Genomic DNA, 112,690 nt, shown 5'->3' on the forward strand with positions numbered 1-112,690 from the left:
GAAGTGAAACGCCGTAGCGCCGATGGTAGTGTGGGGTCTCCCCATGCGAGAGTAGGGAACTGCCAGGCATCAAATAAACAGAGAAACCTCAGTCGAAAGACTGGGGTTTTTTTGTTTAACTCGTTGATGGCCGGTTCCCTGGTCGAGAAGAGAGCAGGACTAAAAGCTTCGCTTTTAGCACGTTGCTTGCAACGGCCCGAAGGGGGTATGACGGAGTCGTACATAAACTGCCAGGCATCAAATAAAGCACAGAACCTCAGCGAAAGCTGGGGTTTTTTGCTAATTGGCGTTTGTAAAAGGGCGAAAAGCCGGGTCAAGTGCTACGAAAATCGGGCCCCTGTCTGACGACAGGGGCCTTTTTGCGTCAGGCTAACTAAGAAAAGTTGTTTAAAAGCAGATTTAGCGAGAAAGGAATGACCGGTGACGCAGCCAGTTGATGATAAAATCGCCCACTTCCGCAATGTTATTAAGATCTAACTGAGTCATTGTTGAATTTAACGGCGTATCCGTAGCGATCGCGACAACATAATCGTCCATAATATCGTCTATACCTCGACCACTCTCCTGACGAAACAGCACGATTTTATCGATTTTTTCATGCTTGAACCCTTCAACCAGAATGATATCGAGACTGGACTCGTCAAATCGGCTTGCCAAATAGGGCAGACTGACCGTCTCGGCGTGCGGCGTTTCCGTCATTAATGCCCAACGGCTGCTGCTGGCAACCATAGTCTGACTGGCCCCGGCTTTTCTAAGCTCAAAACTGTCCTTTCCGGGAGTATCAACGTCAACAGAATGATGGCTGTGTTTAATCAGGCCCACTCTTACCTGATGCTCACGCAGATAAGGGATCACCTGTTTAAGCAGCGTAGTTTTGCCGCTGCCGCTGTGTGCCACTACGCCCAATAAAGGGATCATAAGCCTTTCCTGCTAGACTGTTGCCAAAGTTTAACGTCTGCTGGGGTGTTTAAATTTGAAAAATCACCTGTGTTATCAAAGAGAACTTCTTTTGCGCCACACTGCGAGAAAAACAGCATTACCTTTCTCTCTCCTTGTTCAAGATATGATTTAAGGCTGGGGAGCAGGCTTTTATTGAGTAAGCACAACGCGGGATGAGCACGGTTACCGTCGCTCACGTAGGCTGCTGGGCTTTGCCCTTTGCCTTTCCATAATTGCTGAACCAGGTCGTCAGGAAAGTCCGGCACATCACAGGGAACGCAGACCACCCACTCGGTTTCGCTGGCCAAGAGCGCCGCAAGCATGCCCGATAGCGGACCGGCAAAGTCGGGAATAAGGTCACCGATCACCGGATATCGCACCGCATACTTTTCCTGATTTTGGTTGCTGCTAACCATGAGATGAGTGACCTGAGGTTCCAGCCTGTTGGCGATGTGCGCATACAGCGGCAGCCCATCGACCATGACCAACCCTTTATCTTCCCCCATTCTGGAGGAGCGCCCACCGGCCAGAATGACGCCTGTAATCATGTTGCTCGTCATGTTGGTACTCCACGTTTTTACTGTTGCCTATTCTAAAACCTCGAGGCTAACTTTAAACCGTAAATGCAAAATATTGTTCTGGATCAGCTTAATCTTTTTCCCTCTAAGACATGCTGTTAAACATTAAAGAACCTAGACGTAACGCGAAATATTACGCTTTAAAGAGGCAACTAATGAATGATCATCGCATTAACGAACTGATTGAACTGCTGCATCCGGCCTGGAAAAAAGATCCGCACTTAACTCTGCTGCAATTTCTTGCGAAGCTGGCAGCAGAAACTGGCTTTAAGGAGAAACTCGATGAGTTAAGCGATGATGCTTTGATTTATCACCTTAAAATGAGGGAAAGTGCCAGCACAGATGAGATCCCCGGCTTAAAAAAAGATTATGAAGATGACTTTAAAACGGCAATTTTACGTGCGCGAGGCGTCATTAAGGATTGATGTAAACTTATGTGAACTTCATGCGTCAGGCTAAAAATTGATGGTACTATTTCAGACTATCGTCTTGCTCTCTGGCCAATCTGAATGAAGTTATGAATAATTCTGCTTTTAATTTTCAGGCACTGTCTCCAGACCTTATCCTCGATGCGCTGGAAAGTGTTGGCTTGATTGCTGAGTCAGGGTTAACCGCACTCAATAGCTACGAGAATCGGGTATATCAATTTCTCGACGAAAACCGCAAACGCTACGTGGTGAAGTTCTACCGTCCAGAACGCTGGAGCGCCGTGCAGATAGAAGAGGAACATCGCTTCTCGCACGATCTGGACGCCGTAGAAATCCCTGCTGTTGCCCCCGTTTCGATTGACGGAAAGACGCTGCATCTCCATCAGGGATATATGTTTACCCTGTTTCCAAGCATTGGTGGAAGGCAGTATGAAATAGATAATCTCGACCAGATGGAATGGGTTGGGCGTTTTCTCGGCAGGATCCATCAGGTTGGCAGCGAAAATATTTTCACTCATCGTCCCACCATGGACCTGACCGAGTATCTCACTGAGCCAAGAGAAGTTCTTGCTGGCAGTGTGTTAATTCCCGCCAAACAGCGAATCGCATTCCTTTCGATATTGGATGAGCTAATTACCACTATTAAAGAATATTGGCACCACGATTGGCAACCTCGCCGTTTACACGGAGACTGTCATCCGGGAAATATTCTTTGGCGCGATGGTCCGATATTTGTTGATTTAGATGATGCCCGCAACGGTCCGGCAGTTCAGGATTTGTGGATGTTATTGCACGGTGAACGTTCCGAGCAGCTCATTCAATTAGATATTTTGCTGGAAGCCTACGGTGAATTTGCCGATTTTGACAGCCGTGAATTGGCGCTTATCGAGCCACTGCGCGCCATGCGAATGGTCTATTATCTGGCATGGGTGACTCGCCGTTGGCAGGATCCCGCCTTCCCAAACAGTTTTCCTTGGATGAAAGACGAAGACTTTTGGCGAGGCCAAGCCGCCGCATTTAAAGAGCAAATTAATAAATTACGGGCACCTCCTTTACAGCTGATGCCAATGTATTGAGAAACGAAATAAGCGCTATATATTTATTTAAATGGAGATAGACGAGTTATGAAGAACCTTTTTTCTGCCAGAAAGATCATGTTAGCCCTTGTAGGAATGGTATTGGCATTTAGCGCTTCTGCGGCGCAATTTTCTGACGGTGCTCAATACAATAAGTTGGATAAGCCTTTAGCTAACGAGCCACAGGTTGTAGAGTTTTTCTCATTCTATTGCCCGCACTGTTATGAGTTCGAGCAAGTTTGGCACGTGTCCGACACTGTGCGTAAAAACCTACCGCAGGGTGTGAAATACGTGAAGTATCACGTTGAATTCCTGGGTCCATTGGGCAAGCAGCTGACTCAAGCCTGGGCGGTTGCGATGGCGCTGGGCGTCGAAGATAAAGTAAGCCCGCTAATGTTTGATGCCGTACAGAAATCTCAGACTGTTAAAAATGAAGCCGATATTCGCGACGTCTTTATTAAGGCCGGCGTGAGCGGTAAAGATTACGATGCCGCATTGAACAGCTTCGTGGTTAAATCTTTGGTTGTGCAAGAAGAGAAAGCCGCTGCCGATTTTGGTCTTCAAGGCGTGCCATCCGTTTATGTAAATGGCAAATATCAGATTAAAAATGATGGACTTGATACTAGCTCAATGGATGCTTACGTTAAGCAATTCTCCGACGTGGTCAATTTCCTGACGACGCAGAAATAAGTACCGGACTCTTTTTAGACTAATAAACGCCAGCCTTGAGCTGGCGTTTATATTGTATTTATATACCGATTTGGTAAATATCACGGTAATCCTGCCTGCTTTCAAAACATCCATTTTGGGTGTTTACTTTTATTTTTTTTCCTCACGTCTGCGCCATTATATTTTAGAGTTACATGCCAAAATTCCTAATTAAATATTGAGTCCTGTAGTTATATCCACAATGATGATTAAATTAAAATGACAACCTCATTGCAGGATGCCTGCTTATAACTTGATGATTAACCGCCGTATATCGATTTGTTCTGTGTTATGCAACTCAAATCTATGATCCTGTCGCAAATTTACTCACAAAGTTATCCACAGGTTGATCCTGCGAGAATCCTCGCAAGATCAACATCAAATTTTCTTTGAAGGTTCGCCTTTAACCTCAGCTATGGCATGCTTAGGGGTATGACATGCGACGAATAAAGAAGAGTTATGGCCCAGATTGCTGAAAATCCCCTGATCCTGGTAGACGGTTCGTCCTACCTCTACCGCGCTTATCACGCATTCCCCCCTTTAACCAATGGAGCGGGAGAGCCCACTGGCGCGATGTACGGCGTGCTGAACATGCTGCGCAGCCTTTTGCTACAGTATCAGCCAAGTCACGTTGCCGTGGTGTTTGACGCCAAAGGTAAAACCTTTCGCGACGAACTGTTTGCCGAATATAAATCACATCGCCCGCCAATGCCTGACGATCTGCGCGCACAGATAGAACCTCTTCATCAGATGGTGAAATCGATGGGATTACCGCTGTTGGTGGTGCCCGGCGTTGAGGCTGACGACGTCATCGGTACTCTGGCGCTTGAGGCCGAGAAGGCGGGGCATGCGGTATTAATTAGCACCGGCGATAAAGACATGGCTCAGTTGGTGACCTCGGGGGTCACGCTTATCAACACCATGAACAACTCGATTCTGGGTCCGGAAGAAGTGATCGGCAAATACGGCGTGCCGCCGGAGCTTATCATCGACTATTTAGCCCTGATGGGGGACTCTTCGGACAACATTCCGGGCGTACCTGGCGTGGGTGAGAAAACCGCACAGGCGCTATTGCAGGGTATTGGCGGACTGGATGCTCTCTACGCCGATCTGGACAACATTGCGACCCTGAGCTTCCGTGGTGCAAAAACCATGGCCGCCAAGCTTGCCGACAACAAAGACGTTGCTTATCTATCTTATCAGCTGGCGACCATCAAAACCGACGTTGAGCTGGAAATCACCTGCGGCGACCTTACCGTCAGTGAACCGGACGACGCGGTGCTGAAAGAGATGTTTGAACGCTATGAGTTTAAACGCTGGCTAGCCGACGTCGATCAGGGCGGCTGGTTAAGCGGCAAGAAAGGGGTCGTGACGGCCAGCAAGAAAAGTGCTTCACCGGAAGCCGATAATAGTGCTCAAACGCCTGTAGAGCGCGCTCAGCTCTCACAGGAGGGCTATGTCACCATTCTTGACCAGGCAACGCTTGACGAGTGGCTGGTATTGCTCAAAAAATCGGAGGTTTTCGCCTTCGATACTGAGACCGACGGCCTTGATACGCTGACCGCTAACTTGATTGGTCTCTCGTTCGCTATTGAACCAGGTAAAGCAGCCTATTTGCCGGTAGCGCACGATTATCTCGACTCCCCACCTCAGCTCGACCGCAGCGACGTGCTTAAACAGCTTAAGCCGCTGCTTGAAGATCCCAAGCAGGCGAAAGTGGGCCAGAATCTTAAGTTCGACCGTGGCGTGCTACTGAAATACGACATCGAACTTAAGGGCATCGATTTCGATACCATGATTGAATCCTACGTGCTCGACAGCGTTTCCGGTCGTCACGACATGGACAGCATGGCCGATCGCGTTCTTGGCCATAAGACCGTCACCTTCGAAGAGATCGCCGGTAAAGGTAAAAACCAACTTACTTTTAATCAGATTGCGCTCGAGCAGGCCGCGCCCTATGCCGCAGAAGATGCCGACGTCACCCTGCAGCTGCATCAGGCCATGTGGCCTAAAATTGCTCAGGAGCCAGGCCTGAAAAAAGTGTTTACCGATATCGATATGCCGCTGGTTGCCGTGCTTTCTCACATTGAGCGCACCGGTGTATTGATTGACCAAAATATTTTGGCCGCTCACTCCAAAGAGCTGGCCATTCGCCTCAATGAGCTTGAGGTCAAGGCGCATGAGCTTGCAGAGGAGCCGTTTAATCTCTCCTCCACCAAGCAGCTGCAGGCGATTTTGTATGAAAAACAAAAACTGCCTATTCTGAAGAAAACGCCCGGCGGCGCACCATCAACCAATGAAGAAGTGCTGGCCGAGCTGGCACTGGACTACCCGCTGCCAAAAGTAATCCTGGAATATCGTGGATTGGCGAAGCTTAAATCGACCTACACCGACAAGCTACCTCTAATGATCAGCCCAGAATCGGGAAGAGTGCACACCTCTTACCATCAGGCCGTGACCGCCACGGGACGCTTGTCTTCCAGCGATCCTAACCTGCAAAATATTCCGGTACGTAACGACGAAGGCCGTAGAATTCGTCAGGCGTTTATTGCCCCGCAGGATTACTGCATTGTGGCGGCCGACTATTCTCAAATCGAGCTGCGCATTATGGCGCACCTGTCAAAAGATCAGGGGCTGCTGACGGCCTTCTCCGAGGGTAAAGACATTCACCGAGCGACCGCGGCTGAAGTCTTTGGTACTGAGCTTGATAAAGTGTCCGGCGAACAGCGCCGAAGTGCTAAAGCGATCAACTTTGGTCTGATTTACGGCATGAGTGCTTTTGGGTTATCACGGCAGCTGAATATTCCACGTAAAGAGTCCCAGCGTTATATGGATCTTTATTTCGAGCGCTACCCCGGTGTGCTTGAGTATATGGAGCGCACCCGTCAGCAGGCCTCTGAGCAGGGCTACGTCGAGACGCTGGACGGACGTCGCCTCTATCTGCCGGATATCAAGTCCAGCAATGCCATGCGGCGTAAGGGAGCCGAGCGTGCGGCAATCAATGCGCCAATGCAGGGCACTGCCGCCGACATCATCAAACGGGCGATGATCAACGTTGCCGCCTGGTTAGAGCAGCCGGATGCACCGCGTGCGCGGATCATCATGCAGGTACACGATGAATTAGTCTTTGAGGTGCATAAAGACGATCTCGAAAAAGCCAAAGAGACTATTCGACAACTCATGGAAACCAGTATGGAGCTTGCCGTTCCACTTCAGGTTGACGTCGGCGTTGGCGAGAATTGGGACCAAGCTCACTAAGTGACGATAAAACAAGCTGATTTTGTAATTAAACAACATCATCAAGAGGGATTTGTATGAGGTCGATCGCATATCCCTCAAGTTTTGTGTAAGTAAACTACAAAAAACGCTTTTTCATCTCAAAAAAATGAGGTAAAGTCTGAGTCGTAGGGTACAGAGGTAAGATGTTCTATCTTTCAGACCTTTTACTTCACGTAATCGGATTTGGCTGAATATTTTAGCCGCCCCAGGCATTTATGTCTGGGGCGTTTTTTATTGGGATTTTGGCAGGTTTTGGGTAAATATAGCCGGGTTTCAGCCATAAAAAAGGCAGCTCGAAAGCTGCCCTTAGGCGTACTTTGCCTGTCGCGTGTCGATTACTCGCCTGACAGCTCTTCTTCCAGCACTTCAGGAGGGATCTCGCTAAACCAGGTATTGAGTTTTGCGCTCAGCTTGTCGACGCCGATTTTTTTCAGGGAAGAAAACGCTTCTACCTGAATATCGCCCATAAACGATTCCACTTCATTTCGCACCAGCGTGGTTTGCGCTTTACGTGCACCCGAAGCCAGTTTGTCCGCTTTGGTCAGCAGCACCAGCACCGGCGTGCCAACGTCAACCGCCCACTGAATCATTTGCTGATCGAGGTCTTTCAGCGGGTGGCGGATATCCATCAACACCACCAAACCTTTTAAGCAGTTGCGCATTTGAAGGTATTCACCCAGTGCGCGTTGCCATTTACGCTTCATCTCTTCGGGAACTTGCGCATAGCCATAACCCGGTAAATCGACCAGACGAATGCCGTTTTCAACTTCAAACAGGTTGATCAACTGAGTACGGCCAGGTGTTTTACTGGTTCGAGCCAGGCTTTTTTGCCCGGTCAGCGTATTCAATGCACTGGACTTTCCTGCGTTTGAACGACCAGCAAATGCGACTTCAATGCCCTCATCACTCGGTAGATGCCGGATATCAGGGGCACTGATGACGAAATGGGTCATGTGATAGTTGTAAGTTTGGCTGGTCAAAACGTGTGTCTCCGTGGGGCTTCAGTAACTGGCTGGCGATTATAGCTGTAAGAGAGGCGAGATGTGGTTCTGTTTTACATAACGCATTCATTGCGGGCGTATAGTGAGCCTTTCGCGCGTTAGGGTAAAGATTTATTACTCGATGAACGCAAGTGGTAAAATAAGAGTATTATTGGTGCATAAGCACAGTAGTGTACAAAAAATCTTCCATGAAGATAAAGAAAAAGGTGCCAAGGTCAACTTGCTGCCTTTTTTCTTTGTCCGCTTTCTGCTAGATTCCGCCGCAATTCTATACTAAATGAACACACCTAAGAGTACATGCTATGAACCAGTCAGCGAAAGCACCGCGTGCCAAAGCCGCGACGTCAAAAACGAAGAAAAAAAGTCGCGTTGAGCTTGATATTGAAGCACGCGAACGTAAGCGTGACAACAAGCGTCGTGGCCACAAACCAGGATCACGCGCTAACCCTGATGCAGAGAAGAACGCGTCCGCCTCAGCGAAAAAGTCTGACCCACGTATTGGCAGCAAAAAAGCCGTTCCGCTGATTGTTGAGACAGTTTTCAACAATTCACCGAAACCTAAGAAAGTTGCCAAGCCTAAGCAAGAAGCCAAGCCAGCGCTGCCGCCGGAAGAAGAGTTAACGCTTCTGGAAAACGACGCGCGTCTGGACTCGCTGCTGGATCAGCTCGATGAAGGTAAAACCCTGAGTGCGGAAGACCAGAGCTATGTCGATCAGACTCTGGACCGTATCGACGTTCTGATGGAATTGCTGGGCATTGAGCTGGGCGACGAAGATGACGAAGACGAAGAGCAGGGTGAAAACATGTATCGCCTGCTGAAAGGCGGTAACTGATTATTTAGCCGTTTAAAAAACTGCATTAAGGCCCGGCACGTGTTTATCACGGCCGGGCCTTTTTATTGCTTAGAACATACGTCTGATAATTGATCTGTTGCCTGAAAAATAATGTTTAGCGACGGCAAAAACGTGGCCCAGTAAAATTACCCCTACGGTGATACACGCATAGCGATGCAGCTCGAAGAAGAACTTATTCACCTCAAGACTTGTGACTGGCTGCGGTATTGGGAACAGACCAAACAGGTTGTATCCATTTTGCAGCATCAAAAAACCTGAAATCAGCGTCACAAAAATCGCCAGATAGAAAATTTCATGGGCAAACACTAAAACGTTTTTCTTCATGCGGCTGACATCTGCGGCATAAGGCACGGAAGGCCGGAAAAAGCGCCAGCTAAACCGCACGATCATCACTGGCGTGGCCAGTGTGCCGAGCGTCATATTTAAAACAGAGAAAAATTGGAAATAGGGTGTGCCCTGCAGGGCATGTAATAAATACCCCATAAACATGGCATAAATAATAATAACGGCAACGGCCCAGTGTAAAATACGGCTAAACCTGTCATAGCGGACGCGTGGTGCAATACTGTTTTCCATTGAATGTTAATTCCTTGTTTATACTGATTTATTTTAGAATTTTACCTGTATGGAAGCCCACACATTGCGGCCCGGTTCAGGAAGCTGTTTTTGGGCCGAGAAGCCAAAGTCTTTGTTACCCGCCATATTCAGGTGCTCGGCATACTGTTTATTAAACAGATTATCGACGCCGCCGTTGAGCTTCACTTGCTGTGTCAGCGCATAGTCCACATTCCATGAAACCACGCCAAATCCGGCACTTGGCCCCATGTCTTTGCCAGTCACATTGCCAGAATCTCTAGCGACGCGCGTTTGTGCACTGACCAGACGCAGAAGCAGGCTGGAGTTCCAGTCATTGCCCGCATAGTTCAGCGTCAGTCTTGAGTCGACCGGCGGTATTTGCGGTAAAGGCTGGTGGTCGCTTCGATTGTTTCCCCACGCCCATGCAAGCGTAGCTTCAAGCTTCCATCGCTCACTGAGGGCGTAGGCGCTGCCGAGTTCTGCGCCCATGATCTGGGCATTAACATTGCGAGTGGCCTTTGAAGGTGTGGCGTAATCAAAGACTATAAAATCATTGACTTGACCAAGATATCCGGCGAACCAAGCTTCGGTATTCTCGCCTTTATATTGGGTACCAAAATCGAACTGAGTGGTTTTCTCGGTGCGAACGTGGTTGATATTTCCCGCGCTCGAAAACATCTCCCAGTAGTCAGGCATCCGCTCTGTATAACCCACGCCGATATATGACTTAAGCGGCAGCGTGGCCGAGGTCATTTCATAACGGGTAAAAGCGCCCGGCAGTATTTCTGTGCGTGAGGCTTCTGGCATACGCAGATCTTTCACCTGCCACCGGTCTACTCTTGCTCCACTGATGATTTTTGCTGCGGTGGTCGTTTCGGTCGTCAGTTCTGCAAACAGTCCAGACTGGTTGAGGCTGGCGTTCTTTTTCCACTGCGTCATCCCATTGCTGCGGTGAGAGCTGCTTTGGGTATCGAGACCTGCCACCAGTTGATGCACAGGCCCTTGCCAGGTACTGGATATTCGCGATCCGTAGGTCGTTCTGTCGACGCGTGACGCCATCTTCATGCCCGATGACGCATCTCGCAGGGAGTAGTTATCCATAATATGGTCGGCATGGTTGTAGTAAATGCGCCAGCTGAGTGCGGATAGCGTCTCGCTGATGTTGCGCTTTTCCAGCAACAGACCGGCGCTTTTACGTAGAAACTGTGCCCCGTCCATGCCGCGTCCGCCGTAACGTGCCTCACCATCACCGGTTCCCAGACTCAACTCAGCCAGACTGTCGTTATCCGGCGTGATGCCAAGGCTGAGATCGGCATTCCATTTATCCCAATGGCTCGGTACCTTTAGCCCATTGCCATCGCGATAATCATCTGCCCGAGATTTCCCTGCCGCCAGTTTGAGATAACCAGACTCGCCGCCTAACGTGGTATCGATATTTTGGTCAAAACGCCCCTGACTGCCCACCAGTGAGTTAGCTTCACCGTTAAAAGTAGGTTGGGTAATATTTTCAGGTTTACTCTCGAAGAGAACGGTTCCAGCAGAGGCCATCGGGCCCCAAATAACCGTCTGCGGACCTTTAATCACGGTAAGCAGGTCAAAACTGGCAGGGGAAATATAAGAAGTGGGCGCATCCATACGACCGCCGCAACCGCCATAAATGGCCCCACCGTTAGTAAGAATATTTAAACGCGAGCCAAACATGCCGCGTAATACTGGGTCGCCATTACTGCCACCGTTTCGAACCTGCGAGAATCCGGGGATCGATTTTAAGAGATCAGAGCCGTCGCTGGCTGGAACCGGCTGACGAGGCGCCTTGGTTGAGGTTACGGTGGTGAGCGGAGAATCCAGCGGCGCACTGATAGTAATAATGTCGGAAGAAGGGGTGGCGTGAACACTGAATGTAGAAACAACGGCAAATAAGCAGGCTGTCCTTTTCGCTGATTTACTCGTGATTGACGCAGAGGTTTTTATTACCTCAAAATAATTAAGCATTTTAAAACTCTTTAATTAATTATAATTAAAGGATGGCGTGGACGACATACGTCTTAGACAGCCATTCCTTTAACTGAATGATAGCGATATTTTTTTAGGGACTTAATGATATTTATTGGCTGTAGTTTTACACGTAATGTAGATGATGAAGATAGGCTCTGCGTTGCAGAATCCACTCCCGTTTTTTAAGAAATATCTTTTGCTTCGGCTTTGTTGTTTATTAATTAATGAGGAAAATTAAAATGGTGACGATAATAGGGTAGGGGCCAAAGGGGAAAGCTTGTCCAGATTTAACTTTTAATAAAATTAATCCGCTAAGCAGGGCCAATATGCAGGAAATCATCATAATATTCCAAAGTTGGGTATAGCCTACCCATGCACCAAGCGCTGCGAACAGTTTTATATCCCCGCCTCCGAGCCCTTCCCGTTTCTTCAGTAAATAGAATATTTTTGAAAGCATCCACGGCACGGCATAGCCTAATGCTGCTGCCAAACAGGCATCCTGCCAATCAATTCGTCCTCTGCCTGCAAAGGCAACGGCCAGACCAGACACCAACAGTGGATACATCAGCCGATCGGGCAAAAGCATAGTCTTGGCATCAATACAGGCAAGCGGAACCAACAGGCAAAGCGCGAAAAGGATAATAGCAGCGTCAACGCTGGGGCCGTGCTGCCATACGACCCAGCCAAATAGGGCCGCCATCAGCGCTTCAATTAAGGGATAACTCGGTGATATTGCCGACCGGCAGTCGGCACATTTACCCTTTAGTAACAGCCAGCCGAGGACCGGAACGTTGTGTCGCCAGCGCAGGGGGTGAAGGCATTCGGGGCAAAAAGAGGCGGGAAAACTTAATGATATCTCTTCGCCACAGAGGGCCTTGGGCAATCTGTAGATAACTACATTAAGGAAACTTCCTATCACTGCACCGAGCATTACTGACAACAATATCATTAACATAATGAAGGCCTCATTGCTTAAATTCCCTTATTTTCTCTTATTCATTAGGCTCTTTGTCACACACATAAGCCAGCGTAATCTTTTTATCGTACGATTAATTTTATTATTCTTAATTTCCTGTCGATTAATGACGTTGATTTGTAATTTAAATCGATATTGTGGATTATAAAGCGGCCAGAACATGAGAATATTCTATAGATGGCTGAGTTAATTCTCAGTTGTTCAAAGAGGCTTCCCCTGTTATCCACTCTGGCTTTGCTGAAAAATAGCAGAGCGAAATATAATTATCATATTTATCTCATTATTCACCTCACCTGAGGATTTTATGAAGTTAACGAATTTAAAACATAAAACACAAAGCGGATTTACGTTGCTTGAGCTTCTCGTTGTTTTAATGATTATCGCACTGCTCGCCGGATTTGTCGGCCCGAAACTTTTTTCGCAGGTCGATCAGGCCAAACAAAAGACCGCGCGTAGCCAAATGAAATCCCTGTCCGAGTCGTTGGGTCAATATCGTCTCGATGTGGGGCAATATCCGACAGCAAGTCAAGGGCTGAAAGCATTGACTCATATGCCCAGCGGTGTAAAAGGTTGGCGCGGTCCCTATTTGAGCCAGGAAGTCCCTAACGATCCGTGGGGGAATGCCTACCAGTGGAATAACCCGACCAAAGACAAGAATGCCATTTACGAGGTTGATATATTTTCAATGGGTATCAACGGAAAGTCCCTGAATTACGGTTTCTAACGTTGGTCTACTAATGTGCAAATTAATTCTTCTTTGGTCGTTTTTATTTTTCGCCTCGCCGACCTATGCCCACTGCTGGCAAGAGGCGGGCGAACGCTACGGCATTGAACCCGAACTGCTACAGGCCATTGGGATTGTTGAATCCAATTTAAATCCAGCGGCACGAAGTAAAAATAAAGACGGCAGTTACGATATTGGCTTAATGCAAATTAATAGTCGAAATATACCGACGCTGAATAAATTTAATATTTCCGAGCAGCAGCTCATTGAAAATCCCTGTTTAAGCGTCATGAGTGGCGCATGGATCTTGGCGGGCTTTATTCGGAAAAAAGGCTATGGCTGGGAAGCCGTGGGTGCCTATAACGCAGGACTTGCACCCAAGAATGCCGGACTGCGTAAACGTTATGTTAAACGCGTTTGGCCGCACTATCAGCGCTTGATTGAACAACGTACGGCCAAACTTCGGTGAATGTGAATGAAAACCTTTGATGTCACTTTATTGCTTAACGGTAAGAGTTCTATACAGCGAATTCGGGGCAAATCGGCCGATGAAGCAAGAATAAACGCAGCGGCGGGTGGGGCTTTAGTTATTAAGGTTAAAGCCTGCCAGCAGTGGAAGGGCGGTAAAAAGCCGTTTCCGCTGGTGCTATTTACCCAAGAACTGGTCGCGCTGCTTGAGGCGGGATTGGTGGTGGTCGAGGCTATTGAAGCTCTGCACGAAAGCTGCAGGGAAGAGTTTCAGCGTCAGGTTCTGTTTTCCTTGCTGCAGGAACTGTATCAGGGGTGTCAGCTTTCACAGGCAATGGCCGCCCAGGCGCACATTTTCCCTGCCCTCTTGGTGAGCACTGTTGCCTCTTCGGAGCAAACTGGACAGTTGGCGACCGCGCTGACGCGCTTTCAGTTTTATGAAAAACGAATCGACATTTTACGTAAACGCATCCGCTCTACCTTGCTCTACCCGTGTGTCGTACTCAGCGTGGGTGCACTTATCATGTTCTTTTTACTCGGTTTTATTATCCCACGCTTTTCAGTGGTGTTTGCTGGGATGAAGAATCCCTCTTCTAGCGCACAGTTTATTGTCTGGTGGGGGAAGTTAGTCACCCAGCATGGAATGTTACTGCTGGTCGCAACGCTGATTTCGACGGTTGCGCTGGTGGTATTGCTGCGCAGTAAGGCGATGAAGACAGTGATGATGAACGTGTTAATGCGCATTCCGCAGCTTCGGTCTCAGTTTGAGCTTTCGGTTTTGATCCGCTTTTACCGCACTTTGGGCTTATTACTGCAAGGCGGAATGCCGGCGGTTGACGCGCTTGAGATGACCGGCACGCTGCTGCCTGCCAGCTACTGGCCAAGGCTCAAAGGGGTGTTGAATGAGGTCCGTGAGGGAAAAGCGATATCGCAGACGTTAAATAATTATCAATTGACTACCCCTGTGGCTGCACGGTTGCTGGCCGTTGGCGAGCGCGGCGGTGAGCTGCCCGCGATGTGTGAGCGAATTGCGGCGTTTTATGACGAGAGTCTGGAACGCGCGATCGAAACCTTCAGCAAAGTGTTTGAGCCGGTGCTGATGCTGCTCGTCGGCGGTATGGTCGGCATGGTGGTGTTTCTTCTTTACATGCCAATCTTCGAGATGGCGGGGAGCCTGTCATGACACGGTTCATTGATTCGACAGTAGAAGAGTTTCAGTTTTGGCTAACACAAGAGAGTGCACCGCGCTGTGAGCATCTCGAACAACTGCTAAGCGACTGTCCGGAAAAACTGCATCCGCTAGCCGAGGCCTTTGGGCTTTATCCTCTGAGTGCAGAGCAGCTCGCGGGTGCGGAACTTGATTTCACCCACTTGCCGCTTGCCGAGGCTCTCTCTCACGGGGCTTTACCGCTCAGGTTCAACGACAGCAGCTATTTACTGCTCAGCGATCCATTCTCCCTGCCGCTGCGACAGTGGGCACAGCGCTATACCGATAAGCTGGGGCTCTGTCAGCCCTCGTGGATAACCGGGCAGCTTGAAATACTGTCTCGCCAGCAGCGCACCACCGACCATCTCGGGCAGCAGGAGTCGGAAGACTCAGCGGACGATTTGCTCACCGATATCTCGCTCGTATCACTGTCACGCGAGCAAAGTCCGGTCATTAAATTGGTTAACGCCACGCTGTTCGATGCGTTGCAAAGCCGCGCCAGCGATATTCATCTTGAAAGCGTTAACGATGGCTTGGTGGTGAAATACCGTATCGACGGCGTCCTGCATTTCATTACGCGCTGCAACGGCACTCAGCAGGCGGAACAGGTTATCTCAAGGCTTAAAGTCTTGGGCTGTATGGATATTTCAGAGCGCAGAATTCCGCAGGATGGGCGTTTCAAAGCGCTTATCCAGCAGCGCCCGGTAGATTTTCGCGTGTCGATTATGCCCAGCATTCACGGCGAGGACGCGGTGCTGCGCGTTTTGGACAAATCACATGAGCAAAATCTTCGGCTTGAAACTCTAGGTTTTGACCAACGAACGCTGGATTCAATTCGCCAGTTAACCCACATGCCTTATGGCATGGTGCTGGTGACCGGCCCAACAGGCAGCGGTAAATCCACCACGCTGTATTCGGCGCTCAGTGAATTAAACAGCGGTGAGAGCAAAATCATCACCATTGAAGACCCGGTCGAGTATCAGCTCAGCGGTGTTTTGCAGATCCCGGTTAATGATAAGAAAGGGCTGACCTTTGCCCGCGGGCTTCGCGCCATTTTGCGCCACGATCCAGACATCATATTGGTCGGTGAAATACGCGACAGCGAAACGGCGGGTATTGCGGTTCAGGCCGCGCTTACCGGGCACGTAGTTTTGTCATCCGTGCACGCCAACAGCGTTTTTAGCGTGCTCGAACGTTTTCTTTATATGCAGGTTGAGCCGGTCAGTTTGATAACCGCGTTGAACGGCGTGGTGGCGCAGCGGTTGGTTCGCCAAATTTGTCCGCACTGTCGTGAAGAGAAGCACCCCGATGCACAGCAGGTAAAAGACTGGAATCTGACCGCCGAACAGCTGCAAAAAGGCGTCTGGGCCCAGGGTCGCGGTTGTGAAAAGTGTCGCGACAGCGGCTATCACGGACGTTTAGCGCTGGCAGAGGTGCTGTTTTTCAGTGATGCCATGAAAGAGGCCATGCTGGCGCGTTCATCGATTAGAAACTTAAGAGAGACCGCCTTGAAAGACGGATTCATCCCCCTGCGAGATATCGCTATTGATGCCGCATGCAAAGGGCTCACCACCCTACAGGAAGTGAAACGTGTTATTTCAATACACTAATCTTTGGCGGATTTTTGTCCATCCGCGACGGCTACGACTTTTTCTGGCTCAGCGTCAGGTTTGCGAAATTATCGTGGAAGATGAGTCTGAACAGGCTACAAGCCTTGAAAAACTCCTCAGTCACATTCCCGCTCGACTGCCTTTCGTCGACCGCGTTGAATTTATTCTCGATTTCTCCCAACTGCATTATCTGATTATTCCTTGGCACCAAGGCGTGACAACGCCCCACGAGCGAGATCTGTATGCAATAGCGTTCCATCAGCAGCAGCAGCAGGGGCAGGTATCTCCCCCTATGCGAGTAGCGTTTACCGACTTTGCCTATGGCAAAAACGGTCTTGCCGCGCTGATGAGTCAAGAAAGTTTCGATACCTACCGCGCATTGGCACTGCGCTGCCGCCTGCGTTTTATCGGCTGCCGCAGCCTGTTTGATTTTCTTTGGCGCAGTGACAAAAAAAACGCGCGAACCTGCGGCCTGTTTGCCTGCATCGGCGAAATGCAAAGCAGCTTTGTACTGCGTTTTGAAAACCAGTGGCACAGCGCTTTTACCCTGCATTTGCCTGCCGCCGACACCCAGGCGCAGTTGGCAATAGCCAACCGTCTGGCGGGAATACCCCGACTGGACTGGCACGTGATGAACACTTGTTCTGGCGATTATCGCCCGCAGTATTTTGGTCTCTCGACTCCGGCAGAAGAAAAAGTATGAGTACTTTACATTTTAGCGCTTCGCCGACGTGGGCAATAAAAGCCTCTGTGGCGGCAATCCTGCTGTTTTTGCCGCTGGGATATTTTATGCAACAGGCATTAAGCGAAAAGCAGCAGTATCACCAAATGTTCGATGCGGTACAGACAAAATTGCAGGCACACAGAGCGGCGGCGGAAAAAATACGCCTCAGCCAAAAAGCCTTTCATCGTCAACTGCCCGGTGCAGAAAAATCGACACCGGACCTGCTGCCGCTGCAATTGTTAGGCAAAGCAATGCGTGACGACGTTGCCCTTGTCTCGCTGGATATTGACAACTCACAGCATCAGGCACGGCTGACCGTGGTGGCCGACTCGCTCAACAGCCTGCTGGATTTTACCGCGCGCTTACAGAACGTGACCAACAAGGTAGAACTTGAAAGCCACGCCACCGAAGCGGCCCCCAAAGGCCGTTGGAAAGTCAAAGCCTCGCTGAGCGTGGAGTTTCGCCATGAAGATTAACTGGGGAGAAACACTCAATATGCAGGCTTTGACTGGGCGGCTGCGCTGGTATGCCTGCACGCTTTATCAACGACTGGGTCCGCTGCCGTTGCTGATTTTTGTTGTCTGGCTGGGATCACTGATTTTCCTTGGCACCGTCCTCAGCCCGGAAAATGCACGCCTTGGGCATAGCATCGAGGAAATTCGTCAAGAGCTTGCTGTTCCTTTACCGATGCTTTCAACGGCGCAGTCCGCCCTGCAAAAAAATATGAGCATTACTGAATATCAGCAGGTTAAGGCAATTTTCGACATTTTAAGCAAGCATCAGCTGATGGCCCAGGAGAGTCGCTATCAGTTTATTGAAGCAAGCGATACCCGTCCGGAACAGCTGGGGTTGGATATACCCATGAAAGGCGATTATCGCCACTTTTATGACGCGCTGAGTGAACTTACGGCAACGCTGCCGGTGAAAGTTAACGCTATCACCCTCAGTCGTTCACATCCCGACCTCAGCGAGTTACAGATTATGCTGCGGGTCACCGTAGCCGGAGTACATCAATGAAACTCCCTCGCTATTTGCAAATTGCCCTGTTGGCAACCTGTGCGTTGGCACTTTATAGCCTGCTTGGTGACGAAGCGGATGAGCCGGTACCCCTTTCCGTGGTTCATCGTGCACCAAGTCCTTCTGCGGTGAAAATTACGCCTACCGCCACTTCGCAGCTGGAGCAGAGTTTTGTTGATCTCTTCCCGTCGGGCATTAAGCCGCTTAAGCCAGCGCCTGAGCTGGAAGCGGTACATAAAGCCCCAGTGGTCGCCAAAGTGGAGGAGCCATTGGTGCCCAGTCTGCCCTTCAACTTGGTGGGCAGCTGGTGGAGTGACGGCCAGCGTGCGCTGATGCTTCAGCAGGGAAGTCAACACTGGATTATCTGTAAAAAATGCCGCGCCCCTCAGCGCGTCTGGATAGGTATGCCGCTAAACAAAGACTGGCAGTTAAAAAGCGTCTCGACCGACAGTCTTACGTTTCTTTGGTTACCCCAAATGCGCGAACAGCGTTTGCCCCTTGGCGACATGAAATCTGAGCCAACTTTTAAAGATGCAAAACATAAAAATGCTAAATAAAAAACCTTTGGTGATAGCCATCAGTCTTCTGTTGTTAGCAGGTTGTGCGGCGAAAAAAACCGACGATATTGCCAAGCCGCAAGAGACATCACAAGCCACCCTGATCAACTCGCTCGGCGAACTGTCCAGGCAGCGCGCTGCCGATCCCGACAACGTTGAGCTAAAAAGCCGCGAGCAGATTGATACCAGCATATTGGTCAACATGTATCTGGCGCAGGCCGAGGATGCACTGAAAGCCAACCAGTATGCACAGGCCTCAAAGCTTTGGCGCACGGTGCTGACCTATCAGTCAGGAAACAGCCGTGCTGCGCAGGGACTTCGGCGGATAAGTAGCTATCGCGCACTCGATTCAACCTATTTAATGGCTGAAAAGCTGGCGGTTCAGGACCCAGAACGCGCACTCCAGAAGATTCAGTTGGTATTGGAAGAGGAGCCTAATTGGCCGCAGGGCAAAGCACTGCGTGATCATCTGTTGCGTAAACTTTCTTCCAGCAATGTGCCCTATGAAAAAATGAATGCTGAGATGAAGAAGAATGTCTCACTGAATTTTCAGTCGCATAATCTGATCGACATCTTCAATACTATTTCGAAAATGACCGGCGTGAATATTATTTATGATAATGACGTGTCAGTGAGCACCAAGGCCAGCATCATTGCCAAAAATACGACCGCTGAAGACGCCATTAACCTGCTGCTGTTGACCAACCAGCTCAGGAAGAAAGTGCTCAACGGCAACACCTTGCTGATTTATCCGGCCAGCCAGTCGAAGGATAAAACCTATAAAAATATCGAGGTAAAAACCTTCTTTCTCGGCTATGCCAAAGCCAAGGATGTTAACATCGCCTTGCGTAACATGCTAAAAATTAAAGATATTCATGTTGATGAGCGCACCAATACCATCACCGTGCGTGCGCCCAGCGAGACCGTTGATATGGCGGAAAGGCTGTTGATGACGCTCGACCGTCCCGATGCAGAAGTGACGCTAGAAGTGCAGGTTCTGGAGGTGTCGACCAACGACGCCAAAAGTTTAGGCATCGATTACCCCGACAAAATTGGCTTACGCTTGGGCACTCCTGCTGTTTCTGATAAGGAAACGGGGGGTTCGGCTCCTTCGGATTCCAGCATTAAGCTCAACGCATTGACCGCCAACAATCTCTATGTGAATTTCGGCAGCACCAACGGTATAGCATTGAACATCAAAGACTTGATGAGCAAGTCTACCGTGTTGGCCACTCCGCGTATCCGAGTGAAAAACGGTAAGAAAGCCGAAATCCACATTGGTGAAAAAATCCCAGTAGTCAGCAGCAGCACCAGCCAGTACGGCAATACCAGCAAAGTTGAGTACAACGAAGTCGGCTTGAAGCTGCTGGTAACTCCAGATATCAGCCTGGACGGCACTATTACGATGGACGTTGATTTTGATCTCAGTAATCTTGGTAATGAAATAAAATCAGGCACCGGCGATACCTATTATAAAACCACCAACCGACAGGCAAAAACAGTGTTGAGCAGTGAGAATGGGGAAACGCAAATTCTCGCTGGTTTAATTAAGCAGGATAAAAGTGACGGTGAACAAGGTTTACCGTGGTTAAGTCATATTCCGCTGATTGGTGGGCTGTTTGGTAACAGTAGCCGCAGCAGCAGCCGCACCGAAGTTATTCTGCTTATCACGCCACATCTTGAACATAATATCGATTTACCGGGTGCGCATATCAGCACCATTCAGCTTGGCACGGAGGATATGCCTGGTGTAGAGAATAATATTCTGCACTCGGAGGGTAAAATAAAACTCAACGCCGAGAAGTTTGAACTGCCGGCACGGGGACCTGCTTCACAGATGCCCGCCGCTTTGCCTGATCCGTATGCAGGTGCAATGCAGGCCGACGATTTATGAGTCAGCATCAGAAAGGCTTTACGCTCATAGAGATGATGGTCACGCTGACCATTATGGCCACGCTAGCCGCCGCTGCGCTGCCCGCGGTGGGTAAATATACCACCAGACAAAAAGAGCAAGAGCTGACGCTCGCGCTGCAACAAATCCGTGATGCCCTTGATGCTTATCACAAACTTGCACTGGCCGGGCGGGTAGCTAAAACGGCCGATGAGCTGGGTTATCCCAAGGAGCTAAGCGCGCTGAGCAAGGGGGTGGTAGATATCACTTCAGCCAATAAAAAGATGATTTACCTGCTGCGGCATATTCCACGCGATCCTTTTTGCGACTGTGGGGGACGAAGCAACGAAGAGACGTGGAAACTTCGCAGCTCAACGTCCCAACCGGATAATTTCGACGGTGGGAGAGATGTCTACGATATTCGTTCAAGCAGCACGTTAAGCGGATCGAACGGAATACCCTATGCGCAATGGTGAAAAAGGATTTACCTTAATTGAGCTGTTGGTGGTGATGGCGATTATTGCCGTGCTGATGTCGATTGCCGTGCCGAGATATTTTCAACAGACGGAAAGGGCACGTGAGGTGGTATTGAAACATAATATCAACGTATTGCGCCTCAGCCTGGATGATTATCTCAGAGATAATGGCGACTATCCTGATTCATTGGAATCACTGATTGACAGGCAATATTTACGCCAGCTTCCGCTCGACCCTATTACGGATCAACGCACGAGCTGGGTTCCCAAGGAAAATGAAGAAGGGAAAATTATTGATGTACACAGTGGGTCGCCTTTGAAATCAACCGACGGGACCGAGTATGCGCAGTGGTAATTCACAAGCCGGATTCAGCTATTTATTATTACTGATTTGGCTAAGCATTATGGCCTTTATGCTGCTTGAAAGTCAGGACCTGATTGCCAGTCGATTTCGGCAACGGCAGGAGGCACAGTTATTGTTTAATGGAAATCAAATTCGAGAGGCCATTAATCACTATCGTGGATCGGATAATATCAATGCTGAAGAAGACGGTCCCAAAGACGGGGGCTGTTTCCCGACGGATTTTTCGCAGTTACTGATTGATAATCGCGGCCAAAAGCCTGTGTATCATCTACGAAAAGTATATCTCGATCCTTTCATGCCTAAAAAGGCGTGGATAAAAGTTTTCGACGCTGAAGGTCGCTGGATTGGCGTTCATTCATCAGATCAGAGGCGACCCTTGAAAAAAATGGGATTCTCTGAACAAGACAATGAGTTTAGCAAGGCAAAGACTTATCAGGAATGGATATTCAAAGTCGATGAAGATCCAGCCGCGCCTTTACCTGACCAATGTAAAAAATAAAATCCCTCCACCTATAAACAAGACTTATCTTATAGGGTGGTTCGCGAAACATTCTTGTATAATGAGGTTGGGAATCTGTGAACTTCTATTATATTTTTTATAATTTCCATTTATTTTAATAAGTGATTTTAGTTGAGTTTTATTAAATAATCAAATGACCCGCCGCTCATTATTTCGATGTCGTAGCGCTTTGTGAAAACCAACGTAATATATAAATTTTATTTTATATAACGCAGGGGGATTGTTTTTTTAAATTGGTTTATGCTAAAACACTAATGGGGTGATTATGTGTATTAATATCGTTATAGCAGATGAGTTAAAGTTGGTTCGTAAAGGTGTTGTTTCTCTCATTAATAATATGCATTATGGCGAGCAGCTGAGTAGCGATCCGACCGATGGGTATAATATTATTGCCGATACCTCAACGCCCAATGAGTTGGTCAATATTCTTGCAAGTAATAACATTGACTTGCTTATTTTGGGTTACTCACTGAGTACTAAAGAAAATACTAATCCAATTTCATCGCTGGACGGCTATGCGTTAATCAAGTGGCTGACCAAGAAGTACCCCAACCTCAAGATTATTGTGATTTCACCCTATAAACATCCTAGTCTGATGCGCACCATTCTTGAAATGGGTGCTACGGGTTATATCAGTATGGACATCTGCGAAAAAACGCTGGAGCGGGTCATTATCTCGGTATTGAATAATGAAGTTTACATTGAAAAGGGTATGATGAAATCACTGTTCCAAGGTAAGGATAGCAGCGGTAGAGAGGTCTCGCTCAAAGAAATGGAAGTTCTGCGCTTGCTGTGTAAGGGCCTGAATTTAACCAGCATCGCCAACCGAATGAACCTGAGTATCAAAACGGTCAGCGCCCACAAGCTCAGGGCGATGAGTAAACTAGAGGTTAACTCGGACTGCCAGCTTTATTGCCTTCTGACCGAAACTCGGCAATTTAACGTTTCTTTCTAGGTTTCATTGATGAATATCATTGTATTAGCGATGGCCCTATTCTTGGTCTGTTTTATCGTTTGTTTAGTATGTAGACTAAAACGCCTGTCGAGACAAAAGTCCCGGCTGCATAAAGTCAGTGTTTTAAGGCCGTCCAGGCGTTCTCTTCCAGTACGACGGCCATCAACGCATGGTAAACGCCACTGAATAACTCAACATAACTTCAACAACAGCAGGGAGTCGGCATGCCAGCACAGGTCATTGAGTGGGATATGGCGATGATTAAGAAATATAACTATTCTGGACCTCGTTATACTTCTTATCCCACTGCGTTGGAGTTCAGTCCTGAGTATCGTAACGATACGTTTAAACAGGCCACCTCGCGTTTTCCTGAGCGCTCTCTCTCTCTTTATGTACACATCCCTTTTTGCCACCGGCTTTGTTATTTCTGCGGCTGCAATAAGCTGGTAACCCGTCAGCAGCACAAGGCTGAAGAGTATTTAGACGTGCTGGAGAAAGAGATTGTTCAGCGCGCATCGCTGTTTAAAAACCGTCAAGTGAGTCAGTTGCACTGGGGCGGTGGAACGCCGACCTATCTGAACAAATCGCAAATCAGTCGGCTGGTTGGCCTGCTGCGTCAACATTTTGACTTTATACCTGATGCCGAAATGTCGCTTGAGCTCGATCCCAGAGAAATCGAGCTGGATGTACTGGATCATTTACGTCATGAGGGTTTTACCCGTTTAAGCATGGGCGTTCAGGATTTTAATAAAGAGGTCCAGCGGCTGGTAAATCGGGTGCAGGATGAGGATTTCATCTTTGCGCTGATGGCACGTGCCAAGGCTCTGGGTTTCAGTTCCACCAATATCGATTTAATCTACGGCTTGCCCAAGCAAACGCCGGAAAGTTTTGCGCTTACGCTTCAGCGCGTTGCTTTATTAAATCCCGACAGGCTGAGCGTGTTCAATTACGCACACATGCCGACGCTGTTTGCCGCCCAACGTAAAATTAAAGACCACGACCTGCCGAGTGCGGAAGACAAACTGAAAATCCTACAGCAGAGCATTACTTCGCTGACCGAGGCGGGTTATCAGTTTATTGGCATGGACCACTTTGCCCGTCCGCAAGACGAGCTGGCCATCGCGCAGAGAGAGGGTAAGCTACACCGTAATTTTCAGGGTTACACCACCCAGGGCGACAGTGATTTGCTGGGGCTTGGCGTGTCGGCCATTAGTATGATCGGTGATACCTACGCGCAAAATGAAAAAGACCTGAAAACCTATTATGCGCAGATTGAGCTGCGTGGGCATGCGCTTTGGCGTGGCCTGAAAATGACCGATGATGACTGTCTGCGCCGCGACGTTATCAAAGCCTTGATATGCCATTTTGAGCTGAATTTCACTGCCGTTGAACAGCAATACGGGATCGTTTTCCAGGACTATTTTGCCGAAGATTTGCGACTGCTTAAGCCGTTAGTAGAAGATGGATTAGCCGCAATAGACGCTGACCGGATTGTGGTGACTGCACGTGGCCGACTGCTTATTCGTAATATCTGCATGTGTTTTGATATCTACCTGCGCCAGCAGCTTCGCCAGCGTCAGTTTTCCCGCGTTATCTGATTTTTTCCTGATTAGTTTCTAATTTTTTTAATGTGCCCGCGCATAAAAGCGCAGGCACAAATTTATTCATAGTTTATGAATGGTCTCGCGGTGACGGCTTGATAGGCAGCGGCAGTTTGTAAATTTTGACCGGGTATTCGACCGTTGACGCTTTTCCGCCGGTAGTGGCGGGTGTGCGATTTATCTGACCCGAGGGCATCCACAGTGCACCATCACTGACCCACATGGCGTCAATCCACACCAAACGTGGGTCAGAAACAACCGTCGAGACTTTACCCTCTGGGGTGATACGTTTGATTGAGCGTGTGTTGATATCAGAGGCATAAATGTTGCCTTCGCTGTCGATAGCGGTACCGCCAGTGCTCCAGGTATCGACAAACTTGTGAGCATGTTTGTTTACTTCATCAACAGGCAGTGAGGCATCATCCAGATAGCGCGTTTCGATACGTGCCATTGGTCCAGGAATAGCCTGATAATACAGCCATTTGCCATCTGGAGAGACTTCCAGCTGGTCTAGCCCTACGCGCTTTTCCTGGCCGTTTGGCAGAATAAGCTTCTTACCGTCGGCATAGATTGGTGCGTGGTCAATAGATAGCGGTTGGTCGTCGAGTACGCGGTGTGCCTTGCCGGTCTGTAGATTTAATACCACCAGGCCAACGGCGCCCGGATCGGTCATGTAGGCGAAATGTCCGTTGAAACGCACGTCATCAATATAGCTGGCCGGTTTAAGTATCGGCGGTTTGATAAGGTAGGTTTTAATGACTTTGTTGCTGGCGAGGTCAATTTTTACCAGCTTGGCGCCACCGTCCACTGACTTTGCGCCGGTCCCAATCCCGGTATTACCGGCGTCTACCGCCCAAAGATAGCCATCAGGCCCGATGCGCAGTGCGTTGACGTGCAGGAAATGGTGTTCGGGGTCAGACGATGTCCACTGGTTCCATTCGGCATCCGGATAAGGCGTTATTTTGCCATTCTCGCCCACTTCACCCAGTTCCAGCCCCGGTCCTTCAGATTGCGTAAAAGAGGCGAAAACTCGGCCCTCTTTGGTGACCGTTACGCCATTCCAGACGTGCGGCGAGGTGGCTGCTTGCTGTAAACGTGCATCTTGCTGGGTCGGCAGCGTCGGCGGAATTTTATCTTCTGCCTGCACTCCACCTGCCAGTAACAGACCAATCATCAAACTTAGCGTTTTTATCATGAGTTTCATGCCAACTCCTTTTGGAAATTAAACGGGGCAGCCTTTTGCGCGCAACAGACTGTTGAAACGCTCAGGGTCAGTAGTGCCAGAAGCATTGTTGACGCGAATTTGCTCTTCACGCTGGGCGTGTTTTTGCACCTTCGGCAGCAGGTCCTGCAATTCGGCGTAAGGGATAGCAATGACGCCGTCTACGTCGGCCACGATCAGGTCGCCGGGATTAACCAGCAGGCCGGCGCAGGAAATAGGCACATTGACCTGGCCCGGGCCATCTTTGCTAGGGCCGCGCAGCGTATTACCGCGTGCGTATACCGCGATGCCACCTTCCGTCCATTCGTTCAGGTCGCGAATTGCACCGTCAATCACAAAGCCGGCAATCTTTTTGGTCAAGGCCGAGGTGCGCATCAGTCCACCGATGAGTGCCTGCGTGAGGTCACCGGACCCGTCAACCACAATCACATCACCGGGTTGTGCCATCTCGATAGCTTTATGAATCATCAAGTTGTCACCCGGACGAACCTTTACCGTGAGAGCTGGACCGCACAGCACTACGCCGTTGTCGCCGTGGTACGGCTGTAGCCCAATGGCGCCGATGCTGCGGCCCATACAGTCGCCGATGTTCGGAACAGGCAGGCGGCGAAAGGCCTCAATGGTTGCGGGATCAGGCACCTGGTCGCGTTGTCCGATAAAGTAGCCGGCTGGCCATTCAGTGCGAGAAGTCATTTTTTACTCTCCTTTATTCAGAGTTTCAGGATTTACACAGGCGCGAACATTGATCCGCCGCTGTTGCAAGAAATCCAAACACTGCTGCGCGGCAGAACGCGCCACGGCATCCAGTGCTTCGGGGGTTGTGCCGCCGATGTGCGGCGTCATGACGATATTGCTGAACAGGCGGAAAGGGTGGTCAAGCGGCAGTGGTTCAACGGCCACCGTGTCTAAACCGGCAGCGGCCAGCTTTCCGTCGGTGAGCGCCTTTGCCAGTGCAGGTTCGTCAATCAGTTCACCGCGTGAGGTATTGATGACAATGGCGCGATTGGGCAGTTGTGCCAGCGTGTCTGCATTGAGCATCAGTCGGGTCGCCTTGTTAACCGGGCAGTGTAGGCTCAGAACGTTGCTGTTTTGCAGCAGCTCTTGCAAAGAGGAGTACTGCACCGCGTCGGTGGTGTCGCTACCCGATGGGATTGCGGGATCAAAGAAGGCGGTGCGCATACCGATGGCCTTGGCGACGTGGGCTACGCGGCGGCCAATTTCGCCATAGCCGACTAGGCCCAGAGTTTTGCCATGTAATTCAATTCCTTGGCTGCTACGTGTCCAGCGACCTTCGACAATCTCCTGCTGAAAAAATGGCAGTTGTCGTGCTGCGCTCAGCATCAGTCCGACAGTCAGTTCAGCAACGGACTGCGCATTGGTTGCGGGCGTTGTCAGAACGGGAATGGCGTGCGCGGTGGCGGCAGCAACGTCAATATTCGTTACGCCGACGCCGTGTTTGCAGATAATTTTCAATGAAGGGCAGGCATTAATTGCTGCGGCAGAAAGCGTGACGGTGCGGGAAATAACGGCGTCATAGGCACGGGTTGACATTAAACGCTCAACTTCACCGTCGTCGTCAGCGTTTTGCAGGTAATCTACCTCGCAGCCCGCATCCGCCAAAACCTTGCGGCCAGCGGCGCCGAGGGCCGGTGCGGTCATTAAAAACTTATAGGTCATACGTTGCTCCAGTGCTATTTTTATTAATATTGGCACTGTTAAACGATAAATAATAACGCCTAAATTTTATTTATTGATTCCTATGAGGAATGGAATGGAACTGAAATACCTGCGCTATTTCCTGGCTATTCAGGACACAGGGCATCTTGGACGTGCCGCAATAACCCTTGGTATCACTCAACCCGCACTCACAAAATGCATTCAAAGACTGGAGAAAATCTACGCCACTCGACTGATTTTAAAGGTTGGCCGAGGCATCCGTTTGACTGAGGCTGGTTTGCTACTTTGTGAGCGAGCTCAAAAAATTGTGCAGGACATGGAAGTGACCCAGCGCGACATGAGTGCGTTAGCAGAAGGGACTGCGGGATACATTCGCCTTGGCGCGGCGGCAACAGCGGCTGAGTTTATGCTGCCACAGTTGGCTAAACGCCTGCTGGCAGAGGCGCCTAGCGTACGTTTGGACGTTAAAGTTGGCATGAACGACCTGCTGCAAAACACGCTACGGGAAAAGCAACTGGACATTATTCTGGGCTTTCTACCCGATACCAGCAGCGAGTTTATCTCTCGACCACTGCTCGACGATCCGGTCGTGCTGGTGGCCAGTAAAGATCATCCTCTGGCCGGTATTCATCCAACCTCCGAGCAGTTGGACCAGTACAACTGGCTGCTGCCGTCCAGGAAAGTGGCTACCCGTCAATGGCTTGAACACCGCCTGCGGGCGGGAGGATATCCGCCGCCGCGCATTCAAGTCGAGGCAAATTCGATAGCCACGCTGCACTCGGTGATTGTCGAAACCAACCTGCTGAGCTTTATTTCTCGTCGTGCATTGGAAGAGATCCAGCATGCCATTCCGCTGGTCGAAATCCCGATGCCTCTATTGGTTATGCCGCGCACCTTTGGTTTGCAGTTTCATTCCTGGAGTGAGTTGTCGCCGGTGGCTCGCCAATTTGTGAAGATTGCCGAGAAAATATGGGACTATCAATAATGACAGCCTGCAATAAACCTTACTAAGTCGAGGGTCTTTAAGTTAATAAACAACCGTGATTTATTCACGGTTTTTTATTAACTTAATAAAATCTAAATATTCCTGACTTGAATTAATCCCGTTAAGTGATAAATAACCAAAGGTGTAAGTAACCATAACTTGCTGAGACTTTTTTTAACATTCAGTGCATGTTAGAAATAGCAGTGATGATTAAGCCACGGTGACCGGCATTGTTTTTTGCAAGCTTGCCTTATCGTATTTATTACTGTCATGAATCAATTTGATTAAATAATAGATTCGGAAATTCTCATTAAACATCAATCTAAGTGAAATAGAATATGAATAAACTAACGGCTTTTTCCTGTGTGGTTGCGCGTATTTTATCTGTGGGGTTGTTTTTTACTTCAGGCGTGGAAAAGATCGTCCAATACTCGGAAAACGTATCGACTATGGCGCAGAACGGCGTACCTGCTTTCTTTCTGCCGCTGGTTATTCTGCTTGAAGTGGGTGGCAGTATTGCCATTGCCTGCGGGTTTTTGACCCGTTTTACCTCCGTTTTTATGGCCGCCTTTTCCATTATTGCCGGCTTTCTTTTTTATCAGGGCTTTACCCTGCCGCATCTGATTGTGTGGTTAAAAAATGCCTCCTGCGCCGCAGGGTTTATCCTGCTGGTGATCAACGGTCCGGGCCGCTGGAGCCTTGACCACTGGATAAGCACCCGATTTGGGGGCAATAAAATCAAACGTATGCAGAACAGTGCGGCGTAGAAATCTACAGAGGATCTTTAAGGGCCGGCTGCGTTTCTCGGGTCTGCATCATGTATTAAATAAAAAGAGAGTAATGATGAAGAAATTCAGCTGTGCGTTATTGATGTTAGTCGGTTTTGCCACACAGGCTGCGGATGATGGCGTTACCCGCGTTCCTGTATTAACTCGGGATATGGCAAACGTTATATTGAAAAAAGCGGAGGACACCATTAAATCGCACCACATTGGCGGTGCGGTGGCTATTGTAGACGCCGCTGGTCAGCTTATTACCTTTGACCGTCTGGATGGGTCTACACCCGCTAATATTGCCTTGGCACCAGAAAAAGCCAAAACATCCGCTTATTTCGGCCAGCCAACGGAAACTTATCAACAAAAAGTTTCTCAGGGCAATTTAACTATATTGGGGAATTCACGTATTTTACCTTTCGCCGGTGGAATTCCTATCAAATTAGAGGGTCAAACGGTCGGTGCGATTGGTGTCAGTACGCCAGACGGCAATGTTGATAATGAAGCAGCCAAAGCCGCATTAGCGACACTTCAATAAAAATAATAAAAAGTTTTATGTCTGTGTCGTTCACATTTTGTGAACGACAATAATTCAAGAGCAGTGTTACTTAACCATAACCTTATTCTCTATGACTCATTACCACTTTTAAAAGGGACCCTACATGAAGAAATTACTCCTGCTGGCGGCACTGTGTTCTCTAGCTAGCCTGAATGCTTTCTCGGCACACGCTACCACGACGCAGGCCATTTTAACCAGCAGCGATGCTGATAAACTCATCGCCGTAGCGATTGATAAAGCAGGCAGGTTAAACGCCAACGTCTGTATCGCGGTGCTGGACCAGTCAGGGCAACTGCTGGCGTTTAAACGTATGGATACCGCGCCGGTAGGCTGCATTGATTCCTCAATCCTCAAGGCGCGCGCCGCCGCGCTCTACCGTACGCCGACCGATAAATATATGGGCCGTGCCAATGGAACAGAGCCTGCGATTGCCACTTTGCCGGGCATGGTGCCTTTGGGCGGCGGGAATCCCGTTGTTTATAACGACAATGTGATTGGCTCAGTGGGTGTGAGCGGTTCTGCCAATCCGAATGAAATCGCGATCGCTCAGGCCGCAGCCGATAGCCTAAAGTGATTAACAATCATCAATAAGTCGTGTTTATCGCCAATAAAAAACCCCAGCGGATTAAGTTCCTGGGGTTTTTAAACTAAACAATGGCTATCGATAAAAGCTTTAGTGGCCGTTTTTCACGGCCAGTTTGCTTTTGCCCACCCCAATCGCCAGAACAACCAGTGCGCCAACAACACCGGCGATAGTGGATAGATGAGTAATGGCGGCAAAATCGAAATGCGCAATCGCCGGGTCGGTGACAAACATGCTGCCGGCAATCCAGCCAATCAGGGCGCCGCCCAGCATGATGATAAACGGAAAACGGTTGATCATTGCCAGCACCAGCTTACTCCCGGCAATGATGATCGGGATGCTTATCACCACGCCAAGCGCCACCAGAACGTAGTTGCCCTTACCCGCTGCCGCCACGGCCAGCACGTTGTCCAGTGACATCACCACGTCGGCCACCACGATGGTCATCGCCGTTTTCCACAGGCTGGTGCCGCTTTTTATATCACTCTCTTCGTCTTCATTAGCGACCAGCTTGATGCCAATCCACAGCAGTAAAACGCCGCCCACCAGTTTCAGATAAGGCAAGTCCAGCAGTTTGACCGCCACTATCAATAAGACCACGCGCGCAATAATTGCACCGGCGGTACCGATAATAATCGCCTTGTTGCGTTGGTGCGGCGGCAATTTTCGGCATGCCATAGCAATAACCACCGCATTATCACCGCCCAACAGCAGGTCGATTACGATAATTTGTAGCAGGATAGCGATGAAGTCCCATTGATCAAATAACCAAGTCATAAAACACTCTATGCAGCGTAAAAAGGAAAAATCCCAGTAAGCAACGAAACGACAATCAAAATCAGGCTGCTTAGCAGAGACCATTTAAAGGTGAAGTACTGATTTTCTGAATAATCCAGCTTCAGCATACTGACCACCAAATAGGTTGAAGCAACCAGCGGGCTCAGAATATGCACCGGTTGCCCCATTAACGCGGCGCGCGCCATCTCGATACCGCTGATGCCGTGATGCTTCGCGGTATCTGCCAGCACAGGCAAAACGCCAAAATAGAACACATCGTTTGAGACCAGCCAAGTCATCGGAATGCTCAGCAGCGCCGTCACTACCGCCATGTAGGGGCCTAACGTGTCCGGAATAACGTTTAACAGGGCACTGCCTACCGCGTTCACCATGCCCGTTCCGGTAAAAACACCGGTAAATACGCCGGCCGCGAAGATTAGGCTGGAAACGGCAAGGATCGGAGGAGCGTGTTGCTCCAACTGATCTTTTTGCGCCGACAGGTCCGGAAAATTAACGATAAGCGCCAGACAGGCGGCAATCATGAACAGATAGCTTAGCGGCAACACCTCCATACATAAACCAATTATCAACAAAATGGTTAAAGTCCAATTAAAGTAGAAAGTTTTTGCTCCACGGCAGCGGTGCTGATCCTCAATCGCATTTTCAAAATTTATGTTTAAGTCGGGTCCTAAACGCGCGCGCTCACGGCGACCAAAGAGGTAGGCCAGCACAAAAGTCCAGGCCGCGCTGGCTAACAGCGCCGGGATCATTGGTACAAACATTGCGCCAATATCGACGTGCATCGAGGTGGCTGCCCGCGCCGTTGGACCGCCCCAAGGCACCATATTGCCCAGCCCTGAGACTTGCAGCAGAAGGCAGCACACCATCGGCAGCGAGAGACCGAGGCGTTTGTAAATGGGTAAAAAAGCGGAGAGCACGATGATGTAGATGGTGGCCCCGTCGCCGTCCAGTGCCACCAAAAAAGCCAGTAGCACGGTGCCGAGGAAAATTTTAACCGGGTCGCCTTTCACGGCTTTGATAACTCGCTTAACCAGCGGGTCGAACATCCCCGCTTCAGTCATCACCATGAAATAGAGCATGGCAAAGATAATCATTACCCCGTTAGGTGCAACGGTCCTGATGCCATCCATCATGTATTTGCCGATGCTGGCATAAAACCCGCCAATAAGAGCAAACACGGTCGGAATTAGAATAAGCGCCGTTAACGCCGACAGGCGTTTGGTCATTAGACAAAAGATAAAGAAAATGAGCATCAATACACTCAGGGTCACCAGCATCGCTTCATTCCTCTGTAGGGGGAAGATAAAAAGAGTTTTGTTCGAACAGTGGTTAGCTGTTTGTTTCTTTTGGGTTATTTTTATGAATTATGTCAGTAACAAGAGGTGAAAAATGGCATCTGGTTTTATGAATAGATTCCTCGCGGGAATGATAAGGATTCAAAAAATGTTGATAAATTAAATTATAAATGTACCAAAAGGTTCGAAATTATCTATCGGCCTTGATAATAGGCACTTTTAATAAATTTCGCATTCGCAGTTTCGGTCGTTTTGGCGGCAAATAGAGGGCGTGAGACCAAGCTTAGAGGGGGAAAAAGCGTTGTGACTTTGTGAGCAAGGACAAACAATTTAAATTTCGACACGGCGGTGTTAGCGCGTTAAAGGCAAAAAAAAGCCTTGGCGTTAATGAATGGCCAAGGCTTGATATTACGGCTGCGCATCGCGATGTCGGCGTGCTCGGCTTACTCCATACCTAACTCTTTTAGCTTGCGCGTGAGGGTGTTACGACCCCAGCCCAGCAGACGAGCGGCTTCCTGTTTATGGCCCTGAGTGTGGCGCAGTGCAGTCGTCAGCAGTGTGCGCTCCATTTCAGGCTGTGCTTCAGAAAGCAGGTTTTGATGACCGGAACGCAGCGCGCGGTCGGCCCACTGTGCCAGCAAGGTTGCCCAGCTGTCAGGCAGGCTTTGCCCACCGGTCTCCGGCGCGCTGCTTTCAAACAGCTCGGGAGGCAGGTCCTGAATCAGCACTTCTTGTCCGGCCGCCATCACTGTCAGCCAGCGACAGGTGTTTTCGAGCTGGCGCACGTTGCCCTGCCAAGGCAGGCGTGTCAGCGCAGTTTCCGTTTCCGGATGCAGATTTTTGGCCTCAACGCCCAACTCTTTAGCTGCAACCTGCAAGAAGTAGCGCGCCAGACGTGGAATGTCTTCACGACGCTCACGCAGTGGCGGCAGATGCACGCGGATCACGTTCAGGCGGTGGAACAAGTCCTCGCGGAATTTGCCTTCCTGAACGCGCAGCTCAAGGTTCTGGTGCGTAGCGGCAATAATACGGACGTCTACTTTTACCGGCGCATATCCCCCCACGCGATAGAACTGGCCGTCGGCCAATACGCGCAGCAAACGGGTCTGTACGTCCATCGGCATATCACCGATTTCGTCCAGGAAAAGGGTACCATTATCGGCCTGCTCAAAACGTCCTTGGCGAATCTGATTGGCGCCGGTAAAAGCCCCTTTCTCATGACCAAAGAGTTCGGACTCAATCAAGTCCTTGGGGATCGCCGCCATATTAAGCGCGATAAAAGGCGCTTTGGCTCGCGGGCTGTGGCGATGCAGCGCGTGCGCCACCAACTCTTTACCGGTTCCCGATTCGCCATTAATCAGTACGCTTATCGAGGAGCGAGAGAGACGGCCGATGATGCGAAATACGTCCTGCATGGCCGGTGCTTCACCGATGATATCCGCCGTCGGCCCGCTGGCCGGTTGACTGCGTGCCGGCTGCTGTTGCTCCTGATAGTGGCTGATCGCGCGTTCAACCAGGGCAACTGCTTCGTCGATATCAAAAGGCTTCGGCAGGTAGTCAAATGCACCCTGTTGATAGGCACTGACCGCGGCGTCCAGGTCCGAATGCGCAGTCATTATGATGACCGGAAGCATCGGGTGACGTTGTTTGATTTGTTTTAACAGCGCCAGCCCATCCATACCGGGCATGCGAATATCTGATAACAAAACGTCAGGGGTTTGAGTCGCAATGGCTTCCAATACTTCATTGCCGCTGTCGAACGTGGTGCAGTTTAAACCCGCCCCAGTGAGCGCGCGTTCAAGTACCCAGCGGATGGAGCTATCGTCATCGACGATCCAGACTATCCCTCGTTGCATAAGAACCTCACTGGCGAATGGGCAGGAACACCGAGAATTCGGTATGTCCTGGCCAACTGTTAAATTCAACTTTACCCGAATGCTGGTCAATCAAACTGCGCGCGATGGACAGGCCCAGACCTGTTCCTCCCTCGCGGCCACTGACCATAGGGTAAAAAAGTGTATCCTGCAGATGCGCAGGAACGCCGGGACCGTCATCTTCAATATCAATGCGGGCCACCAGGCGATAGCGCACACCGTGCAGAGTAATTTGGAAAGCGGTACGCGTTCTTAACGTAATAGTGCCGCCTTCTTCTCCCAATGCCTGCAGGGCATTCCGGGTAATATTAAGCAGAATCTGCTCTATTTGATCCGGGTCGTGGGCCAGTTCCGGCAGGCTAGGATCGTAATCACGAACCAGTTGGACGTTATCAGGCTTCTCCATCGAGACCAGTTGGCAAACGCGCTCCGCAACCTGGTGGATGCTTTGCGTAATATGCTGGCTCGGACGCTGAGGGCCCAACAAACGGTCAACCAGATTTCGCAATCGGTCGGCCTGCTCGATAATGACTTTGGTATATTCCAGCAGGGAAGGATCGGGCAGCGCTTTCGACAAAAGCTGCGCCGCACCCCGTAATCCACCCAGCGGGTTTTTTATTTCATGTGCCAGCCCGCGAATAAGGTCCCTTGCGGCAACCTGCTGCGCGTGCTGAAGCTGTTCCTGACTCAGGCGACGCTGGTTATCCATCGGCGCCAGCTCAATCAGAATAAAACCTTCCGGCAAAGCCTGTGCGGTCAGCGACATAATGTGCGCCCGACCATCTACCACCAGGGTGACTTCGCTGTCGGTAAACCCTTGCCCAGCCTCAATACTTTCACGCATGAGCTCAATGTTGAGCGAAAAGTAGCCCACCAGATCGGGTAACGGTGTCCCGAAAAGCTTACGTGAACTCTGCGCTAATAATTGCTGAGCCGCCGGATTGGCGTAATGCACGGCCAAGTCGTCGTCCAACAGCAGAACGCTGTTGATAAGAGAATTAAGGATCTGCCCAGCATCGGGCAGCTTGCCGGTTGCCATACAGCAGTCTCCCGCACCTGATTGGTGCATTTAAACCGCTACCCGCCAAACAGTCGGGTCAGTGGTGTCACACAGGGAAGTCGCGTGGAGAAAAAAGCCCATCCGGAGATGGGCTAACGTTTCCACGGCAACAAAAATATCGAGATATTTTTTGCTCTGCACCCCCGCGAATGCACGGCGGTGCAGGATGTAAAGCTCAGAGAGCGAACCCATCCGCTCCCCAGCGCTACGGCGTTTATTAGACGCTGTAGTACAGTTCGAACTCTACTGGGTGTGGCGTCATGCGAATGCGGTCATTTTCTTCAGTACGCAGTGCGATGTAAGCATCGATCGCGTCATCAGAGAACACACCACCGCGGGTCAGGAACTCACGGTCTGCATCGAGGCAGTTCAACGCTTCTTCCAGAGAGCCAGCAACCTGTGGGATCTCTGCCGCTTCTTCTGGTGGCAGGTGGTACAGGTCTTTGTCCATTGCATCGCCAGGATGGATTTTGTTGATGATGCCATCAAGGCCAGCCATCAGCAGTGCAGCAAACGCCAGGTATGGGTTGGCCGCTGGATCAGGGAAGCGCGCTTCGATACGCATTGCTTTAGGGCTAGAAACGTGTGGAATACGGATTGAAGCAGAACGGTTACGCGCTGAGTAAGCCAGCATAACAGGGGCTTCGTAGCCTGGGACCAGACGCTTGTAAGAGTTAGTCGTCGGGTTAGCGTACGCATTGATGGCTTTTGCGTGCTTGATGATACCCCCGATGTAGTACAGCGCAGTTTCAGACAGGCCGCCGTATTTGTCGCCAGAGAACAGGTTGTTACCGTCTTTAGACAGAGACATGTGGCAGTGCATGCCTGAACCGTTATCGCCAAACATTGGTTTTGGCATAAAGGTCGCAGTTTTGCCAAATGCGTGAGCCACGTTGTGCACCACGTATTTGTAGATTTGGATTTCGTCAGCTTTTTTGGTCAGAGTGTTGAAGCGGGTTGCCACTTCGTTCTGGCCAGCGGTCGCCACTTCGTGGTGGTGAGCTTCAACAACCAGGCCCATTTCTTCCATGGTCAAACACATGGTAGAACGCAGGTCCTGAGCGGAGTCGACCGGAGGAACTGGGAAGTAACCGCCTTTAACTGCTGGACGGTGGCCTTTGTTGCCGCCTTCGTATTTGGTGCTTGAGTTCCATGCGCCTTCGATATCATCGATAGCAACGTGTGAACCCGAGATGCTGCTGCCGAAGCGAACGTCATCAAACAGGAAGAATTCTGGCTCTGGTCCGAACAGAACGGTGTCCGCGATGCCTGAAGATTTCAAGAAGTCTTCAGCACGTTTTGCCGTTGAACGTGGGTCACGGTCATAACCTTGCAGCGTGTTTGGTTCCACGATATCACAACGGATAATCAAGGTTGACTCTTCAAAGAATGGGTCAAGAACCGCAGTGCTTGGGTCTGGCATCAGAACCATGTCTGAGTCGTTGATTGTTTTCCAGCCGCCGATGGATGAACCATCGAACATTTTACCATCTTCAAAGAAGTCAGGGCTTACCTGGTGAGATGGGATGGTAACGTGCTGTTCTTTACCCTTGGTGTCGGTGAAGCGAAGGTCGATGAATTTAACTTCATTTTCCTTGATAATCGCAAAAACGTGTTCAGCGGACATACTAGTTCTCCCGAATTTCTCATTATGTCATCGTCGTGGAACGAAACGAATAATCAAACATTGTTGAAAATGGCGTGTGGCCTAAACAGCTTTTTTACTTCCTCTGATAAGACTCTTTTCACCCTGAATAGATGATTGCGAAATCTGTGCCAACTTTGTGAAAAAGGAGCAAAGGCCATTTGACGCGGCCTTTACCGTTATTGAGTATGCACCATAACGGAAATTATGCACCATTTTGGATCAATGCTGTCGGGGTGGTGAACCAAAATGGTGCACCAAATTGGGTCAAGGTGAGATTTGCACCGTGAAAGGGATCGTAAAATGACCAGACAGAACTTGTTTCGAAGAGAATCTTGTGAACTTGTTTAGAACCTAGCCTAATACGTGTACAATAGCGCGCTATTTCTATATTTCTAAATGCCTGAGGCAAAGCTGTGATCGAAAATTTGCGTAACATCGCCATTATTGCCCACGTTGACCATGGTAAAACTACCTTGGTTGATAAGCTGCTACAACAATCCGGTACCTTCGGAGAACGTGTAGAAGCCACCGAACGCGTAATGGACTCCAACGATTTGGAGAAAGAGCGTGGGATTACCATCCTCGCAAAAAACACCGCCATTAATTGGAAAGACTACCGCATCAACATCGTGGATACCCCAGGACACGCCGACTTCGGCGGTGAGGTAGAGCGTGTGATGTCAATGGTTGACTCGGTGCTGCTGGTTGTGGATGCAATGGATGGCCCTATGCCGCAAACCCGTTTCGTGACCAAAAAAGCATTTGCTAATGGTCTGAAGCCGATCGTGGTAATCAACAAGGTTGACCGTCCTGGCGCACGTCCTGACTGGGTTGTAGACCAGGTATTCGACCTGTTCGTAAACCTTGATGCGACCGACGAGCAACTTGATTTCCCAATCATTTATGCATCAGCACTGCTGGGTATCGCGGGCACCGACCATAACGATATGGCCGAAGACATGACCCCGCTGTACCAGGCAATTGTTGACCACGTATCTGCTCCACAGGTTGACAGCAATGGCCCACTGCAGATGCAAATCTCCCAGTTGGACTACAACAACTACGTTGGCGTTATCGGCATTGGCCGTATCAAGCGCGGCGTAGCAAAAGTTAACCAACAGGTTACGATTATCGATAGCGAAGGCAAAACTCGCAACGGTAAAGTCGGTAAAGTTCTGACCCACATGGGTCTGGAGCGTATCGAAGCTGCTACCGCTGAAGCGGGCGATATCATTGCTATCACCGGTCTGGGCGAGTTGAACATCTCCGACACCATCTGTGATCCACAGAATGTTGAAGCGCTGCCAGCACTGAGCGTTGATGAACCAACCGTTACCATGTACTTCAACGTAAACACCTCTCCGTTCTGTGGTAAAGAAGGTAAGTATGTGACTTCACGTCAGATTCTTGACCGTCTGAACAAAGAGCTGGTGCACAACGTGGCACTGCGTGTTGAAGAAACCGAAGACTCCGACGCATTCCGCGTTTCAGGCCGTGGTGAACTTCACCTGTCGGTTCTGATCGAAAACATGCGTCGTGAAGGTTTCGAACTGGCCGTTTCTCGTCCTAAAGTTATCAACCGTAAAATCGATGGCCGCATGCAAGAGCCGTTCGAAAACGTGACTTTGGATATCGAAGAACAAAACCAGGGTTCAGTCATGCAAGCCATGGGTGAGCGTAAAGGCGACGTTAAGGACATGATCCCTGACGGCAAAGGTCGTATTCGTCTCGATTACCTGATCCCGGCTCGTGGCCTGATCGGTTTCCGTACCGAATTCATGACCATGACCTCTGGTACTGGTCTGCTTTACTCCACTTTCAGCCACTACGACGACGTTCGTCCAGGCGAAATTGGCCAGCGTCAGAACGGCGTGCTTATCTCTAACGGCCAGGGTAAAGCGGTTGCGTTTGCTCTGTTCGGTCTGCAAGATCGCGGTAAGCTGTTCCTGGGTCACGGTGCAGAAGTGTATGAAGGCCAGGTTATCGGTATTCACTCACGTTCTAACGACCTGACGGTTAACTGCTTGACCGGTAAGAAACTGACCAACATGCGTGCTTCAGGTACTGATGAAGCAACGACGCTGGTTCCTGCTATCAAAATGTCTCTGGAACAAGCGATCGAGTTCCTGGATGATGACGAATTGGTAGAAGTAACACCTCTGTCTGTGCGTATCCGTAAACGTCACCTGACCGAGAACGACCGTAAACGTGCTAGCCGTGGTCCTAAAGAAGGTTAATCTTCTTCCCGGTTAAACGTTTTTCGTTAAGAGGGCACCTTCGGGTGTCCTTTTTTTTATCTACTTTTTCATTAAACAAGCATCAAGCTTGTATCCGTGTCACTGTTCAGACCTATGATTTACCGCTAACCTACTCTTTACCCATAACCTACTCTTTACCAATGAAGTAAGTTATTAATAAAGTAAGCTTCATCTTTGAAATCAGGAGCGTGCAATGCTGTATATATTTGATATGGGCAACGTGTTAATTGATATCGATTTCAAACGTGTGCTGGGCGTATGGAGCAATCTCAGCGGAGCCCCGCTGGCGCATCTCATTGAAAGATTCAAAATGGGCGAAGTGTTCGAGCAGCACGAGCGCGGCGAAATCAGTGATGAACAGTTTGCCGAGCAGCTTTGCCATGAGATGGGCATTGCGCTGAGTTTCGAGCAGTTTAGTGCCGGTTGGCAGTCTATTTTCATTGGCCTGCGTCCCGACGCTATTGCCGTGATGAAATCGCTGCGTGAGCAGGGTCATCGCGTGGTGGTGCTGTCCAATACCAACCGTCTTCACCTTGAGCACTGGCCAACACACTACCCTGAAATAGAGCAAAATGCCGATGCGATATACTTGTCTCAAGAGTTGGGGATGAGAAAGCCTGAACCGGCTATTTTCCAGCACGTGTTGGATAAAGAAGGCTTTAAGGCGCAGGAAACGGTGTTCTTTGACGACGTGGCCGAAAACGTCAATGCCGCCAGTGCGCTGGGTATCCAAGCCATTCTTGTCGTCGACAGCCAGACACTGCCGCGTCATTTCTCTGGAAACCAAATTACCTAAGTACACAAGGACGAAACAATGCCAAGGCTCCATCCCAGACTCAAGTCTGCAGCTCGTTTTAGCCACATGCTGTTTAAGCGCGCCGACAACGATGGATTAACCTTGTTGGCGGGGCATCTTGCCTATGTTTCACTGCTTTCACTGGTGCCGCTGATTGCCGTAGTGTTTTCACTGTTTGCGCTGTTTCCCGTGTTTTCAGATATTAGCACCCAGTTGAAGGATTTTATCTTTGCCAATTTTTTGCCCGCCACTGGCAATATCATTCAGCGCTATCTCGAACAGTTTGTCTCTAACTCGAGCAAAATGACGGCGGTGGGGACCTGCGGTTTAATTGTGACCTCGCTGCTGCTGATTGCTTCGGTCGACAGCGTGCTGAACAAAATTTGGAATACCCATTCCAGGCGGCCCATTGTTTACTCTTTTGCCATGTACTGGATGGTGCTGACGCTGGGACCCATTCTGCTGGTCGCCAGCGTGGCCATCAGTTCTTATCTTCTGTCGTTGAACTGGCTAAGCCTTAGCGGTGTCCACTCTATAGTGGACAGATTGTTACGGGCCTTGCCGCTCCTCATTTCATGGATTTCATTCTGGCTGCTGTACTCGATTGTGCCTAAAGCCAGCGTCCCGACTCGTGATGCGCTGATTGGCGCGCTGGTTGCCGGTGCACTGTTTGAGCTGGGCAAGAAAGTCTTTGCGCTTTATGTGCAGCTGTTTCCTTCTTATCAGCTGATTTACGGCGTACTGGCGGTGATCCCGATTCTATTTTTATGGGTCTATATCAGCTGGTGTATCGTGTTGTTGGGGGCTGAAATCACCGTGACACTCGGTGAGTTTCGTGCACAAGAGCCTGACGAAGAAACCGCGTTGCAGGAGAAATAGAGTCGTTATGATTGCGTTAATTCAGAGAGTTTTACAGGCCAGCGTCACCGTAGACGGCGAAGTGTGCGGTGAGATTGGCTCAGGTTTGCTGGTATTACTGGGTGTTGAGCAGGGCGATGACGAGCAAAAAGCCAAGAAGCTGTGCGAGAAAGTGGCCGGTTACCGCGTGTTTGGCGACAGCGAAGGAAAAATGAATTTGAACGTGACTCAAGCGGGCGGCGGTCTGCTGGTGGTATCGCAGTTTACGCTGGTTGCCGACACTCAGAAGGGCACGCGCCCCGGTTTTTCGCGCGGAGCAGCACCGGCAGACGCCGACCGGCTGTACCAATATTTCAATGGTCAGTGTCGCGAGAAAGGTATTCATACCGAAACAGGTCGTTTCGCCGCGGATATGAAAGTGGCTTTGGTCAACGATGGTCCCGTGACCTTCTGGTTACAGGTCTGAAGCAACGGCGCATCGCCTGAGAGAGAAAGTATCTATGTATCATCTTAGAGTTCCCGTTACCGAATCAGAACTGGCTGCCTATTACAAATTTCGTTGGGAAATGCTGCGTAAACCTCTTCATCAGCCTGAAGGGTCCGAGCGTGATGCTTATGATGCCATGGCGCACCATCAAATGGTGGTGGACGAGCAGGGTGAAGCTGTTGCCGTAGGGCGCTTATATATTAATGCCGACAACGAAGCCTCTATTCGTTTTCTTGCGGTTAATCCTAACGTGCAGGCTAAAGGGCTGGGGACGCTGGTTGCGATGACGTTGGAGTCCGTTGCGCGCCAGGAAGGGGTAAAACGCGTAGTGTGTAGCGCCCGTGAAGACGCCGTTGAATTTTTCGCAAAGTTGGGGTTCATCAACCAAGGTGAAATCACCACCCCGCAGACGACGCCGGTGCGCCACTTTTTAATGATCAAACCGATCGCCACGCTGGACGATATTTTGCATCGCCCAGACTGGTGCGGTCAGTTGCAGCAGGCTTGGTACGACCATATTCCACTGAGTGAAAAAATGGGCGTAAGGATTAGCCAGTATACCGGCCAGCGTTTTGTCACCACCATGCCTGAAAACGGCAATCAAAATCCACACCACACTCTTTTTGCCGGCAGTCTGTTTTCACTGGCGACGCTGACGGGCTGGGGACTTATCTGGCTGCTGCTGCGTGAAAGACATCTTGGCGGCACCATCGTGCTGGCCGATGCACACATCCGCTACAGTTCACCGGTAACCGGAAGGCCTCGGGCGATAGCCGATCTCAGTTCGATAAGCGGTGATCTCGACAGACTGGCAAAAGGGCGTAAGGCTCGAGTACAGCTAGACGTACAGTTGATGGGTGAAGAGGGAGAGGGCGCGGTGTTTGAGGGAACTTACCTGGTGTTGCCGGCCTCAGCCGATGCGCCTTTAGAGCCGTCGATCAATTAATAACAAGCCCGGCTTGTACCGGGCTTGTCAGCTAATTCAAATAATAAATTTATTTATTGAGCAGGCCCCGTGACACCTTTGGTCATTTGCTGCTGGACCTGCTTACCGTCATTACCCGTCGCGTGAAGCGCCCCGTTTAGCGTTGGTTTGAAATCAACGTTGGCGGGCATCTGCCCCTGCAAATCTAGCTGTAGGTTCACATTGCCCTGTAACGGAATTTCCGGCCATCCCCAGTTTTGCAATTCGTTGGCAGGCACCGCGCGGCCGTTCAGTTTCACCGTGAAGTCACGCTGTGGCTGCTGGCTCACGGTGGCGGTGGCCTCTAGCAGCCCCTCTTTGGTAAAGGCGCTCAGCTCGGTAATGTTAACCTTGTCAGTGCTGGCTTCCAGCGCCAGGGAAGGACGGCGAACGTCATTCTTATTAAAGGTGGCGTCGCTGGCATTAAGATTCAGCTTGCCCGACCAAATTCCCCACTGATGATTATGTGCCAACTGTAGGTTGGTACCAAAACCGTCGAGCGAGGTAAGCTGGAACGGGAAATCAGGTGATATATCGATGATCAGGTTGCGGTTAGCCGTAAACTTGTCGACCGAGACTTCTGACAGCCAGTCCGGCAGCGTATCAACCCACAATTGTCGCCAGTTCGGCGGCAGCGTGTATTCCAGGGCGGCAACGCTGACATCATCAAGCTTCAAACTTTTGGTTGCGCGTTCCCAACTGCCGGTAGTGCGCAGCAGACCGCCTTCCCAGCGGGTGCCGAATTGTCGAATGGCAACGCCCTGAGAGGAGAGGTCGAGGTTGACGATAGGATCGAGGAAGTGCAGATTGCCGTTAATCAGGTCGGTGGCATTCAGCGACAGTTGTCCGTCAGTACTCTGCCAGTCACCCTGCTGCAAAGTGACGTCGGTGATGGTCATGTCCAGATCGGTGAACGCCCAGTTTTGGCCCTGAAGGCGAGCATCAATCAGATCCAGGCGTTTTATGTCCACTTTCGGCAGCTTCACAAACTCCTGCCAGAAGGTAGAAATAGGCTGTGCGCTTTGCAGCCTGATGTTGCTCAGACGCAAATTATCCAACGTCCAGCTGCCGTCGATGCTGCGACTGGCTTTACCTGTGAGCTGCCCACGCGCCATATCGGCACCAAAATTACTCAGTGTCAGCTGCTGATTGTTTATACGTCCTTGAATCAACACATTATTAGCCGGAATGTCGTCCAGCGCCAGCGTGTCTGCACTCAATTGGAATTGGGCATTATTGCCTAATACCGCGTTCTTGGCCGGCTGCCACGGCGTAATTCCCGCATTCACGTTTTTGCCTGCCACTTTCCACTGCTCAAGGCTGCCGTTCAGCGCAATATTATTTAACTGCAACGTATTGGCCTGCATCGGCAGATTCAGAGGGGATGGAGAGAGGTTCAGCGTGCCGTCTACCAGCACCAGTCGGTCGAAAAAGCGCGGATCGGTAATTTGACGCCAGCTCAGGTCGAAATCAACTTCGTTGGCATCAAGCACGTCAGGCTGATTCTTTTCACCAAACTTCACGCCTGAAAGCGTGATGCGCGAAGGGGTAGACCAGGAGTGATCGACTTTATCAAACGACAAACGATATTCACTGTTATCGCTTACCCAACGGCTAAGCGAGCCAGCGGCCCAACGTGTTTGCAGTAAAACGTACAGTATGACGATTGCCAGAACCAACAGCAGAGCTATTGTCAGCAGCAATTTACCGATAAATTTCATCGTCTGAATCCATATCCGTTGAGAAAGTCGGAAAAACGTACACCTGTTTATGCCGTAATCAGCAATCTTTCTCAATAGGTTAACATGTTACAGGCAATAAAAAACGGCGGGGGGATAACCCTACCGCCGTTGTTGAACCTAGGTTGTCCCTGTTTTCACAAGATTAAGGTTCGCGTGGGAAGACTAGGTTCAGCACGATGGCCGTAATACCGCCTGCTGCAATGCCGGAAGAGAGCAACGTTTTGAGCCAGTCTGGTGCAAATTGCAGGATCAGCGGTTGTTGCGAAACGCCCATGCCCACGGCCAGTGACAACGCCATGATCATAATCGCACGGCGATTAAGGCGCTCTCTCGACACGATGCGCACGCCAGATGCAGCAATAGTGCCAAACATCACGATAGTCGCCCCGCCAAGCACCGGTTCGGGAATATGTTGCACAAAACCCGCCACCGCCGGAAACAGACCCAGCACAATCAACATCAGTGCTACCACGAATCCGACATAGCGGCTGGCAACGCCGGTCAGCTGGATCACGCCATTATTCTGGCCGAAACAGGAGTTGGGGAAGGTGTTGAACACCGCAGACAGCATCGAGTTCAGGCCGTTAGCCAGCACGCCGCCCTTGATGCGCTTCATATACAGCGGGCCGCTGACCGGCTGCTCCGAAACGTCGGAGGTGGCGGTGATATCACCGATGGTTTCCAGCGACGTCACCATAAAGATAAGCATCAGCGGAATAAGCAGATTCCAGTCGAAGCCAAGGCCATAATAGAGCGGGGTAGGCAGGGTTATCCAGTGCGTTGTTGCAGCCGGTGTCGCAGCGGGCAGCATGTCCATGCCCCAGGCAACCGCATAGCCCACGGCCATGGCTATCACCAGCGAGGCGACACGCAAGTAGGGGTTACGCTGGCGGTTGAGAAGAACAATCACCACCAGAACCACGGCAGCAAGAATCAGGTTTTTAGGCGCACCAAAGGTGTGGTCGCTCATCGCCGCGTAGCCACCGCCAATAGACGTTAAGCCAACTTGAATCAGCGACAGGCCGATGATCATCACCACAATACCGGAAACCAGCGGGGTAATAATGCGGCGCGCAAGATGCAGTACGCGGGAGAGTAAAATCTCGGTGCACGACGCGACCATAAGCGTGCCAAACAGTGCGGCCATCATGGTCGGCACATCCGCCCCGCCATTTTTAATCGCCATGCCACCCATAATTAACGGTGCCACAAAGTTGAAACTGGTTCCCTGAATGGACAGCAGGCCTGAACCGACCGGACCCCAGGTTTTAATTTGCAGAATTGACGCCAAACCGGAGGCAAACAGCGACATACTGATAATGTGCTGAGTATCCTGAGCGGGCAGACCCAAAGCCTGACAAATCAGCAGCGCGGGAGTGATAACAGCAACAAACATCGCCAGCAGGTGCTGACAGGCCGCAAACAGCGTTTGTGGCAACGGCGGGCGGTCTTCCAACCGATAGATTAATTCACTGTTGCGTGTGGTTTCTGGCGATTGGCGCTGAGCCTCTGGCTCGGCAGATTGTGTTGTCACGTTGGGCACCCTGTTAAGCCGAAAGCGGGCATTTTTCATGATCTTGGGCACAAAAGCAATCGTTTGCCAGCGGCATTTTTATCGGCCAAGACGCAAATAATTAGCCGATGCAGCTGTCTGATATGACTTAATCAAGTGGGGGGTATTTTTGATAGGGTTATCAAGCGTTAGTGTAACGAACCCGCTCGGGCAGCCAGCGTTCGATAAGCGCACGTGCATGTTCGGGATACTGCTGCTGAATATGGCGGGCGATGCGCTGAACTTCTGGGATCATCGCCTGGTCGCGCAGTAAATCGGCGACTTTAAATTCGGCGCTGCCGGTTTGTCGCGTTCCCAATAGTTCGCCTGGACCGCGTATCTCCAAGTCCTGCTGTGCGATGACAAAACCGTCGTTGCTGTCGCGTAATACTTGTAAACGCTTCTGCGCGGTTTTGCTCAGCGGCGTTTTATACAACAGCACGCAGTGGGAGGCGATAGCACCGCGTCCAACTCGGCCGCGCAGCTGGTGCAGTTGCGCTAGACCCAAACGCTCGGGGTTTTCAATAATCATCAGGCTGGCATTGGGCACGTCGACGCCAACCTCGATAACCGTGGTGGCAACCAGTAGCTGTATTTCACCCTGCTTGAAATCCTGCATAATCGACTGTTTTTCCTGCGCTTTCATGCGACCGTGAACCAAGCCAATCTTCAGCTCCGGCAGGGCGATTTTCAGCCCTTCCCACGTAGCTTCCGCCGCCTGAGCCTCGAGCATTTCCGACTCTTCAATCAGCGTACAGACCCAGTAAGCCTGGCGATTTTCTTCCATACAGGCACTTTTCACCCGCTGGATAATGTCGCTGCGGCGGGTATCAGGAATAGCAACGGTAGTGACCGGCGTACGGCCAGGCGGCAGCTCGTCGATAACCGAAGTATCAAGATCTGCATAAGCGGTCATCGCCAGCGTGCGGGGAATTGGCGTGGCGGTCATGATCAACTGATGCGGATGAAACCCCTGCTGCTTGCCCTTTTCCCACAGCGCCAAACGCTGGTGGACGCCGAAGCGGTGCTGCTCGTCGATAATGACCAGTGCCAGTGCTGAAAACTGAATTTGTTCCTGGAAGATGGCGTGAGTGCCTACCACCATCGATACCTGTCCGCTGGCAATCGCCTCCTGCTGGGCGAGACGCGCTTTGCCTTTTTGCTTTCCGGCCAGCCAGCCGACCTGAATTCCCAGCGGCTCAAACCACTGGCGGAAGTTATTGGCATGCTGCTCGGCAAGAAGCTCGGTCGGTGCCATCAGGCCCACCTGCTTGCCTTGAGCAATGGCGCAAAGTGCCGCGAGTGCGGCGACCAGCGTTTTGCCCGAGCCCACGTCACCCTGCACCAGACGCATCATCGGGTAGCTCTGAGCCAAGTCTTTTTCAATTTCGGCAACCACGCGACTCTGCGCGCCGGTCGGGCTAAACGGCAGCGACGCTAAAAATGCGTCCATCAGCTGATGATCTTTTACCAGCGGCAGCGCTTTGTAGCTCTGCGTTCCGGCACGCACCGCCAGCATGCTGAGGTTATGCGCCAGCAGCTCTTCCATAATCAGTCGGCGCTGTGCTGGATGCTGACCCTTTTCAAGGTCGGCAAGCTGCATATCAGGCGGGGGACGATGTAACAAATGCAACGCCTGAGACAGCGGCATCAGCGTGCGGCTGAGCTCCTGCGGCAGAAGTTCGACGATGGGTTGGGTATCAAGCAGCGATAATGCCTGGTCTGTCAGCTTGCGCAGCGTGGCCTGACGAATACCTTCGGTGGTGGGATAAACCGGCGTCAATGATTCCTGCAAAACGACTTCGCTGTTTTCGCCCTGCACGCGGTATTCGGGGTGAATAATCTCGGCGCCAATCGTCCCGCGCTTTATCTCACCATAGGCGGTAACTCGACGACCGGCGGCGAGGCTATTTTTCATCGCCGCATTAAAGTTAAAAAAGCGCAGGGTTAGCAGACCGGTGCCGTCGCTTATTTGGCAGGTGAGCATGCGACGACGGCCAAAACTGATGTCTGTACGCAGCACTTCGCCTTCGACGGTAGCGAAAATCGCAGGCAGTAAATCGTTTATGGCGTAGAGGCGTGTGCGGTCTTCATAGCGTAAGGGAAGATGAAGCAGTAAATCCTGAATGGTTTCGAGGCCGATTTTTGCGAGCTTTTCTGCCTGACTTGCACCCACGCCGGTCAGGGACGTAAGCGGGACGGCATCCAGCAGGCGGCCCTTCATCTGGCAACCGTCATTTGCATCGCGGCCCACCAGGCGTCATCGGCAACAATGCTGCCGGTATCGTCGATGAAAGGGCGAGGCAGTTTTTTTCGCAACGCTACATTCGCCAGCACGGGATATCCGCCCTCAAACAGCAGGCGCTGCTGCTCTTTTTCTTTTAAAACGCTGGCTGTGCGCTGATACATGCCGGCATTCTGACGTTGGCGCTGTGCTTCATAAAGAATCAGCGCCGACGCCACCGAGACGTTGAGAGACTGCACCATGCCTACCATCGGGATCACGATATCGCTGTCGGCCAGTGCCAACGCTTCAGGAGTGATACCGGTTTTTTCCTGACCCAACAGAATACAGGTTGGGCGGGTATAATCGATAGTACGGAAATCTACCGCTTTCTCAGACAGGTTGGTCGCCAGAATTTGCATGCCCATTGCCTTCATTTTGGCAACGGCGTCTTGAATTGTCTTGTGCGTTTTGACCTGCACCCAACTATTGGCACCCGCGGCAAAAGAACCCTGCGTTTTCATTCGACTGGTCGGCCAAACGGCGTGAACCTCATGAACGCCAACGGCATCGGCGGTACGGATAACCGCAGACACGTTATGTGGCTTATGCACCTGCTCCATACAAACAGTCAGGTCAGGTTGGCGTGCTGCCAGCATTTCACGGATGCGCGCATAACGTTCAGGAGTCATTAGCTAGTTTCTATTTCGCGTAACTTTAATTACATCCGGCATGATACGAATTTTACGCATAATGTTAGCCAGATGAACGCGGTCACGGGTGCTCAGGCGGATAAACGCGCTGTAAACACGTCCGTCTTTTTCTTCGCTGCTTAGGCTTTGGATATTTGACTGCGCCGCATTAATTGCGGCGGTCAGATTGGCCAGTCCGCCTTGATGATTGAACATGTCGACTTTAATCTCGGCGACAAATTCCTGCTCGGTTTCCTGATCATCCCACTCAACGGCCATGAACTTCTCAGGCTCTTTTTGATAACCACGAATGTTTCGGCAAGACTCGTGGTGAACCACAAGGCCTTTACCCGGACTAACGTGAGCAATAATCGGGTCACCCGGAATAGGACGACAGCATTTCGCAAAGGTGATCAGCACGCCATCTGCACCTTTAATCGGCAGATTACGTGAACCCGACGAGGCCATCGAAGACTGGTCACCCATCAGATTTTTAGCCACCACCAAGCTCATGGCATTCCCTAAGCCGATTTCAGCCAGCAGGTCGTCCATGGCGGCAAGCTTCATGCGGTCGAGCTCTTTCTTGATATTTTCCGGCGGCAGGTCGGTAAGTTTACGCCCGCTTCCCAGTGCATGATTTAACAGACGGCGACCAAGTGAGACAGAGTCGTCACGTTTGAGATTTTTCAGCATCTGACGAATTTTTGCCCGTGCTCTCGAGCTGACCACAAAGTTTAACCATGCCGCATTCGGACGTGCGCCCGGCGCGGTGATTATCTCGATGGTCTGGCCGCTGGTCAGCGGCTGCGAAAGCGGGTAAGGCTGGCGGTCAACGCGTGCACCGACGCAGGCATGGCCGATATCGGTATGCACGGCGTAGGCGAAGTCGACCGGCGTCGCGCCGGCAGGCAGCTCAACGATGCGGCCTTCCGGTGTAAAGACGTAGATTTCATCAGGGAAGAGGTCAGATTTAACGCTCTCGATGAATTCAAAGGAGTTACCGGCACTCTGCTGAAGCTCGAGCAGGCTTTGCAGCCAGCGCTGAGCGCGAATTTGCGCCGTCGTGCCGTTGCTTTCGCCGTTCTCTTTATAAGCCCAGTGCGCCGCCACGCCCATCTCTGCCATCTGGTCCATATCTTCGGTACGGATCTGAACTTCAACCGGCACACCGTGTGGCCCGATTAATGACGTATGCAGAGACTGATAGCCGTTGGCTTTTGGTATGGCGATATAATCTTTGACCCTGCCCGGGCGAGGCTTGTAAAGGCTGTGCGCCTGACCGAGTACGCGGTAGCAGGTGTCCAACTCTTTAACGATGACCCGAAAGGCGTAAATATCCATAATCGAATGGAAACGCTGCTCTTTCAGATGCATTTTGAGGTAAATCGAGTACAGGTGTTTTTCACGCCCGCTCACTCGGCACTGAATGCCGGCTTCGGTGAGGCGTCCCTCAATCTCGGAGAGGATTTTTTGGATCATCTCTTTACGATTACCGCGCGCGGCTTTCACCACTTCTTTGATAACGCGATAACGATTGGGGTACAACGCCTCAAAACCCAGCTCTTCGAGCTCGGTTTTGAGGTGATGAATACCCAGCCTGTGCGCCAGAGGGCTATAAATCTCTAGCGTTTCACGGGCAATGCGGCGACGTTTGTCTGGGCGAAGAGAGCCCAGCGTGCGCATATTATGAGTACGGTCAGCCAGTTTGATCAAAATGACGCGGATGTCTTGCACCATCGCCATGATCATCTTGCGGAAGTTCTCCGCTTGAGCTTCTTTTTTGTCCTGGAATTTCAGCTTGTCGAGCTTTGAAACGCCCTCAACCAGTTCAGCAACGCTTTTACCAAACAACTGCTCCATGTCCTGGTAAGTTGCTGGCGTATCTTCGATGACGTCATGCAACAGCGCCGCCATCAACGTTTCATGGTCGAGTCTCATCTCAGCTAATATACAGGCCACAGCTACTGGGTGAGTGATATATGGCTCACCGCTCGAGCGTGTCTGACCCTCGTGCGCGTCCCGCGCGACGAGGTATGCCTGCACGAGGCGCTTGATCTGGTCCTCTGGCAGGTATTTTTGAATCAGCTGATTCAGGCTTTCAAAGATGTACAAGATAGACCCGCTAATTAACTAGGACGACGGCCTTCGGCGATAGCAGTAACTGCTTGAATCTCGGTGGCTTCTTGCTCTTTTTGCTCCTGACGATCGCGCGCGTCGAGGATCTGATTGGTGATCAGGCCTTCTTCGATTTCACGCAGGGCAATAACGGTAAATTTGTCGTTCTCTTCAGCAACCAGTGGATCTTTACCACCAGATTGCAGCTGGCGTGCGCGGCGAGCAGCCACCAACACCAGGTCAAAACGGTTACCAATTTTTTCTACAGCGTCTTGAACAGTTACGCGTGCCATATATGTGCTACTCCACTGGGGGACGAAAGACTGGGCATAATACTGAAAGTGTCTTCAGTCTGCCAATAGTTTGGTGATTAATCCGTCATGACGAAGCTTTTGACGGCTCAGACGAAGACGTTCAGCGCGAATAATGGTTTTGAGATCCGATAAAGCCAAATCGAAATCATCATTCACAATTAAATAGTCGTACTCAGCGAAGTGAGTCATCTCGGCAACGGCCTGCGCCATGCGTTTGGCGATAACGTCTTCGCTGTCTTGACCACGGCCACGCAGGCGGCGATCGAGTTCATCTTTCGACGGAGGCAGCACAAATATACTGCGTGCTTGGGGCATGCGCTGGCGAATTTGCTGCGCGCCCTGCCAGTCGATATCTAAAAACACATCAACGCCAGAAGCTAAAACTTGTTCAATGGCCTTGCGTGAGGTGCCGTAATAATTACCGAACACTTCGGCATGTTCTAAAAACGCATCCTTACCGATCATCTCGCAAAATTCGTCTTTAGAGACGAAAAAATAATGCTCTCCGTCTTTCTCACCAGGCCTTACCTGACGCGTGGTATGAGAAATCGAAACCTGCGTGTCGTATAACGGTTGAGTTTTCAGATAAGCCTGAATCAGACTTGATTTACCTGCTCCACTGGGTGCGGAGACAATATATAGCGTGCCTTGAACCATGTTGACGTTTCAGCTGATTGAGTTGATATGAAAATACAGAAGAGTGATCTTCGGCACAGTATACACGTTCGCCGCTTTTGGTGCAGCGTTCCGACACATTTGAACGCAAGTAATCCGGATAAAACAGTTGAAACTCGCTCTTTTGCGAGGCTTATTCCATTAAATCGCTGTAATTTTGTAAGATCCGTAAAAGTTTCCGCGACGTCTTGGAATAAAGAGTTTTGCCGCTGGCGAGATGCTTTGCATGCGCATTGAATAAGCGCAACAAGGAGAGTCGGCATGCAATATTCACGGTTTATTACATTGATTTTAATTCCATTTATCTCTTTTTCCGCTTATTGCTCAGCTTCATCGCGTTGTCCACCGTGGTCGCCAACGCGTTTTGAGCAAGAGATAGATAAACTGTCGTCACAGCTTGACGGTTGGGATATTGAATATCACCAGCGTGGCAATAGCCAAATTGACGATGGACTTTACGACAGCCTGCGTGAAAAACATAAATTTTGGCAGGTATGTGTCAAAAAAGTCGCTACAGAACCCGTTCTCCCAAAAAGCAAAGCCCTTTTACTGCATCCCATCGCCCACACCGGCTTAAAAAAACTGCCGACTCAGGCTGATGTTGAAAGATGGATGAAGGGGAGGCACAAGCTGTGGATCCAGCCGAAAATCGATGGCATCGCAGTAACTCTTGTTTATCAGCAGGGCCACCTAATTTCGCTATTAAGCCGCGGCGATGGTCAATATGGACAAGACTGGACGAATAAAGCTCGCACTATTTCTGCCATACCTCTACAAATTCCTGATGTTTCGGCGCGCGTTATTTTACAGGGTGAACTTTTCCTGCTGATGAACGGACATCAGCAAAACGCGTCGGGCGGTGTAAATGCGCGTTCGAAAGTCGCGGGTGCCATGATGCGAAATTCTCCGTCAGCGCCATTACCAAAAATGGGTATTTTTATCTGGGAATGGCCTGATGGGCCAGAGCACATGCAAGCTCGCCTGCAACGGTTGAAAGAGATCGGGTTCCCTCTAACCGCTGAATACACTCAGGCCGTTAATAACTTTCAGCAGGTAAGCGACTGGCGAAATTATTGGTATCAGCACCCTCTGCCCTTTGCGACCGACGGCGTAGTGATTCGCCAGCAGGACGAGCCCGAAGGACGCTTTTGGCGTAACCGTCCCGCCAACTGGGCTGTCGCGTGGAAATATCCTCTGGTGCGTAAAGACACTGAAGTTGTTGGCATTGAAATCTCGGTTGGGCGCAGTGGAAAGCGCTCAGTGGTTTTACTTCTTGAACCGATCACGCTCGATGATAAACAGGTTTCGCGCGTCAGCGTTGGGTCACCCAAAAAACTCAAGCAGTGGGGGATTGTTATTGGTGATCGGGTGGTTGTTAGTTTGGCAGGCCAGGGAATACCACGTCTTGATGAAGTCGTTTGGCGTGTGGCGCTTCGCGATGAAAATCCAACCTTGATGGAGAAAACCATCGAGAATAAACAATCGGATATTTTTTCCTGTTTTGAACTCGATACACCCTGCCGAGAGCAGTTTCTGGCACGGTTAGTGTGGCTCAGCGGGCCTCAAGGATTGAACATGAGTGGATTTGGCCCCGGCACCTGGAAAAAATTGCTCGATGCCCAACTCTTCACGTCACTGACGGGGTGGCTTTCTCTGAGTCAAGATCAGCTAAAAACGGTACCCGCCGTCGGAGAAATACAAGCCGGTAAGCTTTTTGCACAAATTGAACTCTCACGGCAGAAGAGCCTGCTGCGTTGGATCTCTGCACTGGGTTTCCCTGCCGCTGGGTTAAAAATGATAGAGAGGTTGGATTGGCCCAAAATGCAGGTAATGAGCGCCGAACAGTGGCAAGTGGGGCGTGGGGTCGGTAGCAAAAGCGCGGAACGGATAATGCGTTTTATTCAACATCCGAGCGTAATTGCTTTGATTGAGACGCTACAGCAGGAGCAGTTGCCAGCGTTCAACTCGACTGGCAGTTTAGGGGACAAAATTGATTAGTGATCAGAGTCTGGATAATTAAACACCGGCAGGCCAAGCTTTAGGCGTAGGGCAATCAGTCGGGCAATGAAACCGGCTAACAGCGTCACGATTACCACCAAATTTTGTGGAATGGAGAAATGTTGCAGACCGATGTAGAGCCAGGCAGAAGCAAAAGAGATACCGCCGTATATTTCTTTCTGAAATACTAGGGGGATCTGATTACACAGCATGTCGCGCAGCACGCCGCCAAATACGCCGGTAATCACAGCGGCAATGGAAGCAATCAGTGGCCCATGGCCGGTATCCAGCGCTATTTGCGTCCCTATAATTGAAAACACCACCAAGCCCAGCGCATCGAGCACTAAAAACATTTTACGCAAATGTTTCATCAGTGGAGCAAGCCAGGTGGTGAAAATGGCCGCAGCCGCGACAATCAAAATGTACTGTGGATGCTTAACCCAACCTAGCGGGTAATGGCCTAAAACCATGTCACGCACGGTTCCGCCGCCAATGGCCGTTGCGGCGGCAATAATAATGACGCCAAACAGATCCATTTTTCGACGCCCAGCAGCCAGCGCGCCAGTCATGGCTTCAGCAGTGATACCAATAATGTAGAGAACAGTGAGCAACATAAAATTTCGCCAATCGAAGAACCATAGAGATTTACTCACTATAGGGTAATAAGCTTTAGTTTGAGTATCGACTGAGTTTTCTTTTAATTTTATCTTCGGATTACTTTATCTCATCCTATTGGCTTTAAAAGTCATTGAATGTCTATCTTGTAAATAATGACGCTAATATTTGCATTATTTTAAATAGGGCAAATCCCACGTTCATTGTCGCTTCCAACCCCTTCGTTTTACTTTATTCTACAAATTAGCTATACCTTAAGAGTGACGAATGTGTATATTTATCACCTGTTAACTTAGGTTATCCCTACAGGTATTTTTTGCCCTGGCTCTGGAGAGCTTTATGAAGCCCGAAACCCCGATTGCACTGCCACAGCGTGGTCCCGCGTTGCATGAGCGCCGCGAGCAGATAATCCGGGCCGCATTGGACCATTTCCGGCACTATGGATATTCAAAAACGTCTGTGGCCGATTTGGCAAAGGCCATCGGTGTTTCAAGCGCCTACGTTTACAAGTTTTTCGAATCTAAACAGGCAATTGGTGAAGCGGTTTGCACTCATTCGCTGGGTCAGATTGACGACGCACTGCGAGAAATAGCACAGAGCGAGAACAGCGCTTCCGATCGTTTGAAAGAGCTCTTTGCATCACTGTTAAGTAAAAGTCTGGCGCTATTTTTTGAGGAAAGAAAGCTGCACGACATTGCTGCCGTAGCCGCTGCAAATCATTGGAATTCGGCGAAAAACCACCGGGCTGCGCTGTACAGTATTCTTAAGCACGTCATTAATGAGGGGCGCGAGTCAGGCGAATTTGAGTCCGAAACGCCACTCGATGAAGTTTGTATGGCCATCGCCAGTGTGATGACCCCTTTTTCGCACCCGCTGATGCTTGAGGAGAAAACACCCGAGCAGCTTGAAGAGCGCGTGTTGGTTATCACGAATTTAGTTTTACGCAGTCTGGTGAAATAACCGGGCTGCCAAAAAGATGAATTTTTCACATCTCAATTTTACGGATTGATCCGCAGAGGAATATTTATGACTCATCGTCGTGTAGTAATTACTGGCATGGGGGCGGTGAGCCCGCTCGGTTGTGATATCGAAACCATTTGGAAACGCCTCTTGGCCGGTCAGTCCGGTATTCGCGTTCTTCCTGACGAAATCGTTGAGACCCTGACCGTTAAAATCGGTGGCCAGGTACTCAGCGTTGAGCAGGATGCCGAATCAGGTTTTGATGCAGACCAGCACGTTTTGCCGAAAGATCAGAAGAAGATGGACCGTTTCATCCTCTTCGCAATGGCAGCGGCCGATAAGGCGATTGCACAGTCTGGATGGCACGCCGAAACTGCCGAGCAGCAGGAACGTTCTGCAACCGTGATTGGCTCAGGTATCGGCGGTTTTCCAGCGATCGCCAACGCCGTACGCATCAACGACACTCGCGGTCCTAAGCGTTTGTCTCCGTTCACTATTCCTTCATTCCTGGTCAATCTGGCTGCCGGGCAAGTTTCAATTAAGCATGAGTTTAAAGGCCCAATTGGCGCTCCGGTTACCGCCTGTGCCGCTGGCGTTCAGGCAATTGGTGATGCAGTTCGTTTGATTCGTAACGACGAAGCAGACGTTGCGCTGTGCGGCGGTGCTGAAGCCACCATTGATACCGTAACTCTCGGCAGCTTTGCCGCAGCCAAGGCAATGTCTACCGGTCATGAAGATCATCCTGAGCAGGCTTCACGTCCTTTCGACAGCGCACGCGATGGTTTTGTGATGGGTGAAGGCGCCGGTATGCTGGTGATTGAAGAGTTGGAACACGCCTTGGCGCGCGGCGCAACCCCGCTGGCCGAGATTGTGGGCTACGGCACCAGTGGTGATGCTTACCATATGACATCCGGTGCAGAAGATGGTAACGGCGCAGGACGTGCAATGAAAATCGCTTTGCGTCAGGGTGGCATTAAACCAGAGCAGGTTGAACATTTGAACGCACACGCCACCTCAACACCGGTGGGTGATTTGGGCGAAATTAACGCCATCAAAACCCTGTTTGGCACTGACGGCAAACTGGCTATTACTTCCACCAAGTCAGCAACCGGACACCTCTTGGGTGCAGCCGGTGGTTTGGAAACTATCTTTACCGTTCTGGCCGTGCGTGACCAAATCGTGCCGCCTACGCTGAACCTTGACAACAAAGACCCTGCCGCCGAAGGATTAAACATCGTCGGTAACAAAGCGCAGCCGCATGCGATCAATTATGCCTTGTCTAACGGCTTTGGTTTCGGCGGCGTTAACGCCTGCGTATTGCTGAAACGCTGGGAAGCTTAAGTTTTAGCTTGCTTGATGATAAAGCCCGTTAATTCGGGCTTTTTTTATTGCGGGCTTAGAGTCCGTCTGGGCGAGGGATTTCGTAATACTGGCCAGAAGGATCGCGCTTGTAGTAATGACCGTTGCTGACGTAGAAACGCTCACCGTGAAAATCTAGCGGCGCCAGGTCAGGTGGTGCGGATTCATAGTCTTCTTCAGATTCTGGCGGCGGAGGCGGCGCATCATCCTGCGGTGGCGCGTCGACTTCTACATAATCATCGCCCTGTTTTTGGTAGTAATTGCCGTTTAACGCCCAGTAGGTCAAACCACCAATCACCACGGCAACAGCGGCATCAGGCAAAATATTGAATCCCGGCCCCCCGTGGCCACCGTGCGCCATCGCTAACGTCGGTGAGAGCAGGCTCAAGGTTAATAGTGATGCAGCAAGCTTCTTCATTTCATTCCCCTTGGGGGTCAAACTTCAGACAGATCCAAACTTCTTCCGAGTGATATAAGGTGTAAAACCTGTTGCGTCAATCGCGTTAAGGCAATTTACACAGACGGTTACAACTGTCTACGCGATCCTCACAGGGTGAAGAGAGAATGAGAGAAGTTAACGGAAAATAAAGTAATCATGACCAAGCTCATGCTGTAAAAAAGCCCGCAAAAGCGGGCTTCAACGTTCAAGCGGTAATTAAGATTTATTCGATATTCTGAATTTGCTCGCGCATCTGCTCGATAAGCACTTTCAGCTCGATGGCGGAGGTTGTCACATCGGAGTTGATGGATTTCGACGCCAGCGTGTTGGACTCACGGTTAAACTCTTGCATCATGAAGTCCAGACGGCGGCCGACGGCTTCCTCTTTCTTGAGGATTTTATGCGTTTCTTTAACGTGTGCGTCAAGGCGGTCCAATTCTTCGGCGACGTCTACGCGCTGCGCCATCAGCACCAGCTCTTGTTCCAAACGGGTATTTTCAAGCTGAACCTGTGCATCTTCGAGCTTGCTGACCAGTCGTTCGCGCTGCCACAGCAAAACGTTGGGCATCTGGGCACGAACCTTAATCACTTCAGCGCTGACGCCGTCGAGTCGTTGTTCAATAAGCGTTTTCAGTGAAGCGCCTTCGCTTTCGCGGGCCAGAATGAAATCATCCAGCGCGCCGTCGAGTGCAACCAGCAATTCGTTGCTGATGGCGTCCAGGTCTTGCTCCTCGGCAACCATCACGCCCGGCCAGCGCAGCACGTCGAGCGGGTTGATTTCCCCTTCGTCACTTTGCATTTTGACCCACTGTGCCGCTTCGACCAGCTGTTTAGCCAGCTTTTCGTTGAGCTGCAGAGTGCCTTGCGCGCTAGGGTCGAGATCGAAGCGCAGGTTGCATTCAACCTTGCCGCGGGTCAGTCGAGCGCGTACGCGTTCACGGATAACCGGCTCCAGACTGCGAAACTGCTCGGGCAGACGGATGTAGGTTTCAAGATAACGTTGGTTAACGGAGCGAAGTTCCCACGCTGCGCTGCCCCAGCTTCCCTTGATTTCACGTCGGGCATAAGCGGTCATACTACGAATCATGTCTGTCTACCTGTTAATGTAAAGATGTAAGGATTATAGCCTCGCTGAACCCGTCATGATAGGCATTACCTCACGAAGCCCGTATAATGCGCAGCCAACTATGATTTGCGAGCCGGAGAACAACCCCATGCGTCCAGCAGGCCGAAATGCACAACAAGTGCGCCCACTTACCCTGACCAGAAACTACACAAAACACGCTGAAGGTTCTGTTTTGGTTGAATTTGGTGACACGAAAGTCCTTTGCACCGCCACTGTTGAAGAAGGGGTTCCTCGCTTTCTGAAAGGTCAGGGACAAGGATGGATCACGGCTGAATACGGTATGTTGCCACGTTCTACCCACAGCCGTAACCCGCGTGAAGCGGCAAAAGGCAAGCAGGGTGGCCGTACTTTAGAAATCCAGCGTCTGATTGCTCGTTCACTGCGCGCCGCCGTTGATCTCAAAAAGCTGGGTGAATTTACCATCACTCTTGACTGCGACGTGCTGCAAGCAGACGGCGGTACGCGTACAGCATCAATCTCTGGTGCCTGCGTTGCGCTGGCCGATGCCTTAAACGCGCTGGTTGCAGCGGGTAAACTGAAAGCCAACCCAATGAAAGGCCTGGTCGCTGCCGTGTCCGTCGGCATCGTCAAGGGCGAAGCGTTGTGTGACCTCGAATACGTTGAGGACTCCGCTGCTGAAACCGATATGAACGTCGTGATGATGGAAGACGGCAGAATGATCGAAGTTCAGGGCACCGCGGAAGGAGAGCCTTTCAGCCACGAAGAGTTGCTGAGTTTGTTGGCCCTCGCTCGAGGGGGAATCGAGACTATCTTCGAGGCGCAAAAAGCGGTTCTGGCAGAATAATTATTTAAGGCGGCTAATTTAGTCGCCTTTTTCATATATGGCTCTCGGGCCAGCGAGTAGAAAATAAAAGACGAGGAAAAAGCATCCATGAAAGCCTATCAGCGCCAGTTTATTGAGTTTGCATTGAACAAGCAGGTTTTGAAATTCGGCGAATTTACCCTGAAATCCGGCCGCATCAGCCCCTACTTTTTTAATGCAGGCCTGTTTAACACCGGTCGTGATTTAGCCTTGCTGGGACGCTTTTACGCAGAAGCCCTGATAGATTCAGGCATCGATTTTGACTTGGTGTTTGGCCCAGCCTATAAAGGTATCCCGATTGCTACCACCACCGTGGTGGCGCTGGCCGAACAGCACGAGCGCGACGTGCCTTACTGCTTCAACCGTAAAGAAGCCAAGGATCACGGCGAGGGTGGCACATTAGTTGGCAGCCCATTGCAGGGCAAAGTGATGCTGGTGGATGACGTAATCACCGCCGGGACAGCCATTCGTGAATCTATGGAAATCATCAACGCGAATAATGCGTCATTGGCCGGCGTGCTGATTTCTCTTGACCGCCAGGAGCGTGGCCGTGCCGATATCTCTGCCATTCAAGAAGTTGAGCGCGACTATCACTGTAAGGTGATTTCTATTATTACGCTTGCCGACCTGATTGATTATCTGGAAGAGAAAACCGAGATGGCCGATCATCTGGCCGCCGTTCGCGGATATCGTCAGCAGTACGGTATTTAAGATGTTCTGACCGGAAAAGGAAAAGGGCCCATGGCCCTTTTTTGCTTTTTTGATATGCTAGATTAGCGGTTACTGAAGCTGAGCTGCAATCAGCGGCCAGCGCGTATCGAAATCTTGCGTCGGGCGATATTTAAATTCTGAACGAACAAAACGGGACAGCAGTCCTTCACAAATTGCCAATAGCTGGCTGGCCAGCAGCGTTTCATCAGTATTGAAACCGCTTCCTTCACGCATCTTCTTTTCGCGCAGCACCTGCCGAAGCTGAACCTCAATACGCTCAAACAGTTGGTTAATACGACCCTGTAAACGGTCTTGTTCAAACATTAACGCGTGTCCGGTCATAATGCGGGTCAGTCCCGGATTACGTTCTGCAAAACCAAGAATCAGCAGCAGAATGAGACGAAGCCTATTCAGCGTATCTTTCTCATCCTGCAGGATGAGATTAATTCGAGTAATCAGGCTGTCCTCAATAAACTCGATAAGACTGTCGAACATTCGCGTTTTGCTAGGAAAATGACGGTAAAGCGCAGCCTCGGATACTCCGACATTGGCGGCAAGTTTTGCCGTAGTAATACGCTGGCTGCCATCGCTAGACTGAAGCATTTGCGCCAATGCCTGCAAAATCTCCTCGCGCCGGTTCCTTTTAGTATTTTCTTTTTCTGCCATGTCTGAATAGACCCTTGCTAAAAAACGGCTTAAAAATATAAAAAAACCGCACAATTGCCGCTTCAACCATCAGATTTTGCGGCTTATCGACCTTTGGCTTTCAATCAGACACGGGCAGTGAGCCCGGCGGGTTAAAAGCGGTAGGGTATCAGTAAAGTTTTATTGTATCGGTTTGATATAAATAAGGATCTGTTCAATATCCTGCGGCCCTGCACCGCGATGTTGAACAGATTCTTACTGGCGTCCGGAGTGACCAAAGCCACCTTCGCCGCGTTCGCTGTTGGTAAAATCTTCAACCAGATTAAATTCAGCCTGCACAACCGGCACGAATACCATCTGCGCAATGCGCTCGCCCGGTTCAATCGTGAAGGTAGTTTGCCCGCGATTCCAGACTGAAACCATCAACTGACCCTGATAGTCTGAATCAATGAGGCCAACAAGATTACCCAGCACAACGCCGTGTTTGTGACCCAGACCTGAACGAGGCAGGATAACCGCCGCCAGATTGGTATCATCGATATGGATAGCTAGACCCGTAGGCAGCAGAGTCGTTTCACCCGGATGCAGTTCAACGGCGGAATCCAGAACAGCGCGCAAGTCCAGGCCTGCAGAACCTGGCGTGGCATAAGTCGGCAAAGGAAAATCTTTGCCAATGCGCGAATCAAGGATCTTAATGTCTATTTTTTTCATCATAACGGCTGACAATCTCGTTTAGTAAAGCTTGGCCAAGCTGCTGTTTATCACTAAGGGGTAAACGCAGATCTCCATTTTGCCAAAAAAGATGCAAGGCATTGGTATCACTATTAAAACCATGCCCGGCAAGTGAAACATCATTTGCGCATATCAGGTCAATATTCTTCCTGATACGTTTTTGTTGGGCGTATTCTTCCACATTCTGGGTTTCAGCGGCAAACCCTACGACATACGGACGATGCTCTTTCAGGGCGCCAACGCCGGCAACGATATCCGGATTTCTGACCATTTTCAGCGTTATTTCATCACCTTGCTTTTTAATCTTCTCATCGGCAATCGCCATAGCACGATAGTCTGCCACCGCGGCGCAGGAAATGAAAATGTGCTGAGAAGTCACGCTGTGATTAACGGCCGCCTGCATTTCAAGGGCGGTAGTGACGTCAATTCGTGCCACATTGTGCGGCGTGGGGAGCGAAACGGGACCGCTCACCAAAGTTACCTGCGCACCGCGTTTTGCGGCCGCTTCGGCAATGGCAAAACCCATTTTTCCCGAGCTGTGATTGCTGATGTAGCGAACGGGATCCAGCGCTTCTCGTGTGGGTCCGGCGGTAACCATAATTTTAAGATGCTGCAGGTCGAGGCGCGGCGAAAAGTGTTCAACGGCCATACCGACAATCACCAACGGGTCAAGCATGCGGCCGGGACCCACGTCGCCACAGGCTTGGCTGCCTTCGTCCGGTCCCCACAGCAGAGTGCCTCTGGCGGCCAGCTGGTGCAGATTTTCTTGGGTGACCGTTGCGCGGTACATCTGTTGGTTCATTGCTGGAACAACTGCAATCGGCGCAGCGGTTGCCAGACAAACCGTGGTCAGCAGATCGTTGGCCATGCCTGCGTTCATTCGCGCCAGTAAATCAGCAGTCGCCGGTGCAATAATGACGAGGTCTGCCCATTTACCCAACTCTATGTGGCCCATTGCGGCCTCCGCGGCCGGGTCGAGCAGGGAATCTGATACGGGATAGCCAGAAACCGCCTGCAGGCTGAGCGGGGTAATGAAGGCTTTTGCGGCTTCTGTCATTACGACTCGCACTTGTGCGCCGCGATCGCGTAAACGCCTTACCAGCTCGGGTGCTTTGTAGGCCGCTATGCCGCCGCTGACGCCAAGCACAATGTGTTTGCCGGAAATTCCCGTCATCATGATTGTCCGATTGAAAGTCCAATGAGGCAATATTTTAGCATAATGCTGATTCATGACAGCTATACGGTTTCGTTATTAGGGATCCCGTTCTCTCGTTTTGCGAGACCTCTCGCAGGGAAATATTACGACTTAACCCTCGCTTATCAGGCTATGCCACAATCCTGACTCATAAGGAGTGAGGGATGAAAAATAATAAAAAAATCTGGCAGGAAGGGAGGGGTCCCAGAGAAAAGTTGATTGAAATGGGGGCATCGAGCTTATCGGACTGCGAGCTGCTGGCCATTTTTCTCCATACCGGCGTTCGTGGAATGAACGTGATGGCTTTAGCTGAAAGCCTGGTGGCGCACTTTGGGTCGATTTATAAAATTTTGGCCGCCGATTACAACACGATTATTGGATTTCACGGGATGGGGGCGGCTAAATTTGCCCAGCTCTCAGCGGTTACCGAACTCAGTCAACGGCGTTATGCGGAGCAGCTCGCGTGCGAGAATGTGCTGCTCAATCCGTTTATCACCCGCCAGTTTTTACAGAATTTACTGTCTCATCGCGAGCGAGAGGTGTTTTTAGTACTTTTTCTAGACAATCAACACCGTGTTATTCGCCATGAGGAGATGTTTGCTGGTACCATTAGCAGCGTTGAGATTCATCCGCGTGAAATTGTGCGCGAAGCGATGAAGGTTAATGCGACGGCGCTGATTCTGGCGCATAATCACCCGTCCGGCAAAGCAGAACCAAGTTTTGCGGACAGAAGGGTAACCGAACAGATAATAAAAGCGTGCCAATTGCTAGATATCCGCGTACTCGATCATTTCGTCGTAGGTGGCGGAGAAACGGTCTCTTTTGCCGAGCGTGGTTGGATTTAGACTTATTTTTTAAAGATCCTGAGGGATCTTTAGCTGTTCGGGACTTGAGCACTTACGCTCTAGAGCGTATACTACGCCACCTTTGAGAATCTTGGGTTTGGCGTTAAGAGCCTATCTCAGCAGGTTTCAATACCTAACATCTTCACGATGATAGGGTTAACCTGATGATTTATGGTTTTTACCCGACGACAGTGAGTCGGTTCTCAGTGGAGTTTGCTGAGATGGGCTCTCAAAGCCTGACGAGGCGGCCATACCCTATACGAAGCTCGAGCTGATTTGATTTTTGGAGAATAGACACATGTCCCGAGTCTGCCAAGTTACTGGCAAGCGCCCGGTGAGCGGTAACAACCGTTCCCACGCAATGAACGCGACCAAACGCCGTTTTCTGCCAAACCTGCATTCCCATCGTTTTTGGGTTGAAGGTGAGAAGCGCTTTGTAACTCTGCGTGTATCTGCTAAAGGTATGCGCGTGATTGATAAGAAGGGTATCGAAACGGTCTTGGCCGAAATTCGTGCCCGTGGTGAGAAGTATTAAGGAAAGGAACTGAAACATGGCTAAAGGTGTTCGCGAGAAGATCAAGCTGGTTTCTTCTGCTGGTACTGGTCACTTCTATACCACCACGAAGAACAAGCGTACTAAGCCGGAAAAATTGGAACTGAAGAAATTCGATCCAGTTGTCCGCCAGCACGTGATCTATAAAGAAGCTAAAATTAAATAATTTTAGCGGATTAATAAAAACCCGGCTCCGGCTGGGTTTTTTTATGCCCAAAATTCCCCTTCGTACTTGAAGCTATCGCTGCGCTATTCAGCCCATACTTGGGCTTCCCCCCTTCCGGGGCCGCTGCAAGCCGCGTTCAAATCTGCTCCCGGCATACACTCTCTCAACTTAGTCACTTACCTGTGTAAGCTCCCAGAGACGCGTTCATTACAACGCCAATTACTTTGGGGATGATTTCGTACTTGAAGCTGTAGCATCGTTGGCTACACTACATCGCACATTCATGGCTTTAGGAATATTTCATGCCAGAACTACCAGAGGTTGAAACTAGCCGTCGCGGTATTGAGCCTTATTTGGTGGGTCATACCATCATGCACGCTGTGGTGCGCAATGCCCGTCTTCGCTGGCCGGTATCGCAAGAGATTATGGCGCTGAGCGATCAGGTGGTAATTAGCGTGCAGCGCCGCGCCAAGTACTTGCTGGTCGAGCTGAAGAGTGGCTGGATAATTATTCATCTCGGTATGTCAGGCAGTTTGCGGGTACTGGCGGAAGAGACTGAGCCTGCCAAGCACGACCACGTTGATTTGGTGATGGATACTGGCTACGTCCTGCGTTATACCGACCCGCGACGCTTTGGTGCCTGGCTATGGTGTCAGGATCTGGCGGGCAGCAGCGTTTTGTCTCATTTGGGACCTGAGCCGCTCAGCGAGGAATTCACCGCCGGCTATTTGCGCGACAAATCGCAAAAGAAAAAATCGCCCATCAAACCGTGGTTGATGGATAACAAGCTGGTGGTCGGGGTGGGTAACATTTACGCCAGCGAATCGCTGTTTGTAGCGGGAATATCTCCCGACCGGCCGGCAAACTCGCTGTCGATGGAAGAGTACGGACTGTTAGTATCGACGATTAAGGCGGTATTGCTGCGCTCTATTGAGCAAGGTGGTACGACGCTGCGTGATTTTTTACAGTCTGACGGCAAGCCGGGTTATTTTGCTCAGGAATTGCAGGTATATGGCCGTGCGGGAGAGGCCTGCCGCGTTTGCGGAACGCTCATTGAAAGCAGCAAGCATGCCCAGCGCAGCACCTTCTTTTGCCGCACCTGTCAGCGTTAATCGGCTGCTATTTTCTCAAGTAAGGCCTGAGTCACGTGAGCAGGCAGGAAAGGCGTGATATCTCCCCCGTGTCGCGCCACCTCTTTCACTAAAGAGGAAGAAATAAATGACCACTCTTTCGAAGGCATTAAGAATACGCTTTCCAGCGTGGGCATCAGGTGGCGGTTCATACTGGCGAGCTGCATTTCATATTCAAAATCAGATACCGCACGTAAACCACGTACCAGAACGTTGGCCTGATTTTCTTTGGCGAAGTTAGCCATCAGCGAACTGAAGCCCATCACCTCGACGTTAGCGAGATGAGACGTCGCCTTGGCCGCCAGTGCGACGCGTTCATCAAGAGAAAAGAGCGTTTTTTTATGCGGACTGGCCGCAATAGCTAAAATAACTTTCTCAAACATCAATGATGCACGGGTTACCAAGTCCAGATGACCATTGGTCAACGGGTCGAAGGTGCCGGGATAGATTGCCTTGGTGCTCATAGTGGCTCACTTTTTTGCAGTTGATGGCTGAACGCCCACAGGGCCGCATACTTATTAAAAGTATACTGCGCATTCACGCTGGCAAGAATCAGTCCCTGCTTGCCGTCAAGAAAACCCGCGCGCAGGATCCACGTTTTGAAAAAAGCGCCAAGGGTGTGGCTGATGATTGAAAAGAAACTGCATCGTTTACCCTGCTGATGGCGCTGTTCTGCCCAGGCCTGCGCGTAGTTCATCTGTTTGCGTTGAAAAGCGAAATAGTCGCGGCAGGTGAGGTGCAGTAAATCACCTTTGAGATCGACGATATCCGCGCCCTGAACGTTGAGCGATTCGTGGACGAGATCATCGTTATAGCGATATTTATCAGCCTTATACAGGCGGTTTACTCTGTCGGGATACCAACCGCTGTGGCGCATAAAACGGCCCAAAAACAGGTTGCGCCGACCAAGTCGATAGACTTTATTTTCATCGGGTTGCCGTAAACAGTCTTCAATTGATTTACGCAGCTCGGGCGAAACGCGCTCGTCGGCATCGATCATCAAAATATATTCACCGCTGGCGTGCTCTTGAGCGAGCTGGCGCTGTTTGCCAAATCCCTGCCATTGACTGTTTTCAAACACTGTTGCGCCAAGACTGCGCGCCAGCGCCTGCGTGCCGTCACTGCTGCCAGAGTCGAGCAGCACCACTTCATCTGCCCAACTGACCGAGTTAAGGCAGTCTTCCAGCAGTGAGGCTTCGTTTTTGGCAATCAGCACCACCGACAGACGTTTTTGGGCAGACATACGTTAGTGACTCCGCGGTGGAAGATGAGGCTCCATCAGTTGCAGCAGGCGCTGCAGTGCGCCCTGATTCTGACGCAATACGTCAACCGCATGGCGGCCATAGTACAAACGATAGTCCTCATCGGTCAGCAGGGTTGAAATTTCTTTGACCAGAGAGGTGCTGTCGTTCACCGTTATCAGGCCGTCTGCCTGAGCCAGTTTGGCGCAGATGTCTTTAAAGTTGAACGTGTGCGGACCCATCAATACCGGAATAGCGTGTGCCGCCGCTTCAAGAGGATTATGTCCGCCGCGCTCTACCAGGCTTCCGCCAACAAAGGCGATATCGGCAATGCCGTAAAGCAGCATCAGTTCACCCATCGTATCGCCGATCACCACCTGCGTTTGTGCCGAAGGCACTTCGCCGGTGCTGCGCTGGATAAATGTCATGCCCGCCTTTTTAGTCAGGTCACAGGCAACGGGGAAGCGTTCAGGATGGCGCGGGACCAAAATCAGCAGCAGAGTAGGGAAGGTCTTTAACAATTCACGATGCGCGGCGAGAAGAATCGCTTCTTCGCCGTCGTGTGTGCTGGTAGCTATCCACACCTGGCGACGCGAAGCCCACTGGCTGCGCAGGGTCAGCGCACGTGCGGCAAGCTCTGGGGTGACGGAAATATCGAATTTCAGGCTGCCGGTTACCGCAAGATGGGAGCGTTTCAGCCCCAGTGAAACAAAGCGTTCACCGTCTTCAGCGTTTTGCGCGGCGATGAGGGTGATTTTTTTCATCACGCCCTGAATAAATTTGCCTAATTTGCCATAGCCTTTGGCAGAGCGGGCTGACAGGCGCGCATTGGCGATGACCAGTGGAATTTCACGCTGATGTAGCGCGGTAATCAGATTCGGCCACAGCTCGGTTTCCATGATGATCACCAGCTTAGGGCGAACTTGGTCAAGGAAACGGTTAATCGAACTTGGAAGGTCGTAAGGCAGATAAACGTGACTGACGTCTTTACCAAAAGCCGATACCGCGCGTTCTGAGCCGGTAGGCGTCATGGTGGTGACCGTAATGGGCAAATAAGGATACCGATGGCGCAGTGCCCGTACCAAAGGAACCGCTGCCAGCGTTTCACCGACGGAAACTGAATGCAACATAATGCCGTCCGCCACGACTTTACCCTGGCAGAATCCATAGCGCTCTGCCCATCTTTTACGATAGAGCGGCGCTTTCCGACCACGCATCCAGAGACGAACCCAGATAAGCGGCTGGATGAGGTAAAGAAGAACGGTATACAGCGTTTGTAACATAATATCCGTAAAATCTAAGGGTAAAGGCCGAATTCTAAATAGTTACCCCATCCAAAGCTATCATTTTTATCCTCCTTCGCCCTTGGCTCCCTTGCTGGTTGCCAGTGCTGCGTATTGTTCGCAGATGGGCACTATCCCGAAATGAGACAACTGCTGTTGGTCTATTTGCGGAGGATTATTGTAAATATCCTTAATGGTGTCGGCCAATGCGGCTGCGTTCAGGTCGGCCAGTCCACGCGCCAGTTCGCCAGTGAGGATTTCAGCCGGACCGCCGGGGCAGCGGGTGCTGACGGCCGGTGTATAAAGCAATAAAGCCTCGACAAGCACGTTGCCAAATCCTTCGCTGTCCGAACTTAGAATCAGCTGCGATGCGTGGCGCACATAGGGGTAAGGGTTGGACTGAAAACCTTTGAATATAACCCGCTCAGCTACGCCAAATTTCTCGGCCAGCGCTTTTAGCTTTTCAGTTTGCTCCGGCTTACCCTGACCCAGCAGCAGCAAAGGCGCCGTTACGCCGCTTTTTGCATAGGCTTCGATCAGTCGGTCATGCCGTTTGTTTTCATGAAAACGGCCGACGTGGATGAGGTAAGGCTGACCGGCCATTTCACAAGGCTGCTCGCCAGCGGCACGAATGGCATCAGTATCGAAAGGGTTATAAATCACCTCAAGCTGCGAAAGGCGCAGGCCAAACTGCTGCTCAATGTCATTGGCGACGGCGCGGGAAACAGCCACCACGTTGCGATTGTGGTACACAGATTTGATTTTTCGCTGTTTCAACCAGCGATCAAAGCCGGTGCGATGGCCAAGATACGAAGTTGAGAACATGCCGTGCAGGCAAAACCAGACTTTTTTAAAGTCCAACACTCGGCTTTTGGCGACGATACGGTCGGTTTTATGCAGGTTCGATAAGACCAAATCAAACGCATCGGTCTTGCGCAGAACCTTATCTAACTGTGCGGCACGGCGTGACAGCTCTGTGAGCTTGCGCCACGGCGAACGGCTCTGGTCTTTAATGACCCTGTAATCCAGGCCGGCAGGCAGAGAATATTGGCAAACGTCGCGCAGCGAAAACAGCGAGACGTGGTGCCCCTGCTGCAATAATCCCTCGGCCAGCGTCAGCACCACTTTTTCTGCGCCACCGCCGGGCAGGCCATCAATAACAAAGAGAATACGCATATCAGCCCACCAACTCCTGATACAGTGAAATAAGCTGTGACGAAAGCCGCTGCGGCGAGCAGTCGATAATTCTTTCGCGCGCCTTTTCGCCCTCTGCCGATCCTAAGGCCTGTTTTGGTAAGGACATAACAGCCATCTGTAACGCGGCCACGTCGAGTGCATCGCATACATAACCGTTAACGCCTTGAACGATAAACTCCGAACCGCCGCAGGTTGGCGTCGTAATCACCGGCAGTCCGCAGGCCATCGCTTCCAGAATGACATTCGGGAACGGATCGTAAAGCGTAGGCAACAGCAGCCCGTCGGCCATTTGATAAAAGTCCAGCGTTGAGGTCTGCATTCCAAAAAAATGTACACGATTCGTGCAACCTAACGTGGCACCAAGCGATCGATAGCGTTTTTCATCTTTATCTTTACCTACGACCAGCAGGTGGCGATCGGTATTGGCAATGGCTTTTATCGCCGCATCCAGCCCTTTACGCTCAAAGCCCGACCCTACATAAATCAGGCAGGTCGCTTCGGCGGGAACCTGATAACGGGCACGTAAAACGCTGCGTTGTGCTTCAGTCGGCGGCAGGAATTTTTGGCTGTCGATGGCGTTATAGATAACCCGAATTTTTTCTGCGGGTACACCAAACTCGCTGATGATTTCCTGTTTAACCATCTCGGCGTTGCAAATGACCGCCTTGAGCTCAGGTGCGGCATACATTTGCTGCTCGGCTTGCATCACGTATCGGTGGTAGCGGTCACTAAAAAGCTGTTTTGCCTTCCAACCGGGGAGCACACGTGCGCGCTGCTCCAGCCAGCGCCGATGCACGCCGTCACCCGCACGATATAGGTCACAGCCCGGGATGCGTTCGTGGCTCTGTACCAAGTCAAAGGACTCTTTGTGCCACAGGCTGCGGGCGGCGTTGGCAAAACCGCGCTCGCGACTAATGCGGCCTAGCTTCCACGGATCACAGATATGTACCTTCCAACCCGGCTTAATCTCGCCCTGCCACTGGCGGGTGATGACGTTTAGCTCGAGGTCGTGGTTTTCCAACGCTTCAAGCGCGCGTGAAACAAAGCGTTCCGCGCCGCCGTCCGGACGATATTTTTGGCGCACCAGCGCCAGTCTGAAATGCTTCATGGGAGTAACCTGTCTGCCGCATCAATGACTGCCTGTGCGGGAATGGCATCAAGGTAGCGTTCGGATGTGTGAGTATCAATGTCGTCAGGATCGGGCAGCGGACCGAAATCCCCGGCCCAGATAACCTCCCCCAGCGCTTGCCAAGGCTTCCAGAAGGTCAGTTTTGACGGCCCAAATAGCGCAATCAGCGGCGTTTGCAGCGCGGCTGCCATGTGCATTGGAACTGAGTCGACGCCAATAAACAGTGCGGCTTGGTCAATTAGCGCCGCCAGTTGGCGCAGCGAAAGCTTTCCGGCCAGCGAGACAATGTTGATGCCTGGGCAAAGCGCCAGGATTTTGTCCACCATCTCAAGTTCGCGCTTGTCGGGTCCCGCCGTGACCACAATTGGATAGCCTTTGGCGGCTAATGCACGGAAGGTCTCTGCCATTTTCTCTTCAGTCCAGCATTTGAAAAACCAGCGAGAGGTCGGTTGCACCACAATAAAAGGGAGCTTTATTCCATTTTCGTGTAATAACTGACCAACAGCCTGTTCATCCTCGGGAGAATAGCTCATGGTGGCATGTGTCACCGCCGGCGTCAGTTCAAGAGGGGATAAAATAGAGAGGTTCTGCTCAACGGTGTGCAGCGCACCGTGGCCTGAAGTGCTCACTAGCCGAGTGTGGCAAAAAGGCCAGATTTTGCCCTGACGTTTGGGGAAGGCAAATCCAAGTCGGGTCTGAGCGCCGGTCAGACGAGTGACAATGGCGCTACGCCACTGGTCGGCAAGGTTGATAACCAAATCGTATTTGCGATGCATGAGCTGACGAGCCAGCTTGATTTCATGCGCCATATGCGCCCGCACACCCTGCTTTTTCCACTGCCGGTCGATGGTAAAAAGATGACTCAGCGCCGGATGGCTGGCCAGCATCTCGCGGGTTTCCAGGTACATCAACATATCAATTTCGGCGTTGGGATAATGCTGATGCAGCGTATTGATAACCGGTGTGGTCAGCAACATATCGCCGTGATGACGCAGTTTGATAATAAGGATACGCCGCGGCGGTGGGGTGATAGTTGTTGCTGAAACCTGTGTCATCTTTAATCGCTATTTAAGGATTTAGGGATAGATTCTAAAGGACCCAGAAGAATGTGGCTACTGTTCGAGACCGTTCTTGCCATGAGTTGAAAAATACCAAAGAATAGACAACAGAATGAGTTAATTGTTGTCGTAATACGAGTTAGTTTTAGTTTTCCCCAGAGGATGGCGGCGATTAATCAGAGTTGTGCCAAGAAAACTTCATTGCGTTTTGACCGAGCATTTTATGACTAAACCAGCATTTATCATCACGATCGACACCGAAGGCGACAATCTTTGGCAGAATCACGACAGCATCTCAACCGAGAATACTCGCTACTTGCCACGGTTTCAGGCGCTTTGCGAGAAATACGGTTTCAAACCTGTTTATCTCACCAACTATGAGATGGCAATGGATGCGCAGTACGTTGAATTTGCAAAAGATGTGATCCATCGCGGTACAGGCGAAGTCGGCATGCATCTGCACGCGTGGTACAGCCCGCCGCACCAGCCGTTGACTACTGATGATTGGCGACATAAGCCCTATCTAATTGAATATCCGAAAGATGTTATTAGAGCTAAGGTCGACCATATGACCAAGCTGCTGGAAGACTCTTTTCAGACTAAAATGCTCAGTCATCGTGCTGGGCGTTGGGCGTTTAATGAATATTATGCCTCGTTGCTGGTGGAGTACGGTTATCAGGTCGATTGTTCAGTAACTCCGCACGTCAATTGGGCATTCTCACCCGGTAATCCTGACGGTCAGGGGGGAACGGACTATCGACATTTCCCGCGTGAGGCCTATTTCATGGATGCCGAGGACATCAGCCGCCCCGGCAAGTCCTCACTGCTTGAAGTGCCGATGAGCATCCACCTCAAGCACTCGCCGTTAATGAACGGTTTGAAACAAGGTTATGATGCGCTACGCGGCAAAAAGCGCTCTCCTTCTGCGCTATGGTTGCGCCCTTCGGGCGGAAATCTTGAGAGAATGAAGCAGGTAGCGGCGAAGAGCCTGTCGCAGGGGCATGATTACGTTGAGTTTATGCTGCATTCGTCTGAATTTATGCCAGGCGGAAGTCCAACATTTAAAAACGAACAAGATATTGAAGGACTTTATCGTGACGTAGAGCAGCTGTTCAGTTGGCTGAGCGAGCGCACGGTGGGATTAACATTGGCTGAATATTATCAGCGGAAAGTAAATTAAGATGGCGAAGAAGTGGAAAACAGCGGTAGCAAATAAGTTTTTGCAGGCCTACACCCTTTTTGGTGGTCAACTAAAGCCTCGCGATTCGTTTGACTCAAAACGTATTTTTACCAGTATCGTTATCTATTCGACCACCGCGCTGGGCGACTTGATGTTCAATACGCCGGCGATCCGCGCCGTTAAAAATCGTTATCCGCACGCTTTTATTACGCTGGTTTCCAGTCATAAAAATAAAGGTTTGGTCGCTAAAAGCGCCTATTTCGATGACGTGGTTTATTGGGACGAAAAGGTTCGTGATATTACCGGTGTAGTAAAAGCGTTACGTGTAAATAAACCTGAGCTGGCAATTATTCTGCACTCGAAGCCGCCTTATGATGTGATAAGCGCGGTGCTGGCGGGCTGCGAGTACATTATTAAAGATGTTTACGGCGGTAAGCCGAGCGGCATTGAACGCTGGCTTGCCCACCCGCTCGCGAGTTTTGAAGGCCATTTAATTCAGAGAAAGCTCAACTTGGTTAAGCTGTTGGGCTGCGAAATCAGCAACACAGACATGTTTATTCCGGTTGATTTTCCGCCGATAGCCAAGGACAACGACAAGATAACTGTCGGCTTCCAGATGGGAGCTTCGGAAAAGCTGCGCTGCTGGCCGGTGGCGAAATTTGTCGAACTTGCAAAATCTTTGACAGCTCTCGGGCCACAGTATGAAGTCGTATTGATTGGCACCGAGAAAGAAAGAGGGCTCGAAGAGGAATTTCTCAGCGCCATGTCCGAGGCTGAAAAACAGCAAGTCATCAGCTATATCGCTAAAACCAGCCTGCCTGAGCTGTTGGGCATTATGAGGAATATGGACGTACTGGTGACCGGCGATACTGGCCCGCTGCATTTAGCCGTGGCGTTAAAGACGAAAACCGTCAGCCTGTTTGTGACCGCCGTGCCAAAGTACACGGGTCCTTATCAAGACCCCGATTTGCATCAGATTATGTGGGTACCCGCCGACGTAGAAAACTTGGATAAGACGATAAGCGAACAGCCGCTTTCCATTATTAGCAGCGAAGAAGTGCAGCAACGTATTGAGTCGTTAATAAAGCCTATTCTCTAGAACGATGCGCGGGGAGTAAGCACCCCCGCTGTTTTATCGGCGATGTAATCTAGAAAAAAACCTGGTGATAATCAGCTTTCTCGAAGATGTGGTTGGAAATAGCACTCTTCATCGAGAGATTGACCACCCTGATATTCTTCTTCTTCAATACGTGACTGGCGTGGGTAAATGCTGGAACAATCAGCTCATCCAGACTTTCTGCCAGAAAACTTGGCAGCTTGTTATTTTCTGACTCGTAGAATCTCGGCTGATTAAAGTTGTTCATATCCAGGCCGATAATATACATCTCGTTAAAACCTAAATATGCCGCAATCTGCAACGCCCAGTAGGCAACGGTTCCGGCGTCAAACACCCCGTGACGGATATCGGTGGTAAAGCCAATGTCCGGGCGATTTTCGGCGAAAGAGGTGCTGCGCACATTGGCGTAGCAACGACCCAGCTCAGTGGCCGGTATTTTGGGCTGGAATATTTTAAACGCTGCATCTTCAATCAGCGCCAAGGAACACTTGATTCTTGCCAGAGAAACGCGGTCTACAATACGGGCAATACCGTGCGCCGTCGTAAAGAGTGTTAACTTCGGGTCGGATACAATCTCGGCCACCATTTCTGGTCGCTTGTCTAAAAACCCCATGTCCACAATGACATAGAATTTAAAATCGACGGTGTTGTGCAATGACCATGCGCCGTTTAACCCCATGGTAGGAACCGGGGTCGGGCTTTTAAAGTGAATGTCTTTTACCGATGGCCCCGTGGCCGCCAGCATAACCGGGCCAGAGCAGGCACCTGCCAATGAGGCAAGGCTGACTATCGGGATCACCTGCCCACGAAAGTTGAGGCTAATAATTTCTCCGCTCGCCGCTCTGGAGATCCTCATATAGGGCCAAAGATTCTCGTTATGTCGAAACGGACGCTTGTGGGTGTAGCGATAGAGTTGTTTAAAAAAGGAACTCACGACTCAAACGCTCCCTATCCAGAAGTTTTTTTACCTGAGCAGCGCTGATATCTGCCATTGCGTTCCCCCGCTCAGGACGACATGTTGTCTGGTTTTGGCCGTAGCCTCCGATAAGACCGGGGTCTGTCGGTCCGTAAAGCGTGATATTCGGGCGGTCCAACGCGGCGGTCAAATGGCTTAACCCGGTATCGACCGAAACAACGGCCTGTGCTCCAGCAAGAATAGCCGCTACTTTTTCCAGACTCAACTTGGGCATAACCTCGACGTGCTCAAAGCCCTCAGCGAGGCGAAGTGCGCGATGGTACTCGTGGTCAGCCCCCCAAGGAAGTTTAATCTTTAGCGAGGTGTCAGCCAGAAGGCCAATCAACTCGCGCCAGTTCTCTTCCGGCCAATGTTTGTCTGCACGAGTCGTTGCATGCAGGAACACCAAATACTTTTCGGCCTCCTCTGGCAGATTGCTCAGAAAACGCGAAGCAATGGCGTAATCACCTTGCGTAGCAGGTTTTTCATAGCCAAGGCTTTTGGCAAACAGCTCGCGAGTGCGTTCAACCGCATGCTGCTTCTTATCAATATAGTGCTTTTTGTCATAAAACCAGCAGGCAAAGGGTTCACGGGCGCTTTTGCTGTCCATGCCGTGTTTTTCGCCTTTGGCCATTCTGGTCACTAACGCTGAACTTTTCACCAAGCCCTGAGCATCAATGATGATGTCATAGGTGCGAGATTGCAGAACACGCTTAAAGTCGCAGCGCTGTTGGCGGGTTTCTGAACCAAACCAATTTTTACGCCAGCGGCGGATAGCCACCGGGATCACGCGATCAACGGCAGGATGCCAGCTTGGAATTTGTGAAAACCCTTCCTCAACGACCCAGTCAAACTTGATGTCAGGGAAGGCCTGCATTGCATCGGTCAGCGCAGGAAGTGTATGTAAAACGTCACCCATTGAGGACGTTTTTACGATTAAAACCCGCATTCCAGCTCCTTTTTTGCTGCCAGGAGTTGTTGTAGCTCGCTGAAAACTTGAGTGGGTTGAATATCGATCAGACTCTGATGATAACCTTCAGCGGCGTCGCCTTTGCGCACTTTATGGTAGCCGGTAATCAGGCGAATCACCCGTGCCTGCGCACTGAGCGGCGGCGTAAAGTCTGGGCTGCTTGGGCCGTAAAGCGCGACCAGCGGCTTGTTTAATGCAGCAGCAACGTGCATCAGGCCTGAGTCGTTGGTAACGATGGCCTGACAGGCGGCAATCAGCACCACAGCCTGATCCAGCGACGTTTTTCCTGCAATATTTAAACAGAAATTCATCGCGGTAGGGGACAGCGCCTGGCGGATATCTTCGCCCGCGGCGTGGTCCTTGGCTGAGCCAAATAACACAATCTGGTAGCCCGCTTCAATAAGCATTGAGGCGAGCGTAGCATAATGATAATGCGGCCAGCGCTTGGCTGGGCCAAACTCTGCACCTGGGCAAAAGCCGACAATGGGGCGTTCGCCGGTTAAAGCAAATGACGCGCTGACGGTGGAAATTTCGGTTTGGTTCACTGCCAGCCGAGGCCAGAGTATCGGCTGCGGCAGGTCGGCAGCCGATTTAATTCGCGAAGCGTCATAGCCCAGCGCCGCGTAGCGCTGGACCATTAATGGAAACGCGTCTTTGTCGAGCTTACGAACATCGTTAAGCAGGCCATAACGCATTTCTCCCCGCCAGCCGGTACGCTTGGGAATCGAGGCGAAAAAAGGCACCAACGCCGACTTGAATGAGTTGGGTAACACAAAGGCCTGTTGATAGGCCTCTTTGCGCAGCGCAATACCTAAACGGCGGCGCTCTCCCAACTCGAGTGCACCGTGGCCCAGCGGCATTGCCAGAGCCTGATTGACCTCAGGCATCCTGTCGAGCAGGGGACGGCACCACGCGGGCGCCATCACGTCAATCTCGGCATGCGGATTGTTTGCCTTGATAGTACGGTACAAACTCTGCGACATCATCATGTCGCCCACCCAAGAGGGCCCAATGACCAGCGTTTTCATCTCGTTAACTTATTCCCTTAAATCTAACTTAACGATTAAGCCAGTTCATGTATTCGCTCACGCCTTCCGCCACCGTTTTAAACGGCTTGTCGTAGCCCGCAGCGCGCAGCTGGGTCATATCTGCCTGAGTGAAAGACTGGTAGCGACCTTTCAGTTTTTCAGGGAACGGAATAGTTTCGATTGAACCGGTTTTGTGGAAATCCACAACCGCATCAGCGACCGCCTTGAAAGATTCTGAACGACCGGTCCCGCAGTTGAAAATGCCAGATTTACCGTTCTGCCAGAACCACAGGTTTACCGCCGCTACGTCACCGACATAGATGAAGTCGCGTTTAAACTCTTCGCTGCCGGCAAACAGTTTTGGATTTTCGCCCGCTTTGATTTGGTTATTCAGATGGAAAGCAACGCTGGCCATGCTGCCTTTATGGCCTTCACGTGGGCCATAAACGTTGAAATAACGGAAACCGGTAATTTGCGATTCAGCGTGCGGCAGGATTTCACGCACGTACTGGTCGAACAGGAATTTGGAGTAGCCGTAAACGTTCAATGGCTGCTCGAACTTACGGTCTTCAACAAAACTGGTGTTTTGGCTGCCGTAGGTGGCGGCTGAAGAGGCGTAAAGGAAAGGAATGCTGCGATCCAGGCAGTAGTGAAGAATGTCTTTCGAATACTGATAGTTATTATCCATCATGTATTTGCCATCCCACTCGGTGGTGGAAGAGCACGCGCCCTGATGGAATACGGCGTCGATATCGCCCAGATCATCACCGGCAACGATGCTGGCGATAAACTCTTCTTTGTCTATATAGTCCGCGATATCCAGGTCGACGAGATTGACAAATTTAGTGCCATCTTTAAGGTTATCAACCACTAAAATATCACGATATCCCATATCATTGAGCGATTTGATAATATTGCTACCGATAAAGCCGGCACCGCCAGTGACGATAATCATGGGAATCACCTTAATATTAGTTTTTGACCGGACACCATGCCCCGTCAGTCAGTTGCGCATATCATAACACTTCATCAGCCTGCTAACATTGGTAAGCTATCTGATTAGTATCCGTTTACAAAAGCTTATTTCCTCCCGTGACATATGCTACAAAATTAACATTTACCTGCTCGAATCCTCGTTATTCCCCCGGCTAATTAGTAGTCTCTCTGTTGAATGCGTTATTTCAGGAGATAATCTCATGTCAGCTTCATTTTATCGTCGGTTGGAAGACGAAATCGATCAGGCACGTTCCGAAGGACTTTTTAAACAGGAGCGTATTCTCACCTCGGCGCAACAGGCTCAGGTCACATTAGCTGACGGCAGTCAGGCGCTGAATTTTTGCGCCAACAACTATTTGGGACTCGCTAATCATCCGCAGGTGATTGCCGCCGCCAAGTTGGGCATGGACCATCACGGCTTCGGCATGGCCTCGGTGCGATTTATTTGCGGCACTCAGGATATTCATAAAACACTCGAAAACAGGCTGGCCGAATTTTTAGGCATGGAGGACGCGATTCTTTACTCTTCCTGTTTCGATGCCAACGGCGGCCTGTTTGAAACGCTGCTCGGCGAAGAAGATGCCATCATTTCTGATGCGTTGAATCACGCCTCAATTATCGACGGAATACGGCTGTGCAAGGCCAAACGTTTCCGCTATGCCAATAATGACATGACCGAGCTGAAAGCCTGTCTGCAGAAGGCCAAAGACGCCGGTGCCCGCCATATTTTGGTGGCGACCGACGGCGTGTTTTCGATGGACGGCGTAATAGCCAACCTGCGCGGCATCTGTGACTTAGCCGAGGAGTTTGGTGCGCTAGTGATGGTCGATGACTCTCACGCAGTGGGATTTGTGGGTGAGCAGGGTCGTGGCAGCCACGAATACTGCGAGGTGATGGGGCGAGTCGACATCATCACCGGTACGCTCGGTAAAGCTATGGGCGGCGCATCGGGCGGCTACACGGCGGCACGCACGGAGGTAGTCGAATGGCTGCGTCAGCGTTCGCGTCCGTATCTGTTCTCAAACTCGCTGGCCCCTTCAATCGTGTGCGCCTCACTGGCGGTATTGGACCTGCTGGAGCACGGCGGTGCGCTGCGTCAGCAGCTTTGGGACAACGCCCGTCTGTTTCGTCAGAAAATGTCGGAAGCTGGGTTTGAGCTGGCCGGTGCCGATCACGCCATTATTCCCGTGATGCTGGGTGATGCACAGCTAGCGCAGCAGTTTGCCAGCCGATTGCAGCAGAAGGGCATATTCGCTACCGGATTCTTCTACCCGGTGGTGCCTCGCGGACAGGCGCGCATCCGTACGCAAATGTCGGCAGCGCACACTACAGAAAACATAGAACAGGCAATCGACGCCTTTATCACTATCGGCAAAGAGCTGGGCGTTTTGGCGTAAGTCTGTCTTTTTCGCAGTAACCGAGGAATTTTTATGAAAGCATTGGCCAAGCTTTTTCCAAAACAGGGTATCTGGATGACCGAATCTCCGGTTCCTGAGTTGGGTCATAACGACATCATGATAAAAATCCGTAAAACGGCGATTTGTGGTACGGACGTGCATATCTATAACTGGGATGAATGGTCGCAAAAAACCATTCCAGTGCCGATGGTCGTGGGGCATGAGTACGTTGGCGAAGTCGTGGCCATCGGGCAGGAGGTAAAAGGCTTCAATATTGGCGACCGCGTATCAGGAGAAGGTCACATTACCTGCGGGCATTGCCGTAACTGCCGCGGTGGACGCACGCATCTTTGCCGCAACACGCAGGGCGTCGGCGTCAATCGACCGGGGGCTTTTGCCGAATATCTGGTGATCCCGGCGTTTAATGGTTTTAAAATACCTGACAACATTTCTGATGATCTGGCGGCCATTTTTGACCCGTTCGGCAATGCGGTTCACACCGCGCTGTCTTTTGATTTGGTGGGGGAAGACGTGCTGGTGTGCGGCGCGGGTCCTATCGGTATTATGGCGGCGGCTATCTGTCGTCACGTCGGTGCAAGACACGTTGTTATCACTGACATGAATGAGTATCGCCTCGACCTTGCGCGCAAAATGGGCGTGACGCGCGCGGTAAACGTCAGCAAAGAGAACCTCAGCAGCGTAATGAGCGAGCTGGGCATGACGGAAGGGTTTGACGTCGGCCTAGAGATGTCCGGGGCGCCACCGGCCTTTCGCACCATGCTCAATGCCATGAACCACGGCGGGCGTATTGCGCTGCTGGGTATTCCGCCTTCTGATATGTCGATCGACTGGAATCAGGTGATTTTCAAAGGATTGTTTATCAAAGGGATTTATGGCCGCGAGATGTTTGAAACCTGGTACAAAATGGCGGCGCTGGTGCAGTCTGGGCTGGATTTAACACCGCTGATTACCCATCACTTTGACATTGATGATTTTCAGCAGGGATTTGACGCCATGCGCTCCGGGCAATCGGGAAAGGTGATTTTAAACTGGTAACAGGTTTAGCAAAAAAAGGGGCCAGCTTATTTGCTGGCCCGAGATTGACTGACTCAAATATTTATCGAGCCGTCTAGCGTTTAGGCGGCTCGGCGATGGGAGGCGGCGTTTGCAACAACTGCGGTGCCACCTGTTCAGGAGCCTTTCCCCATCCGCTAAACTGGCGTTCTACAAAGTTAACCAGTGACGAATTCTTGATACTGTCACCCAGCACCTCAAACATTGCTCCGGCATAAACCGGCGGCACTTTCTGTTTGAGTGGGCAACTCGCGATCCCTTTCGCTTTAGATTTCGGTTTTACCGGTTTAACGGGCTGCGGCGTTGGCACAGGCCGCGGATTATGACTCACGGTCGCATTAAGCAAATCACTCGGACGCACCAGCTGAATGTCTGACGGCAGATTGGCCAGCTCTTGCTGCACGGCCGCTACGGTGCTTGGATGCGGATGGCCAATAGCGATAGCAAAGCCATTGCGACGCGCAAGGGCAATCGCCCGCTGGAACTGATGGCGAATCTCAGCGTTGTTTTGCACGTCGTCCAGGAACACGTTGCGTTTAATCACTTTAACCGACGTGCCCTGTGCCGCCTGAACCGACTTAGTGCCTGCAATGGTCATGCTGTCGAGGAAAAACAGATGGTGCGGCGCCATGGCCTGCATGACATTTTGCATGCCGCTCAGGCTCGAGGTCATTTTACTGCCCTGATGATTATTGATGCCCACGGCGTAAGGGATACTGGCAATCGCTTGGTCAACGATACGCTTGACCTCCTGGCTGCTCATATCCGGCGTCAGAGTGTTTTTCTCGAGGGGCTGCTTACTGATTGGCTGCATCGGTAGATGGATAAGAATTTCGCGGCCCTGTTGGTGGGCCTTCTGCATCATCTGCTGCGAGTCCGGCGCATTGGGGAAAATGGCAATCGACACATTGATTGGCATTTTTAACACCTGATTTTCGTTCTTCGCCTGATAGCCAAAATCATCAAATAAAATGGCTAATTTGGCTGCCTGAACATTCATCGTGAAGACCAGCGCACCGCATAACGTCGCTAAACGTCTCTTTTTATATCGCAATGTTATTTTCCCAACCACGGCTGTGGGTTAACGGCCTGACCTTGACGACGAATTTCGAAGTAAAGAGCAGGCTGACCTTGACCACCACTGGTGCCCACTTGTGCAATGGGTTGGCCGGCTTTCACCTGCTGACCCACATTCACCAGTGCGCTCTGGTTATATCCATACAGGCTCATGTCACCTTTGCCGTGATCGATAACCACAACCAGGCCATAACCCTGCAACCAGTCTGCCAGCAGCACGCGTCCATCGGCGATGGCTCTTACATCACTGCCCTCACGGGCCGCAATAACAATACCTTTATAACGAAGCTCACCCTGCAGCTCTTCACCAAAGCGATGCTGTACGGCACCGCGAACCGGCCAGATGTCCTGTCCAGCAGGACGTCCAAGCCCACCTGTACGCGATACCAGCGCCTGCTCGCTCTGCGTCGGCTTGTAGGTTGAACCTTTTGATTTTGCTTGCTGTTCTTTCGCTTTAACGGCGGCGGCTTCGCGCGCTTCCTGTTCTGCTCGGGCGCGGGCGGCGCGTTCTGCAGCGGCAATTTTATCCTGTAGGCGCGTCTGGTTAGCGCGCAGCTCAACCAGGCTCTGCTCATCTTTTTGCAGCGAGGATTCAAGCGAGGTCAGCGTTTTTTGTCGTGCTACGCGCGCCTGTTCGAGTTTTTGCTGCTGAGTTTGCTGCTCTGAAAGCGCAGATTTTTGCTGTACTTGCTTCGACTGTAGTGTCACGCGCTGTGAAGCCAAATCACTGCGGGTTTTTTTCAATGCGTCGATATTCTGCTGACGAGCCTGATTGAAATAGCTGAAGTAGGCCAGAATACGCTCACTGCGCTGGCTCTCTTCGCCGCTCAAAATTAGCTGTAGCCCGCTTTGTTTGCCAAGCCTGAAGGCAGCGTCGAGCTGTTTGGCCAGAATGCTTTCCTGCGTTTTCTGTTGTTTTTGCAGTTTTTCGATCGAGGCATTCAGGCTGGTGATGTCTTTATTTAAGCTGGAGAGGGTCGATTGTGTATCACGCAGCTTGCGGCTTGCGGCGGCGATGATTTTTTCCTGGGACTGGAGTTGGTCGAGCAGAGACCCGCGCTGCAGCTTTTGGGCCTTAACGCTCTTCTCCTTTTCAGCGATGCTTTGCTGAATGTTCTTGAGTTGGTCCTTGTTTTCATCGGCAAAACTGTACCGGGGATGAACCAGCAGTGCACCGCAGACTAGCAGGGCAGAGCCGGAAAGGACGTTTCTCATCAAACTGTAATAGATAGATTTGCTCAAACTTTTTCCCGCTTGTCGACCCAGGATGATAGACAATTTGATCCCTATTGCCTTTATCGTAACACTAATCAACAACATGATGCGCTGATGCCAAGACAAAAAAAGTGTATCGCGAGATGCAAATAGGTCTTTCTAGAGTGTAGAACACCGCGACTGTAAAGTGGCTATGATCAAACAAAGCGCGGCTGGGCGCGTATCTAAGCTGACATCGGCAACGACAGAGCGGGTTGTGTAAAGATGAATACCCAGAAATATTTAGCGCCATCCCCTTGAATTTTTCGGGATGTGCCTCAGTTTAAGGTAATTGGCGGCGCATTCGGGCTGTAATTGCGCAAGACGCAGGGTATACTCGTGAGCCTTGAATTTTCCCCCTAACTGACGGGAGTTGTTACACCCCATGCAAGAAATTATGCCATTCGTTAGCGCGCACCCGGTTCTGAGCCTGGCGTGGGTTGCACTGCTGATAGCGGTGATTTTCACGACTGTGAGAGCGCGTTTCTCCAAAGTGAAAGAAATCACCCGCGGTGAAGCAACACGTCTTATCAACAAAGAAGAAGCCGTGGTCGTTGACGTTCGTGCTCGCGAAGAGTTTCGTAAAGGTCACATCTCTACTTCAGTGAATCTGCTCAGCGCAGATATCAAAAGCAACAATCTGGGCGATCTTTCCAAGCATAAAGCGCAGCCCGTGATTGTTGTGTGTGCAAACGGACAGTCTGCCCGTTTAGCTGCAGAAGGTTTAGTCAACGCCGGTTTTGAACGCGTTTACAGCCTGAAAGAAGGTATTGCAGGCTGGAGCGGCGAGAATCTGCCTTTGGCCCGCGGTAAGTAAGAATAATCTCTATCCTAATACCATGATTCCGAGGTGCGAAATGGCTAAGATTGTAATCTTCACAAAAGCGACGTGTCCTTATTGCCACCGTGCTAAAGCCTTGCTCAACAGCAAGGGCGCAGCCTTTGACGAAATTGCTATCGATGGTGATGCGCAGAAGCGTGAAGTGATGATTGAGCGCAGTGGTCGTACGACCGTGCCTCAGATTTTCATCAACGGTCAGCACATCGGTGGATGCGACGATTTACACGCACTTGATGCCCGCGGCGGTCTTGATTCTCTGCTTTGACAGAGGTGCGCGTGATGCGCAACGCGGGTATTTTAAGGATTATTATTAACTTAAGGGTATTATTTTAATGTCAGAACAGAACAACACCGAGATGACTTTCCAGATCCAGCGCATTTACACCAAAGACATCTCTTTTGAAGCGCCAAATGCTCCACAAGTTTTCCAGAAAGAGTGGGAGCCAGAGATTAAACTGGATCTGGATACCGCTTCAAACCAGCTGGCTGAAGGCGTGTATGAAGTTGTCCTGCGTGTGACCGTTACCGCGTCTGTGGCAGAAGAAACTGCATTCCTGTGCGAAGTTCAGCAAGGCGGCATCTTCTCTATCGAAGGCATTGACGGTACTCAGATGGCGCATTGCCTGGGTGCATATTGCCCGAACATTCTGTTCCCTTATGCGCGTGAGTGCATCACCAGCCTGGTTTCACGCGGCACATTCCCGCAGCTTAATCTGGCACCGGTAAACTTTGACGCTCTGTTCATGAATTATCTGCAACAGCAGGCGGAAAGCGAAGGTGCACAGCCACATCAGGATGCCTGATGAAAACTGTCAATGCTTCAATGACCGTTATCGGTGCCGGCTCGTACGGCACCGCTTTAGCTATTACCCTTGCCAGAAATGGCCATCCTGTGGTGCTGTGGGGGCATAACGCCTCGCATATTCAGGCACTTCAGGCCGCTCGCTGTAATCAGGCATTTCTGCCGGATGTGACCTTCCCCGATACCTTGATTCTTGAAACCGATCTTTCGCGCGCAGTGGCGGCAAGCCGCGACGTGCTGGTGGTGGTGCCGAGTCACGTTTTCGGCGATGTTCTTCGTCAAATTAAGCCATTTTTACGCGCTGATGCCCGCATTGTCTGGGCGACTAAGGGTCTGGAAGCAGAAACCGGTCGTTTACTGCAAGACGTCGCGCGGGAAGAGTTGGGTGAAGCTATCCCTCTTGCCGTGGTATCTGGGCCAACCTTTGCCAAAGAACTGGCCGCGGGTATGCCGACCGCCATTGCGCTGGCCTCAACCGACGCGCAGTTTGGTGAAGACCTGCAGCAACTGCTGCACTGTGGAAAAAGCTTCCGCGTTTACAGCAATCCTGATTTTATCGGCGTTCAGCTTGGCGGTGCGGTGAAAAACGTCATTGCCATCGGTGCAGGTATGTCCGACGGTATTGGTTTCGGCGCCAACGCCAGAACAGCGTTAATTACTCGTGGGTTGGCTGAAATGACCCGCCTGGGCACTGCGCTGGGGGCCTCTCCTTCAACGTTCATGGGCATGGCAGGATTGGGCGATTTGGTGCTAACCTGCACGGATAATCAATCACGCAACCGCCGCTTTGGTATCATGCTGGGCGAAGGACATGACGTGCAGAGCGCTCAGGACAAGATAGGCCAGGTGGTTGAAGGTTACCGTAACACCAAAGAGGTTCGCGCATTGGCGCAGCGTGTTAACGTTGAGATGCCCATTACCGAACAAATCTTTCAGGTGTTGTATAACGGTAAAGACGCGCGAGAAGCAGCAATTAGCCTGTTAGCCCGAGCCAGTAAAGACGAGTCAGACAGTCGCTAACGTCGTTTCGCACATCCTGCCAGTGAAGTCAGGCGGGTAGGGCTGCTATTCTCTGTTGAAGAGCTTTATTTAATTCGCTGTAAGGAATGATGATGTCGTCAGAAGAGTTAGAACTGGTCTGGAATAGCATAAAATCAGAAGCGAGAGCGCTGGCTGAGTGTGAACCTATGCTGGCAAGTTTTTTCCATGCGACATTACTCAAACACGAAAATCTCGGCAGCGCTTTGAGCTATATTCTGGCCAACAAGCTCGGCAGCCCAATTATGCCGGCTATTGCCATCCGTGAGGTGGTTGAAGAAGCCTACCGCAACGATGAGCAAATGACTCTGTCAGCCGCGCGCGATATTCTTGCCGTACACTCGCGTGATGCGGCGGTAGATAAGTACTCGACGCCGCTACTCTACCTCAAGGGGTTCCACGCGTTGCAGGCTTATCGCATCGGTAACTGGCTGTGGAAGCAGGACCGTCAGGCGCTGGCAATCTATTTCCAGAATCAGATTTCCGTCACCTTCGGTGTTGATATTCATCCTGCTGCGCGTATTGGCTGTGGGATCATGCTCGACCATGCTACCGGCATCGTTATTGGTGAAACCGCTGTGGTTGAAAACGACGTATCGATTCTACAGTCCGTGACGTTGGGCGGAACAGGTAAAACCGTGGGCGACCGTCATCCTAAAATTCGTGAAGGGGTGATGATAGGTGCGGGTGCCAAGATACTTGGCAATATTGAAGTTGGCGCTGGCGCGAAGATTGGCGCCAATTCTGTCGTGTTGCAGTCCATTCCGCCACACGTTACCGCCGCAGGCGTGCCGGCTCGCATCGTGGGTCGCCCTGAGAGTGAAAAGCCTTCAATGGACATGAATCAGTACTTCAACGGTACGCAGGGCTTCGAGTTCGGCGACGGCATTTAGCTTCTCGGCGGCATGCGTTCGCATGCCGTTTCAATGTTTAGAAATTCAGGCGTTACCCGGCAATTCTTTAATCACCGCGCCCGGGTAACCTAACTGCCTCCAAGCCTCGTACACCACCACTGAAACTGCATTAGACAGGTTCATGCTGCGGCTGTCTGGCTGCATCGGAATGCGGATTTTTTGCTGTGGCGGCAGATTATCGAGAATTGTAGCTGGCAGACCGCGGCTTTCAGGTCCGAATAGCAGGAAATCATGGTCCTGATACGAGACAGCGCTGTGCGCCGGCGTGCCTTTGGTGGTGAGTGCAAACAGACGCTGAGGGGACTCACTGGCGAGAAACGCGTCATAGTTTTCATGATGCTTGATGTTGGTGAACTCGTGGTAGTCCAACCCTGCACGGCGCAGGCGCTTGTCGTCCCAGGCAAAGCCCATCGGTTTAATCAAATGCAACTGACAGCCGGTATTGGCACAGAGCCGAATAATATTGCCGGTGTTAGGTGGAATTTCTGGTTCAAATAAAACGATATTAAGCATACTACCTGCGCCCCCTTTCTCTTGAGGGACGCAGAATAGCAGAATCTTATCGTTGCTGCAGCGGCAGCCAAATAATCAGACGCAGACCGCCCAACGGACTGTCCTCGGCTCTTACCCAGCCACGGTGTTGCTGTACCGCCGTTTCTACGATTGCCAGCCCAAGTCCGGTACCGCCTGACTCGCGGTCACGTGCTTCATCTGTGCGATAGAACGGACGGAAAATCTGCTCACGATCTTCTTCACTGACGCCCGGGCCGTCATCATCCACCATGATGGTGATGCCATCACTGTCGGCGGTGAAGTTAACCGCAATGTGATGATGAGAATAGCGCAGGGCGTTGCGAACAATATTTTCAAGCGCGCTGTCGAGGGCGTTAGGATTACCAATCAGCTTCCACGGCCCCGGAGGCGCGGTGACTTCAAGGGTTTTCCCCACTTGCTCGGCTTCAAACTGCGCGTTGTCGATTACGTCCGCCCACAGCTCATTGGCCTTGAGCTGCTCACGAGTGAGCTCATTCTTGTGCTGGCTGCGCGATAGCACCAGCAGGTCGTTGATCATACCGTCGAGTCGCTGTGCTTCCATTTCAATGCGCTGCAGCTCTTTGCCTTCGCCGTGACGACGACGTAGCAGCGCGGTCGCCAACTGCAGGCGAGTCAGTGGCGTACGCAGCTCGTGCGAGATGTCTGAAATCAAACGCTGCTGGGCCGTAACCATGCGCTCAAGCGCGCTGACCATCTGGTTAAAGCTGGCTCCGGTGGCTAAGAACTCCTGCGGGCCAGATTCAAGTTCAGGGCGCTGCCTTAGATTGCCGCGCGCCACGTCGTCAGCCGCATTTTTCAACTGACGCGCAGGTTTGGCAAGGCTCCACGCCAGCCAAAGCAGCAGCGGTGCACTGATTAACATGGTGACAATCAGCAGCAGCAGTGGGCGGTCAAACATCAGATTGATAAAGTCAGACTGCGCGCTTCCGGCCGGTCTAATCAGATACAGCTGGTAGTTGTCTTCACCGTCACGAACGGCGAAGGGGCCCACCATTTCAACCCGACCGTATTTCTTTTTCTTAGGACGATCGGAGTTATCGGACTGGCCGATAAAGTTGCGCACGATTTGCATTTCGTTGCGCTGAGCGCCAATCACCCGACCTTCGCTGGTCACCAGCAGTAAGCGCTGGCCCGGCGGAGCCCATTTGTCGATAGCACGAAACAGCCTGCGCCACCACATCAGGTCATTTGCCGGATCGCCCGCGAGTTCTGCCTCAACGTGTTGCTCAATCATCAACCCCTGACGCTGCTCGCTGTCGAGCAACGGGGTTATCTGACGTGAGTCGAGCTTCGGAACCATCAAAACCAACATGAGAACCAGCGCGAGCGTGAACCAGAAAATGGCAAAAATACGCGCGGTAAGGCTGTTGATCATGTAGCGGATACCATCAAGTAACCGCGGCCACGCAGCGTTTTAAACCACGGATGCCCGTCTTGGCGGTCCGGCAGCTTTCGACGCAGGTTGGAAATGTGCATGTCGATAGCGCGGTCGAAAGGGGTAAGGCGCTTACCCAGCACTTCCTGGCTAAGGTGCTCACGTGACACCACCTGACCCAAATGCTTGGCCAGCAGGTAGAGCAGGGTAAATTCGGTGCCGGTCAAATCGAGAGGCTGCCCGCTAAAGCTGGCTTCCTGACGGCCCGGATTCAGCTGCAAGCCATCGACCTCCAGCGTCGGTGAACTGTTAGTTTCTCCCGCCTGCTGCTGCTCGCTCCAGTTAGAACGGCGCAGCATGGCGCGTATACGCGCGACCAGCTCACGATCGTTAAACGGTTTAGGCAAGTAGTCGTCTGCGCCGAGCTCGAGCCCCAGCACCTTGTCTAGCTCGCTTCCGCGCGCCGTTAACATAATCACCGGCGTTTGATGGCGCTGGCGTAATTCTTTAAGGGTTTCAATGCCATTTTTCTTTGGCATCATGACGTCGAGCAGCAACAGGCCGATGCTGCTGTCCAGTTTTTCTAACGCCTGTTCACCGTCGTAGGCAACTACAACGCTAAAGCCTTCTATTTCAAGCAGTTCTTTCAAAAGTGAAGTCAGTTCACGATCGTCATCAACTAACAAAATTTTATTCATTATGATTACCTCTAGACGCAAAATACGTCATCAATTGCCGCTATTCCATGACTTTACGTAGTTTTACATGCACTGACGCTAGTTTGCAGCTCCAGGGTTAGACTGCTTTTCAATGATTCGCTTAGTGCGAAAGAATATAGGAGTTCGTGATGTGTAAGGTAGCTGCAATGATTATGGCCTCAATGCTTGCACTTAGTTCAAGTGTTGCGTTAGCAGAAAGCGCTAAATCGATGCCTGCAGATACTTTAGCTCATGATGGCAACATGTTGGACAGACGCAACACAATGTTCGATGGAATTAATTTAACCGAACAACAGCGCCAGCAAATGCGCGATCTGATGCATCAGGCACGAAAAGATTCGCCGCAGATCAATTTAAAGCAAATGGAAACCATGCATGAGCTGGTGACCGCAGAGAATTTTGATCAGGCAGCCGTTAGGGCACAGGCTGAAAAAATAGCGCAGGAGCAGGTCGATCGCCAGGTAGAAATGGCGCGCATTCGTAACCTGATGTTTAATCTTCTCACGCCGCAACAGAAAGAAATACTTAACCAGAAGCACGAGCAGCGTATGCAGGTCCTCGCCACCCAAATTTCTGGTCTACAACCGACTTCTACCCAGAAGCCCGTAATCAGTACCCAGTAGTTACGCTGTAAGAGTAAATCACATCTTTTCCTTGCCATAGACACAAACCCTGTCTTCCCCCACCCTATTGGTGGGGTTTTTTTTGCCCAAAAAAAACACTAAGGACGTTTTGTAATAGATATGTTGCAATATCAGTCAGATGTCTGGATGAACAATGCTATTCTTAGGAAAGCTGGCTCAATAGATGACAAAATTTGCGTGTTTTTCAAAGAACTTAAATTTCATCCTAAAGTTTGTCACGCGAGCCTTGTATAATCAGAGCCTATGAGTAAATTGCATTGAACAAAACTGAATTAGCGCCAACAGGTGACCTGCATCAATTCAGTTTAAGCATTTTGTTATATGATTTGTGCATCCAAGCAAAGAGCCAGGTGTGTTGACCAGAAGGGTCCGGTTTGGCGGGTATGCTCAAGAATTCTTAAGAAATTGCATCTAAAAGTTCAGAGGTAGTCATGATCAAAAAAATCGGTGTACTGACAAGTGGTGGCGACGCCCCCGGCATGAATGCGGCGATACGTGGCGTTGTTCGCGCAGCACTTACTGAAAATCTTGAAGTTTTCGGTATTTACGACGGCTACCTCGGACTTTATGAAGACAGGATGGATCAGCTGGACCGCTACAGCGTTTCAGACGTGATTAACCGCGGCGGCACTTTCCTCGGCTCGGCGCGTTTCCCAGAATTCCGTGACGAAGCTGTGCGCGGCAAAGCCATTGAAAACATGAAAAATCGCGGCATTGATGCGCTGGTGGTTATCGGCGGCGACGGTTCTTATATGGGGGCTAAGCGCCTGACTGAGATGGGCTTTCCCTGCATCGGCCTGCCTGGCACCATCGATAACGACGTCGCGGGCACCGATTACACCATCGGCTATTTCACGGCGCTTGAAACCGTAGTTGAAGCCATTGACCGCCTGCGTGACACCTCATCTTCTCACCAGCGTATCTCTATTGTTGAAGTCATGGGGCGCTACTGCGGCGACTTAACCCTGTCTGCGGCCATTGCCGGCGGCTGTGAGTTTATCGTTATTCCTGAAGTGGAATTCAACCGTGACGATCTGGTCGAAGAGATTAAAGCCGGCATCGCCAAGGGTAAAAAACACGCTATCGTTGCTATTACCGAGCACATCTGTGACATCGGCGACTTGGCGCGTCATATCGAAACAGAAACCCGCCGCGAAACGCGCGCCACGGTGCTGGGCCATATTCAACGCGGTGGTGCACCTTGTGCCTACGACCGCATTCTGGCTTCACGCATGGGTGCCTACTCCATTGAGCTGCTGCTGCAAGGCTACGGCGGCCGCTGTGTCGGCGTACAGAACGAGAAACTGGTTCACCACGACATTATCGATGCCATCGAAAACATGAAGCGTCCGTTTAAAACAGAAATGTGGGAAACGGCTAAAAAGCTCTACTAATCAGAAAAAGCTTCTCTCGATACGTATTAAGACTAAGCCCTCAGCCATGAGGGTTTTTTTTAGCTTGTGCTCTATATTTCAAAAAGGAATAGAAAGAAAGTTTTTATTCTTTAATACATTCCTCTTTCTCTGGCAGGCTTTAAACAGCTGATTAAATAAATCAATCCAACTAAAACGATTTGCTGGGAGAAGCGCGATGAACAAGTGGGGAGTGGGGCTGGCATTACTGTTGGTAACGACCGGAGCGATTGCGAAAGACATTCAGATTCTCAATGTTTCCTATGACCCAACGCGTGAGCTTTATGAGCAATACAATAAAGCCTTCAGCAAATACTGGTTGGCGAAGACCGGCGATAACGTCACTATTCGCCAATCTCACGGTGGCTCAGGCAAGCAGGCTACGTCGGTGATCAACGGGATTGAAGCCGACGTAGTGACGCTGGCGCTTCAGTCAGACGTAGATGCCATCGCCGAACGTGGCCGCATCAATAAAGACTGGCAGACACGTTTACCTGACAACGCTGCACCCTACACCTCGACCATCGTATTCCTGGTGCGCAAAGGCAACCCTAAAGGGATCCACGATTGGAATGATTTGATCAAACCGGGCGTGTCGGTGATTACACCGAACCCTAAAACGTCAGGTGGCGCTCGCTGGAACTACCTTGCAGCATGGGGTTATGCGCTGCACCACAACAATAACGATAAAGCGAAAGCCACCGATTTCCTGCGTGCGTTATTTAAAAACGTTGAAGTTCAGGACTCAGGCGCGCGCGGCGCAACCAACACCTTCGTTGAGCGCGGCATTGGCGATGTGTTGATCTCCTGGGAAAATGACGCGATTCTGGCGGACAAAAAACTGGGCGAAGGCAAGTTTGAAGTTGTGTATCCGAGTGAGTCAATTCTAGCTGAGCCAACCGTTTCTGTGGTCGATAAGGTGGTCGACAAGCGCGGTACCCGTGAAGTGGCCGATGCTTACCTAAAATACGAATATACTCCCGAGGGGCAGACTATTGCGGCGGAAAACTACTACCGCCCACGCGACCCGGCGGTTGCCAAGAAGTTTGCTGCGCAGTTCCCAAATATCAAACTCTACACGGTTGACCAGGTTGCCGGCGGCTGGCCTGCGGCGCAGAAAGAGCACTTCGCCAACGGCGGTATCTACGACCAGATTAACAAGCGCTAAGCTTACCTTGATGTATAAAAAAACCCCGCACTGCGGGGTTTTTTATTGCCTGATAGTCATGTTCGCCACAATAAATCAGGCAATAAGTCTTAGGCCTTGGCCTGCGCTGCTGCTTTCACGATAACGGCAAATGCGTCGGCTTTCAGTGACGCGCCACCGACCAGTGCACCATCGATGTCTGGTTGGGTGAACAGTTCAGCGGCGTTGGCTGCGTTAACGGAGCCGCCGTACTGAATAATAACCTGTTCTGCAACCGCGGCATCATGCTTGGCAATGTGGTCACGAATAAATTTGTGAACCGCCTGAGCCTGAGCTGGGGTCGCTGATTTACCGGTACCGATAGCCCATACGGGTTCGTAAGCGATCACTGCGCCTTCAAAGGCTTTAGCACCCAGAGTCGAGAGCACGGCATCGAGCTGCTTGGCGCATACGGCTTGAGTTTGGCCAGCTTCATTTTCTGCGTCAGTTTCACCGATGCACAGTACTGGAGTCAGGCCTGCTTCTTTCACCACACCAAATTTCTTGGCAATGAACTCGTCGCTTTCTTTATGGTAAGTACGACGCTCAGAGTGACCGATAATGATGTACTGAGCACCAATATCTTTCAGCATGTCGGCAGAAATTTCACCGGTGAAAGCGCCTGACAGGTTAGCGTCAACGTTCTGTGCGCCCAGAGCAATCCGGCTACCGGAAAGTGCGTGTTTAGCCTGTGACAGATAAACTTCTGGTGGAGCGATGGCAATGCCACAGCCTTCAACGGTGCTCAACTCGGTACGCAGAGCGGCAATCAGTTCGTTAACCATGTGGGTGCTGCCGTTCAGTTTCCAGTTACCCATCACTAATGGATGTCGCATTTTATTTCCTCCATAAGGGGACGCGAGTGTCGATTAAAATTTCTGCCGATAGGGCAGATAAACTGCACAATAGTATAGAGAGTATCATCCGCAAAGGCTTTGCTTTTCGTCAAATCCCTGGCGTATTCGCAAACATAATGACTAATTTGCCAATGCCAATTTTACCGGCTCGATGGCCAACGTCAGGCCTTTTTCTCCGTTGTCAGAAATCACGTAGCGTACAGCGCCAACCTGCTGCTGATAAAAGGGTAAGCCTTTGCCTTTATCGATCAGCGCATTTACTTTCGCCACGCTTTGGTCGACCGACATTGTAGGGTCAAACTGACGGAGTAGGTTGGCCATATAGCTGATTGCTGTGGCATGCGCGGCTTTTTCATCCGCCCCCTGAATCGGCATATAGGTCATCTGCATGCTTTTTATTTTACCGGTGCCTTTTTCCAGCGCTGTAGAAGCGTAAAGATCTTCGTTTATCTTGCTGGCGGCGCGGGTCAGAAGCGTATCGCCAGGTTTATCGGCAATGGAGCGAAACTCACCAATCTGCTGCGTCGGGTTGGCGATATTGTATTTTTCGCGAAAACTGACCAACGTCATTTCAAACGTCGGTGCACCTGGCATCAGGTAGGGTGCCGTCGGCGTATCATCGACGACCGTATGGTCGGTTGGCGGATCGGCAAAAGCGACGCCGCTGCCCAGTGTCAGCAACAGCAGGGTTGATATCAGGCGCAGAGGCAGAGCTTTTTTCATGATTCAGATCTTTTTGTTTTGCATGGATTACCAGTAATGCTCGCTCGTCATGTGGCCCGGTTTTCTGCGCAGGTGTTTGCGCATCTCGCGGGTGTCTTTCAACACCTGCTGAGTATCGCGCACCATCTGTGGGTTGCCGCACAGCATGATGTGGCTGTCGTTGGCGTCCATGGTCAGGCCTACGGCAGATTCAAGCGAACCGTTTTCAATGAGCGCAGGCACACGTCCAGTCAGTGAACCTGGCGTTTCTTCACGGCTGACAACGGTTTGAATGTGTAATTTACCGTTATAACGTTGTTGCAGCTGCTGCATTAGCGGTAAATAGCTAAGGTCGCGCGAGAAACGGGCGGCGTGCACTAACACGATGTTCTTAAAGCGTTCCAGACCCTTGCCTTCCTGCAAAATTGACAGGAACGGGCCAATTGCGGTACCGGTTGCCAGCATCCACAGGGTATCGCACTCGGGAATTTCATCAATCACAAAAAAGCCCTGAGACTCTTTGGTGATCATGACTTCTGAACCTGGTTGCATGACGTGCAGGTGCGGACTGAGTTTCCCTTCAGGCACGTTCACCAGATAAAACTCAAGATTTTCGTTGCTAGGCGCATTAACGAAGGAGTAAGCGCGCGTCACGCGTTCACCGTCTATCTCCAGCGAGAGTTTGGCGTACTGCCCGGCGGCAAAGTCATTGATAGGTGCATTAACCACAATGCTGAACAAACTGTCTGTCCAGTGCTCTACCTGTTTTACTTTACCCGTTACCCATTCAGCCATCGACTCTCTCTCCAGTTTGGTAGGATTGAATTACCGGCTGATCTTATTCCATATTTTGCAGAAGGATTATCGATTAAATGTTATCAGGCCAGAGTGTATTCTGACCTGATGGGGCAAATCAGAGAATGAAAGCGTGCAGCTCAGGGTCTTTACGGTCCAGAGAGTGGGTCGAACGAATACGGCGAATTGTGCGCGATTTCCCGCGGATCAGCAGCGTTTCTGTGGTAGCCATATTGCCCTGACGGCTGATACCGGCCAGTAGGTCGCCTTGGGTGATGCCGGTGGCCGAGAAGATAACATTGTCATTACGCGCCATGTCGTCGAGCAGCAGCACTTTACCGGCCTCAATGCCCATCTGCTTGCAGCGGGTCAGCTCGTCTTCGCCTAGGCGACGGTTTTCCGGAGTATCGCCTTTAACATGATGACGCGCCAACAGACGGCCCTGCATGTCGCCGTCCAACGCGCGGATTACCGCCGCGGAGATCACGCCTTCCGGCGCACCGCCAATGCCGTACATGACGTCGACTTCGCTTTCTGGCATACAGGTGAGGATAGTGGCCGCCACGTCGCCGTCAGGGAAGGCAAAAACGCGCACGCCGAGGTCATGGAGTTGGCGAATCGTCTCGTCGTGACGCGGTTTAGCAAGAATCGACACGGTCAGTTCACTCAGCGGCTTATTCAGACTGGCGGCAATGTTGCGCAAGTTTTCCGCCAGTGGCAAATCAAGGTTGATCTGGCCTTTCGCACCCGGCCCGACCACCAGTTTTTCCATATACATGTCCGGCGCATTGAGAAACGAGCCTTTATCACCCACCGCTAAAACGGCCAGCGCGTTCGACTGGCCCATGGCGGTCATGCGCGTACCTTCAATCGGGTCAACGGCGATATCTACGGCGTCACCTCGTCCGGTTCCCACTTTTTCGCCAATATACAGCATGGGAGCTTCATCAATTTCGCCTTCGCCAATGACAATTTCACCGGCAATATCGACTTTGTTTAGCATGATGCGCATCGCCTGAACGGCGGCATTATCGGCCAGATTCTTGTCACCACGGCCAAGCCATTTATAACCGGCAAGGGCCGCAGCCTCTGTCACGCGGGAGAACTCGATAGCTAATTCACGTTTCATGGATAAATCCGTTTTAAGAAAAATGAGGGCGGTGAGCGAGGGCTCATCTCAGGCGGCAAAGTCTATCATAGCGAGGGGGGCAAAAACGAAAAACTCCCCGAGTAGGGGAGTTTGATTCGAGGGTTTAAACGCGCAGTTTGCCGAGAGATTACTCGTGTTCTTCCCAAGCACGGACGCGGGCCACAGCCTTCTGCCAGCCTTTATAGCGAACGTTACGCTCGGTGGTTTCGATACTCGGACGGAACTCTTTTTCGATTACGGCTTTGCTGCGAACTTCCTCCAAATCATTCCAGAAACCTACCGCCAGACCGGCAAGGTACGCGGCGCCCAGCGCGGTCACTTCGCGCACTTCAGGACGCTCAACCCGAGTGCCTAGAATGTCAGACTGGAACTGCATCAGGAAGTTGTTCGAAACGGCACCGCCGTCAACACGCAGCGACTGCAAACGCGTGCCCGCATCGGCCTGCATGGCGTCAATCAGATCACGGGTCTGATAAGCAATTGACTCAAGCGTTGCGCGAATGATGTGGTTGCTGTTGGCACCGCGGCTCAGGCCGAAAATGGCACCACGGGCATACGGGTCCCAATACGGTGCGCCGAGGCCGGTAAAGGCTGGCACAACGTACACGCCGTTGGTGTCTTTAACTTTGTTGGCAAAATACTCAGAGTCGGCAGCATCGTTGATTAATTTAAGCTCATCGCGTAGCCACTGTATGGACGCGCCACCAACGAACACCGCGCCTTCCAGTGCATAGTTCACTTCACCGCGTGGACCACAGGCAATAGTGGTCAACAGGCCATTTTTAGACGCTACCGCTTCAGTGCCGGTATTCATCAACAGGAAGCAGCCGGTACCATAGGTGTTTTTAGCCATACCCGGTTGAACGCACAGTTGGCCGTAGAGCGCCGCCTGCTGATCTCCGGCAATACCGGCGATTGGAATACGCGTTCCGCCTTTACCACCGATGTTGGTCTGGCCATAAATTTCAGAAGAGGCGCGCACTTCTGGCAGCATTTCACGTGGAATATCCAGCGCTTCAAGCAGGCGGTCATCCCATGCCAGTGTATGAATGTTAAACATCATGGTGCGTGAGGCGTTGGTATAGTCGGTAATGTGAACGCGACCTTGGGTCATTTTCCATACCAGCCAGGTATCAACGGTACCGAACAACAGTTCACCGCGTTTTGCACGCTCGCGAGAGCCTTCAACGTGGTCGAGGATCCATTTCACCTTGGTGCCCGAGAAGTAAGGGTCAACCACCAAGCCGGTGTTATGGCGGATATACTCCTCCATGCCGTCTTTTTTCAACTGCTCGCAAATCTCTGCAGTACGACGACATTGCCAGACGATGGCGTTGTAAATGGGTTTTCCGCTCTCTTTTTCCCAGACGATTGTGGTTTCACGCTGGTTGGTGATACCAATACCGGCGATTTGATCGGAGTTGATATCGGCTTTTGCCAGCACTTCAACCAGAACAGAGCTTTGCGACGACCATATCTCCATCGGGTCGTGTTCGACCCAGCCAGCTTTTGGATAAATTTGAGTGAACTCGCGCTGCGAGACACTCACGATATTCGCATCGTGATCGAGCACTACCGCGCGTGAGCTGGTGGTACCCTGATCGAGTGCAACGATATACTTTTTGTCGTGAGTCTTATCTGCCGTCATAATTAATGTCCTGCAAAGTGGGCTGTGAAACAGAGTAGCCTATCAGGCTTTACGTTGTTTTGGCTGTGGTGCTTTTTCTTCCGCTGCTGCAACAGTCTGAGGAAGATGATTGCTAATCAAGGCTTTATAACCAACTGCACCGAGGCAAGCACCGACCAACGGGCCAAAGATAGGAACCAAGAAGTAAGGGATATCGCGTGCACCGGTGAAGGCAACTTTTCCCCAACCTGCGAAGTAAGCGAACAGTTTCGGACCAAAGTCACGCGCTGGGTTAAGGGCAAATCCGGTCAATGGACCCATTGATGCACCGATAACGGCGATTAACAGACCAATCAGCAAAGGAGCCAGTGCGCCGCGCGGAACGCCGTTGCCGTCATCGGTCAGGGCGAGAATCAGGGCCATCAGTACGGCAGTGATTACAGCTTCAACCAAAAACGCCTGTAGAACGCTGATGTGTGGATTTGGGTAGGTAGAGAAGATACCGGCTAAATCCAGGCTTTCAACGCTGCCACGGACCATGTTGTGGCTCTGTTCGTAGTCGAAGAAAAGGTTGTAGTAGAGACCATATACCAACGCTGCCGCACAGAAGGCACCGGCTATCTGTGCCACGATGTAAGGCAAGACCTTGCGGCCTTCAAAGTTGGCGAACAGACACAGCGCGATAGTGATCGCTGGATTCAGGTGTGCACCGGAAATGGCGGCCGTCAGGTAAACAGCCATCGAAACGCCAAGACCCCAGATGATGCTGATTTCCCACTGGCCAAAAGAGGCACCAGCGAGTTTCATTGCCGCGACGCAGCCTGCACCAAAAAAGATAATCAGGCCGGTTCCCAGAAACTCAGCGATGCACTGACCTTTGATTGTGGAACTCATAGTTTGGCTCATAATCGAATCCTATAAAGGATAGTTGTTAAGGGTAGGGTATAAATCACTTGGTTTTATTGTTTAGTGTTATTTAATTTTTAACATCTCATACGAGATGAGAAGTTAATGTGAATTTATCGTTAACGAGCATAAACGAGAAATACCGAAATCAAAATGTGTGTGCTGTGTCATAAAAATGAGCGAATACGCGTATTTTGCGGTGGTAGGGTGACCATCAAAATGGGTTCTTCGCGGAAAAACTAGCGAATTTAGTGGCTGGATGCGGCGGACTTTAGGTTTTTCCTTATAGTCGAGGCGAGATAATTGCAACAGACTGCGTGCAGGACCAGTATGTTGCTAGACAGGGAAGGTATGCCTACATACAATCGGTATTAATTAAAGTAGGTAGTTAATTGAATTATCGAGCCGCATCGGGAAGGTGTGGCGAGTCTTAAAAGATGTACGCCTTGCGAACATAAGGGGAATAACCATGTCATTTGAAGTATTTGAGAAACTAGAAACTAAAGTTCAGCAAGCGATTGATACCATTACATTGCTGCAAATGGAAATTGAAGAGCTGAAAGAGCAGAACAACAATCTGTCTCAGCAGGTTCAACAGGCTAGCGGTAACCACGAATCGTTGGTTCGTGAAAACACCCACCTGAAAGAAGAGCAGCACGTATGGCAGGAGCGCCTGCGCTCACTGTTAGGAAAAATGGAAGAAGTCTAAATCCCTTCATCTTTCAAGTTGCAGGTGCGTTGACTGCCTTCGTTCACCCCCGTCACTTACTTTAGTAAGCTCTTGGGGATTCGCTTAGTTGTCGCCTTCCTGCACCTCGAAATTTATAGGGGATTGGATTTTACCTTCGTTCTTGAAGCTGCAACGACGTTAGCCACGTTCGCTCGCTCCCTTGCTGCAATTTCAATGACTCGGTTATATCTTTCAAGCTCTAAAAATAAAAAAGACGCTCTTCGAGGCGTCTTTTTTGTTGTCTATTTTTTTAAAACAGAAGGTTACTCGATATCGAGAGGATCTTCCGAGAGCACGATACCGGTGTTGTCAGCATAGAGGTGGTCGCCTGAGAAGAAAGTCACGCCGCCGAAATTAACGCGGATGTCGCTTTCGCCAATGCCTTCACTTGCGGCACCTGCGGGGATGGCGGCCATTGCCTGAATGCCAATGTCCAACTCTTCAAGGTCATCAACCTGACGTACTGCGCCGTAAATGACAATGCCTTCCCATTCGTTTTGCAACGCCAGGTTTGCGAGGCCAGCATCAAGCAGGGCGCGTCGTACTGAACCACCACCGTCAACCAAGAGAACGCGGCCACGGCCATTCTCTTCCAGCAACTCATAGAGCAAGCCATTGTCTTCAAAGCATTTCACAGTAGTGATTTGCCCGCCAAATGAAGTACGTCCACCAAAGTTGGAGAACAGGGGTTCAACGACATTCACTTCTTCATGATAAATGTCGCACAGTTCTGAAGTATCGTATTTCATAAGATTTTTATCTGGTTGCTCGCGTGAGCTTTCAGTATATCCCTTTCTGGCTGATGTTGGCAAAATCATCAATTGTTAAGTCTTAATGCGCATAATTTGCACAGGCTGATTGAATAACAGGCTGTTAGTTGAGAAACAGTCCGAGAGCGAACAGCACCTGGGTTAGCAGCGCCGCTTTCACCATGTGTTCGAGCAGCGGACGAACCTGCTCTGGGGCAGTGCTGTGCAGCACTTTTTTGCCGTGATTGGCCAGCATCGGTGCGGCCAGCAGAAAGAGAAAACCGCGCCATCCGGGAAAATATAACGCGGAAAACAGCGTCAGGCAGACTATGGCACCCAGCAGTAAAAAAAGCTGATAATAGCGCGCCATCTTTGGCCCCAGTCTGACGGCCAGCGTGTTTTTACCGTGTTCTGCGTCGCTTTCAATATCGCGCAGGTTATTGATATTCAACACTGCCGCGGCCAGCATTCCGCATGCCGTCGCCGGCAGCAGCACCAGTACGTCAATTTCCCCGACCTGCAGATAATAAGTTCCTGCCACGCTAACCCAGCCAAAAAACAGCAGCACTGACACGTCGCCCAGCCCCCGATATCCATACGGCCGAGTGCCTACGGTATAAGTAACGGCTGCCGCAATCGAGAGCAGGCCGAGCAGCAAGAACACTAAAATATCGGCAGGTTTTTGGCAGGCGACGGTAATCAGCGCCAAACCCGACATCACGGCGGCAAAAACGCACAGTTTGATTGCCCGCTTCATTTGATGGCGAGTAATCAGCCCTTTTTGCATGCCGCGCATCGGGCCGAGCCTTGCGGGGGTATCGCTGCCTTTGACGGCGTCGCCATAGTCATTTGCCAGATTGGAAAGCACTTGCAGCAACCCAGCGGTTAACAATGCCAACAGCGCGACCGAGAATTTCATGCTCCCTTGAAAGCTGGCGAGGGATGAGCCGACCAGAATCGAGGCAAAAGCCAGCGGAAGGGTGCGTAATCTTAGGCTTTGAAGCCAGGCGTTGGCGGGGGTGTTAAGGGGAAGCGTGCTCATAATGTGCGTTATCCGTTCTGCTCGGGCCGGATGAATTCGAGGCAATAAAAAAGGGAGACCTAAGCCTCCCCATTTTCTAACCACGAAGGTGTAAGCAAATTATAAGATGAATCGGCTCAGGTCTTCATCAGCAACAAGTGCATCTAAGTGGCTACGAACGTAATCTGCATCAATGTTTATTGAAATACCGTTGCTTTCGCTGGCGTCGTAGGAAATATCTTCCATCAAACGCTCAAGTACAGTGTGCAGACGACGTGCACCAATGTTCTCGGTAGTTTCGTTAACCTGCCACGCGGCTTCGGCAATGCGACGAATACCGTCGGTGGTAAAGTTGATGGTTACCCCTTCGGTTTGCATCAGCGCTTTGTACTGGTGAGTCAGGGAAGCACTCGGCTCAGTAAGAATGCGCTCGAAGTCTTCGGTAGACAGCGCCTGTAGCTCAACGCGGATCGGTAGACGCCCCTGCAACTCAGGGATAAGGTCCGACGGGTTCGAGGTCTGGAATGCGCCGGAAGCGATAAACAGAATATGGTCTGTCTTCACCATGCCGTGCTTGGTTGATACGGTACAGCCTTCAACCAGCGGCAGCAGGTCACGCTGCACACCTTCACGTGAAACGTCTGGGCCTGAACTTTGCCCCCCGCGTTTACAGATCTTGTCGATCTCGTCGATAAACACAATTCCGTGTTGTTCAACGGCTTCAATGGCCTGTTCTTTCAGCTCTTCAGGGTTAACCAGCTTGGCGGCTTCTTCTTCAATCAGCAGCTTGTGGGCTTCCTTGATTTTCATCTTGCGCGCTTTCTGCTTTTGACCTGCCATATTTTGGAACATCGATTGCAGCTGGTTGGTCATCTCTTCCATGCCCGGAGGTGCCATTATCTCAACGCCGGCAGGTGAATCGGCCACGTTAATTTCGATTTCTTTGTCGTCGAGCAGGCCTTCGCGCAGTTTTTTACGGAAAGACTGACGCGCAGCAGAGGGTTCCTGCGTTTCGTCAGCCTGGCCCCAGTTGTTTTTAGCGGGAGGAATAAGCACGTCGAGAATGCGCTCTTCTGCCAACTCTTCGGCGCGGTAGCGGTTCCTTTCAATAGACTGCTGGCGCACCATTTTAATCGCGGAATCGGTCAGGTCACGAATGATCGAGTCGACCTCTTTACCCACGTAACCCACTTCGGTGAACTTGGTGGCTTCGACCTTGATGAACGGCGCATTGGCAAGTTTGGCCAAACGACGGGCGATTTCGGTTTTACCGACGCCGGTTGGGCCGATCATCAGAATATTTTTAGGGGTGACTTCATGACGCAGCGCTTCGTCGAGCTGCATGCGGCGCCAGCGGTTGCGCAAGGCAATGGCAACGGCGCGCTTCGCATTGTGTTGGCCGATGATGTAGCTGTCTAATTCGCTGACAATCTCGCGTGGGGTCATTTCGGACATAATTTTCGATCCTTACGCTTGGGATTGCTTAGGCAATTCCAGGAAATTGAGGTTATGGTTGGTATAAATGCAGATATCACCGGCAATATTCAGCGATTTTTCAGCAATTTCACGCGCGCTTAACTCGGTGTTTTCCAATAGCGCAGTGGCCGCCGCTTGGGCATAAGCACCGCCGGAACCGATAGCAATCAATCCGTTGTCCTGGCGAATGACGTCGCCGTTACCGCTGATAAGCAGAGAGTCGGTTTCATCGGCCACCACCAGTAGCGCTTCAAGGCGGCGCAGCATACGGTCGGTACGCCAATCTTTTGCCAGTTCAACGGCGGCTTTGGTCAAATGTCCTTGGTGCATTTCCAGCTTGCGCTCAAACAGCTCAAACAGCGTAAACGCATCGGCTGTACCGCCGGCAAAGCCCGCGATCACTTTATCTTTGTAGAAGGTGCGGACTTTAACGACGTTGCCCTTCATTACGGTGTTACCCATCGTGGCTTGACCATCACCACCTACCACGACATGGCCATTACGGCGTACACATACAATTGTTGTCACGAGCTGTTCCTCGTTGCAGACGGAAAAGATCCCGTCAAAGTTATGTGACCCTGTTCAGGTCACATAACTTCGCGGGCCATATTGAATGTATAGATTGGGGAGGATTATGGGTTTTCAACCCCCGACGGGGACCGGAATACAGCTTGAGATGCCAGAACCTTTCAAGCGAGACAGCGTACCGTCGGCGCCTGCGCGATTGTTATACGGCCCGATCACCACGCGATTCCAACCACCGCTTGAGGTTACACGGCTCTCGAAGCCTTCAAACGCCAGTCTGGCACGTACTGATTCTGCCTGCTCGGTGCCGCGGAATGAACCACACTGCACGATGAAGCGCTGGGATTTCTCCTGCTCTTTCGGCTTCTCTTTTTCCGGAGCATTCTGAGCAATATTTTGCTGTTGCTGTTGCTGCGGTTTTTCACGCTCCGGTTTTGCCTGAGTGATCATCGGCTGCTGCTGCGGTTTTTCGCGTTCCGTTTTTGGCTGCGTAAATACAGGCTGCTGTTGTACCGGCTTAGGTCGCTGAACCGGCGCAGACTGTTGTGCCTGAGGGGCTCTTACCGGTTGCTGCATAAACGTGGGCTGGCTGCTCGACGGCCTAGACGTTGGCGCAGTTCTCACCGCCTGCGACGGATCGTTGTAAGGCACTTCATTGAGCTGCGTTGGCGTTTGACGCATATCTGCCTGCATCTGCTCGAGCAGTTGGCGCTGTTCTGGCGTTAGCTGCGTTTTAGATGAAACGTCGCCACCGGAGGTCGGCTCCGTGGGGGTTTGCACGCCCATCTGACGATTTTCGAGCTCTTTAATGTAGCGCCAGCGCTCTTCCGGCTTAGGCGGTAGGCCATTACCCGGACGTGTCGCGTGCGTTGGCAGAATTTCTGCCTCTTCCATTTTCTTGTGAGTCAAAAAGTAAAGGCCACCGATAAAGACCACCAGAACGGCCGCGGCTATTGCCACCATCGTTTTGGATACTGTCGGGGAACTGCTTTTTTTACGGCTGGTACTTTTCTTCCGCCGTGCTCCTGAGCGTCCACGGCTCACATAGTCTTTTTGTGCCACTATCGTTTCGCTGTGTCGTTATGTTTAAAGAAGTACGTCATTTTACAGAGTCCTGAAAACTTTACTGTTAACTAGCGCTTGGGTGCAGCAGTACTGCCGCGAATAACCAGTTCACTGTCGAGCAAACGTGAACCGCTTTGTACCGAATGACCGTTAAGTTGTTCCAATAATAATAACATGGCTTCCCGGCCAATCTGGAATCTTGGTTGAGCCACCGTGGTTAACGGCGGGTCATAGAACTGGCTGATTTTAATATCATCGAACCCAACAATAGACAAATCTTGCGGGATGCGCAGCCCTAATTTTTTCGCCTCACACATCGCGCCGATGGCCATGATGTCGTTATGACAGAAAATGGCAGTCGGTGGCTTGGGCTGACTCATCAGCGTTGAGAGGGCCTGTGCCCCAGATTCATAGCTAAAATCGCCGTGCGCAATATAATGACTTTCAACCGTTTGGCCATTGCGACGGATGGCCTGAATATAGCCCTGCAGGCGATATTGGCAAAGTGGCATGGTATCAGGACCGGCAATACAGGCAATTTGCTGATGCCCGAGGCCAATCAAATAATGAACGGCGTCATAGGCGGCAGTCAGGTTGTCGATATGCACCGTCGGCAGTTCGAGCTCCGGTGCAAACTCATTGGCCATTACCATCGGCGGCAGGTTGCGCTGTTCTTCTTTGCTGGCGTCAAACGGCAAGTCTGAGCCGAGCAGCAGCATGCCGTCAATTTGTTTGGTAATAATCAGATTGATAAAGGTTTTTTCTTGTTGGTTTTGCTGGGCACAGTCACCAATCAGCACCAGATATCCGCTTTCAGCGGCTGTGCGCTCGATCCCCTGGATCACGTCCGCGAAGAACGGATCGCAAATGTCAGGGATGATAACCAGTATTGTGCGCGATTCGTTGCGCTTGAGATTGCGGGACAGAGAGTGCGGCGAATATCCTACGGCGATAACCGCCTGTTCAACCCGTTGACGGGTCGGCGCTGAAACCTTCTCGGGGTTCATTAACGCCCGTGATACCGTGGCGGTGGAAACACCCGCCATTTCCGCCACGTCTTTCATGGTAGCGGTAGGAATAACTCTGTTCTGATCCAACGCATCTCTCCTTGCACCTGCATCAAACTGACACGACATCATGGATGTTTATTTTTTTATAAGTTATTTGCAGCATCCGTGCATATTTAATATTTATTTATCAAGCTAGCAATCGCTCTGCGTAGCTCATCACATTCTAAACAGAATGTGACTAGGATTAATTACCTAATTGCATAAAAAATGTGACTTATGTGTTTTTTTCGCGCTGCATTCCAAAAAAAAGGCTATTTTTTGAATTAATTATCAATCGGATCAACATCCAGCGTCCATTTTACCTTTTTCGCCTGCGGTAAACTGCCGATCAGCGGCATTGAGCTTTTAATCAGATGCTGCAGAACCTTGCGTGAAGGATGCTGTAGCAGCAGCTGCCATCGGAATCGGCCGCTGCGCTTGGCCTGTAAAGCAGGAACTGGCCCAAGTATCCACAGCGAGTCATCTTTTAACGGGCTGGACTCCAGCAGATTGCGTAGCTGTTGTAAAAATAGCGCAGACTGCCGATTGTCGTGATCTTCCGAGCGAAAAAGAACGTGACTGGTAAACGGCGGTAAAAATACGCTCTTCCTCTCTTCCAACGTTTGTTTTGAAAACGCCTCATAGCCTTGATGCAGTAATACTTGCAGCAGAGGATGATCAGGATGATGCGTTTGCAGCACCACTTCACCCTTTTTACCTGCGCGCCCGGCACGGCCTGAAACTTGGGTATAAAGCTGGGCGAAGCGTTCTGCCGAGCGGAAATCCGCTGAAAACAGCGCACCGTCAACGTCAAGCAGCGAAACCAGCGTGACATCAGGGAAGTGATGCCCTTTTGCCAACATTTGTGTACCAATCAAAATACGTGCTCCGCCCCGGTGGACCTCGGCCAAATGCTGTTCGAGCGAGCCCTTGCGGCTGGTGGTGTCACGGTCAATGCGGGTAATTGGCGTATCAGGAAACAGCGGAGCCAGTTCATTTTCGAGTTGTTCGGTGCCAACGCCCACGGAAACCAGCTGCGTTGAGCCGCACTGCGGACACTGGTGCGGCACCGGACGCTGGCTGTCGCAGTGGTGACAGCGCAGCTGCCGATGATTCTGGTGGAAAGTATAGTAGTGATCGCAACGCTGGCACTCGGCTATCCAGCCGCACTCGTGGCACAGCAGCGCCGGGGAATAACCGCGCCGATTTAGAAACAGCATCACCTGGTTATCGGCTTTTAAATGCTGCTGCATACGCTGGATTAAGGGCTGCGACAACCCAACTTTGAGCGGCATCCCTTTTAAATCGAGTAAGTGATGTACGGGGGGTTTGGCGTTACCGGCGCGTTTGGTCAGCGTCAGTTTACGGTATTTGCCAAGCTGCACGTTGTGCAAGGTTTCAAGCGCCGGCGTGGCGGAGCCCATAATAATCGGAATATTTTCCGCATGCGCGCGAAATACTGCCAAGTCACGTGCGTGATAGCGCCAGCCTTCCTGCTGTTTATACGAGCTGTCGTGCTCTTCATCGATAATAATCACCCCAAGGCGGGCAAACGGCGTAAACAGCGACGAACGGGTGCCAATAACAATACCGGCCTCGCCGTTGCGAGCGCGCAGCCAAACTGCCAGCCGTTCACTGTCGTTTAACCCGGAGTGTAAAACATCGACTGGGGCGCTAAAACGTTCGCGAAAGCGGGCGATAGTTTGCGGCGTCAGGCCAATCTCGGGCACCATCACCAGCGCCTGTCTCCCCTGTGCCAGAATGTTTTCCAGCACGCTCAGGTAAACTTCGGTTTTACCGGAGCCGGTCACACCGGCCAGTAGCCAGGCGGAGAACTGCTGGTCTTCGCTGCGGATTGCGCCTACGGCGGTGGCCTGCTCGGTATTAAGGCGAAGGCGTTCACCGATCACGCTGAAATCTTTGCGCCAGTCCTGCGTAAGCGGCGCTACGCTCTGCAGGTCGGCCAGGCTTTTGGCTCGCAGCGCCTGCAGCGCCGCTTCGTTCAGGTCAAGATGACTGACCTGATGACGATAAATTTTCCCCTGCAGCAGGGCGGCCATTGCCTGTTGCTGCTTGGGCGCGCGTTTCAGGCTGTCGAGCGGCGTTGCGCGACCTTGTTCGGTGGCAAACCACTGCCAAAGTGGGGTGAGTTCGGCCGGTTTTCCCTGACGCAGTAGCACTGGCAGGGCATGAAGCAGCACTTCGCCGAGCGGAAAATGATAATACTCCGCCGCCCAGTGCAGCACCCGCCAGAGGTCTTGCGTATAAAGGCTACGATTATCAAGCACCGCCGCCACCGGCTTGAGCTTTTCAATCGGGAAATCGCTGGTGTCGCTTACGCCGGTAACAATACCAATTGCCTCGCGTTTACCAAAAGGAACGCTAACCCGACAGCCGGGAACCACCTGCATACCGGGCGGTAATAAGTAGTCAAAGGTGCGGTTTAAAGGAACGGGTAGAGCAACGTGAGCAACGGGCATTTGTGGTCCAGACTATAAAAAAATGACGAGATAGTGTACACTGTGTGACTCGGAATGCATGAACATGATTGCGCGGTCAGTTTATATTCTGTATGATTCGCCGCCTTTGGTGCATTCCGTATCAAAGACCTAATCATTAACACTACGCGTGGTGTCCGACGGAAACACGGTTGGATAGCGATGCGGCCTAAACAGAGGTTTTCCCATGAAACAAGGTATTCACCCTAAATACGAAGTTGTTACTGCTAACTGTTCTTGCGGTAACGTTATCAAAATCGGATCTACCGTTGGTCACGATCTGAACCTGGACGTTTGTGGCGAATGTCACCCGTTCTACACTGGTAAGCAACGTGAAGTAACTACCGGTGGACGCGTTGACCGCTTCAACAAGCGTTTCAGCGTACCGGGCAGCAAATAAGCTTAGCCCGAAAGCAAAAAAAGGCGCCGGTGGCGCCTTTTTTGTTGCCTGCGTTTCTGCAATTAGAAACGCAAAACTCTTCTTAATACTCCCAAGTATCGGGATCTACACCCAGCTCTCGCATAAGAATTTTGGCGGCTTCCGGGATTTCATCGCTGCGTTCTTTACGCAGGTCTTCATCGTTCGGCAACGGCTGGCCAGTAAAGGCATGCAGAAAAGCTTCACACAGCAATTCACTGTTCGTGGCATGACGCAGGTTATTCACCTGGCGACGTGTGCGCTCGTCCGTCAAAATCTTCAATACTTTCAGAGGAATGGAAACCGTGATCTTTTTAACTTGTTCGCTTTTTTTACCGTGTTCAGCGTAAGGGCTGACATATTCGCCGTTCCACTCAGCCATGGGACACCTTAAATTTATCAAATAAAAATAAAATTCTGAAAACCCGGGGATTATGCCCGATTTCCACAGATCTCACTATATTTCCGCCGATCTCACTATAGCCGTCATATTTGCAACAATCCTGTTGGGATGTTGTTCACTTTGTCAGCGGATGCAAATTTGTGTTTAACTGCGCCAATCAGCGCAGTAGCGTCCACATAATAAGCCATATTCCTATAATTTTAGCGGGTATTATCACAATCCTCAATCTATACGCAAAGAAGTTTAGATGTCCAGATGTATTGACGTCTATCCCGCTAACGATTAATCTTTACTCCCTCATCCTCATTTAATCCCGTCGGGGAGCACATATGACGCTCAAGCAAGGCACTATCGCGGTTAGCAGTGGACTTAACATCGACCAGCAATATGGCTGCGTTGTTCCACCTATTACACTCTCCAGTACCTATAACTTTGAAGATTTTAATCAGCCAAGGGCTCACGACTATTCGCGTCGCGGCAATCCCACGCGTGACGTGGTTCAGCGGGCTTTGGCAGACCTCGAAGGCGGTGCGGGTGCCGTGTTAACCAGCAGCGGTATGTCGGCTATTCATCTGGTGTGCACCGTGTTTCTTAAACCGGGCGATTTGCTGGTGGCTCCGCACGACTGCTACGGCGGCAGCTATCGTTTATTCGACAGCCTGAGCAAGCGTGGCGCTTATCGCGTATTGTTTGTCGATCAGGGAGATCCCCAGGCGCTGAGCGAAGCGTTAGCGCAACAGCCTAAGCTGGTGCTGATCGAAACCCCGAGTAATCCTCTGCTGCGCGTTGTCGATATTCAGGCCATTTGCGAGGCCGCACATCAGGCCGGTGCATTGACGGTGGTGGATAACACCTTCCTCAGCCCGGTGTTGCAGCAGCCGTTGAAGCTGGGTGCGGATTTAGTGGTGCATTCGTGTACCAAATACTTGAACGGCCATTCCGACGTGGTGGCGGGCACAGTTATTTCTAAAACCGCCGAGCATGCCACCGAGCTTGCCTGGTGGGGCAACAATATTGGCGTAACCGGAGCAGCCTTCGACAGTTATCTGTTGCTGCGCGGACTGCGCACCGTTGGTGTGCGTGTGAAACAGCAGCAGGAAAATGCATTGGCAATTGTTGCTTATTTACAGAAACAATCATTGGTTAAAAAGCTGTATCATCCTTCACTGCCGGAGAACCAGGGTCACGAAATTGCGCGACGTCAGCAACGTGGATTTGGTGCTATGGTAAGCTTCGAATTTGCAGGAGATGAAGCACGTCTACGCCACTTCCTCTCCGAATTAAAACTTTTCACGCTGGCCGAATCACTGGGCGGCGTAGAAAGTCTGATTTCACATACCGCAACCATGACCCACGCAGGCATGTCAGCAGAAGCACGGGCAGCCGCCGGGATATCCGACAGTTTACTGCGCGTTTCTGTCGGTCTTGAAGATAGCGAAGATTTAATTGCCGATCTGGAACAGGCTTTCCAGGCGGCGGCAAAGAGGTAAGTAATGAGTGCAATAGCGGTTGCAGCGCCGGCAGGAAGTCGGCAGTTACACAAATTTGGCGGTAGCAGTCTGGCCGATGCGAAATGTTATCTTCGCGTGGCTGGCATCATGGCCGAATACGGTAATCCTGGCGATATCATGGTGGTTTCGGCAGCGGGTAGTACCACTAACCAGCTGATTAACTGGCTTAAGCTTAGTCAGACCGACCGGATCTCGGCCCATCAGGTGCAGCAGGCTCTGCGTCGTTATCAGAGTGAGCTGATTACTGGCCTGCTGCCTGTCGAAATGGCTGAAACCCTGATTGCGACCTTTATTAATGACCTCGAACGTCTGGCGATACTGCTCGACGGTAAAATGACCGACGCGGTGTATGCCGAAGTGGTTGGGCAGGGCGAGGTATGGTCTGCACGTCTCATGTCGGCAGTGCTGGCGAAAATGGACGTGCCTTCCGCCTGGCTCGACGCTCGCGATTTCTTACGCGCCGAACGCGCCGCGCAGCCGCAGGTTGACGAGGGGCGCTCGTACCCGCTGCTGCAACAGCTGTTAGCCCAGCATCCTCATCAATACCTGGTGGTGACCGGTTTTATCTCGCGCAATGACGCGGGAGAAACCGTGCTGCTTGGGCGCAACGGCAGTGACTATTCTGCTACACAGATTGGTGCTCTGGCCGGCGTGAGCCGCGTGACCATTTGGAGTGACGTGGCCGGCGTTTACAGTGCTGACCCGCGCAAGGTAAAAGATGCCTGTTTGCTTCCGCTGCTGCGCCTTGACGAAGCCAGCGAGTTGGCGCGTTTGGCGGCACCGGTGCTGCATACCCGCACATTGCAGCCGGTATCGGGCAGCGATATCGATTTACAACTGCGTTGCAGCTATCAGCCTGAACAGGGTTCGACCCGCATTGAGCGCGTGCTCGCTTCGGGTACTGGGGCGAAGATTGTCACCAGTCACGACGATATTTGCCTGATTGAAGTCGCTATCAGTCCGGCGCATGATTTTGCGCTGGCGCATAAAGACGTTGAGCTATTGCTTAAACGCGCCCAGGTTAAACCGCTCGCAACCGGCGTTCATGCTGACCGAAATCTGTTGCAGCTGTGCTATACCTCCGAGGTCGTTAACAGCGCACTGGCGGTGCTTGAAGAGGCCGGTTTACCGGGTCGCCTTACGCTGCGTGAGGGGTTGGCGATGGTGGCTCTGGTGGGTGCCGGGGTCTGCAAAAACCCGCTGCACAGCCACCGTTTTTATCAGGAAATCAAAGACCAGCCGGTAGAATTCATCTGGCAGGCAGAAGACGGCATCAGTCTGGTGGCGGTATTGCGCGTCGGACCTACCGAACATCTGGTTCAGGGGCTGCACAACACGCTGTTCCGCGCTGAAAAGCGCATTGGCCTGATGCTGTTTGGCAAAGGAAATATAGGGTCGCGTTGGCTTGAGCTGTTTGCCCGCGAGCAGAAAAATATTTCGGCGCGCAGCGGATTCGAGTTTTTGCTGGCTGGCGTGGTTGACAGTAAACGCAGCCTATTAAGTTATGACGGGCTTGATGCCAGCCGTGCACTGGCTTTTTTTGACGATGAAGCACGCGAGCACGACGAAGAGTCGCTGTTCTTGTGGATGCGTGCGCATCCTTATGATGATTTGGTGGTGCTCGACGTCACCGCCAGCGCCGAGCTTGCGGATCAGTATCTTGATTTCGCCAGCTATGGTTTCCACGTCATCAGCGCGAATAAAGTGGCGGGCGCCTCGTGCAGCAATCAGTATCGCCAAATTCGCGACGCGTTTGCTAAAACGGGCAGCCACTGGCTTTATAACGCTACTGTGGGTGCTGGGTTACCTATCAACCACACAGTGCGTGATCTGCGTGAAAGCGGCGACAGTATTCTGGCTATCAGCGGGATCTTCTCCGGTACGCTGTCCTGGTTGTTCCTACAGTTTGACGGCACGCAGCCGTTCACCGAGCTGGTGGATCAGGCATGGCAGCAGGGCCTGACCGAGCCTGACCCGCGGGTCGACCTTTCGGGCCAGGACGTGATGCGCAAGCTGGTTATTCTGGCGCGCGAAGCCGGTTATGACATTGAACCGACTCAGGTTCGCGTGGAGTCGCTGGTGCCTGAAGACTGTGAAACCGGTTCGGTCGATCAGTTCTTTGAAGGCGGAGAGGCGCTGAATCAGCAAATGTTGCAGCGGCTTGAGGCGGCGAGAGAGATGGGGCTGGTACTACGTTACGTGGCGCGTTTCGACGCCAACGGCAAGGCGCGCGTGGGGGTTGAAGCCGTCCGCGACGATCATCCACTGGCATCTTTATTGCCGTGTGATAACGTTTTTGCTATCGAAAGCCGGTGGTATCGTGACAATCCGCTGGTTATCCGTGGGCCGGGTGCCGGACGCGATGTGACCGCCGGTGCCATTCAATCAGACCTTAACCGCTTGACCCAACTGCTTTAATTTTTTCCCCCTGCGCAGTCTTGCCGCAGGGGGATATTTCACTTCCCCCCTGAACTTGAAATTCCTTCACTTTGATTGAAAATTAATCATAATCCGACATCATTTTTGGGTTGACTCTTTAACCGAAATCCCGCATTTTACATCCATACGTTTAGACGTCTAGACGCTTATCAGGTGACGCCGATAACTAAAACGAAGTAATGCATGAGGTAGGGACCGTATGAGCTTTTTCCACGCTAATCAGCGCGAAGCGTTGAACCAAAATCTGGCCGAATTACAGGGTCAGATTAACGTTTCTTTCGAGTTTTTCCCGCCGCGTACCAGCGAAATGGAAGACACGTTGTGGAGCTCTATTGACCGCCTTAGCAGCCTGAAACCAACATTTGTTTCAGTGACTTACGGTGCAAATTCCGGCGAGCGTGACCGCACTCACAGCATCATTAAAGGCATTAAAGAGCGCACCGGTCTTGAAGCCGCGCCGCACCTTACTTGCGTCGATGCCACGGCTGCAGAACTGCGCCAAATCGCACAAGACTACTGGCAGAGCGGAATTCGCCATATCGTTGCTCTGCGCGGTGATTTGCCGCCTAACAGCGGTAAGCCTGAAATGTATGCAACGGACCTGGTTCACCTGCTGAAAGACGTTGGCGATTTTGATATTTCGGTGGCGGCCTATCCTGAAGTGCATCCTGAAGCGAAAAGTGCGCAGGCTGACCTTATCAACCTGAAGCGTAAAATTGACGCCGGTGCCAATCGCGCCATCACCCAGTTCTTTTTCGACGTAGAGAGCTATCTGCGTTTTCGCGATCGCTGCGTATCGGCCGGTATTGACGTTGAAATTGTCCCTGGCATTCTGCCAGTATCTAACTTCAAACAGCTGCAACGCTTTGCCAAAATGACCAACGTGCGCGTACCCAACTGGATGACCAGCATGTTTGAAGGGCTCGATGACGACCCTGAGACCCGCAAAATGGTCGGCGCCAATGTCGCAATGGACATGGTTAAAATTCTCAGTCGCGAAGGCGTGAAGGATTTCCACTTCTACACCCTGAATCGCGCCGAGATGAGCTACGCTATTTGTCATACGTTGGGTGTGAGACCCGGAATACCGGCATCTTTAGCACTGTAGCGGCGTTGGCCGCCTTCGTTCACCCCGGTCACTGACTTGTGTCAGCTCCCGGGGATTCTCTGCGTTGCCGCCTTGCCACAATGCGAAATCTGCGCGGTATTCTCGACTGATATCTTTAGCACTGTAGCGGCGTTGGCCGCCTTCGTTCACCCCGGTCACTGACTTGTGTCAGCTCCCGGGGATTCTCTGCGTTGCCGCCTTGCCACAATGCGAAATCTGCGCGGTATTCTCGACTGATATCTTTCGC

At 51.2% G+C, this 112,690-nt stretch carries 111 protein-coding genes; 55 read left to right on the forward strand and 56 right to left on the reverse strand.

Going from position 1 to position 112,690, the window contains the following annotated elements:
• Positions 1-399: 399 nt before the first annotated feature.
• Entirely contained in the window at positions 400-918 is a 519-nt protein-coding gene (mobB, locus tag BS639_RS02550; protein ID WP_084982190.1) for a molybdopterin-guanine dinucleotide biosynthesis protein MobB, read from the reverse strand.
• Complete coding sequence (gene mobA, locus BS639_RS02555; protein ID WP_055773441.1) at positions 915-1,499, reverse strand: molybdenum cofactor guanylyltransferase MobA; 585 nt, start codon at positions 1,497-1,499, stop codon at positions 915-917. Before mobA ends, mobB begins: the two co-directional genes overlap by 4 nt.
• Before the next feature lie 173 nt (positions 1,500-1,672).
• On the opposite strand from mobA, the gene BS639_RS02560 reads away from it, so the two are divergent.
• The 5 genes from BS639_RS02560 to BS639_RS25340 all read left to right on the forward strand — a co-directional run bounded on the left by BS639_RS02560 (position 1,673) and on the right by BS639_RS25340 (position 7,199).
• Entirely contained in the window at positions 1,673-1,942 is a 270-nt protein-coding gene (locus BS639_RS02560) for a YihD family protein (protein WP_055773444.1), read from the forward strand.
• 92 nt (positions 1,943-2,034) lie between these two features.
• Positions 2,035-3,021, forward strand: coding sequence for a serine/threonine protein kinase (locus BS639_RS02565; protein ID WP_084982191.1), 987 nt, complete (start codon positions 2,035-2,037; stop codon positions 3,019-3,021).
• Positions 3,022-3,069: 48 nt separating this feature from the next.
• Positions 3,070-3,711, forward strand: coding sequence for a thiol:disulfide interchange protein DsbA (dsbA, locus tag BS639_RS02570; protein WP_055773448.1), 642 nt, complete (start codon positions 3,070-3,072; stop codon positions 3,709-3,711).
• Positions 3,712-4,188: 477 nt separating this feature from the next.
• Positions 4,189-6,987 carry a DNA polymerase I gene (polA, locus tag BS639_RS02575; protein ID WP_084982192.1) on the forward strand — a complete coding sequence of 933 codons (2,799 nt, stop codon included), beginning with the start codon at positions 4,189-4,191 and terminating at the stop codon, positions 6,985-6,987.
• Between the two features lie 164 nt (positions 6,988-7,151).
• Entirely contained in the window at positions 7,152-7,199 is a 48-nt protein-coding gene (locus tag BS639_RS25340; protein WP_071892919.1) for a spot 42 RNA, inhibition of DNA synthesis, read from the forward strand.
• Between the two features lie 144 nt (positions 7,200-7,343).
• On the opposite strand, the gene yihA is transcribed toward BS639_RS25340, so the two are convergent.
• Positions 7,344-7,988 carry a ribosome biogenesis GTP-binding protein YihA/YsxC gene (gene yihA / locus BS639_RS02585; protein WP_055773451.1) on the reverse strand — a complete coding sequence of 215 codons (645 nt, stop codon included), beginning with the start codon at positions 7,986-7,988 and terminating at the stop codon, positions 7,344-7,346.
• A 323-nt stretch (positions 7,989-8,311) separates the two neighbouring features.
• On the opposite strand from yihA, the gene yihI reads away from it, so the two are divergent.
• Positions 8,312-8,842: a Der GTPase-activating protein YihI gene (gene yihI / locus BS639_RS02590; protein WP_055773453.1), complete on the forward strand. Its 531-nt coding sequence runs from the start codon at positions 8,312-8,314 to the stop codon at positions 8,840-8,842.
• A gap of 69 nt (positions 8,843-8,911) precedes the next feature.
• On the opposite strand, the gene BS639_RS02595 is transcribed toward yihI, so the two are convergent.
• The 3 genes from BS639_RS02595 to BS639_RS02605 all read right to left on the reverse strand — a co-directional run bounded on the left by BS639_RS02595 (position 8,912) and on the right by BS639_RS02605 (position 12,389).
• Positions 8,912-9,439, reverse strand: coding sequence for a cytochrome b (locus tag BS639_RS02595; protein ID WP_055773455.1), 528 nt, complete (start codon positions 9,437-9,439; stop codon positions 8,912-8,914).
• A 33-nt stretch (positions 9,440-9,472) separates the two neighbouring features.
• Positions 9,473-11,431 carry a TonB-dependent copper receptor gene (locus BS639_RS02600; protein ID WP_084982193.1) on the reverse strand — a complete coding sequence of 653 codons (1,959 nt, stop codon included), beginning with the start codon at positions 11,429-11,431 and terminating at the stop codon, positions 9,473-9,475.
• A 220-nt stretch (positions 11,432-11,651) separates the two neighbouring features.
• Positions 11,652-12,389: a prepilin peptidase gene (locus BS639_RS02605; RefSeq protein ID WP_084982194.1), complete on the reverse strand. Its 738-nt coding sequence runs from the start codon at positions 12,387-12,389 to the stop codon at positions 11,652-11,654.
• A gap of 325 nt (positions 12,390-12,714) precedes the next feature.
• On the opposite strand from BS639_RS02605, the gene gspG reads away from it, so the two are divergent.
• The 14 genes from gspG to hemN all read left to right on the forward strand — a co-directional run bounded on the left by gspG (position 12,715) and on the right by hemN (position 24,521).
• A complete protein-coding gene (gene gspG / locus BS639_RS02610) occupies positions 12,715-13,134 on the forward strand; it encodes a type II secretion system major pseudopilin GspG (protein WP_055773459.1) in 420 nt (139 codons plus the stop codon).
• A gap of 13 nt (positions 13,135-13,147) precedes the next feature.
• A complete protein-coding gene (locus BS639_RS02615) occupies positions 13,148-13,603 on the forward strand; it encodes a transglycosylase SLT domain-containing protein (RefSeq protein WP_084982195.1) in 456 nt (151 codons plus the stop codon).
• Positions 13,604-13,609: 6 nt separating this feature from the next.
• On the forward strand, positions 13,610-14,785 hold the full coding sequence (locus BS639_RS02620; RefSeq protein WP_084982196.1) for a type II secretion system F family protein: 1,176 nt from the start codon (positions 13,610-13,612) through the stop codon (positions 14,783-14,785).
• Positions 14,782-16,419 (forward strand): GspE/PulE family protein, encoded by a 1,638-nt coding sequence (locus BS639_RS02625; protein ID WP_082457353.1) that lies wholly within the window; start codon positions 14,782-14,784, stop codon positions 16,417-16,419. Before BS639_RS02620 ends, BS639_RS02625 begins: the two co-directional genes overlap by 4 nt.
• Positions 16,400-17,122: a hypothetical protein gene (locus tag BS639_RS02630; protein WP_084982197.1), complete on the forward strand. Its 723-nt coding sequence runs from the start codon at positions 16,400-16,402 to the stop codon at positions 17,120-17,122. Before BS639_RS02625 ends, BS639_RS02630 begins: the two co-directional genes overlap by 20 nt.
• Positions 17,119-17,619 (forward strand): hypothetical protein, encoded by a 501-nt coding sequence (locus BS639_RS02635; RefSeq protein ID WP_084982198.1) that lies wholly within the window; start codon positions 17,119-17,121, stop codon positions 17,617-17,619. The genes BS639_RS02630 and BS639_RS02635 overlap by 4 nt, the downstream gene beginning before the upstream one ends.
• Positions 17,609-18,160 (forward strand): hypothetical protein, encoded by a 552-nt coding sequence (locus BS639_RS02640; protein WP_084982199.1) that lies wholly within the window; start codon positions 17,609-17,611, stop codon positions 18,158-18,160. Before BS639_RS02635 ends, BS639_RS02640 begins: the two co-directional genes overlap by 11 nt.
• A complete protein-coding gene (locus BS639_RS02645; RefSeq protein ID WP_084982200.1) occupies positions 18,157-18,717 on the forward strand; it encodes a hypothetical protein in 561 nt (186 codons plus the stop codon). Before BS639_RS02640 ends, BS639_RS02645 begins: the two co-directional genes overlap by 4 nt.
• The gene (locus tag BS639_RS02650) at positions 18,707-20,611 is read left to right on the forward strand and encodes a secretin and TonB N-terminal domain-containing protein (protein WP_084982201.1); all 1,905 of its coding nucleotides are present in this window, start codon (positions 18,707-18,709) and stop codon (positions 20,609-20,611) included. Before BS639_RS02645 ends, BS639_RS02650 begins: the two co-directional genes overlap by 11 nt.
• A complete protein-coding gene (locus BS639_RS02655; RefSeq protein WP_084982202.1) occupies positions 20,608-21,084 on the forward strand; it encodes a type II secretion system protein in 477 nt (158 codons plus the stop codon). The genes BS639_RS02650 and BS639_RS02655 overlap by 4 nt, the downstream gene beginning before the upstream one ends.
• Positions 21,071-21,439: a type II secretion system protein gene (locus BS639_RS02660; RefSeq protein WP_084982203.1), complete on the forward strand. Its 369-nt coding sequence runs from the start codon at positions 21,071-21,073 to the stop codon at positions 21,437-21,439. Before BS639_RS02655 ends, BS639_RS02660 begins: the two co-directional genes overlap by 14 nt.
• A complete protein-coding gene (locus BS639_RS02665; RefSeq protein ID WP_084982204.1) occupies positions 21,426-21,947 on the forward strand; it encodes a type II secretion system protein in 522 nt (173 codons plus the stop codon). The genes BS639_RS02660 and BS639_RS02665 overlap by 14 nt, the downstream gene beginning before the upstream one ends.
• A gap of 286 nt (positions 21,948-22,233) precedes the next feature.
• Positions 22,234-22,923, forward strand: a complete 690-nt coding sequence (locus BS639_RS02670; protein WP_084982205.1) for a response regulator transcription factor — start codon at positions 22,234-22,236, stop codon at positions 22,921-22,923.
• A gap of 224 nt (positions 22,924-23,147) precedes the next feature.
• The gene (gene hemN / locus BS639_RS02675; protein ID WP_084982206.1) at positions 23,148-24,521 is read left to right on the forward strand and encodes an oxygen-independent coproporphyrinogen III oxidase; all 1,374 of its coding nucleotides are present in this window, start codon (positions 23,148-23,150) and stop codon (positions 24,519-24,521) included.
• Positions 24,522-24,594: 73 nt separating this feature from the next.
• Here hemN and BS639_RS02680 read toward each other — a convergent pair whose 3' ends face one another.
• From BS639_RS02680 to BS639_RS02690, 3 genes are read right to left on the reverse strand one after another with little or no spacing between them, the layout of a single operon-like run.
• The gene (locus tag BS639_RS02680; RefSeq protein WP_084982207.1) at positions 24,595-25,728 is read right to left on the reverse strand and encodes an L-dopachrome tautomerase-related protein; all 1,134 of its coding nucleotides are present in this window, start codon (positions 25,726-25,728) and stop codon (positions 24,595-24,597) included.
• 18 nt (positions 25,729-25,746) lie between these two features.
• Complete coding sequence (locus BS639_RS02685) at positions 25,747-26,439, reverse strand: RraA family protein (protein ID WP_084982208.1); 693 nt, start codon at positions 26,437-26,439, stop codon at positions 25,747-25,749.
• Positions 26,440-26,442: 3 nt separating this feature from the next.
• Positions 26,443-27,423, reverse strand: a complete 981-nt coding sequence (locus BS639_RS02690) for a hydroxyacid dehydrogenase (protein ID WP_084982209.1) — start codon at positions 27,421-27,423, stop codon at positions 26,443-26,445.
• 94 nt (positions 27,424-27,517) lie between these two features.
• Here BS639_RS02690 and BS639_RS02695 point away from each other — a divergent pair, with 94 nt between their 5' ends.
• The 4 genes from BS639_RS02695 (at position 27,518) to BS639_RS02710 (ending at position 30,314) form a co-directional block, all read left to right on the forward strand.
• Entirely contained in the window at positions 27,518-28,408 is an 891-nt protein-coding gene (locus BS639_RS02695) for a LysR family transcriptional regulator (protein ID WP_055773490.1), read from the forward strand.
• A 338-nt stretch (positions 28,409-28,746) separates the two neighbouring features.
• Positions 28,747-29,175 (forward strand): DoxX family protein, encoded by a 429-nt coding sequence (locus BS639_RS02700; protein ID WP_055773492.1) that lies wholly within the window; start codon positions 28,747-28,749, stop codon positions 29,173-29,175.
• 73 nt (positions 29,176-29,248) lie between these two features.
• Positions 29,249-29,719, forward strand: coding sequence for a GlcG/HbpS family heme-binding protein (locus tag BS639_RS02705; protein ID WP_228779784.1), 471 nt, complete (start codon positions 29,249-29,251; stop codon positions 29,717-29,719).
• 124 nt (positions 29,720-29,843) lie between these two features.
• Positions 29,844-30,314, forward strand: coding sequence for a GlcG/HbpS family heme-binding protein (locus BS639_RS02710; protein WP_084982210.1), 471 nt, complete (start codon positions 29,844-29,846; stop codon positions 30,312-30,314).
• 99 nt (positions 30,315-30,413) lie between these two features.
• On the opposite strand, the gene BS639_RS02715 is transcribed toward BS639_RS02710, so the two are convergent.
• From BS639_RS02715 to glnA, 5 genes are all read right to left on the reverse strand, one after another.
• Complete coding sequence (locus tag BS639_RS02715; protein ID WP_055773498.1) at positions 30,414-31,100, reverse strand: TerC family protein; 687 nt, start codon at positions 31,098-31,100, stop codon at positions 30,414-30,416.
• An 8-nt stretch (positions 31,101-31,108) separates the two neighbouring features.
• Positions 31,109-32,398, reverse strand: coding sequence for a CitMHS family transporter (locus tag BS639_RS02720; protein WP_084982211.1), 1,290 nt, complete (start codon positions 32,396-32,398; stop codon positions 31,109-31,111).
• A 461-nt stretch (positions 32,399-32,859) separates the two neighbouring features.
• Positions 32,860-34,272, reverse strand: a complete 1,413-nt coding sequence (glnG, locus tag BS639_RS02725) for a nitrogen regulation protein NR(I) (RefSeq protein ID WP_045049689.1) — start codon at positions 34,270-34,272, stop codon at positions 32,860-32,862.
• Between the two features lie 7 nt (positions 34,273-34,279).
• Entirely contained in the window at positions 34,280-35,329 is a 1,050-nt protein-coding gene (gene glnL, locus BS639_RS02730) for a nitrogen regulation protein NR(II) (RefSeq protein WP_055773503.1), read from the reverse strand.
• 238 nt (positions 35,330-35,567) lie between these two features.
• The gene (gene glnA, locus BS639_RS02740) at positions 35,568-36,977 is read right to left on the reverse strand and encodes a glutamate--ammonia ligase (RefSeq protein ID WP_055773507.1); all 1,410 of its coding nucleotides are present in this window, start codon (positions 36,975-36,977) and stop codon (positions 35,568-35,570) included.
• A gap of 434 nt (positions 36,978-37,411) precedes the next feature.
• Between glnA and typA the strand changes: the two genes are divergently transcribed.
• From typA to fabY, 5 genes are all read left to right on the forward strand, one after another.
• A complete protein-coding gene (gene typA / locus BS639_RS02745; RefSeq protein ID WP_055773509.1) occupies positions 37,412-39,235 on the forward strand; it encodes a ribosome-dependent GTPase TypA in 1,824 nt (607 codons plus the stop codon).
• Positions 39,236-39,449: 214 nt separating this feature from the next.
• Positions 39,450-40,052: a glucose-1-phosphatase gene (gene yihX, locus BS639_RS02750; RefSeq protein ID WP_055773511.1), complete on the forward strand. Its 603-nt coding sequence runs from the start codon at positions 39,450-39,452 to the stop codon at positions 40,050-40,052.
• A gap of 18 nt (positions 40,053-40,070) precedes the next feature.
• Entirely contained in the window at positions 40,071-40,931 is an 861-nt protein-coding gene (locus BS639_RS02755; RefSeq protein ID WP_055773513.1) for a virulence factor BrkB family protein, read from the forward strand.
• Positions 40,932-40,938: 7 nt separating this feature from the next.
• The gene (gene dtd / locus BS639_RS02760) at positions 40,939-41,376 is read left to right on the forward strand and encodes a D-aminoacyl-tRNA deacylase (protein ID WP_055773519.1); all 438 of its coding nucleotides are present in this window, start codon (positions 40,939-40,941) and stop codon (positions 41,374-41,376) included.
• Between the two features lie 34 nt (positions 41,377-41,410).
• Entirely contained in the window at positions 41,411-42,343 is a 933-nt protein-coding gene (gene fabY, locus BS639_RS02765; RefSeq protein ID WP_055773521.1) for a fatty acid biosynthesis protein FabY, read from the forward strand.
• 53 nt (positions 42,344-42,396) lie between these two features.
• On the opposite strand, the gene BS639_RS02770 is transcribed toward fabY, so the two are convergent.
• From BS639_RS02770 to gmk, 7 genes are all read right to left on the reverse strand, one after another.
• Positions 42,397-44,082: an AsmA family protein gene (locus BS639_RS02770; protein ID WP_084982212.1), complete on the reverse strand. Its 1,686-nt coding sequence runs from the start codon at positions 44,080-44,082 to the stop codon at positions 42,397-42,399.
• Between the two features lie 163 nt (positions 44,083-44,245).
• The gene (locus BS639_RS02775; protein WP_173882065.1) at positions 44,246-45,676 is read right to left on the reverse strand and encodes a nucleobase:cation symporter-2 family protein; all 1,431 of its coding nucleotides are present in this window, start codon (positions 45,674-45,676) and stop codon (positions 44,246-44,248) included.
• A gap of 121 nt (positions 45,677-45,797) precedes the next feature.
• Positions 45,798-47,879 carry an ATP-dependent DNA helicase RecG gene (gene recG / locus BS639_RS02780; protein ID WP_084982213.1) on the reverse strand — a complete coding sequence of 694 codons (2,082 nt, stop codon included), beginning with the start codon at positions 47,877-47,879 and terminating at the stop codon, positions 45,798-45,800.
• Positions 47,876-48,571, reverse strand: a complete 696-nt coding sequence (gene trmH, locus BS639_RS02785; protein ID WP_055773526.1) for a tRNA (guanosine(18)-2'-O)-methyltransferase TrmH — start codon at positions 48,569-48,571, stop codon at positions 47,876-47,878. The genes recG and trmH overlap by 4 nt, the downstream gene beginning before the upstream one ends.
• 3 nt (positions 48,572-48,574) lie before the next feature.
• Complete coding sequence (gene spoT / locus BS639_RS02790) at positions 48,575-50,683, reverse strand: bifunctional GTP diphosphokinase/guanosine-3',5'-bis pyrophosphate 3'-pyrophosphohydrolase (protein ID WP_055773528.1); 2,109 nt, start codon at positions 50,681-50,683, stop codon at positions 48,575-48,577.
• A 14-nt stretch (positions 50,684-50,697) separates the two neighbouring features.
• Complete coding sequence (rpoZ, locus tag BS639_RS02795) at positions 50,698-50,979, reverse strand: DNA-directed RNA polymerase subunit omega (protein ID WP_017493940.1); 282 nt, start codon at positions 50,977-50,979, stop codon at positions 50,698-50,700.
• 54 nt (positions 50,980-51,033) lie between these two features.
• On the reverse strand, positions 51,034-51,657 hold the full coding sequence (gene gmk / locus BS639_RS02800; RefSeq protein ID WP_055773530.1) for a guanylate kinase: 624 nt from the start codon (positions 51,655-51,657) through the stop codon (positions 51,034-51,036).
• Between the two features lie 279 nt (positions 51,658-51,936).
• Between gmk and ligB the strand changes: the two genes are divergently transcribed.
• Positions 51,937-53,673 (forward strand): NAD-dependent DNA ligase LigB, encoded by a 1,737-nt coding sequence (gene ligB / locus BS639_RS02805; protein WP_084982214.1) that lies wholly within the window; start codon positions 51,937-51,939, stop codon positions 53,671-53,673.
• Here ligB and BS639_RS02810 read toward each other — a convergent pair.
• Positions 53,670-54,287: a trimeric intracellular cation channel family protein gene (locus BS639_RS02810; protein ID WP_055773533.1), complete on the reverse strand. Its 618-nt coding sequence runs from the start codon at positions 54,285-54,287 to the stop codon at positions 53,670-53,672. The genes ligB and BS639_RS02810 overlap by 4 nt on opposite strands.
• Before the next feature lie 340 nt (positions 54,288-54,627).
• Here BS639_RS02810 and BS639_RS02815 point away from each other — a divergent pair, with 340 nt between their 5' ends.
• Together BS639_RS02815 and fabF are read left to right on the forward strand one after the other, a co-directional pair.
• Complete coding sequence (locus tag BS639_RS02815) at positions 54,628-55,248, forward strand: TetR/AcrR family transcriptional regulator (protein ID WP_055773536.1); 621 nt, start codon at positions 54,628-54,630, stop codon at positions 55,246-55,248.
• A 66-nt stretch (positions 55,249-55,314) separates the two neighbouring features.
• Positions 55,315-56,589 carry a beta-ketoacyl-ACP synthase II gene (gene fabF / locus BS639_RS02820; protein WP_084982215.1) on the forward strand — a complete coding sequence of 425 codons (1,275 nt, stop codon included), beginning with the start codon at positions 55,315-55,317 and terminating at the stop codon, positions 56,587-56,589.
• 55 nt (positions 56,590-56,644) lie between these two features.
• Here the strand turns inward: fabF and BS639_RS02825 are convergent, their stop codons facing one another.
• Positions 56,645-57,025 carry a DUF6515 family protein gene (locus BS639_RS02825; RefSeq protein WP_055773540.1) on the reverse strand — a complete coding sequence of 127 codons (381 nt, stop codon included), beginning with the start codon at positions 57,023-57,025 and terminating at the stop codon, positions 56,645-56,647.
• Positions 57,026-57,269: 244 nt separating this feature from the next.
• Positions 57,270-58,133: a YicC/YloC family endoribonuclease gene (locus tag BS639_RS02830; protein WP_084982216.1), complete on the reverse strand. Its 864-nt coding sequence runs from the start codon at positions 58,131-58,133 to the stop codon at positions 57,270-57,272.
• A 127-nt stretch (positions 58,134-58,260) separates the two neighbouring features.
• Here BS639_RS02830 and rph point away from each other — a divergent pair, with 127 nt between their 5' ends.
• Together rph and pyrE are read left to right on the forward strand one after the other, a co-directional pair.
• Positions 58,261-58,977 carry a ribonuclease PH gene (gene rph / locus BS639_RS02835; protein ID WP_055773545.1) on the forward strand — a complete coding sequence of 239 codons (717 nt, stop codon included), beginning with the start codon at positions 58,261-58,263 and terminating at the stop codon, positions 58,975-58,977.
• Between the two features lie 87 nt (positions 58,978-59,064).
• Positions 59,065-59,706, forward strand: coding sequence for an orotate phosphoribosyltransferase (pyrE, locus tag BS639_RS02840; protein WP_055773547.1), 642 nt, complete (start codon positions 59,065-59,067; stop codon positions 59,704-59,706).
• Between the two features lie 69 nt (positions 59,707-59,775).
• Here pyrE and slmA read toward each other — a convergent pair whose 3' ends face one another.
• The 3 genes from slmA to coaBC form a co-directional block, all read right to left on the reverse strand.
• Entirely contained in the window at positions 59,776-60,372 is a 597-nt protein-coding gene (gene slmA, locus BS639_RS02845; RefSeq protein WP_055773549.1) for a nucleoid occlusion factor SlmA, read from the reverse strand.
• Positions 60,373-60,606: 234 nt separating this feature from the next.
• Entirely contained in the window at positions 60,607-61,065 is a 459-nt protein-coding gene (dut, locus tag BS639_RS02850) for a dUTP diphosphatase (RefSeq protein ID WP_084982217.1), read from the reverse strand.
• The gene (coaBC, locus tag BS639_RS02855) at positions 61,043-62,260 is read right to left on the reverse strand and encodes a bifunctional phosphopantothenoylcysteine decarboxylase/phosphopantothenate--cysteine ligase CoaBC (protein ID WP_084982218.1); all 1,218 of its coding nucleotides are present in this window, start codon (positions 62,258-62,260) and stop codon (positions 61,043-61,045) included. The genes dut and coaBC overlap by 23 nt, the downstream gene beginning before the upstream one ends.
• Before the next feature lie 182 nt (positions 62,261-62,442).
• Here coaBC and radC point away from each other — a divergent pair, with 182 nt between their 5' ends.
• The 4 genes from radC (at position 62,443) to mutM (ending at position 64,954) form a co-directional block, all read left to right on the forward strand.
• A complete protein-coding gene (radC, locus tag BS639_RS02860; protein WP_084982219.1) occupies positions 62,443-63,123 on the forward strand; it encodes a RadC family protein in 681 nt (226 codons plus the stop codon).
• A gap of 298 nt (positions 63,124-63,421) precedes the next feature.
• Positions 63,422-63,658 (forward strand): 50S ribosomal protein L28, encoded by a 237-nt coding sequence (gene rpmB, locus BS639_RS02865; RefSeq protein WP_005164747.1) that lies wholly within the window; start codon positions 63,422-63,424, stop codon positions 63,656-63,658.
• Positions 63,659-63,674: 16 nt separating this feature from the next.
• Positions 63,675-63,842, forward strand: coding sequence for a 50S ribosomal protein L33 (gene rpmG, locus BS639_RS02870; RefSeq protein ID WP_004392084.1), 168 nt, complete (start codon positions 63,675-63,677; stop codon positions 63,840-63,842).
• Positions 63,843-64,144: 302 nt separating this feature from the next.
• Positions 64,145-64,954 carry a bifunctional DNA-formamidopyrimidine glycosylase/DNA-(apurinic or apyrimidinic site) lyase gene (mutM, locus tag BS639_RS02875; protein ID WP_055773557.1) on the forward strand — a complete coding sequence of 270 codons (810 nt, stop codon included), beginning with the start codon at positions 64,145-64,147 and terminating at the stop codon, positions 64,952-64,954.
• Here the strand turns inward: mutM and coaD are convergent.
• The 6 genes from coaD to rfaQ all read right to left on the reverse strand — a co-directional run bounded on the left by coaD (position 64,951) and on the right by rfaQ (position 70,877).
• A complete protein-coding gene (coaD, locus tag BS639_RS02880; RefSeq protein WP_055773559.1) occupies positions 64,951-65,436 on the reverse strand; it encodes a pantetheine-phosphate adenylyltransferase in 486 nt (161 codons plus the stop codon). The two genes, mutM and coaD, sit on opposite strands and share 4 nt — an antisense overlap.
• The gene (locus BS639_RS02885; protein ID WP_084982220.1) at positions 65,433-66,215 is read right to left on the reverse strand and encodes a glycosyltransferase family 2 protein; all 783 of its coding nucleotides are present in this window, start codon (positions 66,213-66,215) and stop codon (positions 65,433-65,435) included. Before BS639_RS02885 ends, coaD begins: the two co-directional genes overlap by 4 nt.
• Before the next feature lie 3 nt (positions 66,216-66,218).
• Positions 66,219-67,496: a lipid IV(A) 3-deoxy-D-manno-octulosonic acid transferase gene (gene waaA / locus BS639_RS02890; RefSeq protein WP_084982221.1), complete on the reverse strand. Its 1,278-nt coding sequence runs from the start codon at positions 67,494-67,496 to the stop codon at positions 66,219-66,221.
• A gap of 66 nt (positions 67,497-67,562) precedes the next feature.
• Positions 67,563-68,672, reverse strand: coding sequence for a glycosyltransferase (locus tag BS639_RS02895; RefSeq protein WP_084982222.1), 1,110 nt, complete (start codon positions 68,670-68,672; stop codon positions 67,563-67,565).
• A 1-nt stretch (position 68,673) separates the two neighbouring features.
• Positions 68,674-69,801, reverse strand: a complete 1,128-nt coding sequence (locus BS639_RS02900; protein WP_084982223.1) for a glycosyltransferase family 4 protein — start codon at positions 69,799-69,801, stop codon at positions 68,674-68,676.
• Complete coding sequence (gene rfaQ / locus BS639_RS02905; protein WP_084982224.1) at positions 69,798-70,877, reverse strand: putative lipopolysaccharide heptosyltransferase III; 1,080 nt, start codon at positions 70,875-70,877, stop codon at positions 69,798-69,800. The genes BS639_RS02900 and rfaQ overlap by 4 nt, the downstream gene beginning before the upstream one ends.
• 226 nt (positions 70,878-71,103) lie before the next feature.
• On the opposite strand from rfaQ, the gene BS639_RS02910 reads away from it, so the two are divergent.
• Together BS639_RS02910 and BS639_RS02915 are read left to right on the forward strand one after the other, a co-directional pair.
• Positions 71,104-72,060, forward strand: coding sequence for a polysaccharide deacetylase family protein (locus BS639_RS02910; RefSeq protein ID WP_055773574.1), 957 nt, complete (start codon positions 71,104-71,106; stop codon positions 72,058-72,060).
• A 1-nt stretch (position 72,061) separates the two neighbouring features.
• Entirely contained in the window at positions 72,062-73,159 is a 1,098-nt protein-coding gene (locus BS639_RS02915) for a glycosyltransferase family 9 protein (RefSeq protein WP_084982225.1), read from the forward strand.
• Positions 73,160-73,208: 49 nt separating this feature from the next.
• Here the strand turns inward: BS639_RS02915 and BS639_RS02920 are convergent, their stop codons facing one another.
• Genes BS639_RS02920 through rfaD form a run of 4 tightly spaced genes read right to left on the reverse strand, consistent with a single transcriptional unit; the run spans position 73,209 to position 77,085 of the window.
• The gene (locus BS639_RS02920) at positions 73,209-74,111 is read right to left on the reverse strand and encodes a hypothetical protein (RefSeq protein WP_055773577.1); all 903 of its coding nucleotides are present in this window, start codon (positions 74,109-74,111) and stop codon (positions 73,209-73,211) included.
• On the reverse strand, positions 74,095-75,081 hold the full coding sequence (rfaC, locus tag BS639_RS02925; RefSeq protein WP_084982226.1) for a lipopolysaccharide heptosyltransferase RfaC: 987 nt from the start codon (positions 75,079-75,081) through the stop codon (positions 74,095-74,097). The genes BS639_RS02920 and rfaC overlap by 17 nt, the downstream gene beginning before the upstream one ends.
• Entirely contained in the window at positions 75,069-76,130 is a 1,062-nt protein-coding gene (gene rfaF, locus BS639_RS02930) for an ADP-heptose--LPS heptosyltransferase RfaF (protein ID WP_084982227.1), read from the reverse strand. The genes rfaC and rfaF overlap by 13 nt, the downstream gene beginning before the upstream one ends.
• 28 nt (positions 76,131-76,158) lie before the next feature.
• Positions 76,159-77,085 (reverse strand): ADP-glyceromanno-heptose 6-epimerase, encoded by a 927-nt coding sequence (gene rfaD / locus BS639_RS02935; RefSeq protein WP_084982228.1) that lies wholly within the window; start codon positions 77,083-77,085, stop codon positions 76,159-76,161.
• Between the two features lie 241 nt (positions 77,086-77,326).
• Here rfaD and BS639_RS02940 point away from each other — a divergent pair, with 241 nt between their 5' ends.
• Positions 77,327-78,523 carry a glycine C-acetyltransferase gene (locus tag BS639_RS02940; RefSeq protein WP_084982229.1) on the forward strand — a complete coding sequence of 399 codons (1,197 nt, stop codon included), beginning with the start codon at positions 77,327-77,329 and terminating at the stop codon, positions 78,521-78,523.
• A 33-nt stretch (positions 78,524-78,556) separates the two neighbouring features.
• On the forward strand, positions 78,557-79,579 hold the full coding sequence (tdh, locus tag BS639_RS02945; RefSeq protein WP_055773589.1) for an L-threonine 3-dehydrogenase: 1,023 nt from the start codon (positions 78,557-78,559) through the stop codon (positions 79,577-79,579).
• Between the two features lie 73 nt (positions 79,580-79,652).
• Here the strand turns inward: tdh and BS639_RS02950 are convergent, their stop codons facing one another.
• Positions 79,653-80,597 carry a divergent polysaccharide deacetylase family protein gene (locus tag BS639_RS02950; protein WP_084982230.1) on the reverse strand — a complete coding sequence of 315 codons (945 nt, stop codon included), beginning with the start codon at positions 80,595-80,597 and terminating at the stop codon, positions 79,653-79,655.
• Positions 80,598-80,653: 56 nt separating this feature from the next.
• Positions 80,654-81,889: a murein hydrolase activator EnvC gene (envC, locus tag BS639_RS02955; protein WP_324188005.1), complete on the reverse strand. Its 1,236-nt coding sequence runs from the start codon at positions 81,887-81,889 to the stop codon at positions 80,654-80,656.
• Positions 81,890-82,313: 424 nt separating this feature from the next.
• On the opposite strand from envC, the gene BS639_RS02960 reads away from it, so the two are divergent.
• The 5 genes from BS639_RS02960 (at position 82,314) to cysE (ending at position 85,502) form a co-directional block, all read left to right on the forward strand.
• Entirely contained in the window at positions 82,314-82,745 is a 432-nt protein-coding gene (locus BS639_RS02960; RefSeq protein WP_055773597.1) for a rhodanese-like domain-containing protein, read from the forward strand.
• A gap of 40 nt (positions 82,746-82,785) precedes the next feature.
• Complete coding sequence (grxC, locus tag BS639_RS02965; RefSeq protein WP_055773598.1) at positions 82,786-83,034, forward strand: glutaredoxin 3; 249 nt, start codon at positions 82,786-82,788, stop codon at positions 83,032-83,034.
• A 67-nt stretch (positions 83,035-83,101) separates the two neighbouring features.
• The gene (secB, locus tag BS639_RS02970; RefSeq protein ID WP_055773599.1) at positions 83,102-83,572 is read left to right on the forward strand and encodes a protein-export chaperone SecB; all 471 of its coding nucleotides are present in this window, start codon (positions 83,102-83,104) and stop codon (positions 83,570-83,572) included.
• Entirely contained in the window at positions 83,572-84,591 is a 1,020-nt protein-coding gene (gene gpsA / locus BS639_RS02975; protein WP_084982231.1) for an NAD(P)H-dependent glycerol-3-phosphate dehydrogenase, read from the forward strand. The genes secB and gpsA overlap by 1 nt, the downstream gene beginning before the upstream one ends.
• Positions 84,592-84,683: 92 nt before the next feature.
• Entirely contained in the window at positions 84,684-85,502 is an 819-nt protein-coding gene (gene cysE / locus BS639_RS02980) for a serine O-acetyltransferase (protein WP_055773601.1), read from the forward strand.
• Positions 85,503-85,547: 45 nt separating this feature from the next.
• Here the strand turns inward: cysE and trmL are convergent, their stop codons facing one another.
• From trmL to cpxR, 3 genes are read right to left on the reverse strand one after another with little or no spacing between them, the layout of a single operon-like run.
• A complete protein-coding gene (trmL, locus tag BS639_RS02985; protein WP_084982232.1) occupies positions 85,548-86,036 on the reverse strand; it encodes a tRNA (uridine(34)/cytosine(34)/5-carboxymethylaminomethyluridine(34)-2'-O)-methyltransferase TrmL in 489 nt (162 codons plus the stop codon).
• A gap of 46 nt (positions 86,037-86,082) precedes the next feature.
• Positions 86,083-87,453: an envelope stress sensor histidine kinase CpxA gene (gene cpxA / locus BS639_RS02990; RefSeq protein ID WP_055773603.1), complete on the reverse strand. Its 1,371-nt coding sequence runs from the start codon at positions 87,451-87,453 to the stop codon at positions 86,083-86,085.
• On the reverse strand, positions 87,450-88,151 hold the full coding sequence (gene cpxR / locus BS639_RS02995; protein ID WP_055773604.1) for an envelope stress response regulator transcription factor CpxR: 702 nt from the start codon (positions 88,149-88,151) through the stop codon (positions 87,450-87,452). The genes cpxA and cpxR overlap by 4 nt, the downstream gene beginning before the upstream one ends.
• Before the next feature lie 149 nt (positions 88,152-88,300).
• On the opposite strand from cpxR, the gene cpxP reads away from it, so the two are divergent.
• From cpxP to BS639_RS03010, 3 genes are all read left to right on the forward strand, one after another.
• On the forward strand, positions 88,301-88,795 hold the full coding sequence (gene cpxP / locus BS639_RS03000; protein WP_084982233.1) for a cell-envelope stress modulator CpxP: 495 nt from the start codon (positions 88,301-88,303) through the stop codon (positions 88,793-88,795).
• A 452-nt stretch (positions 88,796-89,247) separates the two neighbouring features.
• Complete coding sequence (gene pfkA, locus BS639_RS03005) at positions 89,248-90,210, forward strand: 6-phosphofructokinase (protein ID WP_084982234.1); 963 nt, start codon at positions 89,248-89,250, stop codon at positions 90,208-90,210.
• Between the two features lie 196 nt (positions 90,211-90,406).
• Entirely contained in the window at positions 90,407-91,396 is a 990-nt protein-coding gene (locus BS639_RS03010; RefSeq protein ID WP_055773607.1) for a sulfate ABC transporter substrate-binding protein, read from the forward strand.
• 89 nt (positions 91,397-91,485) lie between these two features.
• Here the strand turns inward: BS639_RS03010 and tpiA are convergent, their stop codons facing one another.
• The 6 genes from tpiA to BS639_RS03040 all read right to left on the reverse strand — a co-directional run bounded on the left by tpiA (position 91,486) and on the right by BS639_RS03040 (position 97,451).
• The gene (gene tpiA, locus BS639_RS03015; RefSeq protein WP_055773608.1) at positions 91,486-92,250 is read right to left on the reverse strand and encodes a triose-phosphate isomerase; all 765 of its coding nucleotides are present in this window, start codon (positions 92,248-92,250) and stop codon (positions 91,486-91,488) included.
• A gap of 141 nt (positions 92,251-92,391) precedes the next feature.
• Positions 92,392-92,994: a DUF1454 family protein gene (locus BS639_RS03020; RefSeq protein ID WP_055773609.1), complete on the reverse strand. Its 603-nt coding sequence runs from the start codon at positions 92,992-92,994 to the stop codon at positions 92,392-92,394.
• A 27-nt stretch (positions 92,995-93,021) separates the two neighbouring features.
• Positions 93,022-93,768 carry a ferredoxin--NADP(+) reductase gene (fpr, locus tag BS639_RS03025; RefSeq protein WP_055773610.1) on the reverse strand — a complete coding sequence of 249 codons (747 nt, stop codon included), beginning with the start codon at positions 93,766-93,768 and terminating at the stop codon, positions 93,022-93,024.
• A gap of 118 nt (positions 93,769-93,886) precedes the next feature.
• Positions 93,887-94,897 carry a class II fructose-bisphosphatase gene (gene glpX, locus BS639_RS03030; RefSeq protein ID WP_084982235.1) on the reverse strand — a complete coding sequence of 337 codons (1,011 nt, stop codon included), beginning with the start codon at positions 94,895-94,897 and terminating at the stop codon, positions 93,887-93,889.
• A 148-nt stretch (positions 94,898-95,045) separates the two neighbouring features.
• Positions 95,046-96,566, reverse strand: a complete 1,521-nt coding sequence (glpK, locus tag BS639_RS03035; RefSeq protein ID WP_055773612.1) for a glycerol kinase GlpK — start codon at positions 96,564-96,566, stop codon at positions 95,046-95,048.
• A 42-nt stretch (positions 96,567-96,608) separates the two neighbouring features.
• Positions 96,609-97,451, reverse strand: coding sequence for an MIP/aquaporin family protein (locus BS639_RS03040; protein WP_055773613.1), 843 nt, complete (start codon positions 97,449-97,451; stop codon positions 96,609-96,611).
• A 469-nt stretch (positions 97,452-97,920) separates the two neighbouring features.
• Here BS639_RS03040 and zapB point away from each other — a divergent pair, with 469 nt between their 5' ends.
• Positions 97,921-98,160, forward strand: a complete 240-nt coding sequence (zapB, locus tag BS639_RS03045) for a cell division protein ZapB (RefSeq protein WP_055773614.1) — start codon at positions 97,921-97,923, stop codon at positions 98,158-98,160.
• Between the two features lie 284 nt (positions 98,161-98,444).
• On the opposite strand, the gene rraA is transcribed toward zapB, so the two are convergent.
• The 7 genes from rraA to priA form a co-directional block, all read right to left on the reverse strand.
• Positions 98,445-98,930: a ribonuclease E activity regulator RraA gene (gene rraA / locus BS639_RS03055; protein WP_055773640.1), complete on the reverse strand. Its 486-nt coding sequence runs from the start codon at positions 98,928-98,930 to the stop codon at positions 98,445-98,447.
• Positions 98,931-99,054: 124 nt separating this feature from the next.
• Complete coding sequence (locus tag BS639_RS03060; protein ID WP_084982236.1) at positions 99,055-99,972, reverse strand: 1,4-dihydroxy-2-naphthoate polyprenyltransferase; 918 nt, start codon at positions 99,970-99,972, stop codon at positions 99,055-99,057.
• 99 nt (positions 99,973-100,071) lie between these two features.
• Complete coding sequence (gene hslU / locus BS639_RS03065) at positions 100,072-101,406, reverse strand: HslU--HslV peptidase ATPase subunit (protein WP_055773616.1); 1,335 nt, start codon at positions 101,404-101,406, stop codon at positions 100,072-100,074.
• A gap of 12 nt (positions 101,407-101,418) precedes the next feature.
• Positions 101,419-101,955 carry an ATP-dependent protease subunit HslV gene (gene hslV, locus BS639_RS03070; protein WP_055773617.1) on the reverse strand — a complete coding sequence of 179 codons (537 nt, stop codon included), beginning with the start codon at positions 101,953-101,955 and terminating at the stop codon, positions 101,419-101,421.
• 114 nt (positions 101,956-102,069) lie between these two features.
• Entirely contained in the window at positions 102,070-103,014 is a 945-nt protein-coding gene (gene ftsN, locus BS639_RS03075; RefSeq protein ID WP_084982237.1) for a cell division protein FtsN, read from the reverse strand.
• A 71-nt stretch (positions 103,015-103,085) separates the two neighbouring features.
• A complete protein-coding gene (gene cytR, locus BS639_RS03080) occupies positions 103,086-104,114 on the reverse strand; it encodes a DNA-binding transcriptional regulator CytR (RefSeq protein WP_082457354.1) in 1,029 nt (342 codons plus the stop codon).
• Positions 104,115-104,350: 236 nt separating this feature from the next.
• Positions 104,351-106,546 carry a primosomal protein N' gene (gene priA, locus BS639_RS03085; protein WP_084982238.1) on the reverse strand — a complete coding sequence of 732 codons (2,196 nt, stop codon included), beginning with the start codon at positions 106,544-106,546 and terminating at the stop codon, positions 104,351-104,353.
• A gap of 205 nt (positions 106,547-106,751) precedes the next feature.
• On the opposite strand from priA, the gene rpmE reads away from it, so the two are divergent.
• On the forward strand, positions 106,752-106,964 hold the full coding sequence (gene rpmE, locus BS639_RS03090) for a 50S ribosomal protein L31 (protein WP_055773620.1): 213 nt from the start codon (positions 106,752-106,754) through the stop codon (positions 106,962-106,964).
• Between the two features lie 82 nt (positions 106,965-107,046).
• On the opposite strand, the gene metJ is transcribed toward rpmE, so the two are convergent.
• On the reverse strand, positions 107,047-107,364 hold the full coding sequence (gene metJ, locus BS639_RS03095; RefSeq protein ID WP_004392248.1) for a met regulon transcriptional regulator MetJ: 318 nt from the start codon (positions 107,362-107,364) through the stop codon (positions 107,047-107,049).
• A 350-nt stretch (positions 107,365-107,714) separates the two neighbouring features.
• Between metJ and metB the strand changes: the two genes are divergently transcribed.
• The 3 genes from metB to metF all read left to right on the forward strand — a co-directional run bounded on the left by metB (position 107,715) and on the right by metF (position 112,443).
• Positions 107,715-108,875, forward strand: coding sequence for a cystathionine gamma-synthase (gene metB / locus BS639_RS03100; protein WP_055773621.1), 1,161 nt, complete (start codon positions 107,715-107,717; stop codon positions 108,873-108,875).
• Positions 108,876-108,878: 3 nt separating this feature from the next.
• Positions 108,879-111,314, forward strand: a complete 2,436-nt coding sequence (locus tag BS639_RS03105) for a bifunctional aspartate kinase/homoserine dehydrogenase II (protein ID WP_055773622.1) — start codon at positions 108,879-108,881, stop codon at positions 111,312-111,314.
• 220 nt (positions 111,315-111,534) lie between these two features.
• Complete coding sequence (gene metF / locus BS639_RS03110; protein ID WP_055773623.1) at positions 111,535-112,443, forward strand: methylenetetrahydrofolate reductase; 909 nt, start codon at positions 111,535-111,537, stop codon at positions 112,441-112,443.
• Positions 112,444-112,690 lie beyond the last annotated feature (247 nt).

The sequence above is a fragment of the Rouxiella silvae genome, assembly GCF_002093625.1.
In the GTDB taxonomy this organism is placed as follows: Bacteria; Pseudomonadota; Gammaproteobacteria; order Enterobacterales; family Enterobacteriaceae; genus Rouxiella; species Rouxiella silvae.

Excerpts from the sequence above, each read along its gene's own strand:
- mobB (WP_084982190.1), bottom strand. The coding sequence starts at position 918 with ATGATCCCTTTATTGGGCGTAGTGGCACACAGCGGCAGCGGCAAAACT.
- mobA (WP_055773441.1), bottom strand. The coding sequence starts at position 1,499 with ATGACGAGCAACATGATTACAGGCGTCATTCTGGCCGGTGGGCGCTCC.
- BS639_RS02560 (WP_055773444.1), top strand. The coding sequence starts at position 1,673 with ATGAATGATCATCGCATTAACGAACTGATTGAACTGCTGCATCCGGCC.
- BS639_RS02565 (WP_084982191.1), top strand. The coding sequence starts at position 2,035 with ATGAATAATTCTGCTTTTAATTTTCAGGCACTGTCTCCAGACCTTATC.
- dsbA (WP_055773448.1), top strand. The coding sequence starts at position 3,070 with ATGAAGAACCTTTTTTCTGCCAGAAAGATCATGTTAGCCCTTGTAGGA.
- polA (WP_084982192.1), top strand. The coding sequence starts at position 4,189 with ATGGCCCAGATTGCTGAAAATCCCCTGATCCTGGTAGACGGTTCGTCC.
- yihI (WP_055773453.1), top strand. The coding sequence starts at position 8,312 with ATGAACCAGTCAGCGAAAGCACCGCGTGCCAAAGCCGCGACGTCAAAA.
- BS639_RS02595 (WP_055773455.1), bottom strand. The coding sequence starts at position 9,439 with ATGGAAAACAGTATTGCACCACGCGTCCGCTATGACAGGTTTAGCCGT.
- BS639_RS02600 (WP_084982193.1), bottom strand. The coding sequence starts at position 11,431 with ATGCTTAATTATTTTGAGGTAATAAAAACCTCTGCGTCAATCACGAGT.
- BS639_RS02605 (WP_084982194.1), bottom strand. The coding sequence starts at position 12,389 with ATGTTAATGATATTGTTGTCAGTAATGCTCGGTGCAGTGATAGGAAGT.
- gspG (WP_055773459.1), top strand. The coding sequence starts at position 12,715 with ATGAAGTTAACGAATTTAAAACATAAAACACAAAGCGGATTTACGTTG.
- BS639_RS02615 (WP_084982195.1), top strand. The coding sequence starts at position 13,148 with ATGTGCAAATTAATTCTTCTTTGGTCGTTTTTATTTTTCGCCTCGCCG.
- BS639_RS02620 (WP_084982196.1), top strand. The coding sequence starts at position 13,610 with ATGAAAACCTTTGATGTCACTTTATTGCTTAACGGTAAGAGTTCTATA.
- BS639_RS02625 (WP_082457353.1), top strand. The coding sequence starts at position 14,782 with ATGACACGGTTCATTGATTCGACAGTAGAAGAGTTTCAGTTTTGGCTA.
- BS639_RS02635 (WP_084982198.1), top strand. The coding sequence starts at position 17,119 with ATGAGTACTTTACATTTTAGCGCTTCGCCGACGTGGGCAATAAAAGCC.
- BS639_RS02640 (WP_084982199.1), top strand. The coding sequence starts at position 17,609 with ATGAAGATTAACTGGGGAGAAACACTCAATATGCAGGCTTTGACTGGG.
- BS639_RS02645 (WP_084982200.1), top strand. The coding sequence starts at position 18,157 with ATGAAACTCCCTCGCTATTTGCAAATTGCCCTGTTGGCAACCTGTGCG.
- BS639_RS02650 (WP_084982201.1), top strand. The coding sequence starts at position 18,707 with ATGCTAAATAAAAAACCTTTGGTGATAGCCATCAGTCTTCTGTTGTTA.
- BS639_RS02655 (WP_084982202.1), top strand. The coding sequence starts at position 20,608 with ATGAGTCAGCATCAGAAAGGCTTTACGCTCATAGAGATGATGGTCACG.
- BS639_RS02660 (WP_084982203.1), top strand. The coding sequence starts at position 21,071 with ATGCGCAATGGTGAAAAAGGATTTACCTTAATTGAGCTGTTGGTGGTG.
- BS639_RS02665 (WP_084982204.1), top strand. The coding sequence starts at position 21,426 with ATGCGCAGTGGTAATTCACAAGCCGGATTCAGCTATTTATTATTACTG.
- BS639_RS02670 (WP_084982205.1), top strand. The coding sequence starts at position 22,234 with ATGTGTATTAATATCGTTATAGCAGATGAGTTAAAGTTGGTTCGTAAA.
- hemN (WP_084982206.1), top strand. The coding sequence starts at position 23,148 with ATGCCAGCACAGGTCATTGAGTGGGATATGGCGATGATTAAGAAATAT.
- BS639_RS02680 (WP_084982207.1), bottom strand. The coding sequence starts at position 25,728 with ATGAAACTCATGATAAAAACGCTAAGTTTGATGATTGGTCTGTTACTG.
- BS639_RS02685 (WP_084982208.1), bottom strand. The coding sequence starts at position 26,439 with ATGACTTCTCGCACTGAATGGCCAGCCGGCTACTTTATCGGACAACGC.
- BS639_RS02690 (WP_084982209.1), bottom strand. The coding sequence starts at position 27,423 with ATGACCTATAAGTTTTTAATGACCGCACCGGCCCTCGGCGCCGCTGGC.
- BS639_RS02695 (WP_055773490.1), top strand. The coding sequence starts at position 27,518 with ATGGAACTGAAATACCTGCGCTATTTCCTGGCTATTCAGGACACAGGG.
- BS639_RS02700 (WP_055773492.1), top strand. The coding sequence starts at position 28,747 with ATGAATAAACTAACGGCTTTTTCCTGTGTGGTTGCGCGTATTTTATCT.
- BS639_RS02705 (WP_228779784.1), top strand. The coding sequence starts at position 29,249 with ATGATGAAGAAATTCAGCTGTGCGTTATTGATGTTAGTCGGTTTTGCC.
- BS639_RS02710 (WP_084982210.1), top strand. The coding sequence starts at position 29,844 with ATGAAGAAATTACTCCTGCTGGCGGCACTGTGTTCTCTAGCTAGCCTG.
- BS639_RS02715 (WP_055773498.1), bottom strand. The coding sequence starts at position 31,100 with ATGACTTGGTTATTTGATCAATGGGACTTCATCGCTATCCTGCTACAA.
- BS639_RS02720 (WP_084982211.1), bottom strand. The coding sequence starts at position 32,398 with ATGCTGGTGACCCTGAGTGTATTGATGCTCATTTTCTTTATCTTTTGT.
- glnG (WP_045049689.1), bottom strand. The coding sequence starts at position 34,272 with ATGCAACGAGGGATAGTCTGGATCGTCGATGACGATAGCTCCATCCGC.
- glnL (WP_055773503.1), bottom strand. The coding sequence starts at position 35,329 with ATGGCAACCGGCAAGCTGCCCGATGCTGGGCAGATCCTTAATTCTCTT.
- glnA (WP_055773507.1), bottom strand. The coding sequence starts at position 36,977 with ATGTCCGCTGAACACGTTTTTGCGATTATCAAGGAAAATGAAGTTAAA.
- yihX (WP_055773511.1), top strand. The coding sequence starts at position 39,450 with ATGCTGTATATATTTGATATGGGCAACGTGTTAATTGATATCGATTTC.
- BS639_RS02755 (WP_055773513.1), top strand. The coding sequence starts at position 40,071 with ATGCCAAGGCTCCATCCCAGACTCAAGTCTGCAGCTCGTTTTAGCCAC.
- dtd (WP_055773519.1), top strand. The coding sequence starts at position 40,939 with ATGATTGCGTTAATTCAGAGAGTTTTACAGGCCAGCGTCACCGTAGAC.
- fabY (WP_055773521.1), top strand. The coding sequence starts at position 41,411 with ATGTATCATCTTAGAGTTCCCGTTACCGAATCAGAACTGGCTGCCTAT.
- BS639_RS02770 (WP_084982212.1), bottom strand. The coding sequence starts at position 44,082 with ATGAAATTTATCGGTAAATTGCTGCTGACAATAGCTCTGCTGTTGGTT.
- BS639_RS02775 (WP_173882065.1), bottom strand. The coding sequence starts at position 45,676 with ATGAAAAATGCCCGCTTTCGGCTTAACAGGGTGCCCAACGTGACAACA.
- recG (WP_084982213.1), bottom strand. The coding sequence starts at position 47,879 with ATGAAGGGCCGCCTGCTGGATGCCGTCCCGCTTACGTCCCTGACCGGC.
- trmH (WP_055773526.1), bottom strand. The coding sequence starts at position 48,571 with ATGACTCCTGAACGTTATGCGCGCATCCGTGAAATGCTGGCAGCACGC.
- rpoZ (WP_017493940.1), bottom strand. The coding sequence starts at position 50,979 with ATGGCACGCGTAACTGTTCAAGACGCTGTAGAAAAAATTGGTAACCGT.
- gmk (WP_055773530.1), bottom strand. The coding sequence starts at position 51,657 with ATGGTTCAAGGCACGCTATATATTGTCTCCGCACCCAGTGGAGCAGGT.
- ligB (WP_084982214.1), top strand. The coding sequence starts at position 51,937 with ATGCAATATTCACGGTTTATTACATTGATTTTAATTCCATTTATCTCT.
- BS639_RS02810 (WP_055773533.1), bottom strand. The coding sequence starts at position 54,287 with ATGTTGCTCACTGTTCTCTACATTATTGGTATCACTGCTGAAGCCATG.
- BS639_RS02815 (WP_055773536.1), top strand. The coding sequence starts at position 54,628 with ATGAAGCCCGAAACCCCGATTGCACTGCCACAGCGTGGTCCCGCGTTG.
- fabF (WP_084982215.1), top strand. The coding sequence starts at position 55,315 with ATGACTCATCGTCGTGTAGTAATTACTGGCATGGGGGCGGTGAGCCCG.
- BS639_RS02825 (WP_055773540.1), bottom strand. The coding sequence starts at position 57,025 with ATGAAGAAGCTTGCTGCATCACTATTAACCTTGAGCCTGCTCTCACCG.
- BS639_RS02830 (WP_084982216.1), bottom strand. The coding sequence starts at position 58,133 with ATGATTCGTAGTATGACCGCTTATGCCCGACGTGAAATCAAGGGAAGC.
- rph (WP_055773545.1), top strand. The coding sequence starts at position 58,261 with ATGCGTCCAGCAGGCCGAAATGCACAACAAGTGCGCCCACTTACCCTG.
- pyrE (WP_055773547.1), top strand. The coding sequence starts at position 59,065 with ATGAAAGCCTATCAGCGCCAGTTTATTGAGTTTGCATTGAACAAGCAG.
- slmA (WP_055773549.1), bottom strand. The coding sequence starts at position 60,372 with ATGGCAGAAAAAGAAAATACTAAAAGGAACCGGCGCGAGGAGATTTTG.
- dut (WP_084982217.1), bottom strand. The coding sequence starts at position 61,065 with ATGATGAAAAAAATAGACATTAAGATCCTTGATTCGCGCATTGGCAAA.
- coaBC (WP_084982218.1), bottom strand. The coding sequence starts at position 62,260 with ATGATGACGGGAATTTCCGGCAAACACATTGTGCTTGGCGTCAGCGGC.
- radC (WP_084982219.1), top strand. The coding sequence starts at position 62,443 with ATGAAAAATAATAAAAAAATCTGGCAGGAAGGGAGGGGTCCCAGAGAA.
- rpmB (WP_005164747.1), top strand. The coding sequence starts at position 63,422 with ATGTCCCGAGTCTGCCAAGTTACTGGCAAGCGCCCGGTGAGCGGTAAC.
- rpmG (WP_004392084.1), top strand. The coding sequence starts at position 63,675 with ATGGCTAAAGGTGTTCGCGAGAAGATCAAGCTGGTTTCTTCTGCTGGT.
- mutM (WP_055773557.1), top strand. The coding sequence starts at position 64,145 with ATGCCAGAACTACCAGAGGTTGAAACTAGCCGTCGCGGTATTGAGCCT.
- coaD (WP_055773559.1), bottom strand. The coding sequence starts at position 65,436 with ATGAGCACCAAGGCAATCTATCCCGGCACCTTCGACCCGTTGACCAAT.
- BS639_RS02885 (WP_084982220.1), bottom strand. The coding sequence starts at position 66,215 with ATGTCTGCCCAAAAACGTCTGTCGGTGGTGCTGATTGCCAAAAACGAA.
- waaA (WP_084982221.1), bottom strand. The coding sequence starts at position 67,496 with ATGTTACAAACGCTGTATACCGTTCTTCTTTACCTCATCCAGCCGCTT.
- BS639_RS02895 (WP_084982222.1), bottom strand. The coding sequence starts at position 68,672 with ATGCGTATTCTCTTTGTTATTGATGGCCTGCCCGGCGGTGGCGCAGAA.
- BS639_RS02900 (WP_084982223.1), bottom strand. The coding sequence starts at position 69,801 with ATGAAGCATTTCAGACTGGCGCTGGTGCGCCAAAAATATCGTCCGGAC.
- rfaQ (WP_084982224.1), bottom strand. The coding sequence starts at position 70,877 with ATGACACAGGTTTCAGCAACAACTATCACCCCACCGCCGCGGCGTATC.
- BS639_RS02910 (WP_055773574.1), top strand. The coding sequence starts at position 71,104 with ATGACTAAACCAGCATTTATCATCACGATCGACACCGAAGGCGACAAT.
- BS639_RS02915 (WP_084982225.1), top strand. The coding sequence starts at position 72,062 with ATGGCGAAGAAGTGGAAAACAGCGGTAGCAAATAAGTTTTTGCAGGCC.
- rfaC (WP_084982226.1), bottom strand. The coding sequence starts at position 75,081 with ATGCGGGTTTTAATCGTAAAAACGTCCTCAATGGGTGACGTTTTACAT.
- rfaF (WP_084982227.1), bottom strand. The coding sequence starts at position 76,130 with ATGAAAACGCTGGTCATTGGGCCCTCTTGGGTGGGCGACATGATGATG.
- rfaD (WP_084982228.1), bottom strand. The coding sequence starts at position 77,085 with ATGATTATCGTCACTGGCGGTGCCGGCTTTATCGGTAGCAATATTATC.
- BS639_RS02940 (WP_084982229.1), top strand. The coding sequence starts at position 77,327 with ATGTCAGCTTCATTTTATCGTCGGTTGGAAGACGAAATCGATCAGGCA.
- tdh (WP_055773589.1), top strand. The coding sequence starts at position 78,557 with ATGAAAGCATTGGCCAAGCTTTTTCCAAAACAGGGTATCTGGATGACC.
- BS639_RS02950 (WP_084982230.1), bottom strand. The coding sequence starts at position 80,597 with ATGAATGTTCAGGCAGCCAAATTAGCCATTTTATTTGATGATTTTGGC.
- envC (WP_324188005.1), bottom strand. The coding sequence starts at position 81,889 with ATGAGAAACGTCCTTTCCGGCTCTGCCCTGCTAGTCTGCGGTGCACTG.
- BS639_RS02960 (WP_055773597.1), top strand. The coding sequence starts at position 82,314 with ATGCAAGAAATTATGCCATTCGTTAGCGCGCACCCGGTTCTGAGCCTG.
- grxC (WP_055773598.1), top strand. The coding sequence starts at position 82,786 with ATGGCTAAGATTGTAATCTTCACAAAAGCGACGTGTCCTTATTGCCAC.
- secB (WP_055773599.1), top strand. The coding sequence starts at position 83,102 with ATGTCAGAACAGAACAACACCGAGATGACTTTCCAGATCCAGCGCATT.
- gpsA (WP_084982231.1), top strand. The coding sequence starts at position 83,572 with ATGAAAACTGTCAATGCTTCAATGACCGTTATCGGTGCCGGCTCGTAC.
- cysE (WP_055773601.1), top strand. The coding sequence starts at position 84,684 with ATGTCGTCAGAAGAGTTAGAACTGGTCTGGAATAGCATAAAATCAGAA.
- trmL (WP_084982232.1), bottom strand. The coding sequence starts at position 86,036 with ATGCTTAATATCGTTTTATTTGAACCAGAAATTCCACCTAACACCGGC.
- cpxA (WP_055773603.1), bottom strand. The coding sequence starts at position 87,453 with ATGATCAACAGCCTTACCGCGCGTATTTTTGCCATTTTCTGGTTCACG.
- cpxR (WP_055773604.1), bottom strand. The coding sequence starts at position 88,151 with ATGAATAAAATTTTGTTAGTTGATGACGATCGTGAACTGACTTCACTT.
- cpxP (WP_084982233.1), top strand. The coding sequence starts at position 88,301 with ATGTGTAAGGTAGCTGCAATGATTATGGCCTCAATGCTTGCACTTAGT.
- pfkA (WP_084982234.1), top strand. The coding sequence starts at position 89,248 with ATGATCAAAAAAATCGGTGTACTGACAAGTGGTGGCGACGCCCCCGGC.
- BS639_RS03010 (WP_055773607.1), top strand. The coding sequence starts at position 90,407 with ATGAACAAGTGGGGAGTGGGGCTGGCATTACTGTTGGTAACGACCGGA.
- tpiA (WP_055773608.1), bottom strand. The coding sequence starts at position 92,250 with ATGCGACATCCATTAGTGATGGGTAACTGGAAACTGAACGGCAGCACC.
- BS639_RS03020 (WP_055773609.1), bottom strand. The coding sequence starts at position 92,994 with ATGAAAAAAGCTCTGCCTCTGCGCCTGATATCAACCCTGCTGTTGCTG.
- fpr (WP_055773610.1), bottom strand. The coding sequence starts at position 93,768 with ATGGCTGAATGGGTAACGGGTAAAGTAAAACAGGTAGAGCACTGGACA.
- glpX (WP_084982235.1), bottom strand. The coding sequence starts at position 94,897 with ATGAAACGTGAATTAGCTATCGAGTTCTCCCGCGTGACAGAGGCTGCG.
- glpK (WP_055773612.1), bottom strand. The coding sequence starts at position 96,566 with ATGACGGCAGATAAGACTCACGACAAAAAGTATATCGTTGCACTCGAT.
- BS639_RS03040 (WP_055773613.1), bottom strand. The coding sequence starts at position 97,451 with ATGAGCCAAACTATGAGTTCCACAATCAAAGGTCAGTGCATCGCTGAG.
- zapB (WP_055773614.1), top strand. The coding sequence starts at position 97,921 with ATGTCATTTGAAGTATTTGAGAAACTAGAAACTAAAGTTCAGCAAGCG.
- rraA (WP_055773640.1), bottom strand. The coding sequence starts at position 98,930 with ATGAAATACGATACTTCAGAACTGTGCGACATTTATCATGAAGAAGTG.
- BS639_RS03060 (WP_084982236.1), bottom strand. The coding sequence starts at position 99,972 with ATGAGCACGCTTCCCCTTAACACCCCCGCCAACGCCTGGCTTCAAAGC.
- hslU (WP_055773616.1), bottom strand. The coding sequence starts at position 101,406 with ATGTCCGAAATGACCCCACGCGAGATTGTCAGCGAATTAGACAGCTAC.
- priA (WP_084982238.1), bottom strand. The coding sequence starts at position 106,546 with ATGCCCGTTGCTCACGTTGCTCTACCCGTTCCTTTAAACCGCACCTTT.
- rpmE (WP_055773620.1), top strand. The coding sequence starts at position 106,752 with ATGAAACAAGGTATTCACCCTAAATACGAAGTTGTTACTGCTAACTGT.
- metJ (WP_004392248.1), bottom strand. The coding sequence starts at position 107,364 with ATGGCTGAGTGGAACGGCGAATATGTCAGCCCTTACGCTGAACACGGT.
- metB (WP_055773621.1), top strand. The coding sequence starts at position 107,715 with ATGACGCTCAAGCAAGGCACTATCGCGGTTAGCAGTGGACTTAACATC.
- BS639_RS03105 (WP_055773622.1), top strand. The coding sequence starts at position 108,879 with ATGAGTGCAATAGCGGTTGCAGCGCCGGCAGGAAGTCGGCAGTTACAC.
- metF (WP_055773623.1), top strand. The coding sequence starts at position 111,535 with ATGAGCTTTTTCCACGCTAATCAGCGCGAAGCGTTGAACCAAAATCTG.